This window comes from Rhizobium sp. BK008, from assembly GCF_014197345.1.
Taxonomy (GTDB): Bacteria; Pseudomonadota; Alphaproteobacteria; order Rhizobiales; family Rhizobiaceae; genus Rhizobium; species Rhizobium anhuiense.
The window spans coordinates 170,238-283,019 of the sequence record NZ_JACIFK010000003.1 but is presented as its reverse complement, the minus strand read 5'-3'; the positions used below and the strand labels follow the sequence as shown (position 1 = coordinate 283,019).

General features: G+C 61.9%; 112 protein-coding genes and 4 pseudogenes (2 of these 116 running past the window's edge). 62 read left to right on the top strand and 54 right to left on the bottom strand.

Going from position 1 to position 112,782, the window contains the following annotated elements; all coding sequences use genetic code 11:
* The 6 genes from FHT69_RS16055 to FHT69_RS16030 all read right to left on the bottom strand — a co-directional run.
* Window positions 1-245: the 5' portion of a carbohydrate ABC transporter permease gene (locus FHT69_RS16055; RefSeq protein WP_127429864.1), read on the bottom strand. Its footprint begins 613 nt before the window's first position; 245 of the gene's 858 nt are visible here — the first part of the coding sequence; its start codon is at window positions 243-245; the stop codon falls past the left edge of the window.
* Window positions 242-1,093: a carbohydrate ABC transporter permease gene (locus FHT69_RS16050; protein WP_047614591.1), complete on the bottom strand. Its 852-nt coding sequence runs from the start codon at window positions 1,091-1,093 to the stop codon at window positions 242-244. The genes FHT69_RS16055 and FHT69_RS16050 overlap by 4 nt, the downstream gene beginning before the upstream one ends.
* Before the next feature lie 72 nt (window positions 1,094-1,165).
* Complete coding sequence (locus FHT69_RS16045) at window positions 1,166-2,440, bottom strand: ABC transporter substrate-binding protein (RefSeq protein WP_097596073.1); 1,275 nt, start codon at window positions 2,438-2,440, stop codon at window positions 1,166-1,168.
* Between the two features lie 39 nt (window positions 2,441-2,479).
* Window positions 2,480-3,490 (bottom strand): LacI family DNA-binding transcriptional regulator, encoded by a 1,011-nt coding sequence (locus tag FHT69_RS16040; protein ID WP_097542571.1) that lies wholly within the window; start codon window positions 3,488-3,490, stop codon window positions 2,480-2,482.
* A 145-nt stretch (window positions 3,491-3,635) separates the two neighbouring features.
* Window positions 3,636-3,959 carry an antibiotic biosynthesis monooxygenase family protein gene (locus tag FHT69_RS16035; RefSeq protein WP_097622442.1) on the bottom strand — a complete coding sequence of 108 codons (324 nt, stop codon included), beginning with the start codon at window positions 3,957-3,959 and terminating at the stop codon, window positions 3,636-3,638.
* A gap of 166 nt (window positions 3,960-4,125) precedes the next feature.
* Window positions 4,126-5,661 carry a sensor histidine kinase gene (locus FHT69_RS16030; RefSeq protein ID WP_097596057.1) on the bottom strand — a complete coding sequence of 512 codons (1,536 nt, stop codon included), beginning with the start codon at window positions 5,659-5,661 and terminating at the stop codon, window positions 4,126-4,128.
* Window positions 5,662-6,118: 457 nt separating this feature from the next.
* Here FHT69_RS16030 and FHT69_RS16025 point away from each other — a divergent pair, with 457 nt between their 5' ends.
* Complete coding sequence (locus FHT69_RS16025; protein WP_047614585.1) at window positions 6,119-7,078, top strand: HD-GYP domain-containing protein; 960 nt, start codon at window positions 6,119-6,121, stop codon at window positions 7,076-7,078.
* Window positions 7,079-7,145: 67 nt separating this feature from the next.
* Here FHT69_RS16025 and speB read toward each other — a convergent pair whose 3' ends face one another.
* Complete coding sequence (gene speB / locus FHT69_RS16020; protein WP_097622441.1) at window positions 7,146-8,201, bottom strand: agmatinase; 1,056 nt, start codon at window positions 8,199-8,201, stop codon at window positions 7,146-7,148.
* A 96-nt stretch (window positions 8,202-8,297) separates the two neighbouring features.
* Here speB and FHT69_RS16015 point away from each other — a divergent pair, with 96 nt between their 5' ends.
* Complete coding sequence (locus tag FHT69_RS16015) at window positions 8,298-9,461, top strand: aminotransferase (RefSeq protein WP_097622440.1); 1,164 nt, start codon at window positions 8,298-8,300, stop codon at window positions 9,459-9,461.
* Here the strand turns inward: FHT69_RS16015 and FHT69_RS16010 are convergent.
* The 4 genes from FHT69_RS16010 to FHT69_RS15995 all read right to left on the bottom strand — a co-directional run bounded on the left by FHT69_RS16010 (window position 9,441) and on the right by FHT69_RS15995 (window position 13,115).
* Window positions 9,441-9,977, bottom strand: a complete 537-nt coding sequence (locus tag FHT69_RS16010; protein WP_047614579.1) for a flavin reductase family protein — start codon at window positions 9,975-9,977, stop codon at window positions 9,441-9,443. The two genes, FHT69_RS16015 and FHT69_RS16010, sit on opposite strands and share 21 nt — an antisense overlap.
* Complete coding sequence (locus FHT69_RS16005; RefSeq protein ID WP_183905609.1) at window positions 9,974-11,329, bottom strand: LLM class flavin-dependent oxidoreductase; 1,356 nt, start codon at window positions 11,327-11,329, stop codon at window positions 9,974-9,976. The genes FHT69_RS16010 and FHT69_RS16005 overlap by 4 nt, the downstream gene beginning before the upstream one ends.
* Window positions 11,330-11,440: 111 nt before the next feature.
* Window positions 11,441-12,379 carry a LysR family transcriptional regulator gene (locus FHT69_RS16000; protein WP_127429862.1) on the bottom strand — a complete coding sequence of 313 codons (939 nt, stop codon included), beginning with the start codon at window positions 12,377-12,379 and terminating at the stop codon, window positions 11,441-11,443.
* A 28-nt stretch (window positions 12,380-12,407) separates the two neighbouring features.
* The gene (locus FHT69_RS15995) at window positions 12,408-13,115 is read right to left on the bottom strand and encodes a UTRA domain-containing protein (protein ID WP_097622437.1); all 708 of its coding nucleotides are present in this window, start codon (window positions 13,113-13,115) and stop codon (window positions 12,408-12,410) included.
* Window positions 13,116-13,349: 234 nt separating this feature from the next.
* On the opposite strand from FHT69_RS15995, the gene FHT69_RS15990 reads away from it, so the two are divergent.
* The 4 genes from FHT69_RS15990 (at window position 13,350) to FHT69_RS15975 (ending at window position 16,368) form a co-directional block, all read left to right on the top strand.
* Window positions 13,350-14,177, top strand: a complete 828-nt coding sequence (locus FHT69_RS15990) for a transporter substrate-binding domain-containing protein (RefSeq protein ID WP_025570099.1) — start codon at window positions 13,350-13,352, stop codon at window positions 14,175-14,177.
* Window positions 14,178-14,273: 96 nt separating this feature from the next.
* Window positions 14,274-14,915, top strand: a complete 642-nt coding sequence (locus FHT69_RS15985) for an amino acid ABC transporter permease (RefSeq protein ID WP_025570101.1) — start codon at window positions 14,274-14,276, stop codon at window positions 14,913-14,915.
* Window positions 14,912-15,580: an amino acid ABC transporter permease gene (locus FHT69_RS15980; RefSeq protein WP_025570102.1), complete on the top strand. Its 669-nt coding sequence runs from the start codon at window positions 14,912-14,914 to the stop codon at window positions 15,578-15,580. Before FHT69_RS15985 ends, FHT69_RS15980 begins: the two co-directional genes overlap by 4 nt.
* On the top strand, window positions 15,577-16,368 hold the full coding sequence (locus FHT69_RS15975) for an amino acid ABC transporter ATP-binding protein (RefSeq protein WP_025570103.1): 792 nt from the start codon (window positions 15,577-15,579) through the stop codon (window positions 16,366-16,368). The genes FHT69_RS15980 and FHT69_RS15975 overlap by 4 nt, the downstream gene beginning before the upstream one ends.
* A gap of 51 nt (window positions 16,369-16,419) precedes the next feature.
* On the opposite strand, the gene FHT69_RS15970 is transcribed toward FHT69_RS15975, so the two are convergent.
* From FHT69_RS15970 to FHT69_RS15935, 8 genes are read right to left on the bottom strand one after another with little or no spacing between them, the layout of a single operon-like run.
* On the bottom strand, window positions 16,420-16,773 hold the full coding sequence (locus FHT69_RS15970) for a cupin domain-containing protein (RefSeq protein WP_097596054.1): 354 nt from the start codon (window positions 16,771-16,773) through the stop codon (window positions 16,420-16,422).
* Window positions 16,766-17,434, bottom strand: a complete 669-nt coding sequence (locus FHT69_RS15965) for a cysteine hydrolase family protein (protein WP_025570106.1) — start codon at window positions 17,432-17,434, stop codon at window positions 16,766-16,768. The genes FHT69_RS15970 and FHT69_RS15965 overlap by 8 nt, the downstream gene beginning before the upstream one ends.
* Complete coding sequence (locus FHT69_RS15960; RefSeq protein WP_183905608.1) at window positions 17,434-18,984, bottom strand: ABC transporter ATP-binding protein; 1,551 nt, start codon at window positions 18,982-18,984, stop codon at window positions 17,434-17,436. Before FHT69_RS15960 ends, FHT69_RS15965 begins: the two co-directional genes overlap by 1 nt.
* On the bottom strand, window positions 18,981-19,682 hold the full coding sequence (locus tag FHT69_RS15955; protein WP_025570110.1) for a cysteine hydrolase family protein: 702 nt from the start codon (window positions 19,680-19,682) through the stop codon (window positions 18,981-18,983). The genes FHT69_RS15960 and FHT69_RS15955 overlap by 4 nt, the downstream gene beginning before the upstream one ends.
* 11 nt (window positions 19,683-19,693) lie before the next feature.
* Window positions 19,694-20,710: a formamidase gene (locus FHT69_RS15950; protein WP_097622434.1), complete on the bottom strand. Its 1,017-nt coding sequence runs from the start codon at window positions 20,708-20,710 to the stop codon at window positions 19,694-19,696.
* Window positions 20,711-20,722: 12 nt separating this feature from the next.
* Window positions 20,723-21,649, bottom strand: coding sequence for an ABC transporter permease (locus FHT69_RS15945; RefSeq protein ID WP_025570114.1), 927 nt, complete (start codon window positions 21,647-21,649; stop codon window positions 20,723-20,725).
* Complete coding sequence (locus FHT69_RS15940) at window positions 21,649-22,776, bottom strand: ABC transporter permease (protein ID WP_183905607.1); 1,128 nt, start codon at window positions 22,774-22,776, stop codon at window positions 21,649-21,651. The genes FHT69_RS15945 and FHT69_RS15940 overlap by 1 nt, the downstream gene beginning before the upstream one ends.
* 20 nt (window positions 22,777-22,796) lie before the next feature.
* Window positions 22,797-23,924: a BMP family ABC transporter substrate-binding protein gene (locus FHT69_RS15935; RefSeq protein WP_183905606.1), complete on the bottom strand. Its 1,128-nt coding sequence runs from the start codon at window positions 23,922-23,924 to the stop codon at window positions 22,797-22,799.
* A 339-nt stretch (window positions 23,925-24,263) separates the two neighbouring features.
* Between FHT69_RS15935 and FHT69_RS15930 the strand changes: the two genes are divergently transcribed.
* Window positions 24,264-24,938: a GntR family transcriptional regulator gene (locus FHT69_RS15930; RefSeq protein WP_025570068.1), complete on the top strand. Its 675-nt coding sequence runs from the start codon at window positions 24,264-24,266 to the stop codon at window positions 24,936-24,938.
* 87 nt (window positions 24,939-25,025) lie between these two features.
* On the opposite strand, the gene FHT69_RS15925 is transcribed toward FHT69_RS15930, so the two are convergent.
* From FHT69_RS15925 to FHT69_RS15905, 5 genes are all read right to left on the bottom strand, one after another.
* Window positions 25,026-25,823: an ABC transporter ATP-binding protein gene (locus tag FHT69_RS15925; protein ID WP_183905605.1), complete on the bottom strand. Its 798-nt coding sequence runs from the start codon at window positions 25,821-25,823 to the stop codon at window positions 25,026-25,028.
* Window positions 25,824-25,834: 11 nt separating this feature from the next.
* Window positions 25,835-26,728 carry a nitrate ABC transporter permease gene (ntrB, locus tag FHT69_RS15920; RefSeq protein ID WP_097622432.1) on the bottom strand — a complete coding sequence of 298 codons (894 nt, stop codon included), beginning with the start codon at window positions 26,726-26,728 and terminating at the stop codon, window positions 25,835-25,837.
* A gap of 56 nt (window positions 26,729-26,784) precedes the next feature.
* Window positions 26,785-28,098, bottom strand: coding sequence for a CmpA/NrtA family ABC transporter substrate-binding protein (locus tag FHT69_RS15915; RefSeq protein ID WP_047612030.1), 1,314 nt, complete (start codon window positions 28,096-28,098; stop codon window positions 26,785-26,787).
* A 446-nt stretch (window positions 28,099-28,544) separates the two neighbouring features.
* The gene (locus FHT69_RS15910; protein WP_025570519.1) at window positions 28,545-29,549 is read right to left on the bottom strand and encodes an inorganic phosphate transporter; all 1,005 of its coding nucleotides are present in this window, start codon (window positions 29,547-29,549) and stop codon (window positions 28,545-28,547) included.
* On the bottom strand, window positions 29,549-30,193 hold the full coding sequence (locus FHT69_RS15905) for a DUF47 domain-containing protein (RefSeq protein WP_025570521.1): 645 nt from the start codon (window positions 30,191-30,193) through the stop codon (window positions 29,549-29,551). Before FHT69_RS15905 ends, FHT69_RS15910 begins: the two co-directional genes overlap by 1 nt.
* Before the next feature lie 96 nt (window positions 30,194-30,289).
* Between FHT69_RS15905 and FHT69_RS15900 the strand changes: the two genes are divergently transcribed.
* On the top strand, window positions 30,290-30,823 hold the full coding sequence (locus FHT69_RS15900; RefSeq protein WP_025570523.1) for an NUDIX hydrolase: 534 nt from the start codon (window positions 30,290-30,292) through the stop codon (window positions 30,821-30,823).
* A gap of 35 nt (window positions 30,824-30,858) precedes the next feature.
* Here FHT69_RS15900 and FHT69_RS15895 read toward each other — a convergent pair whose 3' ends face one another.
* From FHT69_RS15895 to FHT69_RS15855, 9 genes are all read right to left on the bottom strand, one after another.
* Window positions 30,859-31,770: an ABC transporter permease gene (locus tag FHT69_RS15895; RefSeq protein WP_025554754.1), complete on the bottom strand. Its 912-nt coding sequence runs from the start codon at window positions 31,768-31,770 to the stop codon at window positions 30,859-30,861.
* Window positions 31,767-32,867 carry an ABC transporter permease gene (locus tag FHT69_RS15890; protein ID WP_025554756.1) on the bottom strand — a complete coding sequence of 367 codons (1,101 nt, stop codon included), beginning with the start codon at window positions 32,865-32,867 and terminating at the stop codon, window positions 31,767-31,769. Before FHT69_RS15890 ends, FHT69_RS15895 begins: the two co-directional genes overlap by 4 nt.
* The gene (locus FHT69_RS15885; protein ID WP_183905604.1) at window positions 32,864-34,387 is read right to left on the bottom strand and encodes an ABC transporter ATP-binding protein; all 1,524 of its coding nucleotides are present in this window, start codon (window positions 34,385-34,387) and stop codon (window positions 32,864-32,866) included. The genes FHT69_RS15890 and FHT69_RS15885 overlap by 4 nt, the downstream gene beginning before the upstream one ends.
* Window positions 34,388-34,390: 3 nt before the next feature.
* On the bottom strand, window positions 34,391-35,488 hold the full coding sequence (locus FHT69_RS15880; RefSeq protein WP_097622429.1) for a BMP family ABC transporter substrate-binding protein: 1,098 nt from the start codon (window positions 35,486-35,488) through the stop codon (window positions 34,391-34,393).
* Between the two features lie 25 nt (window positions 35,489-35,513).
* Window positions 35,514-36,893, bottom strand: coding sequence for an amidohydrolase (locus FHT69_RS15875; RefSeq protein ID WP_183905603.1), 1,380 nt, complete (start codon window positions 36,891-36,893; stop codon window positions 35,514-35,516).
* 2 nt (window positions 36,894-36,895) lie between these two features.
* Window positions 36,896-37,555 carry a glutathione S-transferase family protein gene (locus tag FHT69_RS15870; protein WP_025554782.1) on the bottom strand — a complete coding sequence of 220 codons (660 nt, stop codon included), beginning with the start codon at window positions 37,553-37,555 and terminating at the stop codon, window positions 36,896-36,898.
* A complete protein-coding gene (locus FHT69_RS15865) occupies window positions 37,552-38,397 on the bottom strand; it encodes an aromatic ring-hydroxylating oxygenase subunit alpha (protein ID WP_097596050.1) in 846 nt (281 codons plus the stop codon). Before FHT69_RS15865 ends, FHT69_RS15870 begins: the two co-directional genes overlap by 4 nt.
* Window positions 38,394-39,047 carry a Rieske (2Fe-2S) protein gene (locus FHT69_RS15860; RefSeq protein ID WP_097622428.1) on the bottom strand — a complete coding sequence of 218 codons (654 nt, stop codon included), beginning with the start codon at window positions 39,045-39,047 and terminating at the stop codon, window positions 38,394-38,396. Before FHT69_RS15860 ends, FHT69_RS15865 begins: the two co-directional genes overlap by 4 nt.
* Before the next feature lie 155 nt (window positions 39,048-39,202).
* Window positions 39,203-39,472 carry an acylphosphatase gene (locus tag FHT69_RS15855; protein ID WP_097622427.1) on the bottom strand — a complete coding sequence of 90 codons (270 nt, stop codon included), beginning with the start codon at window positions 39,470-39,472 and terminating at the stop codon, window positions 39,203-39,205.
* A 176-nt stretch (window positions 39,473-39,648) separates the two neighbouring features.
* Between FHT69_RS15855 and FHT69_RS15850 the strand changes: the two genes are divergently transcribed.
* The 12 genes and pseudogenes from FHT69_RS15850 (at window position 39,649) to FHT69_RS15795 (ending at window position 50,904) form a co-directional block, all read left to right on the top strand.
* Window positions 39,649-40,377 (top strand): FadR/GntR family transcriptional regulator, encoded by a 729-nt coding sequence (locus tag FHT69_RS15850; protein WP_025554837.1) that lies wholly within the window; start codon window positions 39,649-39,651, stop codon window positions 40,375-40,377.
* Between the two features lie 21 nt (window positions 40,378-40,398).
* Window positions 40,399-41,385, top strand: coding sequence for a D-erythronate dehydrogenase (denD, locus tag FHT69_RS15845; protein ID WP_183902899.1), 987 nt, complete (start codon window positions 40,399-40,401; stop codon window positions 41,383-41,385).
* A gap of 173 nt (window positions 41,386-41,558) precedes the next feature.
* Complete coding sequence (locus FHT69_RS15840; RefSeq protein WP_183905602.1) at window positions 41,559-42,626, top strand: ABC transporter ATP-binding protein; 1,068 nt, start codon at window positions 41,559-41,561, stop codon at window positions 42,624-42,626.
* Between the two features lie 152 nt (window positions 42,627-42,778).
* Window positions 42,779-44,083 (top strand): ABC transporter substrate-binding protein, encoded by a 1,305-nt coding sequence (locus tag FHT69_RS15835; RefSeq protein ID WP_025570636.1) that lies wholly within the window; start codon window positions 42,779-42,781, stop codon window positions 44,081-44,083.
* 82 nt (window positions 44,084-44,165) lie between these two features.
* Window positions 44,166-45,098, top strand: a complete 933-nt coding sequence (locus FHT69_RS15830) for a carbohydrate ABC transporter permease (RefSeq protein WP_183905601.1) — start codon at window positions 44,166-44,168, stop codon at window positions 45,096-45,098.
* A gap of 23 nt (window positions 45,099-45,121) precedes the next feature.
* On the top strand, window positions 45,122-46,021 hold the full coding sequence (locus FHT69_RS15825) for a carbohydrate ABC transporter permease (protein WP_025570624.1): 900 nt from the start codon (window positions 45,122-45,124) through the stop codon (window positions 46,019-46,021).
* 225 nt (window positions 46,022-46,246) lie between these two features.
* Window positions 46,247-46,391: pseudogene (locus FHT69_RS15820) on the top strand (helix-turn-helix domain-containing protein); the annotation flags it as partial.
* Between the two features lie 168 nt (window positions 46,392-46,559).
* On the top strand, window positions 46,560-47,324 hold the full coding sequence (gene cobF / locus FHT69_RS15815; protein ID WP_025570626.1) for a precorrin-6A synthase (deacetylating): 765 nt from the start codon (window positions 46,560-46,562) through the stop codon (window positions 47,322-47,324).
* 73 nt (window positions 47,325-47,397) lie between these two features.
* Window positions 47,398-48,780 (top strand): precorrin-3B synthase, encoded by a 1,383-nt coding sequence (cobG, locus tag FHT69_RS15810; RefSeq protein ID WP_025570628.1) that lies wholly within the window; start codon window positions 47,398-47,400, stop codon window positions 48,778-48,780.
* Window positions 48,781-48,782: 2 nt separating this feature from the next.
* Entirely contained in the window at window positions 48,783-49,415 is a 633-nt protein-coding gene (locus FHT69_RS15805) for a precorrin-8X methylmutase (protein ID WP_025570630.1), read from the top strand.
* A complete protein-coding gene (locus FHT69_RS15800; RefSeq protein WP_097622421.1) occupies window positions 49,412-50,143 on the top strand; it encodes a precorrin-2 C(20)-methyltransferase in 732 nt (243 codons plus the stop codon). Before FHT69_RS15805 ends, FHT69_RS15800 begins: the two co-directional genes overlap by 4 nt.
* On the top strand, window positions 50,140-50,904 hold the full coding sequence (locus FHT69_RS15795; RefSeq protein ID WP_047611991.1) for a precorrin-3B C(17)-methyltransferase: 765 nt from the start codon (window positions 50,140-50,142) through the stop codon (window positions 50,902-50,904). Before FHT69_RS15800 ends, FHT69_RS15795 begins: the two co-directional genes overlap by 4 nt.
* On the opposite strand, the gene FHT69_RS15790 is transcribed toward FHT69_RS15795, so the two are convergent.
* A complete protein-coding gene (locus FHT69_RS15790; protein ID WP_097622420.1) occupies window positions 50,868-51,638 on the bottom strand; it encodes a cobalt-precorrin-6A reductase in 771 nt (256 codons plus the stop codon). The genes FHT69_RS15795 and FHT69_RS15790 overlap by 37 nt on opposite strands.
* Between FHT69_RS15790 and cbiE the strand changes: the two genes are divergently transcribed.
* Window positions 51,637-52,869 carry a precorrin-6y C5,15-methyltransferase (decarboxylating) subunit CbiE gene (gene cbiE, locus FHT69_RS15785; RefSeq protein ID WP_097622419.1) on the top strand — a complete coding sequence of 411 codons (1,233 nt, stop codon included), beginning with the start codon at window positions 51,637-51,639 and terminating at the stop codon, window positions 52,867-52,869. The genes FHT69_RS15790 and cbiE overlap by 2 nt on opposite strands.
* A gap of 4 nt (window positions 52,870-52,873) precedes the next feature.
* Window positions 52,874-53,632: a precorrin-4 C(11)-methyltransferase gene (gene cobM, locus FHT69_RS15780; protein WP_183905600.1), complete on the top strand. Its 759-nt coding sequence runs from the start codon at window positions 52,874-52,876 to the stop codon at window positions 53,630-53,632.
* A 98-nt stretch (window positions 53,633-53,730) separates the two neighbouring features.
* Here cobM and FHT69_RS15775 read toward each other — a convergent pair whose 3' ends face one another.
* Both FHT69_RS15775 and FHT69_RS15770 read right to left on the bottom strand, forming a co-directional pair.
* Window positions 53,731-54,543, bottom strand: coding sequence for a TIM barrel protein (locus FHT69_RS15775; RefSeq protein WP_183905599.1), 813 nt, complete (start codon window positions 54,541-54,543; stop codon window positions 53,731-53,733).
* Between the two features lie 160 nt (window positions 54,544-54,703).
* Window positions 54,704-55,732, bottom strand: coding sequence for a LacI family DNA-binding transcriptional regulator (locus FHT69_RS15770; protein WP_097622417.1), 1,029 nt, complete (start codon window positions 55,730-55,732; stop codon window positions 54,704-54,706).
* 133 nt (window positions 55,733-55,865) lie between these two features.
* Between FHT69_RS15770 and FHT69_RS15765 the strand changes: the two genes are divergently transcribed.
* From FHT69_RS15765 to nadC, 8 genes are all read left to right on the top strand, one after another.
* On the top strand, window positions 55,866-56,954 hold the full coding sequence (locus FHT69_RS15765; protein ID WP_097622416.1) for a fatty acid desaturase family protein: 1,089 nt from the start codon (window positions 55,866-55,868) through the stop codon (window positions 56,952-56,954).
* Between the two features lie 21 nt (window positions 56,955-56,975).
* Window positions 56,976-57,290, top strand: coding sequence for a MocE family 2Fe-2S type ferredoxin (locus FHT69_RS15760; RefSeq protein ID WP_047611977.1), 315 nt, complete (start codon window positions 56,976-56,978; stop codon window positions 57,288-57,290).
* A gap of 11 nt (window positions 57,291-57,301) precedes the next feature.
* Entirely contained in the window at window positions 57,302-58,528 is a 1,227-nt protein-coding gene (locus FHT69_RS15755; protein WP_097630180.1) for an NAD(P)/FAD-dependent oxidoreductase, read from the top strand.
* A 42-nt stretch (window positions 58,529-58,570) separates the two neighbouring features.
* On the top strand, window positions 58,571-59,383 hold the full coding sequence (locus FHT69_RS15750) for a 3-methyl-2-oxobutanoate hydroxymethyltransferase (RefSeq protein WP_097630179.1): 813 nt from the start codon (window positions 58,571-58,573) through the stop codon (window positions 59,381-59,383).
* A 50-nt stretch (window positions 59,384-59,433) separates the two neighbouring features.
* Complete coding sequence (locus FHT69_RS15745; protein ID WP_183905598.1) at window positions 59,434-60,372, top strand: NrtR DNA-binding winged helix domain-containing protein; 939 nt, start codon at window positions 59,434-59,436, stop codon at window positions 60,370-60,372.
* A 69-nt stretch (window positions 60,373-60,441) separates the two neighbouring features.
* Window positions 60,442-61,413, top strand: a complete 972-nt coding sequence (gene nadA / locus FHT69_RS15740) for a quinolinate synthase NadA (RefSeq protein ID WP_097542597.1) — start codon at window positions 60,442-60,444, stop codon at window positions 61,411-61,413.
* Window positions 61,410-62,951 carry an L-aspartate oxidase gene (locus tag FHT69_RS15735; RefSeq protein WP_097596049.1) on the top strand — a complete coding sequence of 514 codons (1,542 nt, stop codon included), beginning with the start codon at window positions 61,410-61,412 and terminating at the stop codon, window positions 62,949-62,951. The genes nadA and FHT69_RS15735 overlap by 4 nt, the downstream gene beginning before the upstream one ends.
* Complete coding sequence (nadC, locus tag FHT69_RS15730) at window positions 62,951-63,850, top strand: carboxylating nicotinate-nucleotide diphosphorylase (RefSeq protein WP_097596048.1); 900 nt, start codon at window positions 62,951-62,953, stop codon at window positions 63,848-63,850. The genes FHT69_RS15735 and nadC overlap by 1 nt, the downstream gene beginning before the upstream one ends.
* Window positions 63,851-64,545: 695 nt before the next feature.
* Here the strand turns inward: nadC and FHT69_RS15725 are convergent.
* Window positions 64,546-64,725 carry a hypothetical protein gene (locus tag FHT69_RS15725; protein ID WP_063475724.1) on the bottom strand — a complete coding sequence of 60 codons (180 nt, stop codon included), beginning with the start codon at window positions 64,723-64,725 and terminating at the stop codon, window positions 64,546-64,548.
* 44 nt (window positions 64,726-64,769) lie between these two features.
* Here FHT69_RS15725 and FHT69_RS15720 point away from each other — a divergent pair, with 44 nt between their 5' ends.
* From FHT69_RS15720 to FHT69_RS15670, 11 genes are all read left to right on the top strand, one after another.
* Window positions 64,770-65,759 carry an ABC transporter substrate-binding protein gene (locus tag FHT69_RS15720; RefSeq protein WP_063475723.1) on the top strand — a complete coding sequence of 330 codons (990 nt, stop codon included), beginning with the start codon at window positions 64,770-64,772 and terminating at the stop codon, window positions 65,757-65,759.
* Between the two features lie 5 nt (window positions 65,760-65,764).
* Window positions 65,765-66,538 (top strand): ABC transporter ATP-binding protein, encoded by a 774-nt coding sequence (locus FHT69_RS15715; RefSeq protein ID WP_097596047.1) that lies wholly within the window; start codon window positions 65,765-65,767, stop codon window positions 66,536-66,538.
* Window positions 66,539-66,542: 4 nt separating this feature from the next.
* Entirely contained in the window at window positions 66,543-67,337 is a 795-nt protein-coding gene (locus tag FHT69_RS15710) for an ABC transporter permease (protein WP_063475721.1), read from the top strand.
* Window positions 67,338-67,424: 87 nt separating this feature from the next.
* On the top strand, window positions 67,425-68,420 hold the full coding sequence (locus FHT69_RS15705) for an isopenicillin N synthase family oxygenase (protein WP_183905597.1): 996 nt from the start codon (window positions 67,425-67,427) through the stop codon (window positions 68,418-68,420).
* Window positions 68,421-68,422: 2 nt separating this feature from the next.
* Window positions 68,423-69,394, top strand: coding sequence for a LysR family transcriptional regulator (locus tag FHT69_RS15700; protein ID WP_183905596.1), 972 nt, complete (start codon window positions 68,423-68,425; stop codon window positions 69,392-69,394).
* A gap of 32 nt (window positions 69,395-69,426) precedes the next feature.
* Window positions 69,427-70,779 carry a cytosine deaminase gene (locus FHT69_RS15695; protein WP_063475718.1) on the top strand — a complete coding sequence of 451 codons (1,353 nt, stop codon included), beginning with the start codon at window positions 69,427-69,429 and terminating at the stop codon, window positions 70,777-70,779.
* Window positions 70,780-71,104: 325 nt separating this feature from the next.
* The gene (locus FHT69_RS15690; protein WP_047611942.1) at window positions 71,105-73,057 is read left to right on the top strand and encodes a BTAD domain-containing putative transcriptional regulator; all 1,953 of its coding nucleotides are present in this window, start codon (window positions 71,105-71,107) and stop codon (window positions 73,055-73,057) included.
* 106 nt (window positions 73,058-73,163) lie between these two features.
* Entirely contained in the window at window positions 73,164-73,307 is a 144-nt protein-coding gene (locus FHT69_RS15685) for a hypothetical protein (protein ID WP_164735880.1), read from the top strand.
* 13 nt (window positions 73,308-73,320) lie between these two features.
* Window positions 73,321-74,583: a YcaO-like family protein gene (locus FHT69_RS15680; protein ID WP_047611935.1), complete on the top strand. Its 1,263-nt coding sequence runs from the start codon at window positions 73,321-73,323 to the stop codon at window positions 74,581-74,583.
* Window positions 74,580-75,323 carry a TfuA-like protein gene (locus tag FHT69_RS15675; RefSeq protein WP_097596044.1) on the top strand — a complete coding sequence of 248 codons (744 nt, stop codon included), beginning with the start codon at window positions 74,580-74,582 and terminating at the stop codon, window positions 75,321-75,323. Before FHT69_RS15680 ends, FHT69_RS15675 begins: the two co-directional genes overlap by 4 nt.
* 68 nt (window positions 75,324-75,391) lie before the next feature.
* Complete coding sequence (locus FHT69_RS15670) at window positions 75,392-75,658, top strand: hypothetical protein (RefSeq protein ID WP_004668299.1); 267 nt, start codon at window positions 75,392-75,394, stop codon at window positions 75,656-75,658.
* A 37-nt stretch (window positions 75,659-75,695) separates the two neighbouring features.
* Here FHT69_RS15670 and FHT69_RS15665 read toward each other — a convergent pair whose 3' ends face one another.
* From FHT69_RS15665 to FHT69_RS15640, 6 genes are all read right to left on the bottom strand, one after another.
* Window positions 75,696-76,100, bottom strand: coding sequence for a helix-turn-helix domain-containing protein (locus FHT69_RS15665; RefSeq protein ID WP_028759063.1), 405 nt, complete (start codon window positions 76,098-76,100; stop codon window positions 75,696-75,698).
* Window positions 76,101-76,452: 352 nt separating this feature from the next.
* Window positions 76,453-77,289: an amidohydrolase family protein gene (locus FHT69_RS15660; RefSeq protein ID WP_183905595.1), complete on the bottom strand. Its 837-nt coding sequence runs from the start codon at window positions 77,287-77,289 to the stop codon at window positions 76,453-76,455.
* Between the two features lie 112 nt (window positions 77,290-77,401).
* On the bottom strand, window positions 77,402-78,013 hold the full coding sequence (locus tag FHT69_RS15655; RefSeq protein ID WP_183905594.1) for an ATP-dependent Clp protease proteolytic subunit: 612 nt from the start codon (window positions 78,011-78,013) through the stop codon (window positions 77,402-77,404).
* A gap of 41 nt (window positions 78,014-78,054) precedes the next feature.
* Entirely contained in the window at window positions 78,055-78,414 is a 360-nt protein-coding gene (locus FHT69_RS15650) for an SRPBCC domain-containing protein (protein WP_028759066.1), read from the bottom strand.
* Complete coding sequence (locus FHT69_RS15645; protein ID WP_183905593.1) at window positions 78,411-78,725, bottom strand: ArsR/SmtB family transcription factor; 315 nt, start codon at window positions 78,723-78,725, stop codon at window positions 78,411-78,413. The genes FHT69_RS15650 and FHT69_RS15645 overlap by 4 nt, the downstream gene beginning before the upstream one ends.
* A gap of 70 nt (window positions 78,726-78,795) precedes the next feature.
* Window positions 78,796-79,581, bottom strand: a complete 786-nt coding sequence (locus tag FHT69_RS15640) for an IclR family transcriptional regulator (protein WP_047611921.1) — start codon at window positions 79,579-79,581, stop codon at window positions 78,796-78,798.
* 315 nt (window positions 79,582-79,896) lie between these two features.
* Between FHT69_RS15640 and FHT69_RS15635 the strand changes: the two genes are divergently transcribed.
* The 3 genes from FHT69_RS15635 to FHT69_RS15625 all read left to right on the top strand — a co-directional run bounded on the left by FHT69_RS15635 (window position 79,897) and on the right by FHT69_RS15625 (window position 84,922).
* Complete coding sequence (locus FHT69_RS15635; RefSeq protein WP_047611919.1) at window positions 79,897-80,631, top strand: SDR family oxidoreductase; 735 nt, start codon at window positions 79,897-79,899, stop codon at window positions 80,629-80,631.
* A 211-nt stretch (window positions 80,632-80,842) separates the two neighbouring features.
* Entirely contained in the window at window positions 80,843-82,120 is a 1,278-nt protein-coding gene (locus FHT69_RS15630; protein WP_097542613.1) for an L-fuconate dehydratase, read from the top strand.
* 222 nt (window positions 82,121-82,342) lie between these two features.
* Window positions 82,343-84,922 (top strand): caspase family protein, encoded by a 2,580-nt coding sequence (locus tag FHT69_RS15625; protein WP_183905592.1) that lies wholly within the window; start codon window positions 82,343-82,345, stop codon window positions 84,920-84,922.
* Between the two features lie 194 nt (window positions 84,923-85,116).
* Here the strand turns inward: FHT69_RS15625 and FHT69_RS15620 are convergent, their stop codons facing one another.
* Complete coding sequence (locus FHT69_RS15620) at window positions 85,117-85,305, bottom strand: hypothetical protein (RefSeq protein ID WP_246780729.1); 189 nt, start codon at window positions 85,303-85,305, stop codon at window positions 85,117-85,119.
* 25 nt (window positions 85,306-85,330) lie between these two features.
* Between FHT69_RS15620 and FHT69_RS15615 the strand changes: the two genes are divergently transcribed.
* Complete coding sequence (locus tag FHT69_RS15615) at window positions 85,331-85,627, top strand: hypothetical protein (protein WP_047613360.1); 297 nt, start codon at window positions 85,331-85,333, stop codon at window positions 85,625-85,627.
* A 17-nt stretch (window positions 85,628-85,644) separates the two neighbouring features.
* Window positions 85,645-86,904 carry a methyltransferase family protein gene (locus FHT69_RS15610; RefSeq protein ID WP_183905591.1) on the top strand — a complete coding sequence of 420 codons (1,260 nt, stop codon included), beginning with the start codon at window positions 85,645-85,647 and terminating at the stop codon, window positions 86,902-86,904.
* Window positions 86,905-86,917: 13 nt separating this feature from the next.
* Here the strand turns inward: FHT69_RS15610 and FHT69_RS15605 are convergent, their stop codons facing one another.
* On the bottom strand, window positions 86,918-88,525 hold the full coding sequence (locus tag FHT69_RS15605; RefSeq protein ID WP_183905590.1) for a hypothetical protein: 1,608 nt from the start codon (window positions 88,523-88,525) through the stop codon (window positions 86,918-86,920).
* Between the two features lie 151 nt (window positions 88,526-88,676).
* Here FHT69_RS15605 and FHT69_RS15600 point away from each other — a divergent pair, with 151 nt between their 5' ends.
* The 7 genes from FHT69_RS15600 (at window position 88,677) to FHT69_RS15570 (ending at window position 99,831) form a co-directional block, all read left to right on the top strand.
* The gene (locus FHT69_RS15600) at window positions 88,677-89,267 is read left to right on the top strand and encodes a hypothetical protein (protein ID WP_047613358.1); all 591 of its coding nucleotides are present in this window, start codon (window positions 88,677-88,679) and stop codon (window positions 89,265-89,267) included.
* A 192-nt stretch (window positions 89,268-89,459) separates the two neighbouring features.
* Window positions 89,460-89,837 (top strand): hypothetical protein, encoded by a 378-nt coding sequence (locus tag FHT69_RS15595; RefSeq protein ID WP_183905589.1) that lies wholly within the window; start codon window positions 89,460-89,462, stop codon window positions 89,835-89,837.
* 212 nt (window positions 89,838-90,049) lie between these two features.
* A complete protein-coding gene (locus FHT69_RS15590; protein WP_063475707.1) occupies window positions 90,050-91,999 on the top strand; it encodes a DUF4384 domain-containing protein in 1,950 nt (649 codons plus the stop codon).
* Between the two features lie 22 nt (window positions 92,000-92,021).
* Window positions 92,022-93,638, top strand: a complete 1,617-nt coding sequence (locus tag FHT69_RS15585; RefSeq protein ID WP_183905588.1) for a caspase family protein — start codon at window positions 92,022-92,024, stop codon at window positions 93,636-93,638.
* Entirely contained in the window at window positions 93,635-96,178 is a 2,544-nt protein-coding gene (locus FHT69_RS15580; protein ID WP_183905587.1) for a trypsin-like serine protease, read from the top strand. Before FHT69_RS15585 ends, FHT69_RS15580 begins: the two co-directional genes overlap by 4 nt.
* A gap of 13 nt (window positions 96,179-96,191) precedes the next feature.
* On the top strand, window positions 96,192-97,391 hold the full coding sequence (locus FHT69_RS15575; protein WP_063475704.1) for a serpin family protein: 1,200 nt from the start codon (window positions 96,192-96,194) through the stop codon (window positions 97,389-97,391).
* Between the two features lie 37 nt (window positions 97,392-97,428).
* The gene (locus tag FHT69_RS15570) at window positions 97,429-99,831 is read left to right on the top strand and encodes a protein kinase domain-containing protein (RefSeq protein ID WP_047614522.1); all 2,403 of its coding nucleotides are present in this window, start codon (window positions 97,429-97,431) and stop codon (window positions 99,829-99,831) included.
* A gap of 219 nt (window positions 99,832-100,050) precedes the next feature.
* Here the strand turns inward: FHT69_RS15570 and FHT69_RS15565 are convergent, their stop codons facing one another.
* A complete protein-coding gene (locus FHT69_RS15565) occupies window positions 100,051-100,530 on the bottom strand; it encodes a GNAT family N-acetyltransferase (protein WP_029868333.1) in 480 nt (159 codons plus the stop codon).
* Between the two features lie 102 nt (window positions 100,531-100,632).
* Window positions 100,633-101,325 carry an HAD family hydrolase gene (locus FHT69_RS15560; RefSeq protein WP_127430142.1) on the bottom strand — a complete coding sequence of 231 codons (693 nt, stop codon included), beginning with the start codon at window positions 101,323-101,325 and terminating at the stop codon, window positions 100,633-100,635.
* Window positions 101,326-101,487: 162 nt separating this feature from the next.
* Between FHT69_RS15560 and FHT69_RS15555 the strand changes: the two genes are divergently transcribed.
* From FHT69_RS15555 to FHT69_RS15545, 3 genes are all read left to right on the top strand, one after another.
* The gene (locus FHT69_RS15555) at window positions 101,488-101,763 is read left to right on the top strand and encodes a type II toxin-antitoxin system ParD family antitoxin (RefSeq protein WP_029868331.1); all 276 of its coding nucleotides are present in this window, start codon (window positions 101,488-101,490) and stop codon (window positions 101,761-101,763) included.
* Entirely contained in the window at window positions 101,744-102,094 is a 351-nt protein-coding gene (locus tag FHT69_RS15550; protein ID WP_097542621.1) for a type II toxin-antitoxin system RelE/ParE family toxin, read from the top strand. The genes FHT69_RS15555 and FHT69_RS15550 overlap by 20 nt, the downstream gene beginning before the upstream one ends.
* Window positions 102,095-102,373: 279 nt before the next feature.
* Window positions 102,374-102,685: a DUF982 domain-containing protein gene (locus FHT69_RS15545; RefSeq protein WP_029868329.1), complete on the top strand. Its 312-nt coding sequence runs from the start codon at window positions 102,374-102,376 to the stop codon at window positions 102,683-102,685.
* 289 nt (window positions 102,686-102,974) lie between these two features.
* Here the strand turns inward: FHT69_RS15545 and FHT69_RS15540 are convergent, their stop codons facing one another.
* Window positions 102,975-103,709 carry a phosphotransferase gene (locus FHT69_RS15540; protein ID WP_029868328.1) on the bottom strand — a complete coding sequence of 245 codons (735 nt, stop codon included), beginning with the start codon at window positions 103,707-103,709 and terminating at the stop codon, window positions 102,975-102,977.
* Window positions 103,710-103,884: 175 nt separating this feature from the next.
* A complete protein-coding gene (locus tag FHT69_RS15535; protein ID WP_029868327.1) occupies window positions 103,885-104,856 on the bottom strand; it encodes a DMT family transporter in 972 nt (323 codons plus the stop codon).
* Window positions 104,857-105,293: 437 nt separating this feature from the next.
* On the opposite strand from FHT69_RS15535, the gene FHT69_RS15530 reads away from it, so the two are divergent.
* A complete protein-coding gene (locus FHT69_RS15530; protein WP_183905586.1) occupies window positions 105,294-106,262 on the top strand; it encodes a DMT family transporter in 969 nt (322 codons plus the stop codon).
* Window positions 106,263-106,664: 402 nt separating this feature from the next.
* Here the strand turns inward: FHT69_RS15530 and FHT69_RS15525 are convergent, their stop codons facing one another.
* On the bottom strand, window positions 106,665-106,934 hold the full coding sequence (locus tag FHT69_RS15525; protein WP_183905734.1) for a 4-oxalocrotonate tautomerase: 270 nt from the start codon (window positions 106,932-106,934) through the stop codon (window positions 106,665-106,667).
* Between the two features lie 42 nt (window positions 106,935-106,976).
* Between FHT69_RS15525 and FHT69_RS15520 the strand changes: the two genes are divergently transcribed.
* The 3 genes from FHT69_RS15520 to FHT69_RS15510 all read left to right on the top strand — a co-directional run bounded on the left by FHT69_RS15520 (window position 106,977) and on the right by FHT69_RS15510 (window position 109,610).
* Window positions 106,977-107,861, top strand: a complete 885-nt coding sequence (locus FHT69_RS15520) for a LysR family transcriptional regulator (RefSeq protein WP_183905585.1) — start codon at window positions 106,977-106,979, stop codon at window positions 107,859-107,861.
* Between the two features lie 206 nt (window positions 107,862-108,067).
* A complete protein-coding gene (locus FHT69_RS15515) occupies window positions 108,068-108,910 on the top strand; it encodes a dienelactone hydrolase family protein (protein ID WP_063475697.1) in 843 nt (280 codons plus the stop codon).
* Between the two features lie 166 nt (window positions 108,911-109,076).
* Window positions 109,077-109,610, top strand: a complete 534-nt coding sequence (locus FHT69_RS15510; protein ID WP_183905584.1) for an AAA family ATPase — start codon at window positions 109,077-109,079, stop codon at window positions 109,608-109,610.
* Between the two features lie 20 nt (window positions 109,611-109,630).
* Here the strand turns inward: FHT69_RS15510 and FHT69_RS15505 are convergent.
* Window positions 109,631-110,394: pseudogene (locus tag FHT69_RS15505) on the bottom strand (alpha/beta hydrolase family protein).
* A 319-nt stretch (window positions 110,395-110,713) separates the two neighbouring features.
* Window positions 110,714-110,956 carry a hypothetical protein gene (locus FHT69_RS15500; protein WP_028758720.1) on the bottom strand — a complete coding sequence of 81 codons (243 nt, stop codon included), beginning with the start codon at window positions 110,954-110,956 and terminating at the stop codon, window positions 110,714-110,716.
* 161 nt (window positions 110,957-111,117) lie between these two features.
* Between FHT69_RS15500 and FHT69_RS15495 the strand changes: the two genes are divergently transcribed.
* Complete coding sequence (locus FHT69_RS15495) at window positions 111,118-111,477, top strand: hypothetical protein (protein WP_028758721.1); 360 nt, start codon at window positions 111,118-111,120, stop codon at window positions 111,475-111,477.
* Between the two features lie 2 nt (window positions 111,478-111,479).
* Here the strand turns inward: FHT69_RS15495 and FHT69_RS34795 are convergent.
* Together FHT69_RS34795 and FHT69_RS34790 are read right to left on the bottom strand one after the other, a co-directional pair.
* A pseudogene (locus FHT69_RS34795) lies at window positions 111,480-111,659 on the bottom strand (transposase domain-containing protein); the annotation flags it as partial.
* 58 nt (window positions 111,660-111,717) lie between these two features.
* Window positions 111,718-112,014, bottom strand: a pseudogene (locus FHT69_RS34790) (transposase); the annotation flags it as partial.
* 559 nt (window positions 112,015-112,573) lie between these two features.
* Between FHT69_RS34790 and leuS the strand changes: the two are divergent.
* On the top strand, window positions 112,574-112,782 hold the 5' end (the start) of the coding sequence (gene leuS / locus FHT69_RS15485; protein ID WP_183905583.1) for a leucine--tRNA ligase. It continues 2,305 nt past the right edge of the window; only the first 209 of its 2,514 coding nucleotides appear in the window; its start codon is at window positions 112,574-112,576; its stop codon lies beyond the right edge, outside the window.

Genomic DNA, 112,782 nt, shown 5'->3' with positions numbered 1-112,782 from the left:
ACGACGCCTTCGGTCTTCAGGAAGAGAAAAAAGGGCTCGAGGGATAGACCGGTGGGAAGGCCGGTCTTCGGCCAGACATAGACGCCCTGGCGACCGCCGAGTGCGCCGAGCGCCACCAGATAGATCGGCACCAGCACCCAGGCGCAGAGTGCGGCAATGCCGCTCCAGAGCAGCCAGCGTTGTGAAGAGATGAAGCCGGCGGCTTTGGGTGTGTCTGCGGCCGCGCTGATGGTGTCCGTGGTCATGGCAGGCGCTCCGGATCGACCTTCAAGGCCTTCAGATAGATGAGCGTGGCGGCGAGCGAGATGATCATGATCAGCACCGCATAGGCGGCAGCGACGCTGTAGTTCTGGTTCTGGTTCTGCCAGTTGTAGGCCTCACCGACGAGGACCGGGAAATTGCGCCCGCCGAGCGCATAGACCACCGCGAAGACCTCGAAGGCGAGCACGGTGCGCAGGATCAGCGCCGATTGCAGGGCGGGGCGGATCAGCGGCAGGGTGATGCGCCAGAAGCGCGTCCACGGACCAGCCCCGAAGATTTCGGCGGCTTCTTTGAATTCCTTCGGCACCTGGTTCAGGCCGGCGACGATGATGACCATGACGATGGCCGTGCCGCGCCAGATTTCGGCAACCGCAATGGCGATGAAGAGCGCGACCGGCGTCTGGTAGGAAAGCCAGCTTGCCTGCCTGCCGATGATGCCGAGGCCGAAGAGCAGCGAATTCAGATAGCCGGTATTCTGCAGGATCGACAGCCAGACGAGACCGGCGGCGAGATCGGAAATGCCGAGCGGGATTGTCCAGATCCAGAGGATCGTCTCGCGGCCGCGGCCGACTTTGGCGACCATCGTGCCCATGGCAAGCGCAATGGCGATCTGCACCGGCACGACCGCGATCGTCAGCAGGAAGGTGTTCTTCACGGAGCGGGTGAAATTGATGTCGGTGACCATGCGCTCGGCATTCGCCAGCGACGGCGCGCCATTGTCCGAAACCGCCAGCCAGATCGTCTGCACCAGCGGCATGACGAACAGCAGCGCCAGAAAGGCGACGGATGGCAGGATCAGCAGATAGGGGATCCAAGGTCGGCTATTGGTCATCGGCTTCCGCCTCGACGAGCAGAGGGTTGAAAGAGCGCCCGGGCATTTCGCCCGGACGCGTCGCGGGCGGATTTATTCGACCGGGCAGGGGCCGTCGCTCTTGGCATCGGGAGCCCAGCAGGCAGCCTTTGTGTCGGTCATCAGCTTGGCCATCGTGGCGCCCTGGGCCTTCAGCACGTCTGCGACGGGCTCGTTCTGCAGCACGATGCGCTGAAAACTGTCCATGTAGACCTTGTTGAATTCGCCGCCCTTGTCGCCGAGGCCGACCGGCAGCAGCGAGATGACCGCGTCCTTGGAAGCCTGGGTGGCCGTGACCGCCCCGGCGAGCAGCGCGACGCCGGCATCGAGATCCGGCGGCAGCTTGACGCTGAGGGTCGGGAAGAAGCCGACCTTGGAGGCGGTCAGCAACTGCGTCTCCGGCATGGAAAGGTGCTCGATGATTTTTTCTGCGCCGGCCTTGTCAGGCGCGCCCTTCGGAATGGCGAGACCAGCAACGACTGGCATGTAGCCGCGGCCCTTGGGACCCGCGGGAGCGGGGAAGACCACATAATCATCCGGTGCGGCGGAAATGGCATTCTTCAGTCGGGCGATATGGTCCCAGGCGACCATGACTTCGCCGGCAGCCAGCGGCTCCTGCATGAAGTCGTAGCTGGTCGAGTTCGGTGTCACATAGGTCCATAGCGCCTTCAGCTTCTCCCAGCCGGCCGCGGCGTCCGCACTTTGGAAGGTGCGCACGACACCCCCTGTGAAGGATGGATAGAAATAGCCCTGGAAGTACCGCGCCATCAGCCCCTTCGGGCCGGCCGGGAAGCCGATCTGCGGCTGGCCGGTCGCCTCCTGCATATTCTTGCCCCACGCGATCAACTGGTCATAGTTCAGCGCGTTTACGTCGGCGCCATCAGGCAGGTATTGCAGCGCCTCCTTTTTGGCGGCCATCACATAGGTCGCCTGCATCCACGGAATGTACTGCTGGGTGGACTTGCCGAGCTTGCCGAGATCGAGCAGCGACTGCGGCATGCCGCTCGCTGCCAGCTTCGTGGCGAGATCGTCGAGCGGTTCGAGCGTGTCCTTGTCGGCGAGCGGCGAAAGCTCGCCATGCAGCGCGCCGACGAGGCTGACGGTGCGCTTGCCGGCCTGGCGCTCGGCTTCCATGCGGACAGCAAACTGCGGCGGCTCTTCGACCACGTAATCAACCGCGCCGACGTCCTTCAGGAGTTCCTCGCGCACAACCGTCGCCTCCTCGATCGGGCGAAGCTGGGTGGACACGAACACCGTCTGGGCAAGCACCGGCGAGGCGAAGGCCAGCACGGTGGAAGCCAGAATTCCAAATGACATGATATGTTTCATCTTCTCCTCCTTCATTGTTTTTGTTTGATGCACTGCTGTCTATGCCGCCTTCAGGGGACGGCGATGGCTGTCGCGATCGACGAATTCGATCGCGTGAAGCTCCTGGAGTTCTTCGGCGGGTTCCCCGGCAATGGCGCGCAACAGCAGCGAGGCGAAGCTCGCGCCGAGATTTTCGCCGGTCATGCGCATGGTCGAGAGCGGAGGACTGGTAAAGGCGCCCATCGGCAGGTCATCATGGCCGACGATGCTGATCTGATTGCCGCCATCGACCTCGCGCAGCGCCCTCAGCGCCCCGATCGCCATTTCGTCGGTGGCGCAGACGAGCGCGGTCGGACGCGACGGCTGGCGCAGTAGTTCGAGCGCCGCGAGATAACCGCCCTGTTCCAACGGCGCACCTTCGGCGCAGAGGTCGGTGGCTAGGCCGCATTCCTCCATCGCCGCCCGCCAGCCGCAGCAGCGGTCATGTGCGAAATAATATTCCTGCGGGCCGGCGATATGGCCGATACGGCGGTGGCCGGTGGCATGAAAACGCAGCGTCGCGGCCCGAAAACCGGCAAAGCCGTCACCGTCGATAAACGGATGCGGCAGCAGGCTTTCGGTGCGGCCGTTGGTAACGAAGGGAATACCGCGCGACTGCAGGAATTCGACGCGCTCGTCCTTCCGCTTGGTGCGGACGAGAAGCATGGCGTCGACGCGCCGGCCATCGACGAAGCGGCGGCAGATATCGAGTTCGCTCTCGCCGCGCGGCACCGGCGCAATCACCAGATTGAGGCCGGCAGCAGCAAGATGTTCGGCGCAGCCCGACAACATATCGAGGAAATGCGGAGGGCCGATATGGCCGGGATCGCTCGGCAGCGTGACGGCGACCAGTTCGGCGCGCTGCCTGCGCAGACGGCGGGCCGAAGCATTCGGCCGGTAACCAACCTTGTCGGCAGCCTCGCGAACCCGCTCGCGCGTGGCCGCCGACACATCGGCATAACCGTCAAGCGCACGCGACACAGTGGTGATCGACAGTCCCAGCGATTGCGCGAGTTGTTTGAGATTGGCCAAGGTCTTCCTCCCGAAGTGAGAAAAAGATTCTCCAAAACGTTTTGGGAGTCAAGCCAAAACGTTTTGGATTTCTTGGCGACGTCATGCGTATGATCTTTCCATATGAGCAGAGACGTCACGGAGATATGCGAAGGGCGGGGTCTTCTCAGCGCAGCCTAGGCGGAACCACTATCTTGTGTATCTGGATACGCTCGGGAAGTTCGCACAGTAGTTCTGCGTCCCGTTCCAAATGGTGAACCTGCTGTGGATCGCCTTTCGTAAACGCGGTCATCGATTCCATGTCGGCCCAATACGAAATTGTCGTGAACCACGTCTCATCCTCACGGTCTTCGCGCAGCAGTTGAACGCCAAGCGCTGTCTTTAACAGGGGAGGAATTCCCACTGCCCGGTTGTAGGCTTCATATTCGTCAGCGAATTCCGGCTTCGTGCGGGCGCGCCAGATGCGAGCTATGCTTGGAACATTCGTCATGTCTTTCTCCCGGTGACATCTGACAAGCTGCGGTCGAGGAAATCGCGCACCAGCGGCAGTGCATTCTGGAAGATGGGTCGCCCAAGCGCGACGAAAAGTGTTCCCCGATGCAGCAGGCATAGAAGGCCTGCATGCGCAGGGACGCAGGCATCGAGTTGATGCTCGCTCAATCAGTGAGCTTGAGTGTCGCCGTAAACTGCGTCCCGTCCTCGCGGTAGTATTCCGCCTCGCCATGCAGTTGATTTACAAAGGCTTTAATCAGCCTTGTCCCCATTCCGGGTTCGTCCGATCGACCGTCGAATCCGATCCCGTTATCTGCGACGGTCAGCCTGGATTGCTCTCCCTCTGTCGCGTGCAGCATGACGCGAATATTTCCGGATTCTCGGCCCTCGAACGCGTATTTCATGCTGTTGGCAATCAACTCGTTGAGCAGGAGGGCAAACGGCGTTGCCTTGTCAGCAGCAATGACGATGTCGTCGATTTCAAAGGCGACGGACACGGCGCGACCATGGACGTCGACCAGCGTCTTGACGAAGGATGGAATGAATTCGCGCGCGGATATCCCGCTAAACTGGTCGAAGCCGTACATCTGCTCGTGAACGGCGGACATCGCAGAAATGCGCTGATTTAGTTTTTGAACGGCTTCCTGCTCAAAACCCTGTAAGCGCAACAGGGCCATCACCGTCTGCAGGTTGTTCTTCACTCGGTGATGTATCTCCCGCATGAGCGTTTCATTTGACCGCAACGCATCCGCAAGCTGCCTGGTGTGCAATGTGTCGACCTTGATGAGATTCTGGATCCACAAAGCGGCTGCCAAAGCTCCGATGAGGGCGAAGGCGATCAACGAAGCCGCAATTTTGGCATCCTCCCAGAAGGGCTGCATGATTACATGGATGTCTGCCGACGCAATGGCCACAAAAGGGGTGCGTTCGAGGATCCGGTATGCGACCAAGCGATCCTCATGGTCGACTGGCGACACGGAGCGGTAGGTGCCTGATGTCGCCTTCCTCATATAGTCGGTAAACAGCTTGTGGTTTCGCATATCGACCGGTCCGTCGGGTTCCGGGTATCGGGCGATAAGTTGCCCGTCGCGTCTGATGAGGCTGACGATCGAGTTCTCGCCTAACGCGACTGCGTCCCATATTGGCCTTAGAATGCTCGCGTCGAAGGCAATCACGGCGACGCCGGCGAACACGCCGTTTCGTTCTAGCCTGCGGCTGAAGACGAATATCTGCCGCTGGCTAAGGCGGCTGATGATCAGCGAAGATGTATATTCGTCGGCACCGTTTCTCAGCCGGACGAAGTAGTCGCGGTCTCTAACGTCGATCGGCTTGATATCGCGATCATTCGAGAAGAGCGTTTTTCCGTCGGCCCCGATGACATAGGCAGTCGCCAGAGGCGGGAGGTCGTTGACGGCAGCGGCAAGATCGCGCAGGCGATCCGGGCCGGGCAAAGATGTGCTCGGCCCCAGAGTATCATCGATCCGGTGCAGGGTCTCACGAGCAAGGGAATTCAACCAGTTCGCGTTGGCTGCAACGATTTTGGAAGCGGCGCTGACACGCTCGTCGCCACGGCGCACAGTTGTCTCGTAGCTGGATACCAGCCAGAGCGACAAGAGGGTGATCAGCGACAGAAACATCAGCGCGATGATCGCGAGCGATGCTTTTCCTACGGAGCCAACATATTTATCGCCACCGATCATCTCTTACGCCAAATTCCATTGTGCGGCGACGGCCAGATGGGGACATTGCAACGCATTCCGAACCATATCCGATAAGCTGATTTCTTACTCTCGAAAATTATGCGGCTCACGCTCCGGCGCTCTCAAGGGTACGACTTAGGATTGTATGTTCACAGTCTTTAGAGAATGACGTGACATCAGGTCAATCTCACTGCTTTCGAAAAGGAGTCAGAATGGTGGAGAAAACCTTTCATACGCGAAGCTCGGCTTCCGGCGTCCATTCGATCAAAATCTAATCAACCTCGTAACCTGATCTGAAAGTCGGTTTGGTAGGGAGCATGGACAGCGGCTCAGCAACAATAACACCTCTGCGAGAGCCTTCAGCCCCTCTTGACCCCGGATGGCGGGATTTCCGCGCCAGGACCATCCGATACCCGACACTACGCTGATACCAAGGTCATTCTGAATCGGATTAGAAATGCGAAAAAGAATACATGTGAGTCAATTGCGGGTGGGAATGTATGTCGAGGATGTTGAAATTCATGGAGAAGATACGACACGCCGGTTCAAACCGTTCCTGATCTCATCGGCCGGTCAGGTTGAGAGCTTGATGGCACGTCGCCTGATGACTGTCGTCATTGACGTCAGAAAAGGCTCGGATGTCGAACCAGGTGGGCCACAGGAAATCGATCGGGTTGCGTTTGACGCCCAGCTCCGCGCCGTGTTTTCGGCGCGGGAAATCAAGCAGGCGAGACAATGCGTAGAGGATACGAGACCGCAAATTCGCCACATGCTGGCTGACGCCAGGATCAAAGCCACTTTTGCCAGTGATGCGGCAAGCTCTGCTGTGGAGAGGATCATGTCTGCAGCCCTCGACAACGCCGGTGCACTCATCGCAATCGCGAGGCTGAAGGACAAGGATGAGTTGACGTTCCTCCACTCGCTGGCGGTTAGCGCGTTGATGATCACTCTCGGGCGCGGCCTCGGTCATGGTGAAGAGGAGGTACGGGTACTGGGACTTGGCGGCCTGGTTCATGATCTTGGAAAAATGGCGCTCCCCGACGAAATTTTAACGAAACCCGGCAAGCTGACGGCTGAGGAAATGAGTCTCGTTCGCGGGCATCCTCAGCGGGGATATGAGCTGGTTTCTCATGTCGCCGATGTGCCCAAGCAGGTGCTCGACATTTGCCGCCATCACCACGAGAAATTCGACGGCTCCGGCTATCCTAGTCGGCTCGCGGGAAAGAATATCCCATACGTAGCCCGGCTCGCGGCCATCTGCGACGTGTATGAAGCCCTGACGACAATCAGGCCGTATAAGCGCGCTTTCTCACAAGCTGAGGCGATCAACATCATGATGAATTCGCCAGGTCATTTTGACAGCCAGCTGCTATCCGCGTTCGTGTCAAAAATGGTGATCAGCGGCACGCTTCACTAAGCATGTCGCGAAAAGGTGCCGCGGTGGCCCATCCGTCCAATTGCCAGAGTTGACCGAGAGGTCGGCCTTAGCGTTTGCCGATCGACGGACTAAACACCATGAGGCTCAGAATTTCGAAGAGCACCTGTGCTGCGGCGTGGGCCGTGTTGGTCGTTGCGTCATATTGCGGGGCGACTTCGACGACGTCCCCACCCACCAGGTTGATCCCTTTCAGCCCGCGTATCAGTTCCAGGACTTCACGCGTGGTCAATCCACCGACCTCGGGCGTGCCCGTGCCGGGCGCAAAGCTCGGATCAAGGCTGTCGACGTCGAAAGAAAGATAAGTCGGGCCATCGCCGACGATGGATTTTGCCTTGGCAATGACAGCGGCAATCCCCATTCCGCTGATGTCTTCTGCGTGGATCACCGTCATTCCCGACGCATAGGAGAATTCCCACAAATATTCCGCCGAACCCCGGATGCCGATCTGGATCGTCCTTGTCGGATCGAGCACGCCGTCCAGCACCGCATTGCGGAACGGTCCGCCGTGATGAAACTTCGTCTGATCGAAGGCGCCGCTTGTGTCGCAATGGGCATCGATGTGAATGAGGCCGACCGGTTGCTGCCGACCGATGGCCTTCAAAATCGGTTGGCTGATGGAATGATCGCCTCCGACGGAAAGCGGGGCAACGCCGGCATCGACGATCTGGCCGACGCGTTTTTCGATGTCGTCGTGGCTGAGCTCCAGCCGGTAACGGCTCTGGAACGGCACGTCGCCAATGTCGGCGACCCGAAGATCGAAGACCGGCGCCGTGGCGAGAACGTGATTGTAGGGGCCGATCCTTTCGATAGCGCGAAGCGCTCTCGGTCCGAAGCGCGAGCCTGGACGATTGGTGACGCCAAGATCCATGGGGATGCCGGTGATCGCAACCTGGAGATTGCCGAAGTCCGGATCCTCGGCCGCAACCTGCATGTAAGGCGCGCTGAGGAAAGTCGGTATTCCGGCATAGGGCGCCAGTCTCGTGCCGTTCTTGGAGATGATCTTCTCCGCCACTTTCCGAAACTTCTCGTCGAAGATCTCGCCGCCATTGGCGTCCGCAAATTCTGCCCGCAGTTGTTCCAGCCGCGTTTTGTCCCACACCATGCGCTTGCGTCTCCGCTTCAGGTCCGTCTCGTCAGACAAAGAGGTTGAGAAAGCAATTGGTATCGTTGTAGCAATCGGTATCAAAGAGAAATCGACATGATCGCTGCAAAACCCAATTCCCTCGTTGCCCGCCTCTCTGCCCCGCCTATTCCTTCGGTCGTCGCCTGGAGCCGCGAATACAAGGGCGAAAAAGGACCGCTCATCGATCTGTCGCAAGCCGTCCCCGGCTATCCCGCGCATCCGGAAATGCTTCGTCTTCTGGCCGAGGCGGCCGGTCAACAGGCGATGACCGGATACGGGCCGATCGAGGGCGAACCTCTGTTGCGGAAGACCTATGCGGCTCACCTTGCCGAGCTTTACGGCGCCGAGCTTTCCGCCGGCAATATCCATATCACCGCCGGCTGCAATCAGGCCTTCATGTGTGCGGCGATCGCGCTTGCGGGCGCCGGCGATACGGTGGCGCTCACCAATCCCTTTTATTTCAATCACGACACAACGCTGTCGATGCTGGGCATCGGGCGTCGATTGGTCGATTGCGCCGCCGCCGGCGGGTTCCTTCCCGATCCGCGTTCGGCCGAGGCTGCACTTGCGGCCGGCGCGAAGATGCTTGCCGTCGTAACACCCAACAATCCCACCGGAGCGGTGTATCCGCCAAGCCTGCTGCACGAGCTTTTCGTCCTCTGCCGGAAATATGGCGCCTGGCTGATCCTCGATGAAACCTATCGCGATTTCCTTGGCGAGGATTATGGGCGGCCGCACTCTCTGCTGTCCGAGCCGGACTGGGAGGACACGCTCGTTCTTCTCTACAGTTTTTCGAAATCCTTCTGCATTCCCGGTCATAGACTGGGTGCGATCACGGCAGGCCCCAAGCTCATCGCCGAGATCGCCAAGGTCATGGACAATATGCAGATCTGCGCGCCGCGCTCGGCTCAGATCGCCGTTGCATTGGCCCTCCCGGCGCTTGCCGATTGGCGGGCCGGCAATCGGCTGGAGATCGCCCGCCGGGCCGATGCGTTGAGGCAGGTCTTTTCCGGGCTGCCGGATTGGAAGATCGGAGCGATCGGCGCCTATTTTGCCTTTGTCCGCCATCCCCACGCCGATCGATCGTCTTCAGAGGTTGCCGAAAAGCTCGCCAGGGAAGCCGGCATAGTTTGTTTGCCCGGCGCCTATTTCGGGGAGGGACAGGAGCGCTACCTCAGACTTGCCTTCGCCAACGCGGATGTGGCCTCGATCGGATTATTATCCGAGCGCCTTCGCTAGACCGCTGCGATCGGCCTCCGCCGGAAGTTGATGATAGCCACCGCGCCAGTAAAGCAGGGGTCCCATGTCCTGCCGGATTTCGATAGCGCAGACATGTCCGACCAAAATCGCATGGGAATTGTAGTGGAATGCGGTTTCGAGCTTGCAGTCCAGGACCGTCAGGGCATTTTCAAGGGCGGCGGCACCCGTCTTGAGGCGATACCATCCCGCGTCGCCGTAACGTTCGGCGCCTTTTCGCCCGTCGAGACCGGCAAAGGATTGGGCCACCTGCTGCTGGTCGGCGGCGAGCACGTTGACACAGAAGCAGCCGTACCGCTGCAGCGCCGGCCATGAGGAAGACGCGCGGTTGACACTGACGATGACGGAAGGCAACGCCGCCGAAAGCGAGGACACCGAGGTTGCGGTGAAGCCGGTGCGGTCTTGCCCGTCGCCGACCGTAATCACGCTGACCGCCCCTGCCAGATGACGCATCGAAAGCTTGAAGTCCGCCTCGCTGATCAAAGCCTCGGCACTCATCGGGCTGACTCTTTCGTTTTGGCAAAGCGGTTTACAGGCATTGAAAGACCGAGGTTTTCACGCAAGGTCTTGCCCTCGTATTCCTCGCGGAACAGCCCGCGGCGGCGAAGCTCGGGCAGGACCAGCCGCACGAAGTCGTCGAGACTCGACGGCAAGGTCGGAAACATCAGGATGAAGCCGTCGGCGGCGCGCGTCTCGAACCATTCCTCCATGAAGTCGGCAATCTGGGACGGCGTGCCGGTGATACCGTTTCCGGTATGTTTCTCGGCATAGTGCCGGATGAGTTCGCCGACGGTGTGGCCGCCTTTCACGAAATCGACCAGCTCGTCGAACAGAGCGCGTGACCCCTTCGGCGCCGCCGGCAGCCGATCCATAGGGAAGGGCTTGTCGAGAGCGACGTCGTGCAGGTCCGCTTCCAGGAATTCGGAGAGCATCAATCGGCCGACATCCGGATGCATCTTGTCGATCAGATAATCGACCTTGGCCTTTGCCTCGGCCTCGGTTTCACCGACATTGATCACGATGCCCGGCATGATTTTCAGATCGTCCGGATCGCGTCCATAGGCCGGCATCCGGCGCTTGACGTTTTCGTAGAAGGCCCGGTTACGCTCGATATTCGATGCGAGGCTGAAGACGATCTCGGCGGTTCGCGCCGCCATGTCCATTCCCGGTTCCGAACCGCCCGCCTGGGCGATGACGGGGCGGCCCTGGGGCGTTCGCGCGATGTTGAGGGGGCCGCGAACCTGGAAGTGCTTACCTTTGTGATTGAGCGTATGGTGCTTGTCCTTGTCATAATAGACACCGTTTTCACGGTCGAGAAGCAGTGCGCCTTCCTCGAAGCTGTCCCAAAGACCGAACACGACATCGACGAATTCGTTGCCGCGCTCATAGCGTAGAGCATGCGGGTCGAGCCCCTCGCGGTTGAAGTTGTAGCCGGTTTCGTCGTGATCTGACGTGACGACGTTCCAGCAGACGCGGCCCTGGCTCAGATGGTCGATCGAGGCGAACAGACGCGCGACATTGTATGGCTCGTAGTAACTGGTCGAGACGGTCGCCACGAGACCGAGATCGCTGGTGGTGACCGCCAGAGCCGAAAGCAGCGAGAGGGGTTCGAAACGGTTCATCTTGGTCGGAATGCGGGCAAGCGCATTGGCGTCGCCGACGGCAGCGGCGGGGGAATCCGCCATGAACATGAAATCGAATTTCGCCGCTTGGGATCGTTTGGCGACATCGAGCAGATGGGCGAAGTCGTTGGCGCCCTTGACGTCGCTTGCCGGATGCAGCCAGGAGGCAGGATGAAAGCCGAAGGTATAGACGAAAGTCCCGAGTTTCATCTTGTCGGTGCGCGCCATTGAGCTCTCCTGCTTTGTCGGGTCATGCCGCCAACGCAGGGCGACTGAGCGAATTATCGCCCGGCGCAAATTTTCATCAATATCGCCCAGCTGGGTTCCATTTTAGTTTTTCTAAAGCATTGGCTTGGGTGCCGATGCCACGGCCTGCTGACGGGAAATAGCGATGAGCCAATCGCGGAATTCGCGCCCATGGGGCTTCTGCAACGCCGCACGATCCCAGGCGAGGAAATAGCTTTCACGCAGTGCAATGCGTATGTCGACCGGAATGACGAGCGTTTGCGCCGCGAGCTCATCCGAGATCATCGACATTTGCGCCAGCACGACGCCGCGTTTGTTGACGGCAGCGTCAATCGCACTGCTCGACAGGGTGAAAGAGAGGCCTGATGTCGACGCATCGAAGGAAATGCCGGCCTTGGCGGCAAACTCCGCCCAGCTGGGATAGGGAGTGAAGTGTCGTTCCCACTCGACATGCAGCAAGGGCTGTTCGAAGAGATCGCGAGCCGCATGCGCGCGATCCTGCATCAGCGCCGGCGAGCAGGCCGGCACGACCCAATCCCGAAACAGTTCGGTATAATGTTCGTGCTGCAGCACGTCCGACCCATAGCTCACGCGGAAATCGACATCATCGAAGCCGATCCGGGGCTCTTTGTCGCGTCCGATGATTCTCACCTGCACGTCGGGATGAAGGGCCTGCCAGTCGAAGATGCGCCTGCCGATCCATTTGTTGACGACAGAGGACAGCGCACTGAGGACCAGTGCCGTCTCATTGCGCGCCTTTTCCAGCAGTTGTTCGGCGCGCGCAAATTGCTCGAACCCCTTCGATATCTCCTGATGATAGAGCCGGCCCCAGGCGGTCAACTCGACGGTTCGTCCGCTGCGCTCCAGAAGTGAAACTCCCAGAAAGCTCTCGATCTTGCGAATCTGCTGGCTGATGGCCCCTGGCGAAACCTTGAGCTCCAGTGCCGCAGCCGTCACGCCGCCGCAGCGCCCCACGGCCTCGAAGGCTTGCAAACTCTTCAGCGGGATCGTCTTGAAGCGCTCATCGGTCACTTGCAGAGCCTCTCGTGATTTGCGCCACTCAATTTGCCATCGGATGAAAGGTCCCCGCAAACTGGAACCGGTCGCCTGGATGGACAAACTCGACATAAGTCACCGTGCGGCCATTCTGCCAGGTCTGGCGGACGAGGCTAAGGCAGGCCTCGCCTTTCTCTGTCTGCAGGATTCGGGCGGTCGCACTATCGGCCGAAACGGCACGAATGACATGTTTGGCCTTGGACCAGGGAACCTCCTGCAGCAGCCATTTGCCGGGGGGAGTCGAGGCAAAGCTTTCTTCTCTCGCCCGCGGGACGGCATCAAGCATGATGATGCGCCGCTCGATGGCATTCGGTCTGCCGTCGACGATATGCAGGCATTGAAGCCTGAGGACTTCTGCATCGGCAGCTTCCGACAGCTGCTGCGCTTCCACCTCTCCGAGGCGCTCGATCTTGCGGGCGAGGATTTCGAAGTGGTGTTCGTGCCCGGCCAGTTCCGCCTCGGTGCTGATATCCTGGATATCCATCACCGTGCGGTCGATCTGGGGGGAGGCGACGAACGAACCGGTCTTGCGCCTTCTGACGATCATGCCGCGCTCGGCCAGCGCCGACAGCGCCTTGCTGACCGTCATGCGCGAGCATTGATATTGCGCCACGAGTTCGCGCTCGACGGGAATGCAGTCACCCGGCCGCCAAATGCCGCTGATGATCTTCGTCTCGATATCCGTAAAAATACGCTGGTAAATCGATACCAAGTCCGCACCTCATCCGGCGTCAACGATCATAAGTTCCGGAACGGTCGGGTCGCGCCGGTGCAGATCGCTGCCGCCCGGCACAAATTTTGCGTTCCTCGTCTTTTACATTGACACTCTAGGCCCGCCTATATCTATTTGTATAGTCAAAAGCGGAGCATAGAAATCCGCGCAGAGGAAATCGAAGTCGAGAACCAAAACTCCTCCACCGGGGGAATGAAAACTGGAGAGATGATCATGAAGGCAAATTCACTGCTGAAGGGTCTGGTCGGCGCTGCGTTCCTCATCGGAGCAGCCGTTTCCGCCCACGCAGCCGACACGCTTGCGGCCGTCAAGGCAGCCGGCACCCTCAAGGTTGGCACCGAAACAGCTTTTGCCCCGTTCGATTATATCGATGCCGGGGAACATACGGGCTTGAACGTCGACCTCTTTGCCGAGATCGGCAAGGAACTCGGCGTCAAGATCGAGTGGGTCGCCCTTCCCTGGGACGGTGTCTTCCCCGCGCTCGAGGCCGGCAAATTCGATGTCGTCGCAGGTCCTGCAACAATTACCAAGAAGCGCTTGGAGCGCTATCGCTTCACGCCGCCGATCGCCGAAGCGACGATTGCCATTTTGAAGAAGGCTGGCGATACGACGATCAGCAAGCCGGAGGATATTGCCGGCAAGACGATCGGTGTCGGCAAGGCAACCGCTCAGCTCGACCAGTTGAAGGAGTTCTCCGCCACCCTGCCGACCAAAGTTGACGTGCGTGAATATCCCGCCTTTACCGAATCCTACGCCGATCTCGCCGCCGGCCGTATTGCCGGCGTTGCCAATTCGCTACCGAATATCGCCTTCGTCGCCAGCCAGCGAAAGGGCACGTTCGAAGTCGTTCTGCCGCCATTCGGCAAGAAGTCTTATTTCGGCTTTATCGGCCTCAAGGATGCCGATCATGCGCCCCTGATGGATGCGATCGATGCCGCGATGCTCAAGATCAAGGCAGATGGACGCATGGCCGAGTTGCAGAAGAAGTGGTTTGGTGCGTCTTTCGATACGCCTGATGCTGTCAAGGATCCGGCATTCTGATGAGCCACCGGTGAACGAACGCGCCCCGCCAATGGTCGGGGCGCAATCTGCCGTGGCATCAGAGCTCACGGCCGCAGCGCCAGGCAAACACCGCCCATGTCCATCAAACTTTTCGAACTGCTTCTGCAAGCGTCGATCTACACGGTAACGATCAGCGTGGTTTCTATCCTGATCGGCTTTGCGATCGCGATCGTTATTTCCGCCATGCTGCTGTCGCGACAGCAGCTCTTCGTCCTGCCGGCGCAAATTTTCATCAGTTTTTTTCGTGGCGTGCCGCTGCTGGTGCAACTGCTGCTGATCTATAACCTGCTGCCGGCGATTGGCCTCAACGTGCCGAGTATCGTTGCGGCCGTCGTTGGTCTTTCGCTGTGTACGGCAGCCTATCAGGCTGAAAATCTGCGTGGCGGTTTTGCCAGCGTTCCCATGGGTCTTGTCGAGTCTGCCGAAATGGTCGGCATGACTCCCGTTCAGATCTTCCGCCGGATCAAGGCCCCGATCGCCCTGCGCCTGACTTTCCCGGCGCTCGTCAACGAAGCGATCCTTATCCTGAAGGCGTCGTCGCTGGTCTCGGTCGTCGGGGTCATCGAGCTGACGCGCATGGCCCAGGACCTTGCCGGCAGCACCTTCCTGCCGCTCGAGATTTTCGCGTCCGCAGGCCTGATCTATTTCGTCATCAATTGGATCGTCGCCCTTGCGGGCGGCCTGATCGAACGCTCCCTGCCGGGAGTGCCGCGATGACCTTCGACATCAATGTGATTTTCAACAACCTGCCCGATATCGTCAGCGGTGCATGGCTTACCCTCCTCATCTGGATCGTCACCACGCCAGTCGCTGCTGCGCTCGGCTTCCTTATCGCCGTTGCCAGACGTTTTGGCGGCGTCATCCCGGACAAGGCGTTCGGCATTGTCATTGCGGTGCTGCGCGGCACGCCCTTCCTCATCCAGATATTCCTCGTCTACTACGGCGGGCCCTTCGTCGGTTTGTCACTCGATCCGATCCCGGCCGGCATCATTGGCCTTTCCATCTACGGCGCGGCTTATTTCAGCGAGATCTTCCGCTCGGGTTTTGCCGCCGTCCCGAAGGGACATATCGAGGCCGGCCTTTGCGTCGGCCTGACACAAGGGCAGATCATCCGGCGCATATTGCTGCCGGAGATGACCATGCTGGTGCTGCCGCCTTCGATCAACATGACGATCATCCTCATGAAGGAGACGGCCGTGCTGTCCATCATCACCGTGCCGGAATTGACGGCGACGCTGAGTGCGATCGGCTCGCAGCAATATGCCTTCGTCGAGGCGCTCTTCGTGCTTGCCCTATTCTATTGGGCGCTCGTCGAAATCACCGGCTGGCTCGGTCATCTCGCCGAAACGAAACTCTCCAGATTCAGGTTTTTCAACATATGAGCGTTCCTGCGATCGCAGTCAAAAATCTCGTCAAGACGTTCGGCGGTTCCACCGTGTTGCACGGCATCGACCTCGATATCGTGCAGGGACAGGTTTCCTGCGTCATCGGCCCGTCCGGCTCCGGCAAGAGTACGTTGCTGCGCTGCATGGCCTTTCTCGAGGAATCGACGAAGGGGACGATCGCCATCAATGGCGAGGTGCTTGGCTTTACGGAAAACGCCAAAGGCGTCCGTGAGCGGGTGCCGGCGGCGGCGAACCGGCGGATACGATCGCAGATCGGGATGGTTTTTCAGCAGTTCAATCTCTGGCCGCATATGACGGCGCTCGGCAATGTCAGCGAAGCGCTGAAGACCGTTCACAAGATGAGCCGTAGGGATGCAGAGGAGCGGGCCATGGCCCAGCTCGTCAAGGTCGGCCTCGAGGCCAGGGCAGGGCACTATCCGTCGCAGCTTTCCGGAGGTCAGCAGCAACGCGTCGCCATCGCCCGGGCACTCGCCCTCAACCCGAAGATCATGCTGTTTGACGAGCCGACCTCATCGCTCGATCCCGAGCTGACCGGCGAAGTGCTGAACGTCATGCGCGATCTCGCCGCCGAGGGCATGACGATGGTCGTCGTTTCCCACGAGATCGGATTTGCCGCGACGGTCGGCCAGCAGATCGTCTTTCTCGATCACGGCAAGGTGCTGTTCACCGGCCCGCCGCAGGACGTCTTCAAACGGCCGAGAAACCCCCGGCTCGAACAGTTCCTGGACACCTATATCGATCGCGGAGCCTCGATGCTGCTCTGACGTTCATGTCCTTCCTGATCGTCGGAAAGACCTCCAACTCCGACGTCGGGTTCAGGCAATATCGTCTTCGAGTATCTTCACGGGCCGGTCCCACTGGATGAGAACGACACAGCCGGGGTCACTCCAGACCGAGTGTTCGCTGCCCGGCGCATTGACGATATAACTGCCGCTGGAGTAATCGCCCGTCTCGTCGGATTGAACGCCATCGAGCACCAGGATGGTCTCGAGCCCCTCGTGACGATGACGGGGAACGGAGGCGCCAGGCTCATATTTCAACAGCGCCACGCCCGGCTGATCGCCCTCGAAGGGCCGGATCCAGTGAATGGTGACCGCGTCGCGAAAAGGGCCGAATTCCAGCGCCTTCCAGCCGCCCGAGGTCAGCAGTTCGCGGGTCGTGTCAGGCATGGATAATGCTTTCCAGTATGTCGTCGACATGGGCGGTCCAGCCGACGATCGCGCCCTGAGCGCGGATCATGGCGATGGCTGCGGCTTTGAATTCCGGGAAATAGCTTTCCGTCGCCTCCTCGGCGAGCAGGCACTCATAACCGCGGTCGTTTGCTTCACGCATCGTCGTCTGCACGCAGACTTCGGTGGTAACGCCGGCAAAGACGAGCTGTTTGATACCCTTCTGCTGCAGCACGGTGCCGAGTTCGGTGGCGTAAAAGGCGCCCTTACCGGGTTTTTCGATGACGACTTCGCCCTTCACGGGCGCGAGTTCCGGCAGGATTGCCGTGCCGGGCTCGCCCGAGATCAGGATGCGGCCCATCGGGCCCTCGTCGCCGATCCTGAGCGCAGGATTGCCGCGGTCGCGTTTGGCCGGCGGCAGGTCGGAGAGATCCGGCCGGTGGCATTCCATCGTATGGATCACAGGCAGGCCGGCATTGCGGAAGCCCTGGATGAGGCGCTTGACATCGGGCACGATCCTGGTGATGCGGCTGACATCGTTGCCGAGGCTTGCTCCGAAACCGCCGGGCTCGGCGAAATCGCGCTGCATGTCGATGACGATGAGGGCGAGCTCGTCGTGCTTCACCGGAAAGGCGAAAGGTTCGGCCTTGATCTTCACCATCAATGATGTCCCGCCATGTGGGCGCCGATCACGCCGATATCGGCCGAACGCGCCGGTGTCTCGTAAACCAGCCTGCCTTCCGAAATGACCATGATGCGGTCGGACATCTCGAGCAGTTCGTCGAGGTCTTCGGACAACAGCAGCACGGCAGCACCCAAATTGCGTGCCTTCATGATGCGGGCGCGGATTTCGGCAACGGCCGAGAAATCGAGGCCGAAACAGGGGTTCGAGACGATCAGCAGATCGACATCGCCGGTCAGTTCGCGGGCGAGCACCGCCCGCTGCACGTTGCCGCCCGAAAGCGCTGCGATCGGCGAGGAGGAAGAGGCTGTCTTGACCTTGAAATCGGAGATCAGCGCCGAGGCGCGCTTCTTCATGCCGCCCCTGTTCAGCCAGATCGCGTCCTTGCCGTCCGGCTTCAAGTCGAAGGTGCGAAACGCAAGGTTCTCGCTCACGCTCATCTTGGGCGCGCAGGCATTCTGCAACGGCTCTTCGGGGATGAAACGCACCTTGTTCTTGCGGGTCTCGTCACGCGTGGCGCCGTAAGCCTCGCCATTGACCATGACCTCACCGGTATCGGTCGGGCGCTGGCCGGCGAGAATCTCCGTCAGCTCCTTCTGGCCGTTGCCCGATATGCCGGCAATGCCAACGATCTCGCCGGAGCGGACCGTCAGCGCGTCGATCTCGATCGTCTTCAGGCCGGAGCGATCGGGGGCCTTCACCTGGCTGACGGTCAGCACCGGTCTTGCCGCTTCGGCCACCGGCAGGCGGCTGTCGAGCTCGGCGAGCTTGACGTCGCCGATCATCATCGCCGCCATCTCGGCGGTGGAGAGTTCGCCGACCTTGCCGGTGCCGACCAGCTTGCCGCGCCGCAGGATCGAGACGGCATCGGCGAACTTCGTCACCTCGTGGAACTTGTGGGAAATCATCAGCACGGTGAGTTCGCCGCGCTCGGTCATTCCGCGCACGATGCCGAGCATCTCGTCGGCTTCGGCCGGCGTCAGCACCGAAGTCGGCTCGTCGAGCACGAGGAAGGAGCGGCCGAGATAGAGCTGCTTGACGATTTCGAGCTTCTGTTTTTCGCCGGCGGCAAGTTCACTTACCGGCCTGTCGAGCGGGATCTTGAACGGCATGCGCTCCATGAAACCCGCCAGGTCCTTGCGCTCCTTGGCCCAGTTGATCACCGCGGGGACTTCGGTGCGGCTGATGACCAGGTTTTCCGCGCCAGTCAGAGAGGGAACCAGGGTGAAATGCTGGTAGACCATGCCGAGCCCATAGGCTGCGGCATCCTTGGGGGAGGCGACCGCCACCTCGCGGCCGTCGACCGACAGCGAACCTGAGGTCGCGTGATAGAAACCCATGATGCATTTGACCAGTGTCGACTTGCCGGCGCCGTTTTCGCCGAGAAGGGCGTGGAAAGAGCCGGCCGGAACGGCGATCGAGACGTTGTCGAGCGCGGTGAACGAACCGAAGCGCATGGTCATCCCGAGCGTCTCGATACCGACCGCCTTGCCGGCCTTGGGGAGGGGCGTGTCGCGAACGGTGCTCATGGCAGCTGGCTCACAAAGGTTTCGGAATTGGAGACGGCGCCGAAGACGCCGCCCTGCATCTTCACCATCTTGATGGCGGCGAGGTGGTTTCCGTAGTCGGTCGCGCCGCAGCAGTCCTCCAGCAGCAGGCATTCGTAGCCGCGGTCGTTCGCCTCGCGCATCGTCGTCGAGACGCAGACATCGGTGGTGATGCCGGTGAGGATGATGTTCTCGATGCGCTTCCGGTTGAGGATGAGTTCGAGGTCGGTGGCGCAGAACGAACCCTTGCCGGGCTTGTCGATGATCGTCTCGCCTTCGACCGGGTAGAGTTCGGGGATGATGTCCCAGCCGGGTTCGCCCCGCGTCAGGATGCGGCCGCAGGGGCCGGGATCGCCGATACCGGCGCCGATCCGCTGCGAGCGCCAGCGTTTGTTGGCCGGCAGATCGGCGAGGTCGGGGCGATGGCCCTCGCGGGTGTGGATAATGTGGTAGCCCTTGGCCCGCATAGCGGCAAGCACGCGTTTGATCGGTTCGATCGGCGCCTGCACCAGCGACAGGTCGTAGCCCATATGGTCGACATAGCCGCCCTTGCCGCAGAAATCCGTCTGCATGTCGATGATGATAAGGGCGGTGTTATCAGGCCTTAGAGCGCCGTTATAAGGCCACGGATACGGATCGGCGTCGATAAAATGCCCTTCGGTTTCGACCATCGCGTCCATCATTCTCTCTCCTATTCCGCGGCAGGTTTGAGGGGTTCGCCGTAGCGGCGCATCGGCTTGTCAAATCCGCAGGACGTGCCGTCCTTGACCTTTATCTCGTCTTCCCATGGCAGGCGGTATTTGCCGGCGACGAGGTCGTGCATGTAGGTGTAGGGCGCATCCTGCGCGCCGCCGGCGACGGCGACATAACCGCGATGGCCGAACTGGTAGATATTGTTCTCCACGCCCCAGCCGAGCCGGGCCTCGCGCACCAGGTCAGGACGCACCTCGGCGGTGATGATCTCGTTGACGCGGCCGGAGGTGCCGTGGGCGATGATCGTGCCGTCGAAATTGCAGATCATGCCTTCACCCATGGAATCGAACGTGCCGTCCGAGCCGCACATACAGACATTGGCGGTGATCATCAGGTTGCAGAAGGCATTGGCCTGGTTGGTGAAGCGCCAGGCCTCGCGGATCGGCGCCGTGTAGCCGGCTGTGCGGATCATGATTTCGGCGCCCTTATAGGCGCATTCGCGCGCCATCTCCGGGAACATGCCGTCATGGCAGATGATCAGTGCGAGCCTGGCGCCTCGCGGGCCTTCGATGACAGGGATGCCAAGATCGCCGGGCTCCCAGGGCTCGACGGGGATCCAGGGATGCATCTTGCGGTAATAGAGCTTCAACTCGCCTTGATCGTCGATGACGATGCCGGAATTGTAGGGCATGCCGCCAGGGTTCAGCTCCATGATCGAGAAGCAGCCCCAGATCGCATTGTCCCTGCAAGCCTTCCTGAAGGCCGCGACCTCCGGCCCGTCGAGCGTGCACATGATCTCCGGATTGATGTCCATGGAGAGGCCGTGCAGCGCATATTCGGGAAAGACGACGAGGTCCATGCCCGGCTGGTTGCGCCGCGCTTTGGCCACCAGATCGACGATCACCTGCGTCTGTTTTGCCAGATCCGCTTTGGTGACCGTCACCGGCAGCTGGAGTTGTACCAGGCCGATACCCACACCGTGTTCGGATTTGTTGAGGCCGCCAAGTCCGTTCATCGGCAAGCTCCGTTATTTCGTAAGCGACAGCGCACCCGGCGCACCGGCGAGCGAGCGGGTGGGCGAGGACGTGGCGATCAGGATGATGAGGGTAAGCACGTAAGGTGCCGCGTAGAAGAGGTAGTAGCCTTGCGTGACGCCGACCGATTGCAGCGCCGGGCCGAGCGCGCCGGCGCCGCCGAAAAGCAGGGCAGCGAGAAAGCAGCCGATCGGGTTCCAGCGGGCAAAGATCACGAGCGCCACGGCCATCAGGCCCTGACCCGACGAGATGCCTTCGTTCCACGAGCCCGGATAGTAGAGCGACAGATAGGCGCCGCCGATCGCCGCCAGCGAGCCGCCAGCGGCGGTCGCCAGCAGGCGAACCCGGTCCGGGTCGATGCCCATGGCTCGGGCCGCGTCGGTGCTGTCGCCGACAACGCGCAGGATCAGGCCGATGCGAGTGTTCTTGAAGGCCCAGAACAGGAAGAGAGCCAGCGCTGCGCCGATGAAGAACAACACGTTGATATTGAGTGCCGCCTGGATCTGCGGAGTGCTCGACCAGCCGCCGAGCGCAATCGAGGGCAGTTTCGGCGCCACCGGCTGGATGAAGGATTTGCCGAGGAAAAACGCCATGCCGAGACCGAACTGCATCATCGCAATGCCGATGGCGATGTCGTTGACCTTCGGGAATTTGCAGATCCAGCCGTGGATGAGGCCGAAGACTGCGCCCGCCGCCATGGCGGCGAGCACGCCGAGGGTCGGCGAGCCGGTGATGACGGCCACCGCATAGGCCGTCATGGCGCCGAAGACCAGCGTGCCTTCCAGGCCGAGATTGATGCGGCCGGAGCGCTCGGTGATCGTCTCGCCGAGGCTGACGAAAATGAATGGTGTGGACACGCGGATGGCGCCTGCGAAGATCGCCAGCGGCACGCCCCAGATGCCGATGCCTGTCTCTTCCATCAGAGGCTCCTTTTCCAGAGGTCGGGATTGAAGATCTTGAAGCGGCCGTAGAAGGTCTCGCAGAAGAGAATGACGATGAAGAGCGTCCCCTGCAGCACCAGAACCGTCGCATCCGGCAGGCCCATGCGCCGCTGGATGAGGCCGCCCGAGGCGTCGATGCCGCCGAGCAGGATCGCGACCGGAATGATCGCCAGCGGATTGTGCCTGGCGAGGAAGGCGACGAGGATGCCGGTATAACCGTAGCCGGCGGCAAGCGAGGCGTTGGCGCTTCCCTGCACCGCCGCCACTTCAATCATGCCCGCCAGACCGGCAAAGCTGCCGGCAAGTGCGGTAAATCCCGCGATCAGTTTGCCCACAGGAAGTCCCTGGATCTGGGCGGCGCGCACGTTGCCGCCGGCGATGCGGGCGGCAAAACCGTAGCTCGTCGCCTCGATCACGATCCAGGACACAATGCAGGCGAGGATGCCGATGCCGAGACCCCAATGCACGTCCATGCCGGGAATCTTGCCGAGCATATAGTCCGCCGGCAACGGCCTGGTCGACGGCTTGTTGAGGCTTGCAGGATCGCGGAGCATCCCTTCGACGAACTGGTTCATCAGGGCAATGGCGATATAGGATAGCAGCAGCGACGAGATGGTTTCGTTGACGCCGCGGTAGTGGCGCAGGAAACCGGCAAGGCCGATCCAGATGCCGCCGACCACCATGGCGGCGATCGCCATCAGAATGAGGGTGAGGAAGACAGGCGCGGTGCCGGCAAGCGGCAGAGCCATGGCTGCGGCCGCAACGCCGCCCAGCACGACCGCTCCTTCCCCGCCGATGATGACGAGGCCGAGACGGGCGGGCAGGGCGACGCAGAGCGCCGTCAGGAGAAGGGGTGCGGCGCGGCTTAAGCTGTTCTGCACCGAAAACCAGCTGCCGAAGCCGCCGGTATACATCAGTTGGAAGAGGGTGACCGGCGACTTGCCGACCGCCAGGATGAAGAGGGAGAAGAGCGCAAGACCGATCAGTATGGCCGCAAGGCCGATGACGACAGGTTCGGCTCGCCGCGCGATCCATTCGAGGACGGGGCGCAGCGAAGCCGGTTTTTCCGCGATGGCGAGTGCGGGATCATTGGCCTCGATGGTCATGGCGCTTCTCCCTTCGCGGTTTACGCCGTGGACCCGACGACGCCCTCAACCAGGTAATTCATGCTCTCGAGCTCGATCGCATCTTCGGCGTAGCTCTTGTCGGCAGCCACGACGGTGTCGCCCTTATTGTCCTTCAACGGGCCCTTGAAGACCGAGAAGCCGCCCTTCATCATCTCCGCCTGCGTGGCTTCGAAAGCCTTGCGGCCCTCCGCCGACACGGCGGGGCCAAGCGCGCTCATCTTCACGAAGCCGTCCTTCAGGCCGCCGCGCACGAAGTTGCCGAGCTTTTCGCCGGCCTGCGCCTTCTTGACGAAATCGCTGTAGACGTTGCCCCAGGCCCATTCGGCGCCGGTGAGGTATTTTTCGGGAGCAAGTGGGCTCTGATTGGCGTGATAGCCGCAGACGAAGGCGCCGCGGCCGGCCGCCGTCTCGACGACCACTTTGGGGCTGTCGACGTGGCAGGTGATGACGTCGGCGCCCTGATCGACCAGCGCATTGGTGGCTTCGGCTTCCTTGACGGCGAGCGACCATTCACCGGTGAAGATCACCTGGCAGGTGATAGCGGGATCGACCGTGCGCGCGCCAAGCAGGAAGGCGTTGATGTTCTGCAGAACTTGCGGGATCGGCTTGGCGGCGACGAAGCCGATCTTTTTGCTCTTCGTCGCATGACCGGCGGCGATGCCGTTCAGATACTGGCCCTGGAAGATATAGCCGAAATAGGAGCCGGTATTGGCGGGGTTCTTGCCTTCCTGCCAGAGGCCGCCGCAATGGCGGAACTGGATATCGGGATATTTGGCGGCCATGGCCAGCATGTGGGGATCGAAATAGCCGAAGGAGGTCGGAAAGAGCAGGGTCGCACCGTCGAGATTGAGCATCGACTCCATGGTCTTCTGGACATCGACGGTTTCCGGCACATTCTCTTCTTCGACCAGCGTCACGCCCGGCAGCGCCTTGACCACGGCGGCACCTTCCGCATGCGCCTGGTTGTAGCCGTAGTCGTCTTTGGGGCCGACATAGATGAAGCCGACGGTCAGCGCGGTCTGGGCTGCGGCTGGAGAGCCGATCAGGCCCGGCATGGCGCCGGCGAGCGCACCGGCGGCGGAAGCCTGAAGGAAATTGCGGCGGTTCATGGAAAGGAGTTTGGTCATCGGAATGCTCCTTGCGGCGCTGGGCCGGTTTCGAACGGGTACAGAAAAGTGCATGCAATGTGCGTGCCAGAAATCAATCTATTGTTTTTTATAATTTATTTGTTTCTGCAAAATGCACACTCCGAAAAGTGCATGCAGATTGATCGATTTCTTGCGCAAAAAGTAATCAACAGGTATTTCTTGGTCATCGTGACTGCGTGATTGCTGATACTTCGCGCAGGCCAAGCTCTCTTATTCATCAGAAAGCGAAAATTTAACAATATCTTCCCTGCTCGATTTGACTTATCGAGTCTCGGACGGCATCTGTATGCAGAGTGTTGATGTGAGCAGATTCGTATTGTGAAGCAGACTAGGCGCAGAGAAGTGATCCGCACCGGAACCACCGTCGAACAGATGGTGCGGGCGATTTCCGACATGATCGTCACAGGTGAAATCCTGCCGGGCGCGAAGTTGGACGAGGTGTCGCTCGCGGTTCGTTTCGAGGTTTCGCGCACGCCGGTACGCGAGGCCTTGCGTGAGCTGGGCGCCATGGGATTGGTCGTCCGCGAGCCAAACCGCAGTGCCCTCGTGACCAATGTCACCGAGGCCTATCTGCATTCGATGTTCGAGGCGATGGCGGAGCTTGAAGCAATCTGCGCCAGGCTGTCGGCCGAGCGCATGACGGTCGATGAGCGGCGCGCGCTGGAGTTGGAGCATCGGGCATCGGTGAGGCTGGTGCATGCCGGTGCCGAAGAGGAATATTCGGCTCACAATACCGAATTCCACACCCGGCTTTATCGAGGTGCGCATAATGATCATGTCTTCGAGATGGTGACGCAGACCAGGGCGCGGCTGGCACCTTTTCGACGGGCACAGTTCCGTTTGCCGGGGCGCTTGGCAAAATCCTATGAGGAGCACGGCCGGATCGTGACCGCGATCATGCGCGCGGACGCCGCGGCCGCGGGGCAGGCGGCCTATTCCCATGTGGAAATTGTCAGCGATGCCAGCGCGGTATTTGCAACGGCCGGGGAGTAGAGAGGATGCGGCGCCCGAAATCAAGCGCCGCCCCCGCTACAAGACAAAGGGCTCCGACAACCAAACGCTCCAGTTGTTTCGCGGCGTCTACTCCGCGGCTTCGACGAAACGGTGGCGTTCGTAGAGGAACTTCAGCACGGCCTCGCGGCATTTGAGATATGTCCGGTCGGAGGCGAGTTCGATGCGATGGCGCGGACGAGACATGGTCACATCGAGCACTTCACCGATCCGGGCCGCCGGGCCATTGGTCATCATGACGATGCGATCGGACAACAATACCGCTTCGTCGACGTCATGGGTGATCATCACCATCGTATTGCCAAGCCGGGCGTGGATTTCCATCACCGCGTCCTGAAGATGGGCGCGGGTCAGCGCGTCGAGCGCGCCGAAAGGCTCGTCCAGCAACAGGATCTTCGGCTCCATTGACAGCGCGCGGGCAATGCCGACGCGCTGTTTCATGCCCCCTGATATTTCCGAAGGCCGCTTATCCCTGGCATGCGCCATCTGCACGAGGTCGAGGTTGGCCATGACCCAGTCGTGCCGCTCGGCCTTGGTCTTTGTTCGGCTGAAGACCTTGGTGACGGCGAGATTGACGTTCTCGTAGACCGTCAGCCAGGGCAGCAGCGAATGGTTCTGGAAGACGACGGCGCGTTCCGGACCCGGTTCGTTGACCTCGCGGTTTTCAAGCAGCACGGCGCCTGCCGATACCGGAGTCAGGCCGGCAATCAGGTTGAGCAGGGTAGACTTGCCGCAGCCGGAATGGCCGATGATCGAGACGAATTCACCCTCGGAAATCGTCAGGTTGATGTCCTTCAGCACCTCGGCGCGCACGCCGCCCCGATCGAAATGTTTGTCGATATGGTCGAGTTTGAGATAGGGGTTCATAGGTGCGTTCCTCAGTTGGCCATGGCGCCGCGGGTGACGAGTTTGCCGAGCGCAGCCACCAGCTTGTCAAGGGCGAAGCCGACGATGCCGATATAGGCGAGCGCGACGATGATGTCCGGAAGGCGCGACGAGTTCCATGCGTCCCAGATGAAGAAGCCGATGCCGACGCCGCCCGTCAGCATTTCGGCCGCGACGATGGCGAGCCAGGAGAGGCCGACGCCGATCCTGAGGCCGGTGAAGATATAGGGCGCTGCCGAAGGCAGCATGATCTTCCAGAAAAACTCGAACTGGTTGAGGCGCAGCACTTCGGCGACGTTGCGGTAGTCCTGCGGGATATTGCGGACGCCGACGGCGGTGTTGATGATGACAGGCCAGATCGACGTGATGAAGATCACGAAGATTGCCGAAGGATTGGAATCCTGGAAGGCTGCCAGCGACAGCGGCAGCCAGGCGAGCGGCGGGACCGTGCGCAGCACCTGGAAGATCGGATCGAGGCCGCGCATCGCCCAGATCGACTGACCGATGATCGCCCCGATGATGACGCCGGCGACTGCGGCAAGGCCAAAGCCATACACGACGCGCTGCAGCGAAACGAGCACGCGCCAGCCAAGCCCGATATCCTGGGAGCCGTAGTTGAAGAACGGATAGGCGATCAGGTCGTAGCTCTCCTGCCAGACCTGATGCGGCGAGGGCAAGGACGCATCCGTCGATGAACAGAGCACCTGCCAGACGAGCAGGATGAGCGCCAGCACCACGGCCGGCGGAACGACATTGCGAAGTGCGGTCAACGCCGCTCGACGAAAATCGATCCGCGATCCATGCTTGCCGGAAAATGGCAGAACCTTTGCCGCCGGCTTGGCTGAGGCGGCCGTGGAGGGATTTTGTTTATTTGCCAGGGCGGACATCGACGCGCTCCTCATACGAATGAAAGGCCGGCGCGCCGATCGCGCGCCGGAGCGGGTCAGGCGACGGCCTTGATCGAAAGGCTGTCGAGATAGGCGGAGGGATTTTCAGGGTCGAAGACCTTGCCGTCGAAGAAAGTCTCCTTGCCGCGAGACGACGACGCGGGAATATCGGCCGCCGCGACGCCGAGATCCTTGGCGGCCTCGCGCCAGATGTCTTCGCGGTTCACCTGGTTGACCAGCGCCTTGACGTCGGTGCTCGCCGGCAGATTTCCCCAGCGGATGTTTTCCGTCATGAACCAGGTATCGTGGCTCTTGAACGGGTAGGAGGCGCCGTCCTTCCAGAACTTCATGTAGAGGTCGGTGGCCTTGACCTCGCGGCCGTTGCCATAATTGATATCGCCCTTGAGGCGGCCGAGCACGTCCTTGGTCGGAACGTTGAACCACTGGCGCTTGCCGAGAATGTCGGCCATCTCCGCCTTGTTGTCCATGCTTTCGCACCACTGCTGAGCTTCCATGACAGCCATCAGCAGCGCCTTGGCAGCATTGGGATTCTTTTCGATCCAGTCGGCGCGCAGCCCGAGCGCTTTTTCGGGATGGCCCTTCCAGAGCTCGCCGGTGGTGGCGGCGGTGAAGCCGATGCCCTGGTTGACCAGCTGCTCGTTCCACGGTTCGCCCACACAGAAGACGTCCATGTTGCCAACCTTCATATTGGCAACCATCTGCGGCGGCGGCACGACGATGGTCGAAACGTCCTTGTTCGGATCGATGCCGCCGGCGGCGAGCCAGTAACGGATCCAGAGGTCGTGGGTGCCGCCCGGGAAGGTCATCGCGGCCTTGATCTCCTTGCCTTCCGCCTTCTTCTTCTCGAAGGCGGCCTTCAGCTTAGAGGCATCGAGCTGGACGCCGGTTTCGGCATATTCCTTGGCGACGGAAATGCCCTGGCTGTCGAGGTTGAGCCGGGCGAGGATTGCCATCGGCACCGGCTTATTGTTCTGCGTCACCTTGCCGGTGTGCATGAGATAGGGGAGCGGCGAGAGAATATGGGCGCCGTCAATGCCATTGGCTGCGCCGCCCAGCACGAGATTATCGCGGGTCGCACCCCAGGAAGCCTGTTTGGCCACATCCGCTTCCGGAAGGCCATGCTTGTCGAAAAATCCCTTTTCCTTGGCGATGATCAGCGGTGCGGAATCGGTGAGCGCGATAAAGCCGAGCTTGACACCTTTCACCTCGGGCCCTGCTCCGGCTGCGAAGGCGCCCGATGGAAAGGCAGTCTTGACGGCGCCGATGAGGGCAGCCGCTGCAGTCGTCTTGAGCATGCCGCGGCGGGTCATGCCGGTTGTCGAAATCCCAGTCGTCGAATTTTTTGTCATGCGCAGGTTCCCTCTGCTGGCTGAATTTGGACACAAAAAAACGCCGCCGGAAATTGCGTCCAAGGGATGAGAGATCCCGGATTGCAAAGACCTTGCGACGTCGGTGTCTAATGCAGGCGCTTATGCCGCGCCTATCCGCCCCGGTCGCCGTTGACCGGTGCATCTAAGAACCTGCAAGCAGCGTGCCAATTTCGAGAGGAGTTGGTAACAGCATGAAGCAAAAGGAGAAATGCGAAGAATTAACGATTGCCTATTTCTTGGGCGCTATCGTTTTCTGCTTCCTTTTTGTGCGATTGCCACGATAGTCACAGCCATGGAAGCGCTCTATTTGTGCAGTGCACGCAACATTAAAGCCGCGATGCAGCTGGCCGGATGGATGTCTTTCCAGCGGCAAAGCTCAACAGGAGAGGGGTAATGTGCGGCGATTGCCTTCGCTCTCACCCCATTCAGTGCAGCAAAGATACGAGTCCGTAGAACGCTGCGGATATTGCTGCCGCCGCCGGCATCGTGACGATCCAGGCGATCACGATGTTGCCGGCCAATCCCCAGCGCACGGCGGAAACACGGCGAGCCGCGCCCACTCCAACGATTGCTCCGGTGATGGTATGCGTCGTCGAAACGGGAATGCCGAGCCACGTCGCTCCGAACAGCGTCAGCGCTCCGCCCGTCTCCGCGCAGAAACCTTGCATGGGGTTGAGCCGGGTGATCTTCGACCCCATGGTATGAACGATCCGCCATCCGCCAAACAGCGTACCGAGAGCCATTGCCGATTGGCAGGTAATGACCACCCAGAACGGCACGTAGAATGTCGGGCCGAGATATCCCTGACTGAACAGGAGCACCGCGATGATGCCCATCGTCTTCTGCGCATCGTTTCCGCCGTGGCCGAGCGAATAGAGCGAAGCGGACACGAACTGCATGATGCGAAAGGTCCGATCCACCGCAAACGGCGTCTGCCGGACGAACAACCAGGAGACGGCGAGTACCAGCACCAGCGCAAGCAGGAAGCCGATGGCTGGTGAAAGGAAAATGGCGCCGACCGTCTTTAGGAGACCATTCCAGACGATCGAGCTGAAGCCCACCTTTGCCAGACCGGCCCCCACCAGCCCACCGACAAGCGCATGCGACGAACTCGATGGAATCCCGAAAATCCAGGTGAGGATATTCCAGATGATGGCGCCCATGAGCGCGGCGAAGATCAGTTGGGGCGAGACGATCGCGGGATCGATGATGCCAGTCCCCAGCGTCTCGGCGACATGCAAGCCGAAGAACAGGAAAGCGATGAAATTGAAGAACGCCGCCCAGGCGACCGCATATTGCGGCCGCAGGACGCGGGTCGAGACGATCGTGGCAATGGAATTGGCCGCATCATGAAGGCCGTTGAGAAAGTCGAAGAACAAAGCGACGACGATAAGGCCGACCAGCAGCGGCAGAGCGAGGGAGGCATCCATCAGACGTTCTCGATGAGAATGCCGCTAATCTCGTTGGCGACATCCTCGAAGCGGTCGACGACTTTCTCCAGCTCTCCGTAGATTTCGCTGCCGATCATGTAGGCCATCGCATTGCCGCTGGCGCCATGACGCAAGAACAGATCCTTCAAACCCTGGTCGTGGAGCTCATCGGAACGTCCCTCCACTCGGGTGACTTCCTCCGCGATGGCGGCGAGACGCTGCGCATTGGCCCCCAATCTGTCGAGCAGGGGTATCGCTTCCGCGACAAGATTTGCCGCCTTGACGATTTCGCTGCCCATCTCCTGCATGAGCGGATCGAAGCTGGATTGCTCGAACAAGCGGATCGTCTTGACTGTCTTGTGCATCATGTCGATCGAATCATCCATCGACTGGATGAGGTCCTTGATGTCTCCCCGGTCGAAGGGCGTGATGAAGCTTCGGCGAACGGCAAGAAGAACGTCACGCGTGATGTCGTCGGCCTCGTCTTCCAATGTGACGATACGTTCGCAGTTTTTTTCGACGTCATTGCCCTTCAGGAGTTGGTCGAGGGCGTAGGCTGCGGCAACGACGGTCTTCGAGTGCTTGGAAAACATGTCGAAGAATCTGTCTTCCCGTGGCATCAGCTTGCGAAAAATGCTCATCATGCCTGGGAACCTTCCTCGTGCGGCCGATTGTCATAAATCTGTCATAAACACGCTCAGGCAATTGAAGCAACATGCAAATTCGGTAATTCATCTACCATGACGCCGAGCAAGAAAAGCAGGAAGCCCCGACCGGACAAGTCCCAGCCACTGCTACGGCAGCTCGCTGCTGTTCCTGAAACGCTGTTCGCCGGTGCATTCCGTCAACAGTACGGCGCTCTTTGCTTCCGCTACGGCGATGCCGGATCCGCGATCGAAATCCTGGTGATCACATCGCGTGAGAGCGCACGCTGGGTCATCCCAAAAGGATGGCCGATGAAAGGGAAAAAGCCTTTCGAAGCAGCGGCAATCGAGGCGTGGGAGGAGGCAGGCGTGCGCGGTGTGGTGAAGAAGAAGCCGGTCGGCCGTTATACCTATCTGAAAGAACTCGACAATGGCGATGTGGCCCCCTGTATCGTCGACATGTTTCAGATTGAAGTCACTGATATCAGCGGCGATTTCAAGGAGCGGGGCCAGCGTATCCTCGAATGGGTCAGCCCGGATGAAGCGGCACGCCGCGTTCGCGAGATCGAACTCAAGTCGCTGCTCGTCCAATTCGAAGCGCGCGGCGTAAAGAAGCTCGACCGCGGCTGACCATCTTCGCCGGCAGATAGCAGCGCCGCGCGTCTTTATCGCTCGAATGGTTCGCCGAGCGAAGCAACGCCGTTCAGTTTCAGCAGGCGACGGTCGGCGGAGATGATGCCGAGCACGATGATCGTGACAAGATAGGGCAGGCTCGACAGCAGCTGCGAGGGAACATCCAGTCCGGTTGCCTGGGCTGCAAGCCCCATCAGCGAGACCGCCCCGAAGAGGCAGGCGCCGAGGAAGATACGGCCGGTGAGCCAAGTCCCGAAGACGACAAGGGCGATGGCGATCCAGCCGCGCCCGGCGATCATTCCATCGGCCCAGAGCGGTGTGTAGACCACCGACGCATAGGCACCGGCGAAGCCCGCCATGGCGCCGCCGAAGGCGATGGCGAGGACGCGGACTGAGATGACCGGATAACCGATGGCATGCGCGGCCTTGGGGTTCTCGCCGACAGCGCGGACGATGAGACCGAGCTTGGTGTAGGCAAATATGGCCCAGAGGGCGAGGGTCGCGGCGAGGGAAATCCACACGACGATGTCCTGGACGAAAAGGCCGCCGATAACCGGCAGTTCCGAAAGTCCGGGAAGGGCGAGCTTCGGAAGTCCTCTGACGGTGAGGCTTTCATAGGTCTTGCCGAAAAGTGCCGAGAGGCCCTGGCCGAGAATGCCGATGGCAAGGCCCGCCGCCACCTGGTTTGCCCGGAATCCGAGGGTGACGAAGGCGAAGAGCAGGGAAAGGACAGCGCCGCCGAACCCGGCGACGACGAAGCCCAGGAGATGTCCGCCGCCCTGATAGACGACGATGAAGGCGAGCACGGCGCCGAAGGCCATCAATCCCTCGACCCCGAGGTTGAGGACACCGGCGCGCTCGGCCACCAGTTCGCCGAGGGCTGCGAGAAGAAACGGTGTCGCCGCCGCAAGCATGCCGGCAAGAATGAACTCGATGGCGTTCATGACGGGCTCCGGTGGGCGGCGCGGCGCCATTCCAAGCGGTAGCGCACGAAGGCGACGGCGATGAGATAGGCGAGCAGCAGACTGCCCTGGAAGACGCGGACGGCGGCGATCGGCAGGCCGGCCGAGACCATGGCATTGTCGCCACCGATATAGATGACCGCCATGACCAGCGCCGAGACCACGATGCCGATCGGGTGCAGGCCACCGAGATAGGCGACGATGATGGCCGCATAGCCATAACCGCTCGCGACCGAACGCTGCAGCTGGCCGAGCGGACCGGCGACTTCGGCAGCACCGGCAAGACCGGCGGCAAAGCCGCCGATCAGCAGCGACAGCCAGATTGCCCAACCCTCCTTGAAGCCGGCATAGCCGGCAGCCCGCGGCGCCAAGCCGCCGACCTGCAGCTTGTAGCCGATGAAGCTCTTCTGCATGAAGACCCAGGCGGCAACCGACAAAGCGAGCGTAATCAGGAAAGAGACGTTGAGGCGGGTCCCGGAAATCAGGGTCGGGACCATCGCATCATACTGGAACATCACCGACTGGGGGAAGTTGAAGCCGTTCGGATCCTTCCAGGGGCCGAGCAGCAGATAGTTCAGCAGCTGCGCCGCAACGAGGCTCAGCATCAGCGAAACGAGGATCTCGTTGGCGTTGAGGCGCACGCGCCAGAAGGCGGTGAGAGAGGCCCAGAGCGCGCCGCCGATGGCGCCGAGCAGCAGCATCGCCGGCCAGATCCACTGGCCCGTTGCCTGAGGAAACCAGACCGGAATGGCCGAGGCGAAGATCGCGCCGAGAATGAACTGGCCTTCGGCGCCGATATTGAAGACCTTGGCGCGAAAGCCGATCGCCAGTCCCTGGGCGATCAGCAGGAGCGGGCCTGCCTTTAAGAGCACTTCCGAAAATGACGCCCAGGAGAGGAAGGGCTCGAAAAGCATCGCGTAGAGGACCGCGACCGGGTCACGGCCCATCAGGATGTAAAGGCCGAGGTTGAGCGCGATCGCTATGACAAGCGCCATGACGGGCGCAAGCAGGCTCGCGGCAAGCGAGGCGCGCTCCCGGCGCACCAGGGTGGGAACGAAAGCAGGGGACCAAGCGCTCATAGACGGACTTTCTCGGGTGAGGCTTGTGCCCCGATCATGTATCGGCCGATCTCTTCGGGCTGTGTGTCCCGCGTTTTTAGCGGCGGGCTGAGCCGGCCGTGATGCAGCACCTGGATGGAATCGCAGAGCTCGAACAGTTCTTCCAGCTCTTCGGAAATAACAAGGATCGCCATGCCCTTATTGCGCAATGCGACCAGACGGCTGCGAATGGCGGATGCGGCGCCGATATCGACGCCCCAGGTCGGCTGCGCCACGAACAGCAATTTGGGAGCCAGCATGATTTCCCGGCCGACGATGAATTTCTGCAGATTGCCGCCGGAAAGCGTCCCGGCTTCCGCATCCGGGCCGGGTGTGCGGACATCATACTGACGGATACAATCCTCGGTGAACGCCGTCGCCCGCGCCTTGTCGAGAAGACCATGGCGCAAAAGCTTCAGCGGATGGGCCGTCAGCAGGCTGTTGAGGATAAGCGACATTTCGGGCACGGCGCCGCGTCCGAGCCGGTCCTCCGGAACGAAGGCAAATCCAAGCGTCCGTCGCGCCGCGGCATCGAGCCTGCCGACATCCATCCCCATCATGTAGATCCGGTCGCGCTGGTCGCGCCCCAGCACCGTCTCGCCCGAGACCAACGCGGCAAGCTCGCTTTGGCCGTTGCCCGAAATACCGGCGATCCCCAGAATTTCACCGGCATGCACTTCGAGGCTGATGCCGGAGAGCGACACCGCAAAGGGATCGTCCGGCTGATAGTCCAGACCGATGATCTCCAGCCGCTTTTCCCCGCCGGACAGCGGCAGCGCCGACAAGGGTTCGGGCATGTCGCGGCCGATCATCATGCGGGCAAGGTCATGGGCATCATGTTCACGCGGGTCGACATTCCCGGTCACCCGGCCGCCGCGCAGAATGGTCGCCCGGTCGCAGATTGCCCGGATTTCCTCGAGCTTGTGGGAGATCAACAGGATGGAAACGCCGCCGTCGCGCAGCCGGCGCAGCGTGTCGAACAGCTTCTCCACCAGTTGCGGCGGCAGGACGGAGGTGGGCTCGTCAAGGATCAGCAGCTTCGGATCGGTCATCAGGCTTCGGATGATCTCCACCCGTTGCCGCTCGCCGACGGACAGCGCATGCACATGGGCGAGCGGGTCGACTTCAAGGCCGAACTCCCGTCCAAGCGTCCGGATGCGTTCCTTGAGCTCAGCCTTGCGGCCCGGCACGACCAGCCGAATATTCTCCAAGACGGTCAGGGTCTCGAACAGCGAAAAATGCTGGAAGACCATGCCGATACCGTTGCGCCTTGCCTCCGCCGGAGAGGCGAGGCGCAAGGGTTTTCCTTCCCAGACGACGTCTCCGTCATCCGGTTGCTCGACGCCGTAGATCAGCTTCATCAGCGTCGATTTTCCCGCGCCATTTTCTCCGAGAATCGCATGGATCGATTGCGGAGCCACGTCCAGATCGATGGCCTGGTTGGCGTGGATCTGGCCGTAGCTCTTCGAAATGCCGCGCAGCGACAGGAGCGTGGTCGTCATGACTTATTTCGGCAGCGGCGTGGACACGCCCTTGACGTGCCAATTCATGGCGATGATCTCGGGGTCGGCCAAGGTCGCGCCGGATGCGACACCTTCGCTGCCGTCGGCCTTGGCGATCGGCCCGGTGAACGGCGAGAAGCTGCCGTCGGCGATCTTTGCCTCGATCTCCTTGATCTTGGTCATGACGTCAGCCGGAATATCCGAATTCCAGTCGACCACTTCGACGACCTTGTCGGCGACGCCGAGGAACGCATTGGCCCCCTTGAAGGTACCGGCGAGATGGGCATCGACCGAAGCTTTGAAGAACGGTGACCAATCCGTCGCGACGCAGCCGAGATAGGTCTTCGGCGCATATTTCTTCATCGAAGAATTGAGGTTGAAGGCATAGACGCCGGCTTCCTCGCAGGCCGAGATGACGGACGGCGTGTCCTGGGCGTTGGAGAAGATCACGTCGCACTTCTGCGCAATCAGCGCCTTGGCGGCTTCCTGCTCCTTGGCCGGGTCGAACCAGGAGTTGACCCAGACGACCGAGACTTCGATGTCGGGCTTGACCGCCTGGGCGCCGAGCGTGAAGGCATTGATCGAGGTGATGAGCTCGGGGATGGCAAAAGCCGACACGGAGCCGAGCTTGCCGGTCTTGGAAAGCGCTGCCGCTGCCATGCCGAGCAGATAGGTACCCTGGAAATATTTGGCGGCGAAAGGCGAGAAGTTCGGAGCGACCTGGAAGCCCGAGGCATGCAGAACCGTGACGCTCGGATCACGGCGGGCGATCTGCAGGGCGCCGTTCTGATAGCCGAAAGAGCCGGCGACCAAAAACTTGTTTCCGTCGGCGACGGTCTTGTTCATGATGCGGTCGGCATCCGGGCCTTCGGCAATATTCTCAAGCACGGTGACCTTCACCTTGTCGCCGTAAGCGGCCTTGATCGGCTCGAGACCGGCGGCCAGTGCATGTCCCCAGCCGACATCGCCGATCGGCGAAGGGACGACGAGCGTGATGCCGAGCGGCGCGTCGGCGGCCAAAGCAAGGCGGCTGCCGAGCACACCGGCAAGGCCGGTGGCGGCAGCGGCCGTCATCAGGTTTCTGCGGGTCAGTTTGGTCATGGTCTCAGTTCCCTCTTTTGGTTTTCTAGAATTTCACGGCGGATAGTGCAGCTTCCGCCTCGGCAGCCAGCTTGGCCTCGTCGAGCCCGGGGAATTCGCCCTTCTGCCAGACGATGCGGCCATTGATCATGGTCATGTCGGTCGCCATGCCGATGCCGACGCGGGCAATCAGGCTCAGCGGGTCGTGCCGCGTGCCGACATAATCCATGCGGCGGGTGTCGATCGCAAACAGGTCGGCGGCCATGCCGGGCGCCAGTCGGCCGATATCGCGCCGGCCGAGCAGGCTGGCACCCCCTGACGTGCCGTAGCCGAGGAAATCGACCGGAGGCGGCACGGGGTGGGTGCGGGTGGATGATACGACGCACTGCAGCATGTAGGCGGAGTGCAGGCAGTGCATCAGGTTGGAATTGTCATTGGAGGCAGCACCGTCGCAGCCGAGACCGACGCGCAGGCCGAAAGCGGCCATGGCGGGAATATCGGTGACTTCTGCGCCGACCAGATAGACGGGTTCCGAGCAGTGCGCCACCCCGGTGCCGCTGGCCGCCATCTTCCTGAGTTCGTCGTGGGTCAACTCCCAGCAATGGGCATAGAAGGCGTCGGGTCCGGCAAAGCCGAGTTCTTCCAGATAGTCGACCGTGCGCATGCCGTGACGCGCCTGGATGACCGGACTTTCGCCCTCGCCGACATGCGTGTGCATCATGACCCCGCGATCACGCGCCAGTGCCACCGATTCCACGAACGTCTCACGGTAGCAGTTCACCGGCTGGCAGGGCGCGACCACGACCTGGCGCATGCTGAAGCGGCTGGTATCGTGGTAGGCGTCGATCAGCCGGGCGCAGTCGGCGATGAATTCGTCCGTCGTTTCCAGCATCTCGTCGGGAATGGTCGAGCCTTCCGACTTCGGCAGGGTGTTGCCGCCGCGGCCGGCATGGAAACGCATGCCGAGCAGCTCGGCCGCTTCGAACTGGCGATCGATCAGCCGCTTCCCGGCATGCCGGGGGAAATTATACTGGTGATCCAAGGCCGTGGTGCAGCCATGCTTGATCATCTCGGCCATCGCGGTGACGGAGGAGTGGTAAAAGCACTCCTCGTTGAGCTGCGAAAAGATCGGGTAGATGCGGTCGAGCCACTCGATCACCGAGAGCTTCGTCCAGTCGAGATCGGCGCGGTTGCGCACGAAGCACTGGAAGAAGTGATGATGGGTGTTGACCAAGCCTGGATAGACGAACCAGCCGGCAGCATCCTGAACGGTCGTGCCGGGAGGCAGTGCGTCCGCCGCGAGATTTTCGCCGATCGCCACGATCTCTGGGCCGCTGGTCAGCAGATCGACATTGCGATGGACGACCGGTCCCTTGCCCTCGTCGACGATCACGGCCGCGCAATTCTTCAGGAGGTAGCCGGCCATCATCACGCCTCGCCCGGTTCGATCTGGGGTTCGGGCTTCAATTCGTGCAGCCGGTGAATGCCTGGCATCTCGATGAAGTTGTCGAGGGCGCGCAGCGCGCGGGACCAGAGCCGGATGGCGGGATAGGAATCCAGTATGACACCGCCATCGGGGGCCAGCGCCACATAAGGGAAGCAGGCGATATCGGCAATTGTCGGCCGGTCGGCTGCGAGGAAACGCATGCCGCGAAGGCCCTGCTCGACAAGCCCGGCCTCAAGTTCGCGAAGCGCGGCGATGCCCTGGGCCTGCAGCGCGCCGATATCGCCCGGCCGCAGCAGCATTTCGTGAAGCCGCGCTGCCCCGAGGCTTGCCGTCAGCCGGCCGGAGAACGACAGCCACTGCTGCACCCGCGCCGCTTCCTCGGCCCTGCCGCCGCCGAGCCATTCGGGTGCTGCCTTGGCGGCGAGATAGACGAGAATGGCCGAGGATTCGGTCAGGATCAGCTCGCCATCCTCCAGGATCGGAATCGAGCCTGCCGGGTTGAGCGCAAGCAGCTCGGGGCCGCGATGCTCGGCGCCGGGATGAAAATCGACCGGGCGGAGTTCCAGCTTCACTCCGGTCAGCGCCGCCATCAGGCGCACCTTGTAGCAGCTCGGCGAGAGAATGTAGTCGTAGAGCTTCATTGCGCCACCAGCTGTGCGCCATAGGTATAATTGTGGCGCTTCAGCCAGCGCCGGTAGGCGATCGATGTCAGATCGGCCCGCGTCGGGATTTCCATGCCGGGGTCGAGCGGCAGCAGCCGCGGAATCTGATTTTCGAGGATCGAACGGTCCTGCAGAAAGATCGTCTGCTGGAAGTGGATGAGGTCGGTCATCGCGGTCTCGTCGTCAAAGAGCGCCATCCATGGCCAGACGTCGCAGAGGTCCTCGGCCAGCGGCTGCACGAAAAGCGTGATGACATCCCATTCGCTCGGGCGCGGCGGGCAGGTTTTGTAAAGCACGGAGCAGGTCGGTGCCGGCACGCGGTACATGTATTCCGTGGTGATGCCGCCGCTTGCCGACTTGGCAGCCTGCGGCTGGTAAAATTTCACCTGCGTCGCCCAGACCTCGTCTTCTTCCTCGCGGATCTCGACCTTGTAGTTCTGAACCTCGGTGTGCGGCTCGGCGCCGAGAATGTCGGTGTGGACGAAGGGGAAATGGGCGATGTCGAGAAAATTCTCGACGGCACGCAGCGGCGAGCAGCGCACCCGCACCACGCCGACATCGACGAAGCGGCGGCCGGGCTGGTCGGCCTCGGGAATCGGGAAAAGCTCCTTCTTCGGCGCGCCGAGGGAGGACCAGACATGACCGTAACGCACGCGCACCGGCAGTACACGACCGTCGCCGCCCGTCACCTTGGCATTGCCGTCGCCATCGCGCGCCACTTCGATCGGCTCGCCCATCAGTGCCGTCCTGCGACCGGCGCTGTCGAGCTGGCTGAAGAGCCCGACCGGATACCATTCGTCGGTCATCGCCTGCATGGTCATTGGCCGATCTCCTTCCTCTGAAGATCTTCGGCCCGGCGGCGCAGGCTCTCGGCGGCCCGCGAAGCGCCAATGCCCGCCGCGGGGCCGGTGTCCGGCTTCAGCAGCACGTGGATCAGTGTCTGTCCATCTTCTTGAGCGGATAATAGCAGACAGATGGTCCCGCTTGTTGCATTGAACTCGAGCAAGCCTTCAGGACTTGCCTTCGCGCCAGCAGCCGCCTCGATCGCCGCAATGCCGGCCAACGCCGTCAGCGATCGCAGGGGAATGAGGCCCTCAAGCCGCGGCGGCTTCGCAGCCGGCGTGCCCACCGCGACCCAGATCACGTTGTCCGCCTCCTCGACGTCATGGGTGGCGACGCGGATGGTTTCCGGTGGCGCCAGCCCTGGATGGGCCGGAATGCGGAGACAGTTTCCGGCCTGACCATAACTCCAGCCGTGATAGATGCAGGAGAGCGCCTCGCCGCGCACGAAGCCGTGAGACAGACGCATGCCGCGATGCGGACAGCGATCGGCCGATGCCGATATGCGCCCGGAAGCGCTGCGCCACAGGGCAATCGATCCGGCTGCCGTCCGTGCCGGCATGACGGTGCCGGCTGGCAAATCCCGGGACAGAGCGACTGGCGTCCAAAAGCCGGTCGTAGCGGATGGCATGACTAGAGTTCCCAAACAAAATCATATGCTTGCCGAGCACGTCCCGCCTCCGCATCGAGGCAATTCCGCTCAACCTTATCAGGTTTGCATAATTATTTCGCATTGGCAATATTGAGTAAATAATATGCACGGCGCAAAATACACGGTAGCCGGTACTAGGCTCTTTCGCCGATGATCGTCGTGCGTTCTATGCTCTCGACCCATACGTCGATAGGCCCGAGAGAGCATCCCATCTCCATCATGTCGATCAGCTCCTCCGGCCCGGCAACCTCAAGTTCGATCCGCATGGGACTCGTATGAGAGATGGTGTGCGACAGCCCAAGCTTGGCGGCGTGGCGCCGGATCCAGGGGACAAAGGAGGCGGCCTCGAGATCACCGACGATCGTCATCCGTTCCAGGAGGTGGCTTGTATCTTGTCCCGTCATCACGCTCGCTCTTGCTTCCCCATACTATAACGCCTGGATGACCGTGCGGAAGGGGTCATCGTCAAGGCGAGGATGCTCGGCCGATCATGACGTGCTGCATTGACAAGCCTCTTCCGCTCAGGTCTACTGGCCCACTTACCGGACCAGTAGACCTGAGCGCGGGGAGGGGGAAAGCAATGGATGTTCGAGCAATGCTCGAAGACGACGTTGCGACGCTCGGCGGAGCGCCGAAGAAGTCGATGAAAGACTTCGTCGTCCAGAAGATTGCGACCTTCATAGCGACGGGCATCCTCAAAGTGGGCGATCCCTTGCCAAGCGAGCGCGAATTGGCTTCCGCGCTGTCGGTCAGCCGCGAGACCGTCCGTGGCGCGATCCTCATCCTTTCCACGCATGGGATTCTCTCCGTCGCGCATGGGACCCGAACCGTGGTGGCATCGGAGGATGTCGGCGAATTGGCTGTCCAGGCTGCGCGGTATCGCGACATTGCGGCCTACAGTCTCGACAATGTTCATGAGGCGCGACTTCTCATCGAAGCGCAGGTCGTCAGGGCTGCCGCGGTCAAGATGGAGCCTTCAACGCTTGATTATCTCCGCAAGTCGATCGCAGCACAGGAGGCCGCCTGTGACGATCCTGTCCGTTTTTTGATATGTGACCGGGAATTTCACACCGCTATCTACCGTTCCAGCGGCAACGCGGTGCTGGCTGATATGGCCGCCGACCTCTATTCCTATCTTCTCAGCCACCGAAGGCGCGTCGTATCGCAGCCCGGAAGCATCGCCACCAGCATCGCCGATCACCGGATGATCCTTGCCGGCCTGGAGACGCGGGACCCGGATGCTGCGGCCGCGGCCTTCGCAATCCACGAAACCCGTATTTATACGACGACCAAGTTACTCTTCTCGTAGTTCGCAGGGAGGCGAAACACGATGCATATTCTCATTATCGGCGCGGGAGGAATGATCGGCCGGAAGCTCGCCGCCACACTGGGGCGCAGCGGTTCCCTCGGCGGCGATACAATCACGCGCATGACCCTTGTGGATGTAACGCCTCCGCCGGTGCCCGCCGACATCTCCGTGCCGGCGGAAGCGCTGGCGGCCGATATTTCCGAAAGCGACGCAGCGGCAGCACTTGCGGCGGGTCGGGCCGATGTGATCTTCCATCTCGCCGCGATCGTTTCCGGCGAAGCCGAGCGCAATTTCGACCTCGGCTATCGGGTCAATCTCGACGGCACGCGAGCCTTGCTGGAAGCGATCCGCCGGGAAGGCAGTCGCCAAGCCTATGTCCCCCGTTTCGTCTTCTCCTCGTCGATCGCGGTCTATGGCGCGCCCTTTCCCGATCCCATTCCCGACGATTACGTGCTGGCGCCCCTCACCAGCTACGGAGTCCAGAAAGCGATATCGGAGCTTCTGCTTGCCGACTATTCGCGCCGCGGCTTCGTGGACGGCATCGGAATTCGGTTGCCGACCATCGTCATCCGCCCCGGCGCGCCGAACGCCGCCGCATCGGGCTTCTTTTCCGGAATCCTGCGGGAACCGCTCGCAGGCCAGCGTGCCGTTCTGCCGGTCGAAGAAACGGTCAAGCACTGGCTGGCGAGCCCGCGTTCGGCCGTCAGCTTCCTGATCCATGCCGCCACGCTCGATACAGCGTCGCTCGGTGTCCGGCGCACGCTCACCATGCCAGGGGTTGCCGCCACCGTTGCCGACCAGATTGATGCGCTGCGCCGTGCCGCCGGCCCCGAAGCGGCGGATTTGATCGATCGGCGCCGCGACGAGGTCATTGAGGAGATCGTCGCCGGGTGGCCGAAATCCTTTACGCCGCAACGCGCGGCGCAACTCGGATTTACCGCCGAAAGCAGCGTCGACGAGCTGATCGAGGTCTACCTCGCCGAAGATGCTCCGGGTGCATCCCGATGAGGTTGGGGAGACGGCGCGAGCCGGATCATGCGGCAGGGGCCTGACCAGGCACCCCCACAGATGCGGGATTGCCGTGCTTGAAGAACTTGAGAGAGAAGATTACGGCCGCCGGCAAGACATAACGACAATACGAATACATAGCATGTAGCGCTCGATATCTGGGAGGAGAGAGTATGGCAGGCGTTCAATTCGCGGATGTGCGGAAATCATTCGGTGCATTTCCGGTCATCAAAGGCGTGGATATCGATATCGCCGACGGTGAGTTCGTGATCCTGGTCGGCCCCTCGGGTTGCGGCAAATCCACCCTGCTGCGGATGCTGGCCGGACTTGAGAACATTTCCGGCGGCGAGATCAAGATCGGCGGGCGCGTGGTCAACACGCTGCCGCCCAAGGATCGCGACATCGCCATGGTGTTCCAGAACTATGCGCTCTATCCGCATATGACGGTGCAGCAGAACATGGGCTTCTCGCTGATGTTGAACAAGGCGCCGAAGGCGGAAGCCGAGAAGCGGGTGAAATATGCCGCCGGCATCCTTGGTCTCGACAAATTGCTCGACCGTTATCCGCGCCAGCTTTCCGGCGGCCAGCGCCAGCGTGTCGCCATGGGGCGGGCGATCGTGCGCGATCCGGAAGTCTTCCTGTTCGACGAACCGCTCTCCAATCTCGACGCCAAGCTGCGCGTCGCCATGCGCGCCGAGATCAAGGAGCTGCACCAGCGGCTGAAAACGACGACAGTCTACGTCACCCACGACCAGATCGAAGCGATGACCATGGCCGACAAGATCGTCGTCATGCATGACGGCGTCGTCGAGCAGGTCGGCACGCCGCTCGAGCTCTACGACAAACCGGCCAATCTCTTCGTCGGCGGCTTCATCGGCTCGCCGGCGATGAACATGATCAAGGGCCGGCTCGATCCGGAGAACCCGACACGATTCAGGGCACCCGACGGCACCGCGCTGCCGGTCGCCAATCCGCCCGCCGACGCCATCGGCCGCGATCTCGTCTATGGGCTTCGCCCGGAATACATCCTGCTCGATGCCAATGGCCTGCCCGGTGAAATCGTGGTGATCGAGCCGACCGGCTACGAGACGCATCTTATCCTCAAGCTCGGCGGCAGCCACCTCAGCTGCGTCTTCCGCGAACGTGTCAACGCGCGGCCGGGCGAAACCCTGCGCGTTGCGATCGACGCCGCGCATGTTCATCTCTTCGATGCCGAGAGCGGCCGGAGATTGACCGACTGAGGCCGGCCGGCGGCGGCGCGGGGCGGAGGAGCCCTCTCGTTGCCTGCAGGCAGGCACACATCCCCTCTCAGGGATGCAATGAGCGGCGTTCACCAAGCGGGAGGTGAGTGCCGGCAAGTTCGTACCCGCTTTTTTTGATGAGGAGGAATCTCATGAGGATCAGAAGACGTGACTTTCTTGCCGCCTCGGCTGCCGTCGCCGGCGCCGCCGGCCTCGGCATCCGGCCATCCCTGGCGCAGGCCGAGCCGACTTACACGCCGGAAAGCGGCGCCAGCCTTCGCCTGCTGCGCTGGACACCGTTCGTCAAGGGCGACGAGGAGGCATGGCTTGCCAACACCAAGAAATTCACCGAAGCGACCGGCGTCGAGGTGCGCATCGACAAGGAAAGCTGGGAGGACATCCGCCCGAAGGCCGCCGTCGCCGCCAATGTCGGCTCCGGCCCCGACCTCATCATGTGCTGGTTCGACGACGCCCACCAATATCCCGACAAGCTGGTCGATCTGACCGAACTCGGCAATTATCTCGGCAACAAGTATGAGGGTTGGTACGACGGCGTGAAGGGTTATGCCACACGCGGCGACACCTTCATCGCCATGCCGCTGACGGCGATCGGCAATGCCGTCGTCTATCGCGACAGCCACGTGAAGGCTGCCGGTTTCAACGAATTCCCCAATGATACCGCAGGCTTCCTCGAGCTTTGCAAGGCGATGAAGGCAAAGGGCACGCCGGCCGGCTTCCCGCACGGCAAGGCAGTCGGCGACGGCAACAACTATGCCCATTGGCTGCTGTGGAGCCATAACGGCATGATGGTCGACGAAAGCGGCAAGGTAACGATCAACAGCCCGGAAACGCTGGCGTCGATCAACTATGCCAAGGAGCTCTATGCGACCTTCATCCCCGGCACCGAAAGCTGGCAGGACGTCAACAACAACCGCGCCTTCCTCGCCGGCCAGGTTTCGCTGATCGCCAACGGCGTCTCGGTCTATTACACCGCCAAGAACGACCCGAAGCTCGCCGAGATCGCCAAGGACATCCGCACGACGAACTTCCCGATTGGTCCTGTCGGCAAAAGCGTGGAACTTTGCCAGACGAGTTCGCTGCTTCTCTTCAAGCACAGCAAATATCCGGAAGCGGCCAAGGCCTACATCAAGTTCATGATGGAAGCCGACCAGATGAATGCGTGGATCCAGGGCTCCAGCGCCTATTGCTGCCAGCCGCTCAAGGCCTTCGCCAAGAACCCGATCTGGACAGCCGATCCGGTCCACGCGCCCTATGCGCGCGCCTCGGAAAAGCTGCGCCCGAACGGCTATGCCGGCCCGCTCGGTTATGCCTCGGCAGCGACCATGGCCGACTACGTTCTGGTCGACATGTATGCGGCTGCCGTTACCGGCCAGATGTCGCCGGAAGACGCGATGAAGGAAGCCGAACGCCGGGCAAACCGCTACTATCGCGTCTGAGCCACACCTCGAACAAGCGGCATGCCGGCCTTCGGCATGCCGCAAGATCTGGGGGTTCAAAAGGCGATCTGGGAGATAAGCAATGTCGATGGCAAATTCGGGGGATAGACGTGGGCCGGTCTCTTCGCTCCTGCAGAACAACAATGTGCTCGGCTTCCTGTTCATGCTGCCGGCGGCAGTATTCCTCGTCTGTTTTCTGACCTATCCGCTGGGGCTCGGCGTCTGGCTCGGCTTCACCGATACGAGGATCGGCCGCGACGGCATCTTTATCGGACTGGAGAACTACCAGTTCCTGATGGACGACAGCGTCTTCTGGCTGTCGGTCTTCAACACCGTTCTCTATACCTTCGTCGCCTCCGTGCTGAAATTCGCGCTCGGCCTCTGGCTGGCGATGCTGCTCAACCAGCACCTGCCGTTCAAATCCTTCTTCCGGGCAATCGTATTGCTTCCCTGGGTGGTGCCGACGGTGCTTTCGGCGCTCGCCTTCTGGTGGATCTACGATACCCAGTTTTCGATCATCTCCTGGTCGCTGATGCAGCTCGGGCTGATCAGCGGACCGATCAACTTCCTCGGCGACCCGATCAATGCGCGCATCTCCGTTATCGTCGCCAATGTCTGGCGCGGCATTCCCTTCGTGGCGATCTCGCTGCTTGCCGGCCTGCAGACCATTCCAGCATCGCTGCAGGAGGCTGCCTCGCTCGACGGCGCCACCAGCTGGCAGCGTTTCCGCTATGTGACGCTGCCCATGCTGACGCCGATCATCGCCGTCGTCATGACCTTCTCGGTGCTTTTCACCTTTACCGATTTCCAGCTCATCTACGTGCTGACCAAGGGCGGGCCGGTCAACGCCACGCATCTGATGGCGACGCTGTCGTTCCAACGCGGCATTCCCGGCGGCCAACTCGGCGAGGGGGCGGCCATCGCGGTCGCCATGGTGCCCTTCCTGCTCGGCGCGATCATGTTCAGCTTCTTCGGCCTGCAACGGCGCAAATGGCAGCAGGGCGGCCAGGATTAGGAGCCAAGATTAGGAGAATAACGATGTCGACACCTTCCAACACTGCCGATCAGGCCCTGACCGATAATGCCGAAGGCATGAGCTATCTGAACCGCCTGCCGCGGCGGATCGTGATGCTCTACCTGCCGATGGCCATCTTCGTCTTCGTGCTGCTCTTCCCGTTCTACTGGATGGCGATCACTGCGGTGAAGCCGAACGAGCAGCTGACCGACTATACCAATTACAGCCCGTTCTGGGTGGTAGGAGCAACGCTCGCGCATATCAAATATCTGTTCCTCGAAACCTCCTATCCGGGCTGGCTGTGGAACACGATGCTGGTGGCGGTCTGCTCCACCTTCCTCTCGCTGGTGGCCTCAGTCTTGGGCGCCTATGCCATCGAGCGCGTCCGCTTCACCGGCTCCCGATCGGTCGGCCTGGTGATCTTCCTCGCCTATCTCGTGCCGCCGTCGATCCTCTTCATCCCGCTTGCCTTCATCGTCTTCAAGCTCGGGATCTACGACTCGCGGCTGGCGCTGATCTTCACCTATCCGACCTTCCTCATTCCCTTCTGCACCTGGCTGCTGATGGGCTATTTCCGCTCGATCCCCTTCGAGCTGGAGGAAAGCGCACTGGTGGATGGCGCCAACAGGTGGCAGATCCTCACCAAGATCATCCTGCCGCTGGCCGTCCCCGGGCTGATTTCGGCCGGCATCTTCGCCTTCACGCTGTCCTGGAACGAATTCATCTATGCGCTCACCTTCATCCAGTCATCGGAAAACAAAACCATTCCGGTCGGCGTCCTGACCGAACTGGTGCGCGGCGACGTGTTCGAATGGGGGGCGCTGATGGCCGGTGCACTGTTCGGCTCGCTGCCCGTGGTCATCCTCTATTCGTTCTTCGTGGACTACTATGTCTCCTCGATGACCGGTGCAGTGAAGGAGTAGCTTCCGCTGGATTTCGCTGCGTGGCAGCGATGCGCAAACTGCGCCCTCGCAGTGAAACCAGCGTCCCGGGGTGGTTGTTCGATAATACTTGCTACGCAGCTAATTCGTGTAGGGGCTATTTAGAGATGCGACAGTCTCGCCTCTCGACGTTCTGATCAAGGTCAACGTTGAGCGCAAGGATGACGACCTCCGGCCCGGTCGAGACCATGAGGGGTCGGAATCTTGATGCCCTGTTTGACCACCATGTCGCATAAAGAATTGCATCGCCTCAAAGTTTATTCAGACGATCCGTGATCAGCGCCTGAGCGTCGTCCAGGCCGCTGAGCTGCTTGGGCTCAACCGAAGTCAGGTGCACAGGCTGTTGCAGGCCTCCTCTGCGCCGCCTCGCCGTAGAAGAACGTTCGCAGTGTCTTCTGCGAGAGCGGCGGAAGCAGCTTGTCGCGGAGGAGCTTCAGGTTGGCACGGCCGACTCCCGCTCCGCCCTTGCTACGACCGGGCTTTTTCGGCAAGACCGCCAGGACGCAAAGGGAGCATCCGCTTGAAGCATATCCAAATCATCGGCATCGGCACGGGCAACCCGGAGCACCTCACCATACAGGCGATCAACGCCATGAACGCGGCCGACGTGGTCTTCCTGCCGGTCAAGGGCGCCGGCAAGGAAGAACTTGCCGATATCCGCCGCGAGATCTGCCAACGCTATATCACGCGGCCAGCTGCCCGAATTTCGGAGTTCGCCGTGCCGCAACGGCAGACGGCAGAGAGGAGCTATGCGCAAAGCGTCGATGCCTGGCATGGCGAGATCGCCGGTATCTATGGAGAGCTGATCGCTAGTCTGCCGGATGAGGGCAGCGGCGCCTTTCTCGTCTGGGGCGATCCCAGTCTCTACGACAGCACGATCCGCATCATCGAACGCGTGCGACGGGAAAGCGGCCTGGATTTCGATTACACCGTCATTCCCGGCATCACCAGCATCCAGGCCCTGGCTGCCAGCCACAGGATCCCGATCAACCTCGTCGGCAAGCCGATCGAGATCACCACGGGGCGCCGGCTGGCGCAGGACGGGCTTCGGAGCGACAGCACCATCGTGATGCTCGACGGCGAACAGGCTTTTGCCAAGATCGACGATCCCGATGCCGAGATCTTCTGGGGCGCCTATCTCGGCACCCAGGATGAAATCGTCAGATCGGGCCGGCTTGGCGATATCGCCGCCGACATTGTGACGCTGAGGGCCGAGGCCAGGCAGCGGCACGGCTGGATCATGGACATCTATCTCCTGCGCAAGGGACGCGATTTCGAGGAATAGCCGTTCCGACCCGTTTCTCTCATGCTTTGCCGGCCCGGCCGCGATCATGTAAGAAATGCTCAGAGGATTGAGAATGAGTGTTGAGGCCGCAAGGGCAAACAACAGGACAGGCGAGGCGGATCTGCACGATCACCTGGCAGCAAAAATGCGCGCACGCGGCGCCTGCCCCGCCCTGTCAGCGCCGATGCCGACCGGCGACGGCCTGCTGGTGCGGCTGCGGCCAGCCGGCGGCGCGTTGACGCTGCCGCAATTTGCAAGCCTTGCCCGCTTAGCCGCAGTTCATGGAAACGGCATTCTGGAAATCACTGCACGCGGCAATCTGCAGATCCGCGGGCTCAGCGCCGAGACGGTCGGACCGCTCGCTGCCGATATCGATGCCGCCGGCATTGTCGTGCCGGAGGGGCCGGCGATCGAGATCTCGCCGCTGCACGGCATCGATCCGGAAGAAATAAACGATCCGGCCGCAATGGAATTGGCATTGCGCCGCACGCTCCGCGATCAGCTTCGCTCGCCACGGCTCGCGCCAAAACTATCGCTCGTCGTCGACGGCGGGGGAGCCTTCGGCTTGGCGGCGCTTTCCGCCGATATCCGTATCGTCGCGCAATCCCCCGCAGATTGGCTTGTGGCGATCAATGGCGACGGTGAAAGCGCAACGCCGGTCGCGATCGGTTCTGCGCAGGCGGCGATATCGGCCGTCGGCGACATTCTGAGCCTGTTGGCAGATCTCGGGCAGGCCAGGCGGGCACGCGATATCGATCCGGCGCTGCTGCGGGCGCGTTTTCCGGCGATGGATGGCATTCAGTTCTTTCCGTCCCGCGCGGCAGGGGTGCCGCTTTCCGGACCGCACAGGCTCGCCGACGGCAAAACCCTGCTCGGCGTCAGGCCGGAATTCGGACAGATGAGGACGTCCGATCTCTCCGCCCTGCTCGATCTCGCAGAGAGCCAGGGCGCGACAGCCATCCGGCTTGCGCCGGGTCGCGGTTTCTTCTTGATCGGACTTCCGGCTGATACCGTGCTGGCTATGCAGATTGCCGCGGCCAGACTTGGCTTCAGCGCCCAACCCGGCGACAACAGCGAGCATATCGCCGCCTGCGCCGGCGCCGGCGCCTGCGGCTCCGCCTTCTACGAGACGAGAACTCTGGCGCGCCGCATCATCGCTGCGGCACCTGCCCTCTTCGACGGTTCGCTGACGCTGCATCTGTCCGGCTGCGCCAAGGGCTGCGCCCATGCACGGCCGGCGCTGACCCTGACGGGCTCGCCGGAGGGTTATGACCTCATCCTCAATGGGCTTGCTGCGGATCGGCCGGACGAACGGATCGCTGGCGGTCGGATCGATTTCGCTATAGAGAGGCTCGCCCGCTCCATCGAAGACAACCGAGGCGCTGGCGAATCGGCCGCGGCCTGCCTTACACGGCTTGGCACAACCGGCGTTTCAAAGGCGCTGCGACAGGAATAGGAATGCCAGACTACGATTATATCCGCAGCGGCGACGCGATTTACGAGCGTTCCTTTGCGATCATCCGCGCCGAGGCCGATCTTTCGCGCTTTACCGAAGATCAAGCCGAAATCGCCGTGCGCATGATCCATGCCTGCGGGCTCGTCGAGGCGGCGGAGCATTTCCTGTTCTCCGCCGATGTCGTCGGCGCGGCGCGCGATGCGCTGAAAGGTGGGGCGCCGATCTTCTGCGACGCGGAAATGGTATCCCATGGTGTCACCCGGGCGCGGCTGCCCGCGCTGAACGAGGTGATCTGTACGCTGCGTGATCCCGCGACACCGGAGCTTGCACGCGAGACCGGCAATACCCGCTCGGCCGCCGCCATGCATCTCTGGCTCGATAGGCTCGGCGGAAGCGTTGTCGCCATCGGCAATGCGCCGACCGCCCTCTTCCATCTGCTCGAACTCCTGCGCGACGGCGCCCCGAAACCTGCGGCGATCCTCGGCATGCCTGTGGGCTTCGTCGGTGCCGCCGAATCCAAGGATGCGCTGGCGGAGAATTCCTACGGCGTCCCCTTCGCCATCGTCCGCGGCCGGCTCGGCGGCAGCGCCATGACGGCAGCCGCCATCAATGCACTGGCGAGGCCCGGCCTATGACCACAAGCGGCCGTCTCATCGGCGTCGGGACGGGTCCCGGCGACCCGGAGCTCCTCACCCTCAAAGCCGTGCGCGCCATCGAAGCCGCTGACGTCATCGCCTATTTCGCCAAACAGGGCAGGGGCGGCAACGGCAAGGCGATCGTCGAACCGCTGCTGAAATCCGGGGTGACGCTGCTGCCGCTCTATTATCCGGTGACAACCGAGATCGACAAGAACGACGAACGCTACCAGAGGCTGATCACTGAATTCTACGATCAGTCCGCCAAGTCGGTGGCCGACCATCTCGATGCCGGGCTGACAGTCGCCGTTCTCAGTGAAGGCGATCCGCTCTTCTATGGCTCCTATATGCATCTGCATGTCAGACTTTCCCAGCGCTACCCGACGGAAGTGATTCCGGGCATCAGCGCCATGTCGGGCTGCTGGTCGCTGGCCGGCATGCCGATCGTCCAGGGTGACGATGTGCTTTCCGTACTGCCGGGTACGATGCCCGAAACCGAGCTGACACGTCGTCTTGCCGACACGCAAGCCGCCGTCATCATGAAGGTCGGCCGCAATCTGCCGAAGATCCGCCGGGCCTTGGCGGCAGCCGGCCGGCTTGCGGAAGCCGTCTATGTCGAGCGCGGCACCATGGCCAATGCGGCGATGGAAAAGCTTGCCGACAGGAGCGATGGCGATGCGCCGTATTTTTCGCTCGTGCTGGTGCCTGGCTGGGAGGCGAGCCGATGAGCGGCAGGCTTTTCGTGATCGGCACCGGCCCCGGCAATCCCGAGCAGATGACGCCGGAGGCTTTGGCCGTCGTCGACCAGGCAACGGATTTCTTCGGCTACGGACCCTATCTCGACAGGCTGCAACTCCGCGACGATCAGCTGCGCCATGCCTCGGACAATCGCGAGGAACTCGACCGGGCGGGGGCAGCCCTGGCCATGGCGGCTGACGGCGCGAAAGTCTGCGTCGTCTCCGGCGGCGACCCCGGCGTCTTTGCCATGGCCGCCGCCGTCTGCGAGGCGATCGAGAACGGGCCGGCCGCCTGGCGCTCGGTCGATCTCACCATTCTGCCCGGCATCACGGCAATGCTGGCCGTGGCGGCAAGAGCCGGCGCCCCGCTTGGTCACGATTTCTGCGCCATATCGCTGTCTGATAATCTAAAGCCTTGGAATATAATCGAAACCCGCCTTGAGCTGGCGGCGAAAGCGGGTTTCGTCATCGCGCTCTACAATCCGATCAGCCGGGCGCGGCCGTGGCAACTCGGCGATGCCTTCAAGCTGTTGCGCAACCATCTGCCGGCAACAACGCCGGTTATTTTCGGGCGCGCCGCCGGGCGCCCGGACGAACGCATCGCATTACAGCAGCTGTCGCAAGCAGACGCGTCGATTGCCGATATGGCGACCTGCATCATCATCGGCTCCGCCGAGACACGCGTCGTCGCGCGGCCGGGCAGGCTGGACCTCGTCTATACCCCGCGGTTCATGGCGGGAGGAAACAGGTGATCGATCACTGCCAGCGCCGCTTCGACCGTGTCGACCGTCGTGACCGCGGAGGCAGGCGCACGCGCGACCATCAACACCTCGATGCCGAGCAGCCGGGCTGCCTCGATCTTCGCATAGGTGGCGGCACCGCCGCTGTTTTTGGCGACGATGATGTCGATGTGGTGCTGCCTCAGGAGATCGCATTCGCCTTCCAGCGTGAACGGACCGCGATCAAGCAGATAATCGACATGATCAAGCGCAAGCGGCGGCTCGACAGGATCGACGCTGCGGACAAGATAGTGATGTTGCGGCGCGGCTTCCGCATGATGCGCGCCCTGCCGGCCCGTCGCCAGGAAGACATGGCGGGGGGAAGGGCCGAGCGCTTCGATAGCCGCCGGAATGCTCTGCACCTCCCGCCAGCGATCGCCGGCTTCGCGTTGCCATTCGGGACGGCGCAGAGCGATCGCTGCGATACCGGTGACCTCAGCGGCAAAAGCGGCATTGGCCGAAATCCGTTCGGCAAAAGGATGCGTGGCGTCGATCAGCAGATGATAGCCGCCGGCCGTCAGGAAATCGGCGAGTGCGGCAGCGCCGCCGAAACCGCCGATGCGGACCGGAACAGGCTGTACGGCCGGTTTCTCGGTGCGTCCGGCAAGCGACAGCATAACATCGCAATCGTCGCGCGCCGCGAGCGCCGCGGCCAACAAGCGCGCCTCGCTGGTGCCGCCCAGGATCAGGATGCGGGGTCTTCCCATGTCTGATATCTCTCCTGCGTCCGGCCAGCGCTGGCTGACTATTATCGGCATCGGCGAAGATGGTCCAGAAGGGTTGGGTGAGGAGGCGAAGAGGCTGATCGCGGCAGCACCTGCCGTCTTCGGCGGTGCGCGCCATCATGCACTCGCGGCCTCGCTGATATCAGGCGAAAAGCTTTCCTGGCAGAGCCCGTTCGAACGCTCGGTCGACGCCATTCTTGAAAGGCGCGGCACGCCTGTTGTCGTGCTCGCCTCCGGCGACCCCTTCCTCTACGGCGTCGGCGCAACGCTCTCCCGCCACGTGGCGGCGCACGAGATGCGCATCATTCCGGCGCCCTCGGCCTTCAGCCTTGCTGCCTCCCGCCTTGGCTGGCCGCTGCAGGAGGTCGCGACGGTCTCGCTGCATGGACGGCCGATCGACCTGATCCGGCCGCATCTGCATCCCGGGCGGCGCATCCTCGCGCTCACCTCGGACGAAAAAGGCCCCGGCGACCTGGCTGCCCTGCTTGCCGCGACCGGCTTCGGTCAGTCGCAGCTTACCGTGCTCGAGGCGCTTGGCGGCGCGCGGGAGCGGCAAAGACGTGCTGTGGCGGCGGATTTCGATCTCGTGGACATCGATCCTCTGAATGTCTGCGCCGTCGATGTTGCGGCAGGGGAGGGGGCTCGCATCCTGCCTTATGCTGCAGGGATCGAGGACGAGCTGTTCGAGCATGACGGACAAATCACCAAGCGTGAAATCCGGGCGATGACGCTTTCGGCGCTCGCGCCGCGTCACGGCGAACTGCTCTGGGATATCGGCGCCGGCGCGGGCTCGATCGGCATCGAATGGATGCTCGCCGATCCCAGTCTGAAGGCAATCGCTGTCGAGCAATCGCCGGAGCGGGCCGCACGGGTCGCCCGCAATGCAACCGCCTTCGGCGTGCCGCATCTTGCCGTTGTCGAGGGGACAGCGCCCCTCGCGCTGAAGGGCCTGCCGGAACCGGATGTGATTTTCCTCGGGGGCGGCGGCAGCGAACCGGGTGTTATCGAGACTGCGATCGCCGCGCTGAAGCGGGGAGGGCGGCTCGTTGCCAATGCCGTGACGCTGGAGATGGAAGCCGCGCTGCTCGGCGAACATGCCAAACGCGGCGGCTCCCTCACGCGGATCGAAATATCGCGCGCCCAGCCCGTCGGCGGCATGAGCGGCTGGCGGCCGGCGATGCCGGTGACGCAGTGGCGCTGGACGAAAGGATGACGAGATGACGGTGCATTTCATCGGCGCTGGCCCAGGTGCTGCGGATCTGATCACGGTGCGCGGCCGCGATCTCATCACCCAATGCCCGGTCTGTCTCTATGCCGGCTCGATCGTCTCGCCCGAACTGCTGCAATATTGCCCGCCGGGCGCACGCATCGTCGATACGGCGCCGATGTCGCTTGACGAGATCGAGGCGGAATATCTTCGCGCTGCCGCGGCCGGCCAGAATGTCGCCCGGCTGCATTCCGGCGATCTCTCCGTCTGGAGTGCGGTGGCCGAACAGGTGCGCCGGCTGCAAAAACACGGCATCGACTATACGATGACGCCAGGTGTTCCAGCCTTTGCCGCCGCCGCCTCGACGCTTGGGCGCGAGCTGACGATCCCGGCAGTGGCGCAGAGCCTGGTGCTGACCCGCGTTTCCGGCCGCGCATCACCGATGCCGAACGACGAGACGCTGGCAAAATTCGGCGCGACGGGCGCCACGCTGGCGATCCATCTGGCCATCCATGCGCTGAGCCAAGTGGTGGAGGAATTGACCCCGCTTTACGGCGTCGACTGCCCGGTCGCCATTGTCGTCAAGGCCTCCTGGCCGGACGAGCGCATCCTGCGCGGCACGCTTGCCGATATCGAAGCAAAGGTTGCGGTCGAACCGATCGAACGCACGGCGATCATCTTCGTCGGCCCTTCGCTCGCGGCCGAGGATTTCCGCGAGAGTTCACTTTATGATCCGGCCTATCAACGCCGGTTCAGAGGCAGGGAATAACTTCAAGCGATTGGCCGCGCCAGCGTGGCCAATCGTGACAATCGTTCCCCCGCCGTCCTGACACCAAAAACAGTATCAGGCGACGTTTCACTCAGGTCTCAAACCCGCGCGCTGAGATAGTCCATGCTGGTGCGAAGCGCCCCGGCCGGGTCCTTGACCGCATGAACTTCCGCTGCAAAGGGCTCAAAAGAGAACGGACCCTTATAGCCAGCCTGCAGCAGCGCTCTGATCTGCCCGGCATTGTCGAGCCGGTCGTCGCCGTCCACGAGCACGCGATGGGAATCGCGCATATCGGCAACGGAAACTGTGGGATCGCTGACGCCGGAGATGTGCACGAGGCCGGCCAGCTCAGGGAAGGTCGCCGTTTCGCCGGCAAGGTGATGGTGGAAGGTGTCGTGGACAAGCCTGAAGGTCGATTCCGCGCCGAGCCCTCCGATTGCCTCGGCCGCCTCGGTCTTCGAGCGCAGCGAGCAGATCTCGAAACCGAGCGGCTCGACGAGACCGATAATGCCGGCTTTCTCGAGCATCGGCTTCAGCGCGGCCAGAGACTGGCGCAGATTGGCCCGCCGTTCGCCATCGGCGCAGCCGGTGCCGTCGTTCTTCGGAACGAGGACGAGCGCCTTGGCGCCCGACGCGCTGGCATAATCGATCAGTTCCTGCGCTTCGGCAGCCCTGGTCGCGTTCCACTCGTTGAAGCGCTGCAGGGCGTTGATCGAGATGATCGTCAGCCCATGGCGGGCAGCAACCTCCTTGATCGTTTCGGGTTTGGTGCCGTCAAGGATGGCATTGCCCGAAAGGTCGTTACGGATCTCGACGGCATCGATGCCGAGCGATTGGGCCAGCGCGAAAAAATCGTCGATGGCAAGCGACGGGGCGGCCATGTGGTTGAGCGCAAAACGGATCGTAGTCATGACTGGTTCTCCTCCTGATCTCCGCGTCACGGCGGAGCAGTCCTCGTGAATGGGTCAGCGAATCTCTATCGGAATTCGCGTCGCAATCCATCCGTCATTGCCGGCGGCCGCTTTCATTGCTGAGAGAATTTCCAACGAAATGATGGAATTCCATCATTGTTTAGATGTTCTCCGAGATATGAATATCGAAAGGCAGGAAGAGTTGTCCGGGAACCGCCGTTTCGCCGTTTTCGATAGCGCTCGTCATCAGCACCATCAGCTCCTTGCAGAGGGCAGGCAGGGGCGTGCCGATCGCCATGGCGACGATATCGTCGGCAAGACCGGCTTTGCTGTCGGGGGTCAGCTCGTTGACCACGAGAACGACCTTGCCGCCGACGCTTTCTTCGCGAAACGCCGAGATTGCCCCCTCCATGCCGCCGCCGCAGACATAGAGGCCGACGAGATCGGGATGTTTCTGCAGCAACGTCAAGGTTGCCTCATGGGTGATTTCGGCGGTCTCGAGATTGATCAGCGTGTCGACGACATCGAACTCCGGTGCATTCTCGCGAAAATAGGAGCGGAAGCCGATTTCCCGCAACTCATGGCCGTGAAAACGGTGGCTGCCGACGAAACAGGCGACCTTGCCGGGCTGGCGCGCCGTGCGCGCGATCGTCCAGGCGGCGGTGCGCCCGACCTTGCGGTTATTGACCCCGACATAGGCGTCGCGCACGCCCGTGGCGAGATCGGAGAGCAGCGAGAAGACAGGAATGCCGCGCTCCTTCAGTTCTTCCACCGCCGTCGTCACCGCCGGATAGTCCGGGCCGACGAGGGCAACGGCCTGGTTGCGGGCGCCGAGCGTCTTGATCTTTTCGACGATCGCAGCCGGTGTCGCGGCGGAGGGAAATTCGATCTGCGTCTGGATGCGCGCCGTCGTCAGCGCCCGCGCTGCCGTTTCGATCTCGCGCGCGAAGCTCTGGTAGAAGGACTGCGTTGGTTTCTGCAGCAGGAAGGCGAGCTTGTATTGCGGCAGATCCTCGAAGACACGCTGCTTGATCAGGCCGACGGCGTGATAGCCGATCGACTGCGCCGCATCATAGACCCGCCGTGCTGTTTCCTCGCGCACCCGGTGGCGCGCGTTGAGAACACGGTCGACGGTGGCGACGCTGACGCCGGAGGCGCGGGCAAGATCGGATATGGTTGGACGGCGCATGAGCGTTCCTGATGTATTCAATCATGAATGCAAGCCATTCATGATGGCTTTTGATAGAATATATCAAGCCTGCATTGAGCGCCTGCCAAAGTCAACCTATTCTCCCAGGCAAGGGCATAACGGGAGGCGGATAATGGCGACCCAGACAAAGAAACGTGACTACGACCTGCTCGGCGAAAGCGGCCGCACAGCCGTCGAGACGGGGCTGGCGGCAGCCGAATGGTATCACACCGACATTCCGCGCAAGGACATGAAGGCGCTGATGCAGCGCTCCGATGCGCCGGCGATCCGCGACACGGTCATCTGGCTCGGCAGCATGGCGGTCTTGGCCGGGCTTGGCATCTATTTCTGGGGCTCGTGGATCGCGCTGCCCATCTTCCTTGCCTATGGCGTGCTCTACGGCTCGGCCTCCGACAGCCGCTGGCACGAATGCGGTCATGGCACCGCCTTCAAGACGCGCTGGATGAACGATGCCGTCTATCAGATTGCCTGCTTCATGATCATGCGCAATCCGGTGACCTGGCGCTGGAGCCATGCGCGCCACCACACCGACACGGTGATCGTCGGCCGCGATCCCGAGATCGCCGTCATGCGGCCGCCGGATCTCTTGCGGCTGGTGCTCAATTTCTTCGGCATCCTCGACGCCTGGCATGCCGTCGTCGACATGCTGCGCAATGCCTTCGGCGGCGTCAGCGCGGCGGAAAAAACCTTCATTCCCGAGATGGAGCAGCCGAAGGCGATCCGTTTCGCCCGCATCTGGCTGGCGATCTATGTCGCGACAATCGCCGCGGCGATCGCCACGGGCTCGATCCTGCCGCTGATGCTGATCGGCCTGCCGCGCCTTTACGGCGCCTGGCACCATGTGCTGACCGGACTGCTGCAGCATGGCGGCCTTGCCGACAATGTCACCGACCACAGGCTGAACAGCCGCACTGTCTACATGAACCCGATCAGCCGCTTCATCTACTGGAACATGAACTACCACGTCGAACATCACATGTTTCCGATGGTGCCCTACCACGCGCTGCCGCAGCTGCATGCGATGATCAAGCACGACCTGCCGGCGCCGAACCCGTCGATCTTGTCCGGTTATCGCGAGATGATCCCGGCCTTCCTGCGCCAGCTGCGCAACGAGGACTATTTCCTGAAGCGCGAATTGCCGGCCACCGCGCGGCCGTATCGCGAGGAATTCCACAACGAGCTGGCTCCGGCCGCGCAATAACGACAATCGAGGGAGGATAAGATGAGCGGAAACTGGATTGAGGTTTGCGGCAAGGACGAGATCGACGAGGAGGATGTCATCCGCTTCGATCACGACGGGCGCACCTTCGCGGTCTATCGCAGCCCGGATGACGAATTCTTCGCCACCGACGGGCTCTGCACACACGAACATATCCATCTCGCCGACGGGCTTGTCATGGATGAGATCATCGAATGTCCGAAACATAACGGCCGCTTCAACTACAAGACGGGCGAAGCCAAGGGTGCGCCGGTCTGCGTCAATCTCAAGACCTATCCGGTCAAGATCGAAGACGGCGCCGTCTTCATCTCGCTCTGAGGGAGCTGGACGTGGCTCATTTCGTTATCCTGGGCGCGGGCGAATGCGGTGCGCGCGCCGCCTTCGCCTTGCGGGAAAAGGGCTTTGCCGGCGAAGTAACGCTAGTCGGCGCCGAGCCGCTTCCGCCCTATGAACGGCCGCCGCTGTCGAAGGCCGGCTCCACCGATGCAAGCGATCCGAAATTCATCGCGACGGCGGAAAAATATGTCGAAAACGGCATCCGGCTGCTGACCGGCCTCGAGGCAAGGGATCTCGACCCCGCGTCCAGGACCGTCACGCTTTCGGACGGTACCGTGCTTTCCTACGACAAGCTTCTGCTTGCGACGGGTGCCGCTGCACGCTCCTTCCCCGGCGCGCCGCAGGGCAGCCCGCATATTCGCGCGCTGAGGACCCATCACGATGCGGCGGCGCTGCGTGATGTCATGAAGCCGGGACGGCATATCGCCATCATCGGTGGCGGGTTCATCGGACTGGAACTTGCGGCAACGGCGCGGCTGCTCGGCGCCGAGGTCACGGTCATCGAAGGGCTGGAACGCGTGCTGAAGCGCGGCGTGCCGGAGGAGATCGCCCATCTCATCACCGAGCGCCACCGCGCCGAGGGCGTCGATATCCGCTGCGGTGTCTCCATCGAGGCGCTGACTGCGGAAAACGGCAAAGCCCAGATCAGATTGTCGAGCGGTGAGGCGATCGAAGCCGATCTCGCCCTTGTCGGCATCGGTGCCCGGCCGAATGTCGAGATCGCCGAAAGAGCGGGGCTTACTATCGAAAACGGCATTGCCGTCGATATTCATCTGCAGACCTCGGCGCCGGATGTCTTTGCCGCCGGCGACTGCTGCTCCTTTCCGCTGTCGATCTATGGCGGCCGGCGGGTGCGGCTCGAATCCTGGCGCAACGCCCAGGAGCAGGGCACATTGGCTGCGGCCAACATGCTCGGCCTCGACGAGGCCGTATCGGCCGTGCCGTGGTTCTGGTCGGATCAATACGACATGACGCTGCAGATTGCGGGCCTTGCCGAAGGAGCCGCCACGCATCAGCGCCGCGATCTCGGCGCAGGCGCCTTCATTCTTTTCCATCTCGACGCCACCGGGCGACTGATCGCCGCAAGCGGCATCGGGCCAGGCAATGCCGTGGCGCGTGACATCAGGCTCGCCGAAATGCTGATCGCCGCGCGTGCCCATCCGGACCCGGCAGCGCTCGCAACCAGCGACATCAAGCTGAAATCCCTGCTGGCCGCGTGAGCTGGCCGATATTTTCACCGCTTTTTTCGAAGGAATTTGACGATGAAGAAACATAGACGCGCAACCGTCGCCGATCTGCTTGCGGAAAAAGGCAAGCGCCAGCTCACCATGCTGCGCGTCACCACGCTGGAGGAGGCGGAAGCCGCCGAAAAAGCGGGCATCGATATCGTCTCGGTGCCGCCCTCGCTGCTCGGGCCGGTCTTTCGCGAGGCCGCGCCCACTCCCTTTGCCATTCCGGGGCTCGAATATGGCGACCATGTCTCGGCGGAGGATTATCTGCGCGCGGCTTTCGCGGCGCTGAAGGCCGGTGGCGATGCGGTCTATTGCGCCGCAAGCCTGCAGACGATCCGGCGCATGCGGGACGAGGGCATCCCCGTCTGCGGCCATCTCGGGCTGATCCCTTCGAAGGCGACCTGGACCGGCGGCTTTCGCGCCGTCGGCAAGACCGCGGCGAGTGCGGCCGAGATCTGGCGGCAGACCAAGGCGCTGGAAGAGGCCGGCGCCTTCGCCGCCGAAATCGAAGTCGTGCCGGGGGATGTCGCTGCCGCCATCAGCAGCAACACCTCGATGCTGATGATCTCCATGGGGGCCGGCAGCGGCTGCGACGCCCAATATCTCTTCGCCGACGACGTGCTTGGCACCAATCGCGATCACTATCCGCGCCATGCCAAGGTCTATCGCAACTTCGCCGCCGAACATGACCGGCTACAGCGCGAACGCATCGCCGCCTTCACCGAGTTCGCCGAGGATGTCAGGACCGGCGCCTATCCGGAAAAGCGCCATCTCGTCAGCGTCGACGACGCGGAGCTGAAGGTTTTCCTGGACCGGCTGCGGAGTGAGACGGGCAATAGCTAGGGGCAAACCCGCTTCCTTTCCATTGGCTTCCGTCCCGGCCTGTGTCAGGAATGATCCGTTCGACCCATTCGGAACGGAGTATTCGGTCCCCTGTGACGATCGGCTTTGCGCATGCGGAATTGATTGCGGTGCTCGTCGCGGTGACGGGGGACGAGCCGCGCGTGATGACCATCCGCTCCGGCAATGCGCTGCCGTCAGGCCCCTTCGAAATGGGGCATCGCACGCTGCAATCGGGGCTGCGCGAGTGGGTGCAGGAGCAGACGGAACATCCCGTCGGCTATCTCGAACAGCTCTATACCTTCGCCGACCGCGACCGGAACAACGACATCCCAGGCGGACGGACGATCTCGATCAGCTATCTCGGCCTCGTCAACGAGCAGTCGGGCGCCGGCCGGCCGGGATGGCACGGCTGGTACGAATATTTCCCCTGGGAAGACCATCGCCAGGGGCGCCCAGCAGTGCTCAATGAAATCATGACGCGTCTGAAGATCTGGGCCGATGCCGATCCGGCAAGGCGCGACCATCGCCATCGCCGGGCGGATTTCACCTTCGGCCTCGACGGCGGCGGCTGGAACGAAGATCTGGCGCTGCAGCGCTACGAATTACTCTACGAGGCGGGGCTCGTCTCGGAGGCCGGATGCGGGGTGGAGGCCAATCTCGGCCGGGCGATGTTTGCCGATCACCGCCGCATTCTTGCGACCGGGATCGCCCGGCTGCGAGCCAAGATCAAATACCGTCCCGTCGTCTTCGAGCTGATGCCGGAGAGCTTTACCCTGCTGAGACTGCAGCGCACCATCGAGGCCTTGGCCGGGCTGACGCTGCACAAGCAGAACTTCCGCCGGCTCATCGAACAGCAGGAATTGGTCGAGGAAACCGGCGGAACCGAAAGCGAAACCGGCGGCCGGCCGGCGAAGCTCTTCCGCTTCCGCCACACGGTGCTCGAAGAACGGGCGCTTGCCGGAACGAAATTACCGCTCTCCCGCAATTGACATATGCTCACTGTGAGAATATCTCTTTGCCTATGATATGCTCAAAGAGAGCATAATTAGGAGCCGGTCATGAATTATCCTGTTTCCGCATCCTCGCTCTATGAGCGCGTCAGCCGCGTCATTCCCAAAGCCGAATGGATGACGTTCGAAAATGACGTCGACGCGATCCTCGAGCTCAAGCGCCGCCGCAACGCCGTCATTCTCGCGCACAATTACCAGACGCCGGAGATCTTCCACGGCGTGGCCGATATCGTCGGCGACAGTCTGGCGCTCGCCCGCAAGGCGATCGAGGTTGATGCCGATGTCATCGTGCTGGCCGGCGTACATTTTATGGCCGAGACCGCCAAGCTGCTGAACCCCGAAAAAACCGTGCTGATCCCCGATCTCGGCGCCGGCTGTTCGCTGGCGGACTCGATCACGCCCGAGGATATTGCGCTGCTGCGCCAGGCCCATCCCGGCGTGCCCATCATCACCTATGTCAACACATCGGCCGCGGTGAAGGCCGCCTCCGACATCTGCTGCACATCCGGCAACGCCAAACAGGTCGTGGAATCGCTCGGCGTGCCGAAGGTGCTGATGATCCCGGACGAATATCTGGCGCGCAACGTCGCCCGCGAGACGGATGTCGAGATCATCGCCTGGCATGGCCATTGCGAGGTGCATGAACTCTTCACCGCCGAGGACGTGCGCCAGCTGCGTGAAAACCATCCCGGCGTAACGGTGCTCGCCCATCCGGAATGCCCGCCCGACGTCGTGGCCGAAGCCGATTTCGCCGGCTCCACCGCCGTCATGTCGGACTATGTCGGCAGGCAGAAGCCGGCGCGTGTCGTGCTGCTCACCGAATGCTCGATGAGCGACAATGTCGCTGTGCACCATCCCGATGTCGAGTTCATTCGCCCCTGCAATCTCTGCCCGCATATGAAGCGGATCACGCTTGCCAATATCCGCGCCGCCCTTGAGGAAAACCGCCACGAGGTGACGGTCGATCCGGCAATTGCCGTGGCTGCGCGCCGCGCCGTCGAGAGAATGCTGGCGATATGACCGAGGTCCTCGAGCATCTGGCCGGACGCACGGTGATCGTCGGCAGCGGCCTTGCGGGGCTGATGACCGCACTGACGTTGGCGCCCGAACCCTCGGTGATCGTCACCCGCGCCGCCCTTGGCGCGGAGACGTCGAGCGCCTGGGCGCAGGGCGGCATCGCCGCCAGCATGGGCGCCGACGACAGCGCGGCGCTGCACCTTGCCGATACGCTTGCCGCCGGTGACGGGCTCTGCGATCCCGTGACCACCGCCGGCATCATTGCCGAAGCACCAGCTGCAATTGCCGCGCTGGAGCGAGCCGGTGTGCGTTTCGACCGGAATGCCGCCGGCCAACTGTCGCTCGGGCTGGAGGCGGCCCATAACCGCCGCCGCATCGTCCATGCCGAAGGCGACGGGTCGGGTGCTGCGATCATCGCCGCGCTGATCGAGGCGGTGATGAAAACACCTGTGATAACAGTCCTCGAAGGCTTCGAGGCGCGGCGGATTCTGATGGAAGGCGAAAAGGTCGCCGGCCTGCTCTGCGCGACCGCGAACGGGGCTGCCATTCTGCCGACATCGAAGGTGGTGCTCGCCACCGGCGGCATTGGCGGGCTCTACGACGCCACCACCAATCCGATGGGCAATTTCGGCCAGGGGATCGCGCTTGCGGCAAGGGCGGGCGCTGATCTCGCCGATATGGAATTCGTCCAGTTCCATCCGACAGCACTCGATTCCCGCCGCAGGCCGCTGGCGCTCATCAGCGAGGCGGTGCGCGGCGAGGGGGCCTTGCTCGTCAACGAACGAGGCGACCGTTTCATGGCCCGCACTCCAGGCGCCGAGCTTGCGCCGCGCGACGTGGTGGCGCGGGCGATCAGCGCCGAAATTGCCCGCGGCGGCAAAGTCTTCCTCGATGCCCGCATTGCTCTCGGCCACCGCTTTGCCACGCGCTTTCCCGTCATCGCCGCCCTTTGCGGCGAGGCCGGCATCGATCCGGCAAAAGACCTCATCCCGGTACGCCCGGCAGTTCACTATCACATGGGCGGCGTGGCCACGGTTGCAAATGGCCGCAGCTCGGTGCCCGGTCTCTGGGTCGCAGGCGAAGCGGCTTCGACCGGCCTGCACGGCGCCAACCGGCTTGCCAGCAATTCGCTGCTGGAGGCGGCTGTGATGGGCATGCGGGCGGCACGCGACATATCGGGCATGCCCGCAAGTGCTGCCGGAAGCGCCTTCACCGAGAGCCTGCCGGTGCCTGCCGATGCATCGCTCGTCCGGTCGATCGTCTCGCGCCATCTCGGCGTGCTGCGCAATGCCGGCGCCATTCATGGCGCCATCGCCGCCCTGCTGCCGCTTGCCGAAGGGAACAGCCCTGCCGCCGATCCGGCCATCGTCGCGCTCTCGATCGCGGTTTTCGCCAGCTTGCGGACGGAATCACGCGGCGCCCATGCCCGCACCGATTTTCCGCTGAAGCTCGGCGATGCAAACCGCCGCCGGATGCGCCTTTCCCAAGTGCTGGAGATCGCCCGCGCGACCCCGCCCTATTCCCTTGCAAGGAGTGCCTGATGAGCCTCGTTCCCCTTCCGCGCCTGATCGTCGAACCCTTGGTCAGGCAAGCGCTGCTCGAAGATCTCGGTCTTGCCGGCGACATCACCTCGGCCTCGGTCATCCCTGCAGATCACCGCTCGACGGTGGTGATGGCCGCCCGGCAGCCGGGCGTGATCGCCGGCCTCGATGCCGCGGAACTGGCCTTTTCCCTCGTCGATCCGGAGATCGTCATGCGCCGCCATCTCCAGGACGGCGATGCGGCCAAGCCGGGTGACGTGATCGCCACCATCGAAGGCCCGTCGCGCGGTCTGCTGAGCGCCGAGCGCACCGCGCTGAATTTTCTCGGCCATCTCTCGGGCATTGCGACGGTGACGGCCGGGATTGCCACCGCCATCAGGGGCACCAAGGCTTCCGTCGCCTGCACGCGCAAGACGACGCCGGGGTTGAGGGCGCTGGAGAAATATGCGGTGCGGGCCGGCGGCGGCATGAACCACCGTTTCGCCCTTTACGACGCGGTGCTGATCAAGGACAATCACGTCGCCATCGCCGGCGGCGTCGCCGAGGCGATCCGCCGGGCGCGGGCCGGCGTCGGCCATATGGTGAAGATCGAGGTCGAAGTGGACACCCTCGATCAGCTGCGTGAAGCGATGGAGACCGGCGTCGACGCCGTCCTGCTCGACAATATGACGCCGGATCAGCTGCGTGAGGCGGTCGCCATCGTCGCCGGCCGGGCCATCACCGAGGCATCCGGCCGCGTCACGCCGGCAACGGCCGCCGCGATCGCGGCCTCCGGCGTCGATCTCATTTCCGTTGGATGGCTGACGCACAGCGCGCCGGTACTGGATATCGGGCTCGATTTCGTCGCGGCCGCGTCCACAGCGGTAGCAGGCCCGAAACGGATTGCACAGGTCCTGTGACCCGTCAGGCGTGTTTCGGCTGGGCTTCCTTGTCGCTGTCGAATTCCAGCAACTCGATCATCACGCCGAGATCGGGCACCGTGTCATAATAGGCATACCGCCCGTGGCCGCCATCGAATTCACCACTCTGGAGCAGGCGGCGCGGGCTTCGTGAACGAACGATCGCAAGGCAATTCTAGACTGGCCGCGCCTCGACGGTTCATGGCGGAGCATATTTACGCCTGCCCTTGAAGCAGCTCAATCGTAAACGTTACGGCCTCGAAGCCCTTCTCGACTACGGCTGAAACGCCAATTCATGGTCGTCTGGGCGATCGCCTGCATACGAAGGAGGCAATGGAAACTGTCCAGATGCGGGTCGCTCACAAGAAAAATGCGCCGGAAAACGCAGATGCCAGCTGAAGGTGCGGCAAGAAAATTACGAGCTAAGCGCTCTAAATATTAGAACGCTTATTTTTCAGCCGCCGGACCGCTCGATTACAGAGAAATTGTTTCTGTTATTTCAATCACATAATTGACGATCCTGCCCACTTCGATCTCAATGCCGTGGACTTCGCCTGTTTTTTCAGCACAAGAATTGAAGCGTTTAAAATCTTGCAGAACGCCGGATATTCATGAGACAAACGACCTGCGAGTAGAAGCGGTCTGAGCCTCGGTTCTGGACATTGCTCGACGGGTAAACCTGTCGAGAGGATGTCCTAATGCAGGGAAAAACCAGTGATCTCGCCCCGAAATCCGCAGAGATCGACGCTGGACCTGATCATCTTCGCGCGCAGCGTTGTTTTGTATGCCTGGCCAGCAAGCGCCCTGAAAAACGCGATTGCGCAATTGCCGGGCTCGTCGCAGATGGCTTCGATCCGGAGCGCGTCGCCGATCACTATCCGTCCTTAAAAATCGAACACCAATTGCGAAAGGTCGACCCATGTCCCGCACCAAGCTTGCCTTTTATGCACTTGCCGCAATCCTTTCTGCCGGCGCCGCCTCCGCCGCCGACAAGGTGATCTTTCAGCTCGATTGGCTGCCGGGTGGCGACAAGGCGCCGATCTACGTCTGTATCCAGGAAGGTTTCTGTTCGGACGCCGGCCTTGAGGTGGAGATCGCCTCCGGTCGCGGCTCGACCGACGCCATATCGCGCCTTGCCTCGGCGTCCTCCGACATCGGTATTTCCGATATCGGCGCCCTGATGGCCGCGCGCGCCAATGAGGGCGTCAAGGTAACCGCCGTCATGTCGCTGTTCAACAAGGGGCCGCATGCCTTCTACGTCGCCAAGGGCGGTTCGATCGCAAGCGTCGCTGACGTCAAGGGCAAGACGATCGCGACGTCGCCCTTCACATCGTCGAATGTCTACCTGCCGCTGGTGCTCAAGGATGCCGGCATCGACATGGCGGATATCAAGCTCATCAAAGCCGATCCCGGCGCACTTGGCCCGATGCTGATGACCGGCAATGCCGATGGCATCATCGCCTGGATGACCGACCTGACGCGCTACAGCAACCAAGGCAAGGAAGCTGGCAAGGAGATCGTTGCCCTGCCATGGTCGGCAGCCGGGCTCGAGCTCTATTCCGCATCCCTCATCGCCAGCGACGATTTCCTCGCCAAGCGTCCGCAGGTCGCCGCCCGCTTTATCGCCGCCTACAAGAAATCGGTCGAATTCGCCAAGGACAATCCGGAGAAGGCTGCCGCCGCTGTCACCACCATGGTACCGGAACTCGGCTCGGAGGACGTCCAGGGTTCGCTCAAGGACACGCTGCCGTTGATCTTCAACGAGGTGACGGAGAAGGACGGCCTCGGCGGCTTCGAAGCCGCCCGTCTCGCCGAAACCTGGCGCCGTGTCTCTGAAGCGCAGGATATCGATCCGGCCAAGCTCGATCCGGAAACCATGGTCAACCGCACCTTCGCCGTAACGGAGTAACCTCGATGGCGATGCCCGCTATCCGCTTCGACAGGCTGGGACAAGTTTTCGAAACTCGGTCCGGGCGCACGGAAGCCCTGCGAGACGTCAGTTTCGATGTGGCCCGGCATGAATTTGTCTCGATCCTCGGCCCTTCGGGCTGCGGGAAATCGACCCTGCTGCGCATGATCGCCGGCCTGTTGAAGCCGACATCCGGCTCGGTAGACGTCTTCGGTCTGCCGGTGACGGCCCCGCGTGACGACATCGGGATCGTCTTCCAGAAGCCGACGCTGCTTCCCTGGGCGACTGTCGAAGACAATGTCGTATTTCCCGCCCGCCACAAGACCGGCCGGGTAACGGCAGAGGAGCGCGGGCGGGCGGGTGAATTGCTGAGCATGGTCGGGCTTGCCGGCTTCGAGAAACGCCTGCCGGACGAACTGTCCGGCGGCATGCAGCAGCGTGTCGGCATCGCCCGCGCGCTGCTCATGGATCCGGATATCCTGCTGATGGACGAACCCTTTTCGGCGCTGGATGCCCTGACACGCGAGGTGATGGGCTTCGATCTGCTGCGCATCTTTTCCCAACGCCCGAAGACCGTGGTCTTCATCACCCACTCCGTCAGTGAGGCGGCGCTTCTGTCCGACCGCGTTTTGGTGATGACCGGACGTCCGGGCTCGATCCTGACCGAAGTCACCGTCCCCGTCGGCCGGCCACGCGGCCCTGAAACTGCAAAGGACAAGGCGATCCATGACCTCTCCAATTACCTCCGCGATCTCCTCCTCACCCGTCAGGCGGCGTGAGGCCATGCGGAGCCGCACACCGGTTGCTCTCCTCAAGCAGGTGCTGGCGTTGCCGGGCATTGCGACCGCCGCGGCCCTGATCGGCACGGTGCTGCTGTGGGAAGCGGTCGCGCGGCTCCTGTCGATCCCGACCTATCTGCTGCCGCCGCCAAGCGCGATCCTCGGCTCGTTCTCCTCCATCGGCTTCGAGCGCTGGATCGGGCACATCGCCGCGACGTTGCGGGTGGCGCTGATCGGTTATGCGATGTCCATCTTTATCGCCATTCCGCTCGCGGTGGTCATGATGCGCTCGCCATTCCTGTCGCGAACGCTCTATCCGCTGCTCGTCGTAGTGCAGTCGACGCCGGTGGTGGCGATTGCGCCGATCATGATCGTCGTGCTCGGAGCCGGCGATGCGCCACGTATCGTTATCACCTGTCTCATCACCTTTTTTCCGCTCGTCGTCTCGACCGCAACGGGCCTTGCGGCAACCCCGCCGGATCTGATCGAGCTGTCGCGAAGCCTGCGCGCCTCGGGCTTCCGCGAGATCACCCAGATACGCTTGCCGTTTGCGGTGCCCTACATCTTCTCGGCGCTGAAAATCTCGATCACGCTTGCCGTCATCGGCGCCGTGGTTGCGGAGTTCTGCGCATCCGAAGCCGGCGTCGGCTATTTCATCCAACTGTCGACCTCCCTGTTCAAGCTGCCACAGGCCTGGGCCGGCTTGCTGCTGCTCGCCGCCATGTCGCTCTTGCTATTTCAGGCCGTGGTCCTGACGCAGAAGCTCCTCTTTCCCTGGAGCCTGCCGAAAAACGGCTGAAATCCATCCGGAGTAGAAGCAGTCGGGCCCTGCCCGGACATTGCTCCTCAACCGCCGGTTCGCCGGCACTCACGTAAGGAGAATAATATGAATATCCAGACAGACACCCTCGCGGAACTCGCCAAGGAAGCGACCATCGGCGGCATGGGCACGACCGTTGACCGGGAAATCCCCGTCATCGACCTTTCTGACTTCGACCACCGCAAGCACGAGATCGCCGATGAACTCTGGCAGGCCTCGGTCGATATCGGTTTCTTCCAGGTCTACAATCACGGCATCGCCCAGGACGATATTGACGCGGCCTTCGACACGGCCTGGACATTCTTCGAACTGCCGGTGGAGGTTAAGGCGAAAACCCCGATGCCGAAGGGCATCAATGCCGGCTGGGAGTTCAGGGCGCAGGTCCGTCCCTCCACCGGTACGCCGGATAACAAGGAGAGCTTCCAGCTCACCCTGCCGGACATGATCCGCCTCAATCTGTGGCCGAGCGAAGACGATCTTCCGGGCTTCCGCGAAAAGATGCTCCGCTTCGAGCGACAGAACTGGGAACTCGGCATGCGCATCCTCTCCTGCTTCGCGCTGAAGATGGGCTTTGCCGTGGATTTCTTCACCAAGGCGCATGACCCGTCTTCGGACCAATATCAATCGACGCTGCGCCTCATCCACTACATGTCGATGGAAGGCGCCAAGCCGGAAGACTTCACGTCGTGGCGTGCCGGCGCGCATTCGGACTTCGATTGCTTGACCATTCTTCACCAGAAGGAGGGCGAAGGCGGGCTCCAGGTGTGCCCGGGCAAGGATGCAGCCCTGAAGGAATGGACGGACGTTCCGCCGCGCAAGGGCTATATCACCTGCAACATCGGCGACATGCTGATGCGCTGGTCGGACGACCAGTTGCAGTCGACGCTGCACCGGGTGCGTATGCCGCGCGAGAATGAATACATGGGCCGCCGACTGTCCCTGCCCTTCTTCTGCCAGGCAAACCGCGATGCCGTCATTGAGGGTCCGCTCGGCAAATACGAGGCGATCACCGCCGGCGAATACCTGACCCGGCGCATCAACGCCAATTTCGCCAAGAAGTGACGTTGAAGATGGGCCGTTGCGGTGACATCGTGGAACGGTCAATCCGACTCCCGTCAGGCAACGGACCCATCATGCTTCATGGACGCGCGCTGCGTTATATAGACGAGGTGGCCCGACAGGGCTCCATCCGCAAGGCGGCAAGGACATTGCATGTCGCCGCCTCCGCGGTGAACCGCTATATCCTGGAGCTTGAGGAAGAGCTGCAGGCACCCATTTTCGAGCGCCTGCCGCGCGGCCTGAAGCTCACGAGTTCCGGCGAAATCCTCATCCAGCACATTCGCGAGACACTGCAGGCGCATCAGCGGATGCGGTCGCAGATCCAGTCCCTCAAGGGGCTCAATCGCGGCGAGGTGGCGCTGGCGACCATGGCAACGCTCGCTGCGGGTCGGATTGCCGAAATCGTTGCCGCTTACCGAGAAGAAAATCCGCAGGTCAGCCTGCGCATCATGGTCGGCGACCGGACGACTGTTGCGGAGATGGTTGCACTCGGCCAGGCCGATATCGCCATTGCCTACAACCTGCCGGACGATACTCGGCTGCAACGCGCCGCCGAATTCCACCATGCGCTGGGAGCCGTCGTGGCGCCCGCCCATCCCCTCGCAAACCGCAGGACCGTGCGCATGTCCGATTGCCTGCTCTATCCGCTGGTTCTGGCGGATCGATCGCTGTCGCTGCGCGAGGTCGTCGAGGCGACTGCCCCGGCGCGTGCCACCCTTGTTCCCGTCGTCGAGACCAATTCGATGGAACTGATGAAGCGCCTTGCCCGGACAACGCCTCACATCACCTTCCTCAACCGGCTCGATGTCGACCGCGAAATGGCGACCGGCGACCTGGTCTTCATTCCGCTGACGGGAACCGGCTCGCTGCAACGGCTGAATATCCTCCACCGCGCCCGCGGCTCGCTTTCGCCCGCAGGCAGCCATTTCATGCAATTCGCGCAGGAGCGTCTGCTCGCCTCGTTTGACGAGAACTGACCGCTCGGTAACCCATCCAATCGAGACTCACCATGAACGATCTTTCGCTGTTTCCCAGCTTTGCCGCCCGTCTGGCGAGACCGGAGCGCATTCGTCTTGCGAAGGCGCGCGTTCCGGTCGCGCTGCTTGCAAATGACGTGCCTGGTGCTGCGGAGGTGGATCGGGACGGCTCCGCCCTCGTCGATATTCTGGTCGAGAACGGCAAGATCGCCGCGATAACGCCGGCCCTTGCCGATGGTGGCGAAGATGCAGTCGCGCTCGACGGCCGCCACGTCTGGCCGCTTCTGATCGACGCGCACGCCCATCTCGACAAGGGTCACACCATGGGACGTGCGCCCGATTCCGGCGGCACGCATCCCGGCGCGCGCGCCGCGACGACGGCGGACCGGCTTGCCCACTGGAATGCCGACGATCTCCTGCGACGGATGGAATTCGGTCTTGCAACGGCCGACGCCCATGGCGTGGCCGCTATCCGCACCCATCTCGACAGCCACGAGGGGCAGGCGGAAATCACCTGGAGCGCATTTGCCGAAATGCGCGAACGTTGGAAAGGCCGCATCACCTTGCAGGCTGCCGGCCTCGTGCCGCTCGATGCCTATCGCGGCGACTATGGCGCCCGCCTTGCCGATATCGTTGCCGCCCACGGCGGCTTGCTCGGCGGCGTCACCCGCGCCTCCGGGGGCACCCATGGGGCAGGCCTCGACGATATCGATCTGCTGCTCGACCGGTTGTTTGCGCTGGCCAAGGAACGGGGACTGGATGTCGATCTCCATGTCGACGAGGCGGCACAGGCGGATTCCCTGCCGCATGTGGCACGTGCCGCCATCCGCCACGGTTACGAGGGGCGCGTGACATGCGGCCACTGCTGTTCGCTTGCGCTTCTGGGCGAGCAAGAATTGCGGGACACGATCGCGCTGATCGCCGATGCCGGCCTCTCGATCATCACGCTGCCAACCGTCAACATGTATCTCCAGGATCGCGAAGACGGCCGCACGCCGCGCTGGCGCGGGGTCACGCCCGTGCAGGAATTGCAGGCGGCTGGCATTCCGGTCGCCGCGGCCGGCGACAATTGCCGCGATCCGTTCTTTGCCTATGGCGATCACGACATGCTGGACACCTGGCGGCAAGCGGTGCGCATCCTTCATCTCGACCACCCTTACGCGGATGCGCCCGCTCTTGCCGGCCCGGCACCTGCTGGCGTCATGGGCATCGACGTCGGTACGATCGGCGCCGGTCGGCCGGCAGACCTGATGATCCTCGAAGCCTGGAGCCTCGACCAGGTTATCGCCCGTCCGCACTCCGACCGCGTCCTCCTCCGCAAGGGGATCTTCGCCAACAGGACATTGCCCTCCTACAGCATGCTCACAGATTTCCCGACCCCTTGAGCCGCTCCCTGGGAGACAAAAAACGGACCGGCGAAGCCCACATCAAGACGCTTGGCCTGTAGCGCGGCGCCGATTTTGTCGGGGACAGCCCGTAATACGGGCCGTCGTTTGCTCAATAACCTGCCGCCAGGGAACGCAAGCCGCATCCTCACGGAAGTGTTGGCAAAGCATCTTCTCGGCGAGCGACATGCGAAAATGCAAATAATCGATGAAATTTCTTCTTTTTTATAGCAAAGCCGCTATGCGCGGCGGCTTTATAGCTTTAACATGATGTCTTGACCGCCGGTGCGTTTGCGCGCCTTGGCTTTCGGGGGTGAGAACCGAGATGCAACGGACATCCGGGCAAATGTCGACGAACAGGCTGTGCCTGCTCGGAAGACCGCGATTGCTGGCGGCGGGGAAGGAACTCCCCTTGCCGGAGAAGTCTTATTTTCTTCTCGCCATGCTTGCTGCCGAAGCCGATCTCGAACTCGACCGCGAAACCGTCAGGCGGCAACTCTGGCAATCGGAGCTGCCGGAAAAGCGGGCAGGTAGTCTGCGCCAGCTCCTGGCGCGCATCGAACAGAGCATTCCCGCCGACCTTCCGCCGCTGCTGGCCGCGACCCGAACCCATATCGGCCTTGCCGCCGGCTGGGAGGTCGATGTTCATATCCTGAAACAGAAAGGGCCGCTCGCACCCGAAGACGGCGGCCTCCTGAACGGCGAATTGCTCGAAGGCGTCAAATCGCCGACGCAGGGCGCCGAGGACTGGCTGACCTTCGAGCGCCAGCGCATCGACGAATTGCGCTCCACCCATCTCGCCCGGCTGGTCGAAACATCAGACGATAGATCTGATGAAGAGCAGGTCACGCTTGCCAGGCGCCTGCTGGAACTCGATCCTGCCAGTGAGACTGCTTATCGTGCCCTGATGCGCACCTATGTCAGGATGAACGATCCGGCAGCGGCGCGTCAGGCCTATCTGAAGTGCAAAAGCCAGCTGAAGGACGACTTCGACACCGAGCCGGAGGAAAGCACCACCGCTCTTGCCCGCGAACTGAACCTGGTGCCGGCGGCACAAGCGGCTTCAGGCCATTCCCAGCCGGGGCCGAACCTCGCGATCACTCTGCTTGGCCAGCCGCGCATCATCATCCTGCCGCCGGAAAGCATTTTTACCGATCCGCTGATGGAGCGCGTCGGCAGGGCGCTTCTCGAAGACGTCACCATCGGCCTCAGTCAGCAGCGCGGCTTCAAGGTGATCGCGGCGCATACGAGTCTGGAAATCCTCAGCCGTTCGATCGATCCGTCGCGCGCCGTGTCCGGTCCGCTCGACCTCAGCTTCGACTATGCGGTCTACGTCACCATCCAGGGCCGCGATGAGGATGTCTTTGCGACCTGCCGCCTGACACGGACGACGACATCGGAGGTGATCTGGGCCATCGAGTTGCCGCTGGTCATGCAGAAGATCAGCGAATCCTTCGCGCATCTGACGCGGCGCATCGTTTCCTCGCTCGCCGACACGATCGAGCGCCACGAACTGGCGATGCCGATCGGCGAGGCGCCGCCGTCCGCCTATCGTCTCTATCTGGAAGGCAAGCGGCTGATCGCCCAGACCGATCTGCAGCATCTGCGCCAGGCGCGCAAATGGTTCAAATCCTCGCTCAATCGTTATGAGCATTTCTCGGCTGCGCATGCCGGCGTGTCGCGCGCGCTCGGTATGGAATGGCTGATTCGCGGCATGCGCGACAAGGAACTGCTCGATGAGGCGAACGGCGCTGCCCGGCAGGCGCAGCAGTCCGACCCGAACAGCGGCCGGGCCTACCGCGAGCTCGGATTCGTGGCGCTCTATCGCCGCCGCTTCGACGAAAGCCTGGAATATTTCCAGCAGGCCCAGGATCTCAATCCCAATGATGCCGACATCCTCGCCGATTTCGCCGATGCGCTTTCCCATGATGGCGATTTCGATCGGGCGCTGGAGCTCAGCCGCGCGGCCTTCAAACTCAATCCGCTGCCGCCGGACTATTATTACTGGAACCTCGGCGGCATCCATTTCATGCGCGAAGAGTATGAAATGGCGATCGAGGCGCTGGAACCGGTGAAGGCCAAGCAGGCAACCGCCCGCCTGCTCGCCGCCTCGCATGCTATGGCGGGCGATACGGCCAAGGCCAGGAATTATGCCAGGGTGGTGCTGGAAAACTTCCCCGATTTCCGCAGCGAGGATATCCGCCATTTCGTCCCCGATCGCGATCCCGCCTATACCGAACCGCTGATACAGGGCCTGCATCTTGCCGGTCTTCCCTGATTGCGCGGCCTTTTAACGAAGCCTGTAACGCTTAAATGACGCAGGTAATGTTTCCCTCTGATGGTTAACGGCAGCAAGGCGCTGCCCAACCAATCGGAGATGGAACATGAAGACGAATGCTGAAAGCACTGCAGTTCAGACACCGTCGCTGCGCTTCTCTGCAGCTGCCAGAGCAGCCATGAAGCAGGATGAACTCAACGTTTCCGCCAATGCGCTCGAGAGCCTGACGCATGCGCTGAGGTTCCGCTAAGGAACAAATCGGTATGTCCGCTTTCACCGACCTTGAAACGCTTGCCGGTGACCTCAAACGATCATCGGCAGGCGTCAGCGATTATCATGACCGCGCCGTCACGCCGGCGCAGACCTTCGCGGCCATCAGGCCGCATCTGCGCGAATTCGGCATCACCCGCGTCGGTCTGTTGACCGCGCTCGACGTCCTGAACATCCCCGTCGCCTTCGCAACGAGGCCGAACAGCCATACGCTCTCGGTCTTTCAGGGCAAGGGCATCGACAACGAGGCCGCCATGACCTCGGCGGCGATGGAGGCGGTCGAGACGCGGATCGCCGAAATTGCCCCCGCCGACCTGACGCAGGCGACCGTCGAGAGCATGCGGGCGGAGCGTGCCGCCATGATCGACCTCGACAATGTCGCACGCTGCGCGCCCGACGAGATCGGCAGCCGTCCCATTCCCTGGTGCTCCGGGCTCGACATCCTGTCCGGCAGCAGCGTCTTCGTACCCTGGTGGCTTGTCGGTCTCGACCATCGCGGCGAGAGGCCGCCGGGCTTCGAGCAGTCGAGCGATGGGCTGGCCTCCGGCAACACGCCGTCCGAGGCGGTCCTGCATGGGCTTTGCGAGCTGGTGGAGCGTGACGCCTGGGCCCTGACCCAGCTGAAATCGCCGGAGCGCCTGAAGGAAAGCCGCATCGACCCGGCCTCCTTCGGCGATGCGGTGATCGACGTCATGACCGACCGGATCACCCGCGCCGGCATGAAACTGCTGCTGCTCGACATGACGACGGATATCGGTATTCCCGCCTTTTTGGCCGTCATCATGCCCGGCAATCTTTCCGACCGTGTCGACGCGCGCTGGTCGCATGTCTGCGGCGGCTGCGGTTGCCACCCCGATCCCGTGCGCGCCGCGCTGCGCGCCATTACCGAAGCGGCGCAGAGCCGGCTAACTGCGATTGCCGGCAGCCGCGACGACTTCTCGCCGCGCATCTATCAGCGGCTCGACAGGAGTGCGGCGATGCAGCAGGTGGTCGAACTGTGCGAGGGCGACGGCCGGATGCGCCCGTTCCAGCCCCGTCATCACCGCAAAGCGACGATCCAGGAGACCATCGGCCATATTGCCGACCGGCTGGTGGCCACCGGCATCGAGCAGATCGTCGTCGTGCCGTTTCCGCACCCGGCCCTGCCGGTCTCCGTCGTCAGAGTGATCGTGCCCGGCCTGGAGGTCGATATCTCAGGCCAGTACATCCAGCTCGGCATGCGCGCTGTCAACACCATAAGAGGAGCCGAATCATGAAGGTGCTGTTCGTCGGCCCGAGCCTGGGCAGCGATCTTGCCGCGGCAAGGGCGATGTCTTCCTGCATCGACTTCCGGCCGCCGGCCGCCGCCGGCGACATTCTGAAAGCCGTTGAGGACGGCGCCACCGCGATCGGCCTCGTCGACGGCTATTTCGGCGATCTGCCTTCGGTCTGGCACAAGGAAATTCTGTACGCGCTCGAACACGATGTCGCCGTTGCCGGCGGCGCCAGCATGGGCGCGTTGCGGGCAGCCGAATGCGCCCCCTTCGGCATGGTCGGGCTCGGCTCGATCTTCGAGGATTATGAGTCCGGGCGGCTGCTCGACGACGAGGCCGTCGCGCTGGTGCATGCGCCGCAGGAACTTGGCTGGCTGCCGCTTTCCGTGCCCTGGGTCGATTTCGAGCCGACGATCGATGCGCTTTACGCCAGCGGCGAGATTTCACCCGGCGAGCGCAAGAAGCTTCTGCTTGCCGGCCGTTTCCTGCATTTTTCCGAGCGCACCTATGCGAAGGTGGCCGACGAGTGCCATTTCCGTAAACCGCGCCGCGACCACATCCTCGCCGCCATTCGCGGCAACCGCGTCGAGCGCAAGCGCAACGACGCGCGGCTGGTATTGGAATGGCTGCGCAGGGACAAATTCCTTCCCGTCAACCGTGACTGGCACTTTGCCGCAACCTCGCACTGGGACCTCCTGCACGCCGAAGTCACGCGCAATGCGGTTGCTGTAACGCTTGAATAACGGTCGCGGCACAAAGATGCAGTAGTGGATGGAATCGTAGGGTTTCACGGCCAACGAAGGCGGGAACGATGTTTGAACAACACAACGAAGGTACAGGCAGCGAATACGCAAGGATCTTCCGGCTGCTGTCGGCAGCCAAGGAGGAGGCTGAAAAGCTTCAGCTGCGTAATCTGATGCACCTGACGAACATGGCGCTGCTGCAGGTCGTTATCGATTGGGACGGCATAGATCCCGACAGGGAGCTTGACGTCAATCTCGAGAAGCTGCTCGGCAGCAAAGCCAAGATCGCAATGAAGGATGCCAGCGAGAATCTAATTCTGATCGATCGCCATTGACCCTCATGCGGCCCGTTGGATTGCGTGAAGGACCGGTTTATTCGGCCGCGTCAGCGTCCAACTGTTCGGTGTTGGCGATCGCCTGGACGAGCTTCAAAATCTTCTTGCGAAGAGCTTCGTTCTTGATCGAAAAGAACGCCGCATTGAGAAGGACGCCTTCGCGCGAAATAACGAATTCCTCGCTTGGAGCAGGGTTGTCGTTGGCCGTAGCAGGGGTCGACAGGTCGTCGAAAAACGTCCTGACATCGACCTTCAGCGCGCCGGCGATTTCGACCAGCATGCTGGCGGAAACGCGGTTGGAACCCTTTTCGTATTTCTGGATCTGCTGGAACGTTACGCCGACACGATCTCCCAGTTCCGTCTGAGAAACTTTCCTCAACAGACGCTGGATGCGGATCGTCTTTCCGACGTGAACATCTACTGAGTGCGGTTCTTCTTTCATTTATTTCCCTCCTGATACAGCGGAGATCTGGCCATTTGCCATATCTCCGCCTGACAACTTTTACCCGAGATGAATAAAGCTAGCAATTGCTCGGTTGTAAGTCGTCCCAAACCGATACAACGCGTCTGCGTCATTATCTCACCACACATCACCAGCAAAAAACATGCCAAAGTAGCACTTTTGCCGGGCACGTCATTATTTTCGTGATGTTGACGCCTGTCGGCGGGGCGTGTGCAGCGAATCCGGGGGTGATATGCATAAAAACAATGAGCGAAGAGCGTTGCTTCACCCGGTCCATGCAGATGCGCTTTAAGTCTTTGATAACCACTGCGCTCTTTTGGGGCGGTGCTTTTTAGAACGCCCAGAGACGCTGCGCATTGGCGAAAAGCAGCTTCGAGCGCTCGGCCTCGCCAACGCCGGAAAGCATCGCATGGGTCGCCGCGACCCAGGTGGAGAGGCCGCCGCCGAGCGTGCAGACCGGCCAGTCGCTGCCCCAGACGACACGATCCCATCCGAAACTTGCGATCACATGTTCGATATAGGGCCGCAGCGTTTGCGCGGTCCAGGTCTCGGCATCCGCATAGGCAACGACGCCCGAGACCTTGCAGACGACGTTCGGCCGCCGGGCAATTTCGGATATGCCGGCCTTCCAGGGCTCAAAGGCATTCGAGCGGATATCGGGCACGCCGCAATGGTCGAGCACGAACTGCACATCGGGCGCGAGATCGACGAGGGCCGCCACCCGGCCTGCCTGATGCGGCAAGGTGCAGAGGTCGAAGGTCAGGCCGCTGCCGCCGATGCGCCGGATGTTTTCGCGGAACAGGGCGCCTTCGGAGACGTCGTCGGGCACGACATGCAGCACGCGGCGGAACCCCTTGACGAAGGGATCGGCCTTCTGTCGCTCGAGATAGGCGGCAAAACCTTGCTCCTCCGGTCGGCAGGAGACGATGGCGCCGGCAAGCAGACTGCCTTCCTTTTTGGAGATGCCGGCGACGTGATCGGTCTCGGCCTGCATGGCGGCGGGATCGACGTCGACCTCCATATGCAGCGCCGTGGTGATGCCGCAGCGCCGGGCCTCAGTCGCATAGGTCTCGTAGAGGAAATCACGATCGAGAGCGGGCGCCTGGGAAAGCCAGGGATAGGGCAGCGCCGACCGATCGATGATGTGCAGATGGGTGTCGATGAACACGCTCTCTCCTCCAAGAGTGGTTTTGCGGCAACCTATCCCTGGTGAATGGATTGTTCAAATAGAAATTCCCGGCGGTCAAAAATTCCAACTTTTGTTGGATTTCCGCGACAGCTTATAGGCTGGCCGTGTCTTCCCGAACCGATAGAATACGGTCGATAAGACCCCATTCCACTGCTTCTTCCGCCGTCATGAAGCGGTCGCGATCCATCCCGCGCTCGAAGTCTTCATAGGAGCGTCCGCAATGCTGCGCATAGAGCCGCGTCATGCGCTGCTTGGTCTTGAGGATTTCTTCGGCGTGAATCAGCATGTCCGAAGCCTGCCCTTGGAAGCCACCGGAGGGCTGGTGAATGAGGATGCTGGCGTTGGGCAATGCAGCTCTTTCACCGGCCTCGCCTGCCATCAGCAGGAACGATCCCATTGACCGGGCTGTCCCCATGCAAAGCGTATGAACCGGCGCGCGGATAAAGCGCATGGTGTCATACAGGGCGAGGCCGCTGGTCACGGCACCGCCCGGCGAATTGATGTAAAGATTGATCGGCTTCTTTGGATTCTCGGCTTCAAGAAACAGCAATTGCGCGCAGACAAGGGCGGAAACGGTATCGTTAACCTCGCCGTTGAGGAAAATGATGCGTTCGCGCAGAAGACGGGAGTAAATGTCAAAAGACCTCTCTCCTCTGCTGGATTGTTCTATGACCATAGGGACGAGTTGCATCGCTTCGCGCATCGGCGAACTCCAATCTTCCAGAATTTAAGGGGCTTGCCGCGTCAGGCGGCGAGCATGACGGGCGGACTGTTGCTGTTCGCGGCCGCTTTCGCCATCCGGTCGAGCCTCGCGTCGGTCAGTTCGTGGATAATGCGCAGGCGGGTGCCGCCGGTCGCGTTCGGGACGATCGTGAACGTCACCGAGCTTTCAAGGAAAGGTGGAGCGTTGTCGCGCAGGCTATAACGGACTTCCTCGCCAGGTGTGATAGTGGCCGGTTCGGGATCGGCCAAAGCGTCTTTTGGTAACCAGTTTTCCCGAAATTCGGGGATGCTGATTGCACGCCAGACTTTGTGCGGCGGTTCATCCAGATCGAATTCCAGTTCGATGCCGTCTTTATGCTCGGTGGCCTTTCCGTCGTTCATTGGTCCATATCCTTCAGCAAGACCTTGAGAGCTTCGATGTGGGCAGGCCAGTAGGCACGATATTTCGCCAACCATTGCGCGATGAGAGCCAGTCCCTCCGGATTGACTTCGTAATTCACGAAACGCCCCTGCCGTTCTTCCCTCACGAGCTTTGCGCTCCGCAAAACCGAGAGATGTTGCGACATTGCCGGTTGACTGATCTCCATGCCCGCGCGCAAGGCGCTGGCGTTCATGCCGCCCGCCGCCAGCTTCTCGAAGATCGCGCGGCGGGTTGGGTCGGCCAAGGCTCGGAAAATGTCATTCTCGATCATGCCGACACATAAGCACGAACTTATGCGATTCGCAAGTCTGCTTCGCGACGGGCTTTTCCGAGGGGACCCGTCAGCCGGAATGGCCGACATCGGCGCCGGCGAGCAGCGAAAGCTGGGCGGCGGTCTTCTGCACCAGCATGATCGTCTGGGTGATATCGGGCGCGGACGGCGCATTGACGAGCGCGATGAACGGGCAGGTGAGGGCGGCGATGCAGCGTCGGTCCGGCCCGAGCACCGGGGCGGAAAGATTGTAGACGCCCGCCGTCTGGGCGCTTGCCATCATCTCGTAGCCGCGCTCGCGGATCTGCTCGAGGCGGTCGTAGAATTCGGGCCCGAGTTCGATGTCGGCGCGGCTGCGCACATGTTCCGAGATCATCATCTCCCGCTCCTCCTCGCTGCGGAAGGCGAGCAGCACATGCCCCGAACCGGTGTCGAAGAGGCTGATATGGGCGCCGATGCGGATCGAGAACCCCCAATAGTCAGGCGCCTCCTGTTGAGCGATGACAACCGCCGCACCGCGATCGAAGACGGCAAGGTGATTGGCTTGGCGCGTGCGCTGGGCGAGATCGCGCATCAGCGGCGTGGCATAGGAGGCGAGCCGGCGCACCGGCGCGTGCAACTGGGCAAGACCGAAGAGCTTCAATGTCAGCGAATAGCGATCGCCGTCCAGCCGGGTGACATAACCGCGGCGCACCAGGCGATCGAGCATGCGGTAGAATTCATTGGGGCTGCGGTCGAGCCGCTTGGCGATATCGGCCTGGGTGAGGCCGGTATCGACACCGGCGAGCAGTTCCAGGATATCGAGGCCCTTGTCGAGGGCAGGAGCGCGGTAGCGGTCTGACTCGTCGGTCTCCATTCCTTCCTCCTGTGAATATCATTCTGCATATACGCAGAACTGCAGCCGGAAAAGGAAAACTTCACGCTTGACCCTTGGCCAATCGTCTGTTTGTCTATAAACAGACAAATCATGACTGAAGACGTCGCCCGATATCAGGTGAAACCGCGTGACCTTCCCGGCGCCAGGACTGGGCGGCAAGCCGCCAACAATATCTTGCCGGACGACCGTCGAAGCGCGCAAAATAAGCAAAGGCCCGAGCCTCGCCCCCGAGCCTCATCAAGACAAACCGCATTCCGTCGTCCAGCATAGACAATTCCAGAAAAGGCCCGTGATATGACAAACAGACTTTCCGGCAAGACCGTTCTCATCACCGCCGCCGGCCAGGGCATCGGCCGGGCGACGGCGACAGCCTTTGCCGCGGTCGGCGCCAAGGTCCACGCGACCGACATCAACACCGAGGCGCTGGCGACGCTGGCCGCCGAAACCGGCGTTTCCACCCACAGACTGAACGTGCTCGAAGACGATGCGGTCACGGCCCTCGTCGCCGAGATCGGCGCTGTCGACGTGCTGTTCAACTGCGCCGGCTTCGTTCATGCCGGCTCTATCCTCGAGATGAAGGATTCCGATCTCGAATTCGCCTTCGACCTCAACGTCAAGGCGATGATCCGCACCATCCGGGCCGTGCTGCCGGGCATGATCGAACGCAAGGACGGGTCCATCGTCAACATGGCCTCCGTCGCCTCCAGCATCAAGGGCGTGCCGAACCGCTTCGCTTATGGCGTCACCAAGGCGGCGGTGATCGGGCTGACCAAATCCGTCGCCGCCGATTACGTCGGCCAGGGCATTCGCTGCAACGCCATCTGCCCCGGCACGGTTGAAAGCCCGTCGCTGCAGGACCGCATGCGCGCCCAGGGCGATTACGATGCGGCGCGCGCCGCCTTCATCGCCCGCCAGCCGATGGGCCGGCTGGGCTCGCCGGAGGAGATCGCCGATCTCGCCGTCTATCTCGCCGGCGCGACCTATACGTCGGGCCAGGCCATCGCCATCGACGGCGGCTGGACGATCTGATTGAGAGCAGTTCCAGGGGAAATGCGCAGCGGTTTTCCCAGGCAAGGCGCGAAGCGGTTTTGCCGGGAATTGCGTAAAACAAAGACGTAAAGCGTGAGAAGCGAATCTGAAAGATCGCAACGCGCTTTAGCCGATCACGCGGCCGGCGGCACCGCCGGCCGATAGGGCCGCCGCCATCGGCCCCCTACAATTATAATCGGGAGGAACAATCATGACCCGCATCACCGATCTTCGCGTCTTCGATCTTCGCTTTCCCACGTCGCAAAGCCTGGACGGATCCGATGCGATGAACCCCGATCCGGACTATTCGGCCGCCTATGTCATTCTCGATACGGACGCGCCTGATCTTGCCGGCCACGGACTGACCTTCACCATCGGCCGTGGCAACGACATCTGCTGCATGGCGATCAAGGCGATGCGCCACCTCGTCGTCGGCGCCGATCTTGCCGAGATTCTCGCCCATCCCGGCCGATTCTGGCGGCATCTGACCAGCGATAGCCAGCTGCGCTGGATCGGCCCGGACAAGGGCGCCATTCATCTGGCGACCGGCGCGGTCGTCAATGCCGTCTGGGATCTGCTGGCCAAACAGGCCGGCAAGCCGGTCTGGCGGCTCGTCGCCGAGATGTCGCCGGAAGAGATCGCCGATATCGTCGATTACCGCTATCTCACCGATGTGCTGACCCGCGACGAAGCGGTCGAGATCCTGAAGCGCGCCGAGGCGGGCAAGGCCGAACGCATCGCCATCCTCGAAAAAGACGGCTATGCCTGCTACACGACTTCGGCCGGCTGGCTCGGCTATGGCGACGAAAAGCTCCGCCGCCTCTGCCAGGAGGCGATCGACGCCGGCTTCGACCATATCAAGATGAAGGTCGGCCGCGACCTGGAAGACGATATCCGCCGCCTCAGGATCGCCCGCGAGGTGATCGGTCCCGATCGTTACCTGATGATCGACGCCAACCAGGTCTGGGATGTCGGCCAGGCGATCGACTGGGTCAAGGCGCTCTCCTTCGCCAAGCCTTTCTTCATCGAGGAACCCACGAGCCCCGATGATGTCGCGGGCCACCGCAAGATCCGCCAGGCGATCAGCCCGGTGAAGGTCGCGACCGGCGAGATGTGTCAGAACCGCATCATGTTCAAGCAGTTCATCGCCGAGGGCGCGATCGACATCGTGCAAATCGATTCCTGCCGCATGGGCGGGCTGAACGAGGTCCTCTCGGTGCTGCTGATCGCCGCCAAGTTCGGTCTGCCGGTCTGGCCGCATGCCGGCGGCGTCGGCCTCTGCGAATATGTGCAGCATCTGTCGATGATCGACTATGTCGCCGTGTCCGGCACCAAGGACGGCCGCGTCATCGAATATGTCGACCATCTGCACGAACACTTCCTCGACCCCTGCCGGATCGAGAACGCCGCCTATATGCCGCCCACCTTGCCGGGCTTCTCTATCGAGATGAAACCGGCCTCGATCAGCAACTATACGTTTCGAGGTTAAGGAAACTTCGCCGCCGCATGTTAAATTCCTGATTTCGACAGTCTTTCTTGTCGATGACGGGCTTCCAATCTGACGGGACTGCTCCAATTCACTTGGAGGCGACGAAGCTTGCTTTTTGAAGCGTCGAGGAATAGTTTCGTTGTGTGAATGCGGAGGGGGCCCAGCACCAGCAGGCCAGCAAATTTTATTGAACTCTGGACAATAGATGTTTGCGATCGAGCCATGCCAAAGTTTCACCACGTCAGGAGACTGTGCGCTTATTTGCTGATCGTTGCGGCAATGCTGCTGTCGATCGGCACCGTACATGCCGCCATCACGGAAGAGAGCGGGCGCCGCGTCGCCCTGGTCATCGGCAACTCGGTCTACAAGACGCTGCCCTCGCTTCCCAATCCCGCCAATGATGTAGAAGAGGTCGCCAGCACGTTGCGCGCGGCCGGTTTCGACGTGACGATCGGCGTCAATGTCGATCGCATCGGGCTCGAGGATACGGTGCGCCGCTTCCTGCGTTCGACCAGCAATGCCGAGGCCGGCCTGATCTATTATTCGGGTCACGGCATCCAGGTCGGCGGCCAGAATTTCATCGTGCCGGTCGATGCGACACTGGAGACGCCCTATGACGTCGAGACGCAGACCATGCCGCTCGACCTGATCCTCAACCATCTCAAGCAGAATTCGCGGGTGCAGCTGATCTTCCTCGACGCCTGCCGCAACAATCCCTTCAACGCCCAGAAATTCTGGATGGCGGAAAAGCTGGAACCGGTCGGCGCCACGCGCGGACTGGCGCGCATCGACAGCGATCTCGGCAGCCTGATCGCCTTCTCCACCGAACCGGGCCAGGTGGCGCTCGACGGCACAGGTGCTCTCAGCCCCTATTCCGAATCCTTCATCAAGCGCGCCAGCGAACCCAACAAGGAAATCCGCCAGGTCCTGACCGATGTGCGCCGCGATGTGATCGCCATGACCGGCGGCAAGCAGGTTCCCTGGGAAAACTCTTCGCTGACCGACAGCTTCTATTTCATTCCGGCGCCGCCGCCACCGAGCGTCGAACCGATGCAGCAGGTGAGCGTGCCAGAGGGAGCCGCTGCCACCAAACTGCCGATCGCCCCGCCGCATGACGAGACCGGCTCGGCGTTGCTCGTCACCCTCAACCAGCTTCCGAAGACCGGCAAACTCAGCTTCGACGGCAAACCCGTGGAGCAGGGCGCGAAGATACCGGCCGCAGCCCTGACGGCGCTGACCTATGATTCATCCGGCGTTGCCGCCGGCACCGTCGGCCTGATCGGCTATACCGTCAGCGACCCCTATGGCCAGGCGACGCAGGGCGTGGTGGCGATCACCGTCTCGGCGGATGCCGGCGCCAAGCTCGCCCAGCTGGAACAGCAAAAACAGGTGCGGCTTGCCGATGCCGATGCCTATTTGAAGACCTTGCCGCGCGACGTCAGCGCAACGATCGGCGTCGGCCCCGTCGAAGCCGGCCTGCCTGCCGTCCCGGCATCGGCCGCCGAAATGACCTTCAAGGTCGCGGCCCTGCCCGACAAGGGCACACTGCGCGCCGGAGAGCGGGTGATCGGGCTTGGCCACGTGCTGGAGGCCGCGGATATTCCGGCGCTTTCGTATGAGCCGCAGATCGGCACCGAAAACCAGCCTTTCGCCCTGACGCTGCAGGCCGCCAATGACGACCTGGCGCCGGCCACCATCACCTTCAAACCGGCGCTCGACGCCTGCGACACCGCGGCCGCGGCACCCCTCGACCTGCAGGGCGTGACCGCCGGAAAACTGCCGAACGAGATCGACCCCGCCTCCGCACTGCCGGCCTGCACGGAGGCGGTCAAGGCCTATCCCGAGGTGGCGCGTTTCGTCTACCAGCTCGGCCGCGCCCAGCTTGCCAATCGCGATACGAAGACGGCTTTTGCCACGATCACGAAGGCGATGGATGCCGGGCATGTCCGGGCGATCTATGAACTGTCGAGCCTTTACGAATTCGGTGCTTCCGTCCCGCGTGACGCAGCCAAGGCAAGCGAGATCGCCAAGGGTGGTGCGGCCAAGGGCGATCCCTTCGCCCTGCACAGCTACGGCAAAGCCCTCTACTACGGCCGTGGCACCAAGGCCGATCAGCAACTGGGGTTACGCCTGATGCTGCAGGCCGCAGATCTCGGCCATACCTATGCGATGAACGAACTTGGCTATATCTTCCTGAACGGCGTCAACGTTCCGGCCGATCCGGAGCGCGGCATCCGTTTTTACGAGGCCGGCGTCCAGCGCAACGACATCTATTCGTTGAACAATCTCGCTCTGGTCTACCGTTTCGGAAAAGGCGCCCCGGAGGATCTCCCGAAAGCGCTCGACCTTTTCACGCGGGCAGCGGAGGGCGGCCAGCCCTACGCCCCGACCAATCTCGGACGCATGTATCGGGACGGCATCGGCGTTGCCGCCGACAAGGCGGAAGCAGAGAAGTGGCTGGAGATCGGAGCGGAACGCGGCGACTACTGGGGGGCGCTGGACCGCGCGGTACTGGCGAAGGACGACGGTGCGGACGCTGACAGCCTTGCAACGGCGGTACGTTATTTCGCGCTGGCCACCGCCATCAATATGCCGGGCAGCGGCGACCCGAAGAACCAGGCAAATGCGGCACTCAAGACCTTGCCGAACGCTGCAAAGAAGAAAGCGGAAAAAGCCTTCGTCGCTGAGTTGACCGCTCAGGAGCAAAAGGCGCTTCCAAAGACCAAGTCGCTCGACGACAGGCTCGTTCAGCTCGCCAAGGCGACATGGGTAAAGCGAAATCCGAGGTACGATCTCTTCTAAAACGGCGATCTGGGGGCGCCCTTCATGACAAGAAAGCTCATTATCCGTGTTCTGCTTTGCTCGACCTTCCTTGCAGGCTCAGGCGCAATCTTGCAGAGTTGCATTTTCGATCCTGGCGCGAAAACGCTGTTCACCAGCGAAGAGCCGGCCAGGAACGTTACGCCGACCAGCAGAAAAATAACGCCACAAAGTAATCAAACAGCTTTTGCACGCTCGGAGAATGGGGCTTCGCGGAGCTCCGGTTCTGGCAGTTCGGGTGGCTCTTCCGGCTCAAGCGGCTCCTCCAGTTCTGGCAGCTCTTCCAGCTCTGGCAGTTCTTCCGGTTCGAGCAGTTCGTCCGGCTCAAGCAGCTCCTCCAGTTCGAGCAGTTCATCGAGCTCCACCGGCGGCTCGTGGTCCGATCGCCGCTTGAAGACCGATATCCGGCGGCTTGGCACCTCGGGCGAGGGCATACCGGTCTATGCCTTCCGTTACGTCTGGGGCGGCCCGATGTTCGTCGGTACAATGGCCCAGGATCTGCTGGCGATCAGGCCCGAGGCGGTCATCGATACCGGAACGGGCTACTATATGGTCGATTATGACAAGCTCGATATTGCGATGATCTCGCAGCCGGAAGATGTGTTTCCACTGACGGATGAAGCAGCGATGGAGCTTGCTGTGCGAGCGCGGCGACGCGCTCCAGCTTCCGTCCAGCCGGCAATATAATCGAGAAAGCCGAGCGCGTGCCGATATCGCCGGACAGGGATACCGTTATCGGGAGCCCTCTTGTCAGCCAGACAGGAACCCTTGTCGGCGTTCTCATCGGCATTGCGCTCTCGGCCTATCTGCAGCTTGAGCCCGGCAAGGCGATGGCGATTGCCGTGTTCTGCCTTCTTCTCGCATGGATCCTCGTCGAAGGCACGCCAGCCGCTCGTCGGGTCTGGGCATCGCGAGAAAGACGGAACGAGGCTCCCGCCATCTTCTGGCGGCGCATCGGAACCAAGCTTGTCGGCCTCGCCGCGCTCTTGGGTGTGGTCGTCATTGCCTGTTCGGTCTTTCCGTTTTTCACACAGTCGTCGACGGTCCGATGGTTCATCGAGGCCGGCCATACGACCATTCCCATTTCCATCGCACTTGCTTTGGCCACCATTCTCTACGTCGCACTCACGGACCTCGTCGCCGAAGAGCCCGACGATTACCTCCATCAGGTTGGGCGCGCGGTGCTGATGCAGGATTTTCGTGAGGAGGACGTGCTGTTCGCATTGCGCCTGCTCGCAATCAAATGCTTCTTTCTCGTGCTGATGTTCTCGGGCGGCATGACCGCTCTTGCCGATCTTGCCGACAAGCCGGCCTGGGCGTTTCCGGTACTCTCGGCGGCCTGGTTCGAAGGTCTCATGCGGCTTGTCTTTCTTCTCGACGTCGTGCTTGCCGCCGGCGGTTATATTGCCACCTTCAAGCTTTTCGGCTGGCATGTCAGGGCGACGGAGACGACGGCGCTCGGCTGGCTGGTCTGCCTCATCTGTTATGAGCCGTTCTTCCCGGCGATTTCGCATGCTTTCGTGCCCTATGGCGACGGGCCGGGCTGGGAGACGGTGATCCAGGAGGGGTCGGCCATCTTCATCCTCTGGAGCGTCGCGACGCTGGCCTGCACCGTGATCTACGTTTGGGCGACTGTCGCTTTCGGGCCGCGATTTTCCAACCTCACTCATCGCGGCATCATCGCATCGGGCCCCTATCGTTTCATTAAACACCCCGCCTACGTCTCGAAGAACATCGCCTGGTGGCTGTTTGCATTTCCCAGCTTCATTGCCAGCGGCCTTGCGGAAGGACTTGCCCGGGCCGGCATGCTGGCGATCGTCAGCCTTATCTACGTCATGCGCGCCCGCGCCGAAGAGCGCATGCTGAGCAGGGATCCCGCCTATCGGGACTATGCCGAGAGCGTTGCCGCGCATGGCCTTCTGGCGATGGCGAAGCGCCGATTGGCGTCAAAGCCGGCAGCCTGACGCTGCCTTTCATTCAACCATCCAGCCCCCTGAAGCGCACCGGCTGGTAGCCGCGCATCAACAGGCTGCCGAGCGAATAGGTGTTGCGGCAGACGCGGCCCTTGCAGGCATTCGGCGAGGCCTCCATCACCTCCACCTTGCGGTCGTCGGTGAAGCGCATGAACAGCAGCACATGCGAGCCCGGCTTGTTCAGCGCGTCGCCCGGCCGCATCGACCAGGGGTCGGAGAGGCGCTTGGTGATACCGGGGATGGCGCGCGTCGTCACATGCATCTTCAAGCCCCAGGCGTCGCTGACGAAGCCGGAGCAGTCGACGCCGAGGATGTTGGATTGCGGCGCGCTCTTGGTGCAGACATTGCCGGCGGTCTGGCCCTTTTCCACCCCGCCGATGAAATTCTCGAGCGGCGTCTTGCAGCCCCAGCAATAGGGAACACCCTTGACCGTCTGGCCGCGCTTACCGATCAGGTAGGTCGGGCGGCGCAGCCGGTTCATGTTGATGCAGCCCGGACCCGGATCCTTGCCATAGGCCGTCGGCGTCACCAGCCAGTTCAGCGTCTCGAAGCCGATGGCCCGCTCGATGACGTCGCTGCGCGATTTCGGCACGATCGCCACCTTCGGCGTCTTGCCGGGTTTGCCGGCATTCGGCTGCTTGGCGGGGCTGGCGACGGCAAGCTTGCGGCCGGGCTCCCGGCCGTCGAGCCGCAGCACCTGCGCCCGGCTCTCCAGCGATCTTAAATAGAGCACGTCGCCACGCGGGCCGATCGCCACGAAACGCCTGGAGAAGACCGTACCCGGTTCGATCGGCAGGTCGTAGACCCGGTCGATTGCCCCGTTCGGCGTGAAGCGCACCACCAGCATGCCGGTGCGTTCGGGCCGGTCGGCCGGCACCAGCTCGACCAGCGCATAGGGCCTGCCTGTTGTGTCGATGTCGAGCAGTTCGACGGTGCCGATCCGCCCCTCGGAGGTCAGCTGCAGCGACAGGAAATTCTCCTCCGAGCTGCTGCGCCGCAGCAGGATCTCCGCCTTGTTGTTGGCAGCCGAGACTTCGGCGACGATATCGCCGAGCCCGCGGCTCGGCACATATTGCTTGACCGGCGGGCGGACCTCGGGCCGGCTCACGCTGCGGCCGATCTCGTCGATGATGCTGTTCAGCGGCCCGGGCGATACCGAGCCCATCGAGGCGAAGACCGAGCGGGTGTAGTCGTCGGCATCGCCGCCGCCGTCGACGGCGCGCAGCGTCTGCGACCGACCGTCGGCATCGGTGGCGCGCTCGAGCGGCACGACGCCATCGGACCAGAGGTAGAGTTCGTTGTGGACGACGGCGAGATCCTCCGGCGTGGCATTCTCCGGCAACGGCAGGATCTCCGGATCGGCCTGCGAACGTTCGGCGTCGACGGCGAGCACGCGGCCGTTGTTCTGGTCGAGAATGTAGATGGTGCCGTCGTCACCGACGGTGATCGCCGCAGGCCCGGATGCCTCCACTTCCTCGTTGGACGAGATGATGCCGACCGAACGCGCGCCGTCGCCGCTGCGAAGCTCTATGATTGTCGTGTCTTTGGCAAGACCTGGCGAGGCGACTGCAAGTGCCGCGGCAAACAGAATATGCGACCCCAAACCATGCATTGCCTCGACCCTCGAAAAGACTGCCAAGCCATTCAAAATGGTAAGATAGATGCGCCCCATCAGCAAGCTGTTGCTTTCCAAACGATTTGGAGATCTGCGCCTGGAATAGTACAAGATCATCGTCTCGAAGATTTGCTGGCAGGAAATGCTTATGCTGGAATGGAACGGTGACGAACTGGCGCTCGACATCAGCCTGCTGGAGCAGGTTCGCGCCGCACGGATAGGTTTTTCCGATCGCGTCTGCGCGGCGTCTGCCAGCAAGGACGACAAACATCTGGCGCAACTGCGCTCCGAGCCGACCTATCTGATGGCCGAGTTCCTCTATTCGATGAAGGTTTTCGGCATCAACACGGCCGAGGATATCGAACGCTTCGCCGATCTGCACAATGACTACGTGGTTTCGCTGACCCGCGATCCGGCCAAGCTGCAGCGCCTGGGGCTGTCGCAGGATCGGGCGCTCGCCTCGATGTTCACCGCCGACACCAAGCCGCGGCTGATCCAGAACTGGGCGGAAAAATCAGGCGCGATCGACCAGTCCAATCTCGCCCGCTTCCTGGTCGCGGTGATGTCGAGCGAGACCTGCCGCAAGACGCTGATCGATTTCGAGACGGCGGGCTTCATGCAGCGCAAGCGCTCGCCCTACGGCACCATGGTCGTCTGGTCGACGGGGATGATCGAGGAGATCTTCGGCGAGATGCTGCGCGACCTGCGCCTCAGTCTGCAGCAATTGAAGATCCTCTAATGCATGTCGCCCGGAAGTGTGCAGCGGTTCCGGGGCAACGACATGCATAAAACAAAGAGCGAAAGCGCCTCTGCCAGTCGATTTCAACCCTCCCAATCGATTGGCGCCAAGCGCCGTTGCCATCCTCCCAGCCTCTCCCTATTGTCGGGGCGCTTGTCGCGTAATGGCGCCCATAAGACGGATGTGACGACGATGACGAAATCCTGGCTCATAACCCTGTCGATCGGCCTGCTGCTGGCGCTGCAAATGCCTGAGCTTAGTCAGGCCGGCCCGGTCGAGGATGCGCTGGCGGCGCGCAACCCCGCGCTGGCAGCGTTGCGCCAGCAGGACGAAAAGGCCTTTGCTGCGGCGACCGCCATCATCGCCGAACATGAGCGCGCCGAGGGGCTGGCGCCCGGCGAAGGCAAGCTGCCCGATGCGACCTCGCCCGGCCGCGACATGGGCTCCGGCCCCGGCAAGGAATTCACATCAGACAATCCGGATATTCTCTGGCTCTACAATTCCTCGCCCGAGGGAATGAGCGACCTGATCTCGATTTTGAAATCAGCCGGGCAGAAACCCAAGAACTAACCGCTACATCGTCATCCGCACGGACTATAATATCCGCCGGATATTACCGGTCGTGAGTCCTGCTCACCTCTTTGCCTTGATGGATTCTTTCGGTCTCCAAATAATTTGTAACCCTCCCTCAAGCAAGACGGGTGAAACCATCCCAATTTCGCCGGTCAGTGCTATTCTCATCTTCAACACAGTGTGAGATTGTTCGAAGAGGAGGTTTTCCAATGCTGAACCGTAAAGCCATCCTAGCAGCAGCCACCTTTCTTTCATTCTTTTCGGTGGTTCCCGCCGTCGAGGCGCAGAACGAACGCACACTGACCGAAGCGCCGGCCCAGACCGGCCCCGTCAGCATCACCTTCGATCGCGCAGAAGCCAAATACGCCATCGGCGAAGTGGTCGGCCTCTTCATCCAGTCGAGCGAAAACGCCTATGTCACGGTGCTGAACGTTTCGCCGAACGGCGCGGTGGTGAAGCTTTTCCCGAACAAGTACCAGACCGATGCGCTCATCGGCGCCGGCAAGCGTGTGCAGGTGCCGGATCCGGCAAGCGGCGCCCGGCTGCAGGTTTCAGGTCCGGTCGGCCAGGAGCAGATCAAGGTCTTCTATTCCTCCAAGCCGCTGACCATCTTCGCCGATCTCGGCGGCAGCGGCAGCGGCATGTTCCGCTCGATCGACGGCGGCATGGATGCCGTGTCCCGCAGCCTTGAGGAAGCCCGAAGCCTCGGCACCAAGATCAGTAGCAAGACGCTGATGCTGACGACGGTCGATAGTCTGCCCGCGGCCCCTCCCGTCGCAGCCGCCCCTGCCGCAAAACCCGCACCGGTCGAGCAGGCGGCAAAGCCGCCCGTTGCGCCGAAACCGGCAGCCGCTCCGAAGCCGGTGACGAAACAGGAAGTTGCCAAGAAGCCGGAAACGGCGGTGGAAAAACCGAAGCCCGCTGCGCCGAAAAAGGTGGCGCCGAAGCCTGTCGAGCAGGCCACCACACAGCCGCCGAAGAAATACAAGATCGTCACCAATCTGGCGCCCGGCCAGGAACTTGCCGCCGACGAACTGGAACTGATCGGCCCTGCCGACACCACGTCGTCCACCCGGCCGACCCAATATAAGCAGCCGACGCAGTACAAGCAGCCGGCCCAGTCTTCTCAGACCAAGATGCCGAAACTGCCGATGCCGCAGATCAAGATGCCGCAATTCAAGCTGCCCGGCGGCTTCAGCATCAAGATGCCGCAGCTGAACCTCGGCCGCTCGGCCGAACCGGATCAGGCCGGCGAGGAGATCGAGGTCGCCAACGCCGATACGCCGGTTTGCACCGCGCTTCTCGACAAGCTGAACACCGCCGTCGCCGCCAAGGATATCACCGCTGCCGCTTCCGAGGCCGATGCGATCGCCGTCAGCGCCGATTGCGGCCAGTTCCAGGTGAATGCCCAGCGCCGCGTCGCAGCCCTCAGGCTTTCCGCCGCGCAGGAGATGATGGCCGCCGATAGACCGGTCGCCGATTACGAACCGCTGCTTGTCGCTGCCGACAGTCCGCAGGTGCTGTGGCAGGCTTCCGCCACGCTCGGCGAGATCTATTTCTCCGCTCGCCGCTTCGCCGATGCCGCCGCCGATTACCAGCAGGCGATCGAGATCATCAAGAACGAGACCCGCACGCCGAAGGCGCCGCCGGCCGAAACGATTTCCGATCTCATCCAGCGCGCCGCCCAGGCCCGCATCCTTGCCGCGAATCCTTCGAGCGACAATCCGCAAGGCAGCTTCGTGCCGGCCGAGAAGGATCACCGCAGCGGCGTGCTCGGCGGCATCTATTCCGAGAATGTGCGCGGCATCGTGCCGGTCTCCATTCCGGTGCCGATCACCTTCGATTTCGACAAGTCGAGCTTCACCTCGATCGGCACCGAGGCCGCCGAGGAACTGCTGGAAGCGCTGAAGGAGCAGAAGCCCGGCCGCATCATCCTCGTCGGCCATACCGACCGGCGCGGCGCTGACGATTATAATCAGAAGCTGTCCGAGCGCCGCGCCCAGGCCGTCGCCGATTTCCTGAAGAGCCACGGCATCGACGCGACGATCGATGCCGAGGGCCGCGGCGCCTCCGAGCCGGTCGACGTGACCGCAACCGCAAACCTCACCGAAGACGATGTCGATGCGCTGAACCGGCGCGTCGAATGGCGTCGCGAATAGCCGCGGCGAGGGGAGTTTGGCCATGTCCGCATCCGTTTCCATGGCCGCCGCATTAGCCCTCCTCACGCTGGCGGCCACCGACAGCCTGGCAAGGACGATCGAGGCGCCCGAGCGCGGCGCGGTCCGGGCGGTGCTGATCGGCATCGATCTCTACCGCAATGTCCCGCCGCTGCACGGCGCCGTCGCCGATGCCGAGGACCTTTCCCTGTCGCTGCGCTCGGTCGGCGTCGAAGACATGACGCTCCTGAAGAATGGCGCAGCCGATCGCGAGGGCATTTTCCAAGCGATCGGGGCCGTGACGGAGCGGGCAGGACCTGGTGACCTCGTCGTGCTCGGCATTGCCGGTCACGGGTCGAGCGAGCCGGAACGCGTCAAGGGCTCGAAACCGAGCGGCCGCGACGAGGTCTATGTGCTGGCCGGCTTCGACACTCGGCTGCCCGGATCGCGCGAGCGCATCTTCGGCGACGAGTTCAAGGTGCTGATCCGCGGCCTGGAGGCCAAAGGCGCCGATGTCGTCTTCATCGCCGATACCTGCCATGCCGGCGGCATGACCCGCGACGTCGATCCGCGCGGCGCCGAGATCACCTGGCGCCAGGCGCCGTCCTATACGATCGAGGAGGATGACCTCGCGCCGATTTCGACGACAGCCGATGCGCTCTCCACCGGCTTCGATTTCGAGCGGCTGACCTTCCTTGCCGCCGTCGACGAGAACACCAAGTCGCCCGAGATCACGATCCCCGGCATTCCGCAGAAGCGCGGCGCGCTGAGTTATGCCACCGCCCGCGCCTTCGAAGGGGCGGCCGACCGCAACGGCGACGGCGCCGTCAGCCGCCGCGAACTCTTCGAATATGTGCGCCAGGCGGTCTATCAGTTCACCGACCAGCGGCAGAACATCTTCACCGAAAGCCCGCCCGGAACCGATCTCGACCGTGCGGTCGTCTATGCCTACGAAGGGGCGGGGGCGCAGGCGGTGGCGGAGAAGTCAAACACTCCGCTGCCCACCGAGCCCGCGCCGATCAGCGTCGCCGCCCTGGGGTCCGAGCCGGTTTTGCAGGGGATCGACGCAGCCGTCACGCCATTCAAGCTGACCGAGGGTGCCGATGCCGAACTTGTCTTCGATCCCGATAAACACGAGGCGATTGCCGGCGGCGATGTCGTCGCCTCCGCCATCGGCGCCGGCGACATGCCTTTTGTCGTCGACCGGATGGCCGCGCTCGACACGCTGAAGCGGCTGTCCGAGACAAACCCGCAAACCGTGCGCGTGACGCCGTCCGACACCGTCCATGGCGAAGGCGAGCGCGTCGGCGTCACGGTTTCGGATCTATCGGGCCGCAAGCTCGTGCTCTTCGACGTCACCGGCGATGGCACCGTGCAGTTCCTCTATCCCAACGAGAAGGAGGCCGATGCCGAGATGTCTCAGACCTTCGACCTCGATCTTTCGGTCGTCGCGCCCTTCGGCACCGACCTGCTCGTCGCCGTCACCTCTGAAACCCCGATGCCGCAGCTTGTGGAGTTCCTGAAGCAAAACGACAGGCGCCGCACCGCCGGCAATATCGCCAGGCGCCTCGGCGAATTCCTCCCCGAGGGCGCCCGCGTCGGATTTACGGTCCTCTATACCTCCGCCGGAGCCAAGCTATGAGCACGTCGATCAGCCGGGTCCTCACCATTGCCTCCGTCATGCTGCTTCTGGCCTCTCCGGCTCTTGCGCAGCAGGATACCGATTTTGCCGGCGAGGATGGCGGGCGCGTCATCGGCGGCCAGGCAGCCAAGAAGGGCGAATGGCCCTGGCAGGTGAAAATCCTGGCGCCCGACCCCGAACAGCGCGGCCGCTTCGGCGGCCATTGCGGCGGCTCGCTGATTGCACCGCGCTGGATCTTGACGGCCGCCCATTGCGTCACCAGCGGCCGCTCCGGCAAGCAGGATCTCTTCGCCCGCGACCTGCTGATCGTCGAGGGCAAGTCGAAGATCGACAAGGTGATCGCGGTCGACGGCCCCGACAAGCCGGGCCTTGCCGTGGAAGACGTCGTTATCCATGAGGATTTCGACCGCAAGGTCTTCGCCAACGACATCGCCCTGATCAAGCTCGCCGAGCCCGCCAAATCAAGGCCGGCGATCCTTGCCTCGGCCTCGGACGAGGCGGTGGAGGCCGCCGGCCACCCCGCCGTCGTCACCGGCTGGGGTTACACCAAGGCCGACCACGGCTGGGACGACAAATATCTGCCGACCGAGCTGCAGGAAGTCGAACTGCCGATCGTGCCGCGCGAGGACTGCCGTGCCGCCTATCGCGACAGCTCGATGCGCATGAACCCGATCGACGAGCGCAATGTCTGCGCCGGTTATGCCGAAGGCGGCAAGGATGCCTGCCAGGGCGACAGCGGTGGACCGCTCGTCGCCCAGCGCCCCGACAAAAGCTGGATCCAGCTCGGCATCGTCAGTTGGGGTGCGGGCTGCGCCGAGGCCGAACATTACGGCGTCTACACCCGCGTCGCCGCCTTCCGCGGCTGGATCGCCGCGAAGACCGACGGCGACGTGCCTGATGTCGACGGGCCGGCGACAGGCGATCAGGTGGCGTCAACCACCACCGGCGCCGCAACGAAGCAGCAAAAATCCGGGCAAGAAGAGGCCAACCTCACCATCACGTCGCCGCCCGCCGGCGATACCCCGCCCGCCGGCAATAGCGCGCCTGCCGGCACGACTGAAACGCCAAGCCCCGACATGCCCGCGGACAAACCCGTCACCGGGCCTGCAGACGCCGAACCCGACGTCCAATCCCCGACCGTCCAGACGCCAGTGATCCAAGGCTCCCCCGGCGATCGCGCGCTGCTGATCGGCATCGACGATTACGAGATGCGCGAGGCCAAATTGACCGGCTCCGCCAGCGACGTGAAGGCGATGCAGGTCTTTCTCGCCAAGACGCTCGCCTACCGTCCGGAACAGATCCACACATTGACCAACCGCAAGGCGACCCGCGAGGCGATCCTGGCCGAGATCGACGACTGGCTGGTGCGCCAGTCGACGCCGGGAAGCCGTGTCTTCCTCTATTTCAGCGGCCAGGGCTCGGAGGAAATGGGCGCCGAGGAAACGACGAGCCCGACGCTGGTTGCCGCCGATGCGAAACTGGTGCGCGAGGGTGGCAAGGTGACGGTCACCAACCAGATCCGCGAAACCGAGATCGCCGCACGGCTGAACAGCCTCAAGGACCGCCGCGTCACCCTGCTGATCGACGCCTGCCATGTCGGCCCCGGCAGCCGCAGCGCGGTCGCAGCACCCTCCGGCACCGTGCGCTGCCTCGGCCCGGCACTGGCAGCCATCGAACCGCCGAACAAGTCAGGCAAGGAAGCGAAATTCTCCTTCGGTGGCGAAAGCGCCATGGTCTGGTCGGCCGTCAATGCAGGGCAGTGGGCGCTCGTCGATCGCGAGGCCAAGCCGGCGCTCGGTGTTTTCACCCGCCACTTCATCGAAGGCGTGCAGGATGGCGTGGCACGCGCCGCCGACAAGCCGAATGTCAGCAATGCCGCCCTTCTCGATTATGTCCGGCGCAAATCCGACGAATATTGCCGGACGCATGCCGAGGATTGCCGCTTCACGCCGGTCCCGCAATTCTACGGCCTGCCGGATGCGCTAGGCCGCGACGTGATCACCGGCGAGGAGGCGAAGACGCCGGTCGCCGCCGTCGAAAATACGCTGAAGAGCGACAATGAGGCCGGTGTTGCCGTCGACATGCTGCCCGGCACCGCCGTCAGCATCGGCGACAAGGTGGCGATGCGCGTCTCTACCAAGAAGTCCGGTTACCTGATCCTGGTCGATATCGACGCCGCCGGCAAGCTGACGCAGCTCTACCCGAACAAGCGCTCGATGGGCCTGAAGCCGACGGCCAAGAGCGGCGACAACCGGCTCGATCCGGCCCGGCCGGTCGTCGTGCCCGATGCGCGCAATCCCTATATCGGCTTCGAATATCAGGTCGAGGGTCCGGCCGGCGTCGGTATGGTCGTCGCCATCCTCAGCGACAAGCCGATCGAAGTGCTCGACCTGCCGGATGTGCCGACACCGCTGGTCGGCCAGCGCGCCGCCTTCAACTATGTCTACGATCTCGCCCGAAGCCTCAGGATCGTCGGCGACGACGAGACCGGCGCCCAGGGCAAATGGTCGTTCGATTCCAAATTCTATCGCATCCGCTGAAGAGGAGCGAACCATGCCGAAATCCACTCTGCTGGCCGGTCTTGCCGCTTCCCTGATGGCGTTTGCCCCAGTCCATGCCGGCGAGACCGGCGACAGCAAGGCGGTGCTTGCCGCCCAGGCGGGGCTTGCCGCCGAGCTCATCGACCGCACCCTGGCAAAGGAAGGGGCGGCCAATATCATGGTGTCGCCGGCAAGCCTTGCGGCCGCCCTCGGTCTCGCAAGCCTCGGCGCCTCCGATGAGGGCAAGGCGGCAATCGCCAAGAGCCTCGGCTTCGCCGGCGAAGTGAAGGGACCGGAAAAGGTGCTTGCCGCCATGACGGGGGAAAAGCCGGCCGCGGCCGATGCGCCTTTGGCGACGGCGGTTGCGATCGTCTTCGACGACAGACTGGTGCTCGTTGCCGATGCGCTTCCCATGCTCGCCGGTCACCGGGTCAAACCTTCGATCGAGGATCTCGACGGGCCGAAATCGGTCGAGAACATCAACGGCTGGGTGAAGAACGCCACGCGGGGCGCCATTCCGTCGATCCTCGACGCACCGCCCGGCGGCGGCTTCGTCAGCCTCGGCGCACTCTCCTTCAAGGCGCGCTGGAAGACCTCCTTCGAGAAGGAGAGCCCGGCAAGCCCATTTCAGCGCCCGGATGGCTCGACGATTTCGGTGCCGATGATGCATCTTGCCAGCGACGGGCAGAGGTTTCGCTCCGATGAAAAATTCACCGCCGTCGATCTTGCCTATGCCGGCGAGAGCTACAGCATGGTCGTGGTGGCGGCGCGCTCCGGCAAGGGTGTCGGCGGCACGGATCTGAAGGCGCTCGCTTCCTGGCTTCAGGGCGAGAAATTCGAGGCCGCCAAGGGCGAAATCTTCCTGCCCCGCTTTTCCCTGAACGACGGGCGTGATTTGATGCCGGTACTGAATGCGATGGGCGTGGCGCCCGAGAAGGCCCCAAAGACTGAGAAGACTGGGGATGCGGGTTTTCCGGGTTTCACCAAGGAAAACATCCGCTTGTCCCATGTCCTGCAGAAGACCATGATCAAGGTTGACGAAAACGGCACGGAGGCGGCGGCAGCCACGGCTGTCATCACGGAACGCAGCATCGAGCCGACACTTGTTCGCGTCGTCGCCGATGCCCGTTTTGCCTTCGCGCTTCGCGATACGAAGACCGGCCTGCTGCTCGCCGCAGGCCTGATCGGTGACCCGCTTCTGGCGGGTGAATAGAATTCGGTTTCATGAATGAATGCAGGGGGACACGTGCATGAGAAGTGATCTGATCGCCCGCTACACGATCGGCGAGCCGATCTATGAAAACGAGTTCATCGTCTATCCCGCCCAGGACAAGCGGATGGACCATGCGGTCTTCATCGTCACGCCCGATATAGCGCTAAAATTGGACAAGGCGCGTTTCGAGCGCGTCTGGACCTCGATCAACGAGGCCAAATCGCTGACGGCGCGGCGCTTCGTCGAAATCGAGGACCTTATTCCGCCGTCGCCGGAAGACGACAATTTCTATATCGTCGAGAAGCGGCCGTCGAAGACGCTGCACCAGTATCTCGACGAAACGGAGATGGTGGCCTACGAGCGCGCCGTCGAGATCGGCCGCCACATCCTCGAGGGCCTGGCGACGCTGCACGGCGCCGGTTACGCCCACAATGCCCTGACCGACCAGTGCATCTATGTCTCCGAGGATTATTCCGGCCTGTCGGTGCGGATCGGCAACCTGCACCTGATCTCGAAGATCGGCGAGCATATCATACCGCCCTATGTGCCGGAATTCGGGGCGCCGGAGATCTATGCCAGCGGCACCTTCTCCGCCTCGCCGGCGCTCGATATCTACGCCATGGGCATGATCGCCTACAAGCTCTTCCTGCCGCGGCAGACCTATGCCAGCGTCTTCGACAGCGTCATGGTCTGGGAAGACGAGCACCAGCGCGAGCAGAGCTGGAAGAACATCCATCTCGATCCGTCCAACGTCTTTCCCCGCCTTGATGTGCTGACCCCCGGTTTTCCCGAGGGTCTGGCAAGCCTTGTGGAAAGGATGCTGAGCCGCGACCCGGCCGCGCGACCGCGCACAGGCGCCGATGCGCTGGGCGAATATGCCCGGGTGACCACAGGCATCCAGCCGATGTCATGGGATCCGCGCGGCGGCATGCAGCAGCCGGAACCGCCGAAGCCGAAAAAATGGACGCTGGCCAAGCTCTCCATGATCGGAGCGCTGCTCCTGATCTGCATCGGCGTCGGTGTCGTCACCATCCCCAAACTGCTGCGCCCGGATCCGAAGCTCGTCGCCGATGTCGACACCTGGAAGAAGGAGGCCGAAAGCCGCAAACAGAAGGCGATCGCCGCCAAGGCGCCGGAGCGCCCTTCCGGTGACCAGGCGAAACTCGCCTATGACACCGGTTCTGCGGCGCTGACCTCGGCCGATGCGCTGCTCAAGGACGAAGACTACGACAAGGCCCTTCCGGGCTATCAGACGGCTGCCATCAATCTCGGCAATGCGCTGATCGCCATCTCCAAGGAGAATGCCGAGAAGGCAAAAGCTGCCGCCTCTGCCGCAGGCGGCGACAAGGCGCCGGGTTTTGCCGAGGCCGATACCAAGATGAAGACTGCCGCCGAGGCCGCCGCCGCCAAACAGATGCACGCTGCCGTCGGCGCCTATGACGAGTCGAAAACGACGTTTGACGATCTCGCCAAAGCGCTCACCGCGCTCACCGCAGCCGAAAAGGACGCGGCGGCCAAACGCGAAACCGTCAACCGCATCGGCGCCGGCGATAGCCCCGACGTCGCCAAGGCGAGCGGGCTGATGACCGAAGCCAAGGCCAAGGCCGAGCAATGGCAGACGCCGGCGGCGACCTCAGGCTATGGCGACGCCGCCAAACTGTTCGACGCCGTCATCGCCGATGTCATGGCGGCGAAGGACGAGGCCACCGCGCTGAAGCAGAAGGTCACCGATCTCAACGCCTCGATCGCCACTCGCGCCGGTGCGGCCGATCCGACGCTAGCAGCCCTCGCGCCGAAGATCGGCGAGGCCGACGACCGCTACACCGCCGAGGCCTACAAGCTCGCGATCATTGCCTACCAGCCGATCCTCGCCGATCTCGAGGCGCTGTCGGCGCGCGGCTTCTGCCCGGTTTCGCCGACCCTTGCCTTCGAAACCGTGCCGGCCGGAAGTTATTCGCTGGAGAATGTCCGGCTGATGACCTCCTCGATGAAGGAACTCGGCGGCATGCTCGGCGTTGCCAATGGCGCAGTGAAGATCGACAAGTCTTTCTGCATGCAGACGAAGGCCGTCAGCCGCGCCGAAATGGCGGAATATTACACCGCCATCTCAGATCAGACCGCCGCCCAGGCCTATGCCGACAATCCGCAGCAGCCGGCCGACGACGTGCCGCTTGCCGTGGCGCAGAACTATACCGCCTGGCTGTCGAAACAGCTGAACGCCCCCGTCCACCTGCCGTCGGCAACCGAATGGATGGCAAGTGCGGCGAAGATCCCGCCGGAAAAACTGCCCGATAACGGCGACATCATCCTGCAATGGAGCGCCACCCCCTGCGAAGCCGGCGGCAACGTCGCCTTCATGGCGCAGGAGGGCTCCACCTTCGTCGTCTGCTCGGATGCTTCGGCCGGCGGGATTTTCCGGGTTACTGCAGAATTGCGGTGAGGATCGGAAGGGTGGAGATTGAAGGGGGAAAGCTGGGTGCCGCTGACTATCGGCTGCGCGGGATGATGCGCCCGCCCGACCGCGATGGGACAATGTCGATTATCGGCAATGTCCCGTTCGGGCCGCGTCGCGGTCAGCCAGGCTGATGGCGATCAAATCCCGAACGGCGTGCAAGTCCGTCAAGACGCAAGCGCCGAGGCCAAGAAAAAATAGAGAATTCTAGCCGCGGGCAAACGCCGCCAGCGTCTCTCCCGCCATCCGATAGCGGATCCATTCCTTCTGCGGCTCCGCGCCGATCGCCTCATAGACGCGGATCGAAGGTTCGTTCCAGTCGAGCACACTCCATTCAAAGCGGCCGCAGTTCTTTTCCAGCGCGATCTGTGCCAGGCGCCGCAACAGCGCCTTGCCGGCTCCCGAGCCGCGCGCGTCCGGTGTTACGTAGAGATCTTCCAGATAAAGGCCGTTCTTCGCCTGCCAAGTCGAATAGCTGAAGAAATAGACCGCCATGCCGATCGCTTGGCCTTCGCGTTCGCAGATCAGCGCATGCGTGACCGAACCGTCGCCGAAGATCGCCGCACGCGTGCTCTCCTCGGTCGCCTCGACCTCGTGGATCGCCTTTTCATAGTCGGCCAATTCGCGGACGAATCGCAGGATCGTTGCCGCATCTGAAGGCGTCGCGGGGCGTATGTTAAGGGTCATGTGAGAGGCTCCTGATCTGGCGCTCCAGATGAAAGAACCGTCCCGACCTGTCAACTGCATGACGTGCGGAGTGCATCTGTGTAGGCTTGCAGTTTTGTTCCCTCACGGCTCCACGGCGGCTCCCGCCATCGAGATGGCGATCAAATCCCGAACGGCGTGAAGATCCGCCAAGATGCAAGCGCAGCGGCCAGGAATATCCGGAGCCGGCTGAACCAGATCAGGCACCATGATGGTCATCGCTCCGGCGCCTGATGCGGAGAGAACTCCATTTCGGGAGTCTTCCAGGGCAACGCATTCCGATATGGGCAGGTTGAGCCGCTCGGCGGCCAGCAGGTATGGAGCGGGATCCGGTTTTCCCACCGTGTAATCGCCATAGGCAAATATGGTTTGGAACCGGCGGCCTTGCAGCCCGGCGGCCGAAAGATGCGCCTCGACGGCCGTCCGATCCGATGAGGTGACGATGGCCGAAGGGATCCGCGCCGCTTCGAGGAAGGATAGGATTTCCGGCAAGCCTGCCTTCGTTCGTAAATCCGTTTGCACCATCTGCGTGAAGAGTTCCGAAGCCTGCCTCCAGAGATCCTCCAGAGGGGCATCCTTGCCGAACCGGGCCAACAGGAGTTCGCGCACACGGGAAGCCGGCAAACCGATGGTTTCAAGATAGGCCGAGAGAGGCAATTCGAAACCCGCATTCCGTGCAGCCGTGATCGTCGCATCCCGATACAGCGCCTCGGTATCGAACATCAAACCGTCCATGTCGAACAGAACGGCTTTGGGGGCACGGGGCAGGCGCTGCATGTATGGCTTTCGACAAAGGGGATTCGCTTGAGTGTATACTGGCTTGCCGTGACTGCACCATGGCCTATGGGTCGTCACCGTCATGACGAATAGAGGGAGGGGTTCCGGCAGATCGACAAATATGCTACTGAGTAGCAAATTCGGCTCAATGGAGATAAACCGATGAGTGTCAAATCGTCGATCTCGCTGACCGACCAGCAGGACGCCTTTGCCCGTTCGCTGGTGGAAAGCGGCCGGTATTCCAGCATGAGTTCCGTTCTTCAGCAGGGCTTGGAACTCCTCCGCCAAAAGACGGAGGCAGAGGCCGTCGAAACGGCAGCGCTTCGCGAATTGGTCCAGCGGCGTCTGAAAGGCCCGATGATTTCCACGACGGAAATGGAAAGCCGCGTCGAGGCGATGATCGAGCGGAAGCGGCGGGCTGTTCGTGTGGAGCCTTGAATATTCCGAGGATGCCGAACGCGATTTTGAGCTGATTTTCGATCATCTCTTCGAGTCCCACGTCGAACTCGGAGACTTGGCCGACGAGGCGTTGGAGCGTACCGCTGAACGAATCCGCAAGTTGCGTGTCGAAATCGATCGTCTCGTCGATACGCCTTATACCGGCACATTGCGGGCCGACATTGACCCTGGAATCCGGTTTCTTCGGCGGGATAAGGCGGCTATCTGGTTCGTGCCGGTGGAAAGTCGTCGCACGATCACTATCGCTGCAATTTTCTACGGCGCGCAGGACCATATCAGACATATGCTCGCACGTATGCTGGCTGGATAAGGTCCCTACTGGTGGCAGTTGCTACGCTTCGTCGGAAAGCATGGTTCAAAAACGCCTTCCATGATTTCCGATCATGTGGACGGCCTTTCCGCCCCAGGGATGTCACCTGTCGACGCAACGCAGGGCGCTCCGAGATAAAGCCATGGGCGCCATTTTTCCTGATTCCACAGCCTCGCGTTCAAGCGGTGCCTCTCGACAGTTTTCAATTCCAAATTTCAAAATACGCGCGTATATTGATCGCGGGGACTGTAGTACCCGTGCCTTGAGGGGTCGAGGACAATGTGCTGGAATACATCATCAGCATTTACGCCGGTCGGATTCGCTTTGCGAGGACCGGCATCTCGCAAGATCGTATGGACGCTGGGCGACGCGGCGCGTCTCCTGATCAACGACTGGCCTTGCGATGACGGCGAGGAATATGTGGCTGCCGTGAAAGCCTGCGTCGACGCATTGAGCGGGAAGATTGCCCCGGAACAATTCCGGGAAGCGCTTCTGCGTGCGGCCGATGAGGCGGGGATCGCGGCTCTATCGCTCGTCCCGCGGGGACTGGGAGAGCGGCGGCCGGACCTTCCTCCGATGATGCTAACCTAGGCCGTATTTCCAGGGGCTACCTGCCTATCGACGTCAGGCTTGCGCCGGGAGCGGCCGTCGCTGATGCATGTCGCCCGGAAGTGTGCAGCGGTTCCGGAGGTACGACATGCATAAAAACAAAGAGCTAAAGCACGTCGCTTGAACCACGTTTCATGCGACGCGCTTTAGAGCAATTCCAGGAAAAGTGCGAAGCGGGTTTCCCAGGCAAAGCGCGAAGCGCTTTTGCCGGGAATTGCGTAAAAACAAAAGAATAGAGCGGTTCTGCGCTTCCGTTAAAAGCTGAACCGCTCTAGACCGCTCGAACTTCGGCAAGTCGCTGTTTCGCGTATTCGTCATCCCAACAGACGGCGGCTTCCCATGCGGCCGATGCTTGCGCGGCGATGTCATACGCCCCGGCTTCCAGATCGGCAGCATTATGGGGCAAGACGAGGTCAAGGTCGGGGACGTCGATATGCGACTCATCCCAGTCGATCAGTGCGACGCGGTCCGTGGTCATGCGGATGTTGGCAGGGTTGTTGGGATTACCGTGGACGACGCTTGCCTCACGTCCGATAAGCCGTGCCCACGCCGCGCGGCATCGAGCGACGCCATCTGGCGGCATCGCGGCAAGGTCGATCCTCGTCCCCGTCTCGGCATGCAGGAGGTCCGTCGAGGATCGCCACCCTGGGCGCTGCGGCCAGCCTTGCGTCAAACGATGCAGTTCGCGGAGGGTCTCGGCGACACGACGCCAGTCGCCCTCGGTCTCGGGTGGTCCGCCATGCATGTATGTCATAACCATCAGGCCATCCGCGAATAGCCGGCCGTCGTCTGCCGGGATCGGCACCGGCACGCTCAGACCTTCACGGTCAAGGTGCCGGAGGAGTTCAACCTCCCACGCCAGATCAGCATTGCTCCTGGTACCCAGACGACCGACTGCAAGTTGCCCGTGGATGTGCACGCTCCAGACATCATTGGCGACCCCGCCAGCCAGCCGTTCGATGCGAACCGCGTCCTTGCCCCACAGCTCCAGTGCTTCCCATCCCACTCGCGGCACCCTCGATCAACCCGATTGAGACTTGGGTAAACCAAGCGCAGGATCGGGACAACACCCGGTCGCATTGCGCCCCATATTGCTCATAGAACCACCTGTTTCCTTTTTCCGAAAGCGGACATGGCACAGGTTTGAGAAGCGGTCATTGGGAAAGCCATTGCGTTCGTACTCAGGCTTTGGTCGCCTCCGCTCTGGTCGTTGGCTTCAGCAAGATGATGAGAAGCAAGCCGGCGACGATGAGTGCCGCGCCTTCGAGATGATAGCGTTGCAACTGTTCGCCGAGGAACAGGTAGGCGAGCACGGCGATAAAGATCGTCTGGATGTAAAGCAGCACGCCCGCCCGCGCCGCACCCAGGGCCTCGATGCTGCGATTGAAGAGATAATACATAACCGCGCCACCCGGGATCGCGACATAGCCGAGCGCGATAAGGCCGCTGGCATTCAGCGTCGAGCGCTCGTCGGAGACAAGCTCAAACAGGTAGAAGGGCAGCGCCGTCAGCACCGCTGCACCGAGGAGCAGCACGAGGAGCGCAAGGCGATTCACATCGAATTTCGCCCGGCGGAGCAGGACGGTATAGAGGCTGAAACAGAACGCGCCAGCGACGATCCACAACTCCCCGGGATTGAGGTCGAGACGCAAGAGCGCAGCCGGGCTGCCCTTGACGATGATGACCACGATCCCGAAAAAGGCGAGGATCGATCCGATCACCTGCCAGCGTCCCATCGGCTCAGCCAGAATGAAACGGGCAAGAATCATGGTGATGATCGGGATCAGGGCGATGATGATGCCGGCGGTCGTGGCATCGGCATGTTCAAGGCCGACAAAAATCAGGCCCTGGCAGACGCCAAGCCCCACACCGCCGATGGCGAGCAGCTCGAGGCCGCGAGCCCGCACCAGCGCGACCATGGCGCCGAAATGCCGGTACACGATGGGCATCAGGATCGCCCAGGCGATCAGCACGCGCCAGAAGCAAAGCGCCCAGGGCGGCATCTCCGAAGAGACCCATTTCGCGGCGATATAGACGCCGGCCGACAGCAGCCAGCAGAAAACCCCCACGGAATAGGCGGCTGCAAGCGAACCGCCCGCCGCCTGTTCCGTCCCGACCGTGTCGCGATGGACCGCCAAGACATGTATCGCCATGGCCCAGTTATGCCACAATTCCCGTGCGCTGCACAGATGAAGGCGGCGGTATCCCTGGTTGCGAAGCCGCCGTCTGCTGGCGGGACGAGTATGCAGTCAAGCGGCTTGCCGAAGTTCGCCCGGTCTGAGCAGTTGCGGCGGGAAATCGGCTCTCCTGAAGAGGCGGCACGGCCGTCTGCGTGAATCCCATCCCGATGAAGCAGCGATGATCGCTTCGAAGCGTTGCACACGCATCGCGGCCCCTGCGATTCTGCACCGTTTCATGATCCGGGTGATGCGTATCGAGAGGCTGGCTCTCATTTTCCCCGGCTACCGACCAGGGCGCGTGGCCGGTAAATTTTATCCATTCGATCAAGCATTTCGCTTGACTGCCAAACGGCATACTCGGCGTCGCGGAGACCAGAGCTCGGTGACGCAACGTCAAAAGGGGTGAGCATATGGACAGACTTTTCTATGTTGGCGTGTCGGCCGCTCTCTTTGCGGCCTTTGCCTTTTCGCTCAATTTCGTCGTGCCCTTCATCATCGGTGACTATTCCACCTTTGATTTTGCCCTCATCCGTCACGTCGTCTCGGCACTCGTCGGGCTTTACATTCTGTTTTCCGAGAAGGGTGTCATGCGCCACCTCACGCTTCGAAACTGTCTGCAAGCCATCTGGCTCGCCTTCGTCGGCTATGTCGGTTACTTCCTGACAGTGACCGGAGCGGCCCTCTTTGCCGGCCCAGTCATCGCCCCGGCCTTTCTCGGGCTGGTACCAATCGTATTGATGGTCATTGGCAATCAGCGACAGGCATCATTGCCATGGCGATCCCTCATGGTGCCACTGGCACTGGTGCTGGTCGGCCTTGTTCTCATCAATGGCACGGCATTCACAGCCGAAGGATTGGCTTCTGTGCAATCATTGTGGATTGGCGTGCCGCTGGCGCTTGCTGCCGTGGGCCTTTGGGTCTGGTTCGCGCTTTCCAATCAGGCGGCACTCGCCGCACGGCCGGACATGCCCTCCGGCGTGTGGTCGGCGCTGATACTGGTGGGCGGCGGCGTCTTGATGCTGGCCTTCTATCCCATCGGTGCCGCGATGGACCTCTTCCGGCTTCCTATATTGGGATTCGGCTGGAGCGCTGCCGGCAACCTCTATGTCTGGGGCACAACTCTCGCGCTGCTGGCCACCGTAGGCGGCGTCTGGGCCTGGAATATCGCCTCCCGCAGCCTGCCGGTTGCCTTGGCCGCGCAATTGATCGTCTCAGAGACTGCCTTCGGCGTGATCGGCGGACTTGTCGTGCATGCCCGCTGGCCAACTCCGATCGAAGTCGCTGGGGTTGTCGTCCTGATCGCCGGCGTCGTTCTGTCGGTTCGGATTTTCTATGATCGCCAATTTGCATCTGCAAAGACAGTGCTTGCGAACGAGTGACCCGGTGGACACAGGGCCAAAAACAGGCGCAGGCATCAGAGATGCAACCACGTTCAACCTAAAATCCGCTTTTGATGCAAACATGCCGCCTCGCCACTCCGATGCGTTGTCCGCTTTCAAGCCACCGCTTGGCTCTACGTCTGTTTTGAGGACGCCAAGCAGCCTTCGCCTTCGACACCGAAAGGTCCGCTTAGGACCGAACTCCGCCATGGCTCAGATGGACCAAAAGCAAACTCCCCGGTGAGGTCGGCTGTCCAAAGGCTTGCGTGCGGTGGAGTGGCGGCGGCCAGTAAAATCACCGGCCGCCCTTCACATTCAGCAGGGAGCCGAGGGCCGGCTCCCCGTCCTATACCATGGCGGCGGCGGCCCGCAGCTCGAGCCTTCGGCATAGCGGGTCGTCTGTCAGGCCTCGGATTTCAGCTTGCCGCCGACCGCCCAGGAATCCTTGGCGATCTCCGTTATCAGGATTTCCAGCGATTCCGGCGGGCACGCGAGGGTTTCGACGGCGGCCTTGGTTGCTTCGCGCGCGAAGGCGCGTTTCTGATCGTCGGTGCGGCCGGGATGCATCTGCAGGTGAAGAATGGGCATGGTCTCTTCCTTGGTCAGGTTGGTGATGTCCGTCGTCTTGGCGCGGGCATGACGACCATGTTGTAAATTCCTGAGTTGATAAATAAGCTGTTGGTATCGTCATTCGAAACCAACAGGTAGGCAATCGTGGACAAGCTGGCCGGCATGGCGATGTTCGTCAGGGTCATCGACAATGGCAGTTTCGCGGCGGCCGCGGAGATCGCGCAAGTGTCGCCTGCCATGGTTGCCAAGCACATCAAGACGATCGAGACCCGGCTCGGGGCGAAGCTGATCCATCGCACCACGCGGCGCCATCAACTGACAGAGGTCGGCCAGCTCTATTACGAGCGCTGCAAACGCGCACTTTCCGAAGTGGCGCTGGCCGAGGCTTCGGCGAGCGAACTGCAATCGGCGCCGCGCGGCCGGCTTCGGTTGGTGGCGCCGGTCAGCTTCGGCACGCAAGTCCTGGTGCCGGCGCTGATCGATTACCAGAACGCCTATCCCGACGTCAGCATCGAACTGTCGCTCGACAACAATGTCCATGATCTCGTCGGCGAGGGGTTCGAGCTCGGTATCCACATCGGCCCGCTCGCCGACAGCGGCCTGGTCGCCCGCCCGCTCACGCCCTACCGGCGGATTCTCGCTGCCTCGCCGGACTATCTTGCCCGCCATGGCCGGCCGGCCTCGCCGGAGGCTCTGGCGAACCACCTCTGCCTCGGCCACTCCTATTGGCGCATGCAGGATCGCTGGCACCTGGTCGGGCCGGGCGGCGAACTGCGCGATGTGTTGATCTCCGGAAAATTCTCGACCAACCAGGGAGCGGCGCTGCGCATGGCAGCACTCAGCGGCGCGGGAATTGCGCTTCAGCCGGAACTGTTGCTCGCCGCCGATATCACCGAAGGACGGCTTGAACGGGTACTGCCGGAGTGGTCCTACAAGCCCGTCCCGATGCACCTCGTCTATGCGCCGAACCGGCGGCCGACAGCGATGTTGCGGACGGTGATCGATTTCCTGATGGGACGGTTTGGCTGACGACGCTCGGCCAAGGCCGATGTCGCTCGTAAGGTTTAGCCTTGAGCTCTGTCCCCGGCTCCGGACTTACGCCTGGGGATAATCATTGAAGGCGACTATTTGCCGCGCCGCTTTAAAGCCTATGGACGTCGAAGTTTCCGCATCTAGATGATGATCGGTTGTGGATAGCGTTTGATCAACTGCCTGTCTCCCAGCGGAGCAACTCAATGCAAATCACAAAGCTTGTTTTCGGACTTTTGCTCATCGCTATCGTGCAGCCTGACCCTTCGGCTCACGCCGACGAGTTGGTGCGATTTGACAGCGCAGTCGTAAAGCCAAGTCCATTTCTGGAACGCAAGGCAAGGGAACAAGGTGTCAGTCTCCCGCAGGCCCAAGTCACGCACTTGCTGGGATATCTAAGCCGACCACAGGGAGATGGTCCCTTTCCGGCTATCGTCGTCATGCACGGTTGTGGCGGTATCCATGAGAACGTCAAGACTTACTGGCCGCAGCGGTTGACCTCATGGGGATATGTCGTGCTTGTGGTCGACAGCTTCACGACCCGCAACATCGACAACACCTGTGAGAGCTATCTTCCTGACCGGGTATTCGATGCCTACGGGGCTCTCGATTTCCTATCAACATACACCTTCGTTGATGCCCGACATGTGGGGCTGATGGGCTTTTCCGCTGGTGGCATCGCGACGCTGGAAGCCACGAAAGCCGAGGGCAACGAACAGTTCATGGATCGGAAGTTCGAGGCTGCAGTCGGGTACTATCCGGTTTGCGCTCCCCACGAGGGCGATGCGACGGTGCCAACTTTGATCCTCATTGGCGACGTGGACGATTGGAGCCCAGCCGAAAGGTGTCGGCAGAGGGTTTCTCACATCAGTGGCAAAGGTCCGCCGATCGAACTCGATATCTATCCAGGTGCGTACCATGCCTTCGATGCTCCAGACGTCACAGTGGCAAAGACGGCATTCGGTCATCGGGAAGAATATAACGCGCCTGCTGCCGAGCAGTCCTTCATCAGAGTGAAGGCATTCCTGCACGAGTATCTCTCGAACTGAACGAGCTGGCGGCAATTTGGCGGCGACGCGGGCTCGATGATGCGTCAGTCAGGTTCGCTTGCCGGCGATCAGCGGTGCTGATCGTTCTCGCCTTCCAGCCAGGCAAGCTTCGGGGCTGAGACCACTCAACTCGGATTCGATGCAATAAAGTTCACCGATCGGCTTCATGTTTGAAGCCCATCAGCAATCTACCCTCATTGAAGCAGGACAAGAGATGGACAGAATATTCATCGTAGGCAATGGCGGAAGTGGCAAGTCCTGGCTGGCCGGGCAACTAGCCCATAAATTGCAAATCCCAGCAGTTCATCTCGACGATCTTCATTGGCTACCGAATTTTGCCGGAGAGCGTCCGCGTGATGAGCGCGACCGACTGGTGACCCAGGCTGCTGGCAACAGCTCTTGGGTGATGGAGGGTATTTACGGTTCGATCCTCAGGCAGGTGATGACGCGTGTGACAACTCTCATTTGGCTCGACGTCTCTGACGATGAGTGTATTTCAAACCTTCTGCAACGAGGCCAGACCGGCGGCGGGACCGTGGAACAGTTCGAGGAATTGCTGGAATACACGCGTGGTTACCGTCTTCGGAAGAACCACATGAATTCCTTCGACGCACATCAACGTTTTTTCGAGGAGCATCCGTTGCAAAAGGTAAGGCTGTCCAGCCGCTCGGATGTTGCGACCTTCCTGGCGACAATCTGAAGCCGAAGCTACGCGCCGCCTTAGTGATAGGTCACGATGGGATGGAACATCCTTTTCAGGAAGGGGCGGAGAGCTTCCTGCACGTGGCTCCTTGTTGATGCCCACACTCAAACATGTGAAGCGTCACCGGGACGCCTGCATTGGATAGAGCTTTTGAGAACAGTTCAGCATGGGCAACCGGCGCACGGTCGTCATGCTTTCCATGCAGCAACAGCGTCTCCGACCGAACTTCGGGCGCGTAATGCAGCGCAGAGCGAGCCAGAAAGGCCTCTCTCGACAGGCCCGCCTCCTTCTCGATAGCCCACCGCAAACCGTCTGAACTCGCGTGATAAGCGACTTCAAGATCGTAGACGCCGCCCGAGAGAATGACTGCTCGCAGATCAGAAATCTGGGTGGCAACCATTGCCGATGCAACGGCGCCACGACTGTTTCCATAGAGGACCATTCGGCTAGGGTCGACGGAAGGCTGTTCCCTCAGGAAGCCGAGAGCCGCAATGATCGCCTGCTGAGTTTTGGGACCGCAGAAATCTGGAGGCCCATCTGACGCCCCAAAACCGGGCTGCGAGACTGCCGCCGCAGTGATATTCAAACCAGAACAGAACCGAAGCAACGCGCCGCTATCGACCGCCTCTATCCCTCCAAGCAGACGGCCACCCTGGTTGCCGTGGACAAACAGGATTGCGCCTGCGGGCGTTTCGCTTGCGACCTGAGCTTGAAAGAGCTCGACCGTGGCTCCGTCACCCCGATCAATGAGATGTCGAGTTACTACCGGCATAACCACCATCAGGTTTTCTCGTGCGGGACAGACAATAGTACAACTTTTGGTATTGGCAACGTCCGGTGATCGCCTTCTGCATACGGCGACTGCGGAATATCCAGGCCGCACTGAGTGTGGAGTTCTCGAATCCCCCGTCCGTGGGCTGAAACATGCCCAATTCATCCCGAGGACTGGTCGAGATGCCTGTCCCACGACAGACAGTTACAAGCCCGCCTTGCGAAAGTAGACAGGTTGAAGCTGTTTGGGAAAGCTTGCTTAGCAGTTTTCCGCTAGACATAGCTTTCACAACGAACGCGGATAGGAAGTAAGCGTCCGGTGGTGACGGCTATGCGATTGTGAGGATAAGAACGGCGACCACAACCACCCACGGGATCAAACCGATCCATCCTGCCATAGGAGCTTGGCAGATCAGTGAGCCATCGGGGACGCGTTTGAAGCCCAGCCAGTTAAATCCCGTCTCGGTCGAGGATATGGCTTGCACGCGCACCTTCCCGCCGGTGATGAGCGGCAACACGAGCCTGGCGGTAGTGTAGCCAATCACCTCAAAAATAAAGTCGATAATGATCAAATCAGGGCTCCGGTGTGATGTTTCACGGCAACAAGGCGTCAATTCGGTTGATCGGATAATCGGCGAGTAAGCGTCCGGTTAACTGGTTTTCCAAGTGCATGATGGCGTTTCCTGAGGCTGTAATGCTACGATAACAGCTCCGGCGTGAAGAGGTTGAGCTTGTGGTGCGTGCGATTGTTTTGCTTTTGGTCGGGACTCTGGCAACGCCGAGTTACGGCCAGGGTCCGGCGGAGCTTGGACCGAATACAAACGAGCATCCTTTCCAGTGTGGAGCGGCCTTTGCGATCATGGCTAAGGTCTATCAGGAAGCCGGAGATGCCAACAAAGCCGGAGATTACCAAACAAAATTCGATAAGCTAGCTGTCCAGGCTGAAGGCATTTTCGAACAATCTCATCGACCTAAAAGCGATGCAGAAGCCTACATGCAGAAGCATGTAGATTCCTTGGCCGCTATTGCTGAGAAAGACGCCGCGCTCGTAATCAATTTTGCCCGACGTTGCGACCAGCGCTTTCCTGGTTAGATTCAGTTAGCTGCGGTGTTCCATGGCAATAGCTCACCGATTGTGTAGATGGGATGATCGGCGATGCGGGTAAGGATGTCCCGCAGATAGGCCTCTGGATCGAGACCATTGAGCTTTGCGGTTTCGATCAGTGACAGGATGGCGGCGGCCCGTTCTCCGCCTTTTTCTGATCCGGCGAACAGAGAAGGTGGCCAATTGCTGCTTGGGATGTTGCCCCTTACGATCCGGACTGAAGAAGTAGCAGGCTGCCGGTGGTGTCGTGTCACCGTGGGGCCGACCGTCGCGAACATAGGTCCACAGTCGGCCAGTCTTGGTCTTGTCCCTTCCAGGCTCCAGCACAGGAACACTGTATCATCGCCATGACGTCGATGACCCGCGAATACATGCTCTTGAAGCTTCACCAGCAGCGGCTCCAGCAATGTGCTGGCTGCCGATCCAGTCTGGCATAGTTGAACGGCTCAGATCGACGCCTTCCCGAGCATAAATCTCTGACTGGCGATAGAGTGGGAGGTGATCATAGTATTTGGCGATCAGCACATCGAGGGGACGGTTGGGATGACGGCAGTCATCGTGAGCACTTAAAAAAACCGGAGTGTGGCCGTTGCCGCTGGCCCAACTGCATGGCCGTCAGGTAGGCCAGCGGATCGATGGCCGGATTGACAGATGTAGACACCACCATGCGACGGGTGGATCTATGTATCCGGCTGTAGTCAAGGGATACACTCTTGGCAGAAGCAATCATATAGGGCATTCATTAGTTAATGATGACCTTCGCGAGCAAAGCAGCACGCGTGCGTATTCTCGGCGCACGACTTACCAACCCGGCCTCCTGACTGGAGCCGGGTCAATCCTGCTATTTGCCTTTCATTTCATCTGCCTGGGTCGTCATCCATGGACGTTGGAACGTCTTCCTCGCCTCATCATTCAATCACCGTCGAAGCGCGGCTGCGGCTGGCGAATTCGCATGCATGTCGACTTAGCGGCGGCTGCCGGAAATCATCGCAGTACCGGCAGCCGTAGCTGCTCCTGACATCCTTAAAAGCGAGCCACATTCAAAAGACGCCACCAATGAGTTGGTCGGCGCGAGGAGCGGCGCATGCCCTACGATCCACGGGCCATTGAGCCCAAATGGCAGGCCTATTGGGCCGAGCACGATATCTTTCGAGCGGAGTTCGAGCCGACCAAGCCGAAATTCTATGCACTCGATATGTTTCCGTATCCGTCAGGCGCTGGTCTGCATGTCGGCCATCCCCTGGGTTATACGGCGACTGACATCCTGTGCCGCTACAAGCGCATGTGCGGATT

Bases quoted from the DNA above. Each gene is read 5' to 3' on its own strand.
- FHT69_RS15795 (WP_047611991.1), top strand. From the start codon at position 50,140: ATGAGCGGCAGGCTTTTCGTGATCGGCACCGGCCCCGGCAATCCCGAG.
- FHT69_RS15975 (WP_025570103.1), top strand. From the start codon at position 15,577: ATGAGCGTTCCTGCGATCGCAGTCAAAAATCTCGTCAAGACGTTCGGC.
- FHT69_RS16035 (WP_097622442.1), bottom strand. From the start codon at position 3,959: ATGACGAATGTTCCAAGCATAGCTCGCATCTGGCGCGCCCGCACGAAG.
- FHT69_RS16015 (WP_097622440.1), top strand. From the start codon at position 8,298: ATGATCGCTGCAAAACCCAATTCCCTCGTTGCCCGCCTCTCTGCCCCG.
- FHT69_RS15950 (WP_097622434.1), bottom strand. From the start codon at position 20,710: ATGAACGGACTTGGCGGCCTCAACAAATCCGAACACGGTGTGGGTATC.
- FHT69_RS15515 (WP_063475697.1), top strand. From the start codon at position 108,068: ATGCAAATCACAAAGCTTGTTTTCGGACTTTTGCTCATCGCTATCGTG.
- nadC (WP_097596048.1), top strand. From the start codon at position 62,951: ATGAGCCTCGTTCCCCTTCCGCGCCTGATCGTCGAACCCTTGGTCAGG.
- FHT69_RS15790 (WP_097622420.1), bottom strand. From the start codon at position 51,638: ATGGGAAGACCCCGCATCCTGATCCTGGGCGGCACCAGCGAGGCGCGC.
- FHT69_RS15850 (WP_025554837.1), top strand. From the start codon at position 39,649: ATGGATGTTCGAGCAATGCTCGAAGACGACGTTGCGACGCTCGGCGGA.
- denD (WP_183902899.1), top strand. From the start codon at position 40,399: ATGCATATTCTCATTATCGGCGCGGGAGGAATGATCGGCCGGAAGCTC.
- FHT69_RS16030 (WP_097596057.1), bottom strand. From the start codon at position 5,661: ATGATCGGTGGCGATAAATATGTTGGCTCCGTAGGAAAAGCATCGCTC.
- FHT69_RS15720 (WP_063475723.1), top strand. From the start codon at position 64,770: ATGTCCCGCACCAAGCTTGCCTTTTATGCACTTGCCGCAATCCTTTCT.
- FHT69_RS16010 (WP_047614579.1), bottom strand. From the start codon at position 9,977: ATGAGTGCCGAGGCTTTGATCAGCGAGGCGGACTTCAAGCTTTCGATG.
- FHT69_RS15805 (WP_025570630.1), top strand. From the start codon at position 48,783: ATGCCAGACTACGATTATATCCGCAGCGGCGACGCGATTTACGAGCGT.
- FHT69_RS16025 (WP_047614585.1), top strand. From the start codon at position 6,119: ATGCGAAAAAGAATACATGTGAGTCAATTGCGGGTGGGAATGTATGTC.
- FHT69_RS15895 (WP_025554754.1), bottom strand. From the start codon at position 31,770: ATGAACGCCATCGAGTTCATTCTTGCCGGCATGCTTGCGGCGGCGACA.
- FHT69_RS15665 (WP_028759063.1), bottom strand. From the start codon at position 76,100: ATGAAAGAAGAACCGCACTCAGTAGATGTTCACGTCGGAAAGACGATC.
- FHT69_RS15760 (WP_047611977.1), top strand. From the start codon at position 56,976: ATGAGCGGAAACTGGATTGAGGTTTGCGGCAAGGACGAGATCGACGAG.
- FHT69_RS15680 (WP_047611935.1), top strand. From the start codon at position 73,321: ATGTCCGCTTTCACCGACCTTGAAACGCTTGCCGGTGACCTCAAACGA.
- FHT69_RS15840 (WP_183905602.1), top strand. From the start codon at position 41,559: ATGGCAGGCGTTCAATTCGCGGATGTGCGGAAATCATTCGGTGCATTT.
- FHT69_RS15855 (WP_097622427.1), bottom strand. From the start codon at position 39,472: ATGACGGGACAAGATACAAGCCACCTCCTGGAACGGATGACGATCGTC.
- FHT69_RS15955 (WP_025570110.1), bottom strand. From the start codon at position 19,682: ATGGACGCGATGGTCGAAACCGAAGGGCATTTTATCGACGCCGATCCG.
- FHT69_RS15710 (WP_063475721.1), top strand. From the start codon at position 66,543: ATGCGGAGCCGCACACCGGTTGCTCTCCTCAAGCAGGTGCTGGCGTTG.
- FHT69_RS15905 (WP_025570521.1), bottom strand. From the start codon at position 30,193: ATGATGAGCATTTTTCGCAAGCTGATGCCACGGGAAGACAGATTCTTC.
- FHT69_RS15530 (WP_183905586.1), top strand. From the start codon at position 105,294: ATGGACAGACTTTTCTATGTTGGCGTGTCGGCCGCTCTCTTTGCGGCC.
- FHT69_RS15630 (WP_097542613.1), top strand. From the start codon at position 80,843: ATGACCCGCATCACCGATCTTCGCGTCTTCGATCTTCGCTTTCCCACG.
- FHT69_RS15835 (WP_025570636.1), top strand. From the start codon at position 42,779: ATGAGGATCAGAAGACGTGACTTTCTTGCCGCCTCGGCTGCCGTCGCC.
- FHT69_RS15545 (WP_029868329.1), top strand. From the start codon at position 102,374: ATGTGCTGGAATACATCATCAGCATTTACGCCGGTCGGATTCGCTTTG.
- ntrB (WP_097622432.1), bottom strand. From the start codon at position 26,728: ATGTCCGCCCTGGCAAATAAACAAAATCCCTCCACGGCCGCCTCAGCC.
- FHT69_RS15900 (WP_025570523.1), top strand. From the start codon at position 30,290: ATGACGCCGAGCAAGAAAAGCAGGAAGCCCCGACCGGACAAGTCCCAG.
- FHT69_RS15605 (WP_183905590.1), bottom strand. From the start codon at position 88,525: ATGCATGGTTTGGGGTCGCATATTCTGTTTGCCGCGGCACTTGCAGTC.
- FHT69_RS15750 (WP_097630179.1), top strand. From the start codon at position 58,571: ATGAAGAAACATAGACGCGCAACCGTCGCCGATCTGCTTGCGGAAAAA.
- FHT69_RS15585 (WP_183905588.1), top strand. From the start codon at position 92,022: ATGTCCGCATCCGTTTCCATGGCCGCCGCATTAGCCCTCCTCACGCTG.
- FHT69_RS15625 (WP_183905592.1), top strand. From the start codon at position 82,343: ATGCCAAAGTTTCACCACGTCAGGAGACTGTGCGCTTATTTGCTGATC.
- FHT69_RS15745 (WP_183905598.1), top strand. From the start codon at position 59,434: ATGATCCGTTCGACCCATTCGGAACGGAGTATTCGGTCCCCTGTGACG.
- FHT69_RS15825 (WP_025570624.1), top strand. From the start codon at position 45,122: ATGTCGACACCTTCCAACACTGCCGATCAGGCCCTGACCGATAATGCC.
- FHT69_RS15935 (WP_183905606.1), bottom strand. From the start codon at position 23,924: ATGACCAAACTCCTTTCCATGAACCGCCGCAATTTCCTTCAGGCTTCC.
- cobG (WP_025570628.1), top strand. From the start codon at position 47,398: ATGAGTGTTGAGGCCGCAAGGGCAAACAACAGGACAGGCGAGGCGGAT.
- FHT69_RS15870 (WP_025554782.1), bottom strand. From the start codon at position 37,555: ATGAAGCTCTACGACTACATTCTCTCGCCGAGCTGCTACAAGGTGCGC.
- FHT69_RS15770 (WP_097622417.1), bottom strand. From the start codon at position 55,732: ATGCGCCGTCCAACCATATCCGATCTTGCCCGCGCCTCCGGCGTCAGC.
- FHT69_RS15705 (WP_183905597.1), top strand. From the start codon at position 67,425: ATGAATATCCAGACAGACACCCTCGCGGAACTCGCCAAGGAAGCGACC.
- FHT69_RS16045 (WP_097596073.1), bottom strand. From the start codon at position 2,440: ATGAAACATATCATGTCATTTGGAATTCTGGCTTCCACCGTGCTGGCC.
- nadA (WP_097542597.1), top strand. From the start codon at position 60,442: ATGAATTATCCTGTTTCCGCATCCTCGCTCTATGAGCGCGTCAGCCGC.
- FHT69_RS15990 (WP_025570099.1), top strand. From the start codon at position 13,350: ATGAAGGCAAATTCACTGCTGAAGGGTCTGGTCGGCGCTGCGTTCCTC.
- FHT69_RS15980 (WP_025570102.1), top strand. From the start codon at position 14,912: ATGACCTTCGACATCAATGTGATTTTCAACAACCTGCCCGATATCGTC.
- FHT69_RS15880 (WP_097622429.1), bottom strand. From the start codon at position 35,488: ATGACCAAACTGACCCGCAGAAACCTGATGACGGCCGCTGCCGCCACC.
- FHT69_RS15690 (WP_047611942.1), top strand. From the start codon at position 71,105: ATGCAACGGACATCCGGGCAAATGTCGACGAACAGGCTGTGCCTGCTC.
- FHT69_RS15555 (WP_029868331.1), top strand. From the start codon at position 101,488: ATGAGTGTCAAATCGTCGATCTCGCTGACCGACCAGCAGGACGCCTTT.
- FHT69_RS15650 (WP_028759066.1), bottom strand. From the start codon at position 78,414: ATGAACGACGGAAAGGCCACCGAGCATAAAGACGGCATCGAACTGGAA.
- FHT69_RS15560 (WP_127430142.1), bottom strand. From the start codon at position 101,325: ATGCAGCGCCTGCCCCGTGCCCCCAAAGCCGTTCTGTTCGACATGGAC.
- FHT69_RS15925 (WP_183905605.1), bottom strand. From the start codon at position 25,823: ATGAACCCCTATCTCAAACTCGACCATATCGACAAACATTTCGATCGG.
- FHT69_RS15735 (WP_097596049.1), top strand. From the start codon at position 61,410: ATGACCGAGGTCCTCGAGCATCTGGCCGGACGCACGGTGATCGTCGGC.
- FHT69_RS15985 (WP_025570101.1), top strand. From the start codon at position 14,274: ATGTCCATCAAACTTTTCGAACTGCTTCTGCAAGCGTCGATCTACACG.
- FHT69_RS15910 (WP_025570519.1), bottom strand. From the start codon at position 29,549: ATGGATGCCTCCCTCGCTCTGCCGCTGCTGGTCGGCCTTATCGTCGTC.
- FHT69_RS15775 (WP_183905599.1), bottom strand. From the start codon at position 54,543: ATGACTACGATCCGTTTTGCGCTCAACCACATGGCCGCCCCGTCGCTT.
- FHT69_RS15685 (WP_164735880.1), top strand. From the start codon at position 73,164: ATGAAGACGAATGCTGAAAGCACTGCAGTTCAGACACCGTCGCTGCGC.
- FHT69_RS15655 (WP_183905594.1), bottom strand. From the start codon at position 78,013: ATGCGCGAAGCGATGCAACTCGTCCCTATGGTCATAGAACAATCCAGC.
- FHT69_RS15875 (WP_183905603.1), bottom strand. From the start codon at position 36,893: ATGGCCGGCTACCTCCTGAAGAATTGCGCGGCCGTGATCGTCGACGAG.
- FHT69_RS15865 (WP_097596050.1), bottom strand. From the start codon at position 38,397: ATGACCATGCAGGCGATGACCGACGAATGGTATCCGGTCGGGCTCTTC.
- FHT69_RS15535 (WP_029868327.1), bottom strand. From the start codon at position 104,856: ATGGCGATACATGTCTTGGCGGTCCATCGCGACACGGTCGGGACGGAA.
- FHT69_RS15765 (WP_097622416.1), top strand. From the start codon at position 55,866: ATGGCGACCCAGACAAAGAAACGTGACTACGACCTGCTCGGCGAAAGC.
- FHT69_RS16050 (WP_047614591.1), bottom strand. From the start codon at position 1,093: ATGACCAATAGCCGACCTTGGATCCCCTATCTGCTGATCCTGCCATCC.
- cbiE (WP_097622419.1), top strand. From the start codon at position 51,637: ATGTCTGATATCTCTCCTGCGTCCGGCCAGCGCTGGCTGACTATTATC.
- FHT69_RS15675 (WP_097596044.1), top strand. From the start codon at position 74,580: ATGAAGGTGCTGTTCGTCGGCCCGAGCCTGGGCAGCGATCTTGCCGCG.
- cobM (WP_183905600.1), top strand. From the start codon at position 52,874: ATGACGGTGCATTTCATCGGCGCTGGCCCAGGTGCTGCGGATCTGATC.
- speB (WP_097622441.1), bottom strand. From the start codon at position 8,201: ATGGTGTGGGACAAAACGCGGCTGGAACAACTGCGGGCAGAATTTGCG.
- FHT69_RS15645 (WP_183905593.1), bottom strand. From the start codon at position 78,725: ATGATCGAGAATGACATTTTCCGAGCCTTGGCCGACCCAACCCGCCGC.
- FHT69_RS15670 (WP_004668299.1), top strand. From the start codon at position 75,392: ATGTTTGAACAACACAACGAAGGTACAGGCAGCGAATACGCAAGGATC.
- FHT69_RS15570 (WP_047614522.1), top strand. From the start codon at position 97,429: ATGAGAAGTGATCTGATCGCCCGCTACACGATCGGCGAGCCGATCTAT.
- FHT69_RS15890 (WP_025554756.1), bottom strand. From the start codon at position 32,867: ATGAGCGCTTGGTCCCCTGCTTTCGTTCCCACCCTGGTGCGCCGGGAG.
- FHT69_RS15640 (WP_047611921.1), bottom strand. From the start codon at position 79,581: ATGGAGACCGACGAGTCAGACCGCTACCGCGCTCCTGCCCTCGACAAG.
- FHT69_RS15970 (WP_097596054.1), bottom strand. From the start codon at position 16,773: ATGCCTGACACGACCCGCGAACTGCTGACCTCGGGCGGCTGGAAGGCG.
- FHT69_RS15580 (WP_183905587.1), top strand. From the start codon at position 93,635: ATGAGCACGTCGATCAGCCGGGTCCTCACCATTGCCTCCGTCATGCTG.
- FHT69_RS15600 (WP_047613358.1), top strand. From the start codon at position 88,677: ATGCTGGAATGGAACGGTGACGAACTGGCGCTCGACATCAGCCTGCTG.
- FHT69_RS15635 (WP_047611919.1), top strand. From the start codon at position 79,897: ATGACAAACAGACTTTCCGGCAAGACCGTTCTCATCACCGCCGCCGGC.
- FHT69_RS15590 (WP_063475707.1), top strand. From the start codon at position 90,050: ATGCTGAACCGTAAAGCCATCCTAGCAGCAGCCACCTTTCTTTCATTC.
- FHT69_RS15830 (WP_183905601.1), top strand. From the start codon at position 44,166: ATGTCGATGGCAAATTCGGGGGATAGACGTGGGCCGGTCTCTTCGCTC.
- FHT69_RS15940 (WP_183905607.1), bottom strand. From the start codon at position 22,776: ATGACCATCGAGGCCAATGATCCCGCACTCGCCATCGCGGAAAAACCG.
- FHT69_RS15960 (WP_183905608.1), bottom strand. From the start codon at position 18,984: ATGAGCACCGTTCGCGACACGCCCCTCCCCAAGGCCGGCAAGGCGGTC.
- FHT69_RS15575 (WP_063475704.1), top strand. From the start codon at position 96,192: ATGCCGAAATCCACTCTGCTGGCCGGTCTTGCCGCTTCCCTGATGGCG.
- FHT69_RS15860 (WP_097622428.1), bottom strand. From the start codon at position 39,047: ATGCCATCCGCTACGACCGGCTTTTGGACGCCAGTCGCTCTGTCCCGG.
- FHT69_RS15695 (WP_063475718.1), top strand. From the start codon at position 69,427: ATGAACGATCTTTCGCTGTTTCCCAGCTTTGCCGCCCGTCTGGCGAGA.
- FHT69_RS15915 (WP_047612030.1), bottom strand. From the start codon at position 28,098: ATGACAAAAAATTCGACGACTGGGATTTCGACAACCGGCATGACCCGC.
- FHT69_RS15945 (WP_025570114.1), bottom strand. From the start codon at position 21,649: ATGGAAGAGACAGGCATCGGCATCTGGGGCGTGCCGCTGGCGATCTTC.
- FHT69_RS15565 (WP_029868333.1), bottom strand. From the start codon at position 100,530: ATGACCCTTAACATACGCCCCGCGACGCCTTCAGATGCGGCAACGATC.
- FHT69_RS15800 (WP_097622421.1), top strand. From the start codon at position 49,412: ATGACCACAAGCGGCCGTCTCATCGGCGTCGGGACGGGTCCCGGCGAC.
- FHT69_RS15715 (WP_097596047.1), top strand. From the start codon at position 65,765: ATGGCGATGCCCGCTATCCGCTTCGACAGGCTGGGACAAGTTTTCGAA.
- FHT69_RS15510 (WP_183905584.1), top strand. From the start codon at position 109,077: ATGTTTGAAGCCCATCAGCAATCTACCCTCATTGAAGCAGGACAAGAG.
- FHT69_RS16005 (WP_183905609.1), bottom strand. From the start codon at position 11,329: ATGGCGCGCACCGACAAGATGAAACTCGGGACTTTCGTCTATACCTTC.
- FHT69_RS15595 (WP_183905589.1), top strand. From the start codon at position 89,460: ATGACGAAATCCTGGCTCATAACCCTGTCGATCGGCCTGCTGCTGGCG.
- FHT69_RS15965 (WP_025570106.1), bottom strand. From the start codon at position 17,434: ATGGTGAAGATCAAGGCCGAACCTTTCGCCTTTCCGGTGAAGCACGAC.
- FHT69_RS15885 (WP_183905604.1), bottom strand. From the start codon at position 34,387: ATGACGACCACGCTCCTGTCGCTGCGCGGCATTTCGAAGAGCTACGGC.